A 112,891-nucleotide genomic window follows, 5' to 3' on the forward strand; every position below is an offset into this window, starting at 1 on the left:
GATCCCGCGAGTCCCGTGTCCGGCATAAAACCGGACGTCCCGAGACGGCAATTGTCTCACACTATAATCCCACAGAGGCGAAAGCCGTCTCGGGATCCGCCTAACTTCCAGAACCGCAACCCAGGCGGCGCTTGCGCACGCCTATACGTCGGAGCTGCGATACTCGATGCGGTCGCCCCAGAAAGCGAGGTGGTCACGGATCGGCTCGACCAGTGGACACGGATCGGGATAGTACCAGACCTGGTCCGGACCGTCGGCGGTCAGGGTCTTGAGGTTGTAGTAATGCGCCTCGCCCTTGTAGGGACAGGTGGTGCGGGTTTCGCTCATTTCGAGGATGTCCTCGCGTACGTCCGAGCGCGGCAGATAAATGCGCAGCGGCGCACCGGGCTCGTCCAGTTCGAGCGCGTTGAGCGAGGAGCCGATTTCGGCGCCGTCGAACAGCACGTGTACGCGGCCCTTGGCTTGGGTGATCTTGATATCCTTGTCCAGACATTGACGCGTCATGTTGGCCTGCCATCGTGGGTTTGAATTCGTGATGCAAAACAACGCACGAGGCGCAAAGGCGGTTCACGGAACCTTGACTCGGAAATGGGCCCGCCCTATATCCCCGTCACCCTGTTAGCACTCCCTTGTTGCGAGTGCTAACAGCACAAAGTTTGCATCCAAGCATGCTGCCAAAGGAGCTAAACATGGGCTTTCGTCCTCTGCACGACCGCGTGGTCGTCCGTCGCCTCGACAGCGAAGAAAAGACCAAGGGCGGGATCATCATCCCCGACACCGCCAAGGAAAAGCCGAGTGAAGGCGTGATCGTTTCGGTTGGCCCCGGCGCCCGCGACGAGTCCGGCAAGATCAATGCCCTCGACGTCAAGGCCGGCGACCGCGTGCTGTTCGGCAAGTGGAGCGGCACCGAAGTCAAGCTCAACGGCGAAGACCTGCTGATCATGAAGGAATCCGACATCATGGGCATCGTCGAAGCCTAAGCCGCTTCCCTGCCCTGTCGAATTTCCCCATCCACACTCTTTAAGGATTGCCACTCATGGCCGCTAAAGAAGTAAAGTTCTCCACCGACGCACGCGACAAGATGCTCCGCGGCGTCAACATCCTCGCCAATGCGGTGAAGGTGACCCTGGGCCCCAAGGGCCGCAACGTCGTGATCGAAAAGTCCTTCGGCGCTCCGCGCATCACCAAGGACGGCGTGTCGGTTGCCAAGGAAATCGAACTGGAAGACAAGTTCGAAAACCTCGGTGCCCAGCTCCTGCGCTCGGTCGCTTCCAAGACCAACGACGTTGCCGGTGACGGCACCACCACCGCGACCGTTCTCGGCCAGGCCATTGTCGTCGAAGGCGTCAAGGCTGTTGCCGCCGGCTTCAACCCGATGGACCTCAAGCGCGGCATCGACCTGGCTGTCGATGAAGTCGTGAAGTCGCTCCAGGCTTCGGCCAAGAAGATCACCTCGTCCTCCGAAGTCTCGCAGGTCGGCACGATCTCGGCCAATGGCGAGTCCTCGATCGGCGAAATGATCGCCGAAGCCATGCAGAAGGTTGGCAATGAGGGTGTCATCACCGTCGAAGAAGCCAAGACCGCCGAGACCGAACTCGATGTCGTCGAAGGCATGCAGTTCGACCGCGGTTACCTCTCGCCCTACTTCGTGACCAATGCGGAGAAGATGACCGCCGTTCTGGAAGATCCTGTGATCCTCCTGCACGAAAAGAAGCTTTCCAACCTCCAGACCATCCTGCCGCTGCTGGAGTCGGTCGTCCAGTCGCAGCGCCCGCTGCTGATCATTGCCGAAGACATCGAAGGTGAGGCTCTCGCGACCCTCGTCGTCAACCGTCTGCGCGCCGGCCTCAAGGTCGCTGCCGTCAAGGCTCCGGGCTTCGGCGATCGCCGCAAGGCCATGCTGGAAGATATCGCTATCCTCACCGGTGGCCAGGTCATCTCCGAAGAACTCGGCATCAAGCTCGAGAACGTGACCATCGACATGCTGGGTACTGCCAAGCGCGTTGAAATCACCAAGGAAAACACCACCATCGTTGACGGTGCCGGTTCCCAGGAAGACATCCAGGGCCGCGTCGGTCAGATCAAGGCGCAGATCGAGGAAACCACTTCGGACTACGACCGCGAAAAGCTGCAGGAACGTCTGGCGAAGCTCGCCGGTGGCGTTGCCGTGATCAAGGTTGGCGGCTCGACGGAAGTCGAAGTCAAGGAGCGCAAGGATCGCGTCGATGACGCCCTGAACGCGACCCGCGCCGCTGTTGAAGAAGGTATTGTGCCCGGCGGTGGCGTTGCCCTACTCCGCGCCTCGAACGCCCTCACTATCAAGGGTGCCAATGCCGATCAGGACGCTGGTATCGCCATCGTTCGCCGTGCTCTGCAGGAGCCCGTCCGCACCATCGCCAACAATGCTGGCGCTGAAGGTTCGGTCGTTGTCGGCAAGATCCTCGAGAACCCGGCTGCGTCGTTCGGCTATAACGCTGCCACCGGCGAATATGGTGACCTCGTCCAGCTCGGCGTGATCGACCCGGTCAAGGTCGTCCGTCATGCTCTCCAGGACGCAGCTTCGGTTGCATCGCTGCTGATCACCACCGAAGCCACCATCGTCGAAGCCCCCAAGGAAGCAGCACCGGCAATGCCGGGCGGCGGCGGCATGGGCGGCATGGGTGGCATGGATTTCTAAGTCCAGCTTCTCAGGAAAGCTTCGAGGTTCGTTTCTTCCCAGTCACGAACTTCGTGGAAGGCGCAGCGGCAACGCTGCGCCTTTTTTGTCCCCTCCGGGACTCCGGCCTGCTAGGATCAGGCAAAGGGAGGAACCGATGCGTACCACCAGACGTGGCAGTGCCTATGATCAGGCAGAGGCCGCCTTCAAGAGCGCAACCACCAAGCCCGCAGAGCCGGCGGCAAGGAAGCCCGCTGCTCCGCCCGAGGGCAAGGAGATGGTGTCCCTGCGCCTCGACCGCGCGGTGCTCGATCATTTCCAGGAAGACGGTCCCGGCTGGCAGGACCGGATCAATGCAGCGCTCCGTGCCGCGGCCGGTCTCGACCCGGCCTGAGGCGGCGCCTCAGCGGAAGAACAGCAGCTTTATCGCCAGCGCGATCGAAACGATCACCACCAGCGGACGGATCAGCGTTGCGCCATAGCGAATGCCGGTGCGGGCACCGATATAGGCCCCGATCACCTGGCCCGTTGCCATGGCCGCGGCGACCGGCCAAACCACCTGCCCCTGCGGGATGAAGATGGCCAGCGCGGCAAGGTTGGAGGTGAAGTTGAGCGCCTTGGTGCTGCCGGTCGCCCGCGTCAGGCCCAGGCCGAACAGCACAACGAAGCCGACGGTAAAGAACGATCCGGTGCCCGGACCGAAGATGCCGTCATAAAAGCCGATCGCAAAGCCCATGACCGGTACCAGCGCCGCAAAGGGCAGCCGCGAGACGCTGTCGGCATCCGACAGCTTGGGCGCAAAGAGGAAGTAAAGCGCAATGGCAATCAGCGCCACCGGCACCGCCATGTTGAGGAGCGAGGTGTCCACCCGGCTGACCGCCATCGCACCGAGGAGACTGCCGGCGAAGGTTGCGGCAATAGCCGGAACAAGACTGGAAAGGTTGACGAAGCCACGCCGCCAGTAAGTGGAAACGGCCATGGAGGTGCCCACCACCGACTGCATCTTGTTGGTAGCCAGCGCCGCCACCGGTGGCAGCCCTGCCGAAAGCAGCGCCGGAAGCGACAGCATGCCCCCTCCCCCAGCAATCGCGTCGACAAAGCCGGCAAGCAAGCCGACACAGGCCAGGGCCAGGAGAAGAAGGGGATCGAGCATATAAACCTGCTATTGGCCCGCGGGCGTACCGGCGACCCGGCGTTCATAGATGGGAATGTTGATCATCGACGACATGAACCCGCTCATCATCATCTGAAAGCCGGAGACAAGAGCCGTCATGGCAAGAATGGCCGGGCGCATGGTGGTATTGGAATCGAGATCGCCAAAATCGCGCGCGGCCCATTCGCCGAGCCCCCAAACGAGGGCCCCAAGCCCGATCAGCATTAGGGCGGCGGAAACGAGGAGAATACGCTCCAGCGTCAGCGCCTCGAGAAACCTGTCGTAGCTGTCCGAGCGGGGAATGAAGCCATAGCGCGAAGCAAAGCGCCGGCCGATGACGGCAAAGGAGATCGACTGCAGGCCCACGATGATGCAGAGCGCCGCCACCAGGAACGTATGGATGTCGAACGTTACGCTGCCATATCGCACCGGCCCCGGCAGCAGGACGCCGCCCACCACTAGGCCCATCCACAGCAGGGCCGCGCCGGGATAGAGGAACAGCCAGCGCGGGGAAAACAGCAAGAGGAAGCGGAGGTGTCGCCAGCCATCGCGGAAGGAGCGCAGATGCGGCGGCCGCGAGCGACCGTCCTTGCTGAGCGTCGTGGGAACTTCGCGTACCACCAGATGCGCCTGCGTCGCTTTCACCACCATTTCGGAGGCGAACTCCATGCCGGTGGTGCGCAGATATAGCCCCTGCACGGCAGCACGGGAGAAACCACGAAGGCCACAATGAAAGTCGCCAATCGAGGTGCGGAAAAACAACCGGCCAATAAAGCTCAGCACCGGGTTGCCGATATAGCGGTGATGCCACGGCATAGCGCCCGGCGCGATCCCCCCGCGAAAGCGGTTGCCCATCACGAGATCGGCGCCCTTACGCAACTCGGCAACAAAGGCATCGAGCGCACTGAAGTCGTAGCTGTCATCGGCATCGCCCATAATGACATAGCGGCCGCGTGCTGCCTCGATACCGCCGGCAAGCGCTGCGCCATAACCCCGCTGCGCCACCGGAACAACGACAGCACCCAGTTGGCGCGCAATCTCCTGCGAGCCGTCGGTAGACCCGTTGTCGGCGATCACTACCTCGCCCTGAATACCGGTGCGCCGGAGAAAGGCCTGTGCCTTGCTGATGCAGGTGGCAAGCGTTTCCGCCTCATTGAGGCAGGGCATCAGGATCGTCAGTTCCAGCTCTGCCACTTGCCTCTCCTCCGCTCAGAACTCGGCGGATGCTTCCAGACGCTGCAGGATGTGCTCGAGCTCTGCCCTACGCTCGGCCGACCAGTCAGCCGTCTTGGAAACAATCAGACAGGCTTCGCTCTGAAGCATCACACCGTCTTCGAGCACGCGCAGCCCATTGGCGGCAAGGGTAGAGCCGGTGGTCGTAATATCAACCACGATATCCGCAACACCCGAAGCAGGAGCCGCCTCCGTTGCGCCCAGGCTCTCCACCGTCCGATACTCGGCAATGCCGGCCTTGGCAAAATGCTGGCGGGTAATCGTGATATACTTGGTGGCAATCCGCAGCCAGCGGCCATGCCGAGCCCGGAAGTCGGACGCGACGTCTGCCAGATCGTGCATATGAGTCACATCGATCCACGCCTCCGGCACCGCAACGACGCAGTCCGCCTTGCCGAAGCCAAGCTTGCTGGCAATCGCCACACTCGCCGGGCCGCTCTCGCTGGTCTCGTGGATCAGGTCGAGGCCAGTGACGCCGATATCAATCGTGCCGCGAATAAGCTCGCGGGCGATCTCGGAAGCAGGATAGAAGCGTACAGTAACTTCAGGCAGGCCCTCGATGGCGCCAAGGTAGGAGCGTGGTCCACCGGGTCGGGTGATGGTCATGCCCCTGCCGGCAAACCACTCGCGCGTCAGCTCTTCCAAGCGTCCCTTCGACGGCACGGCCAGCGTGATCATGCCGCGACCTCCGCTTCGAGACGATCCACCCAGACCGAGCAGCCGGAGGCGGCGATCGGCGCCGTGGCGCCGAGCCGCTCGAGGAGGCGATCATATTGACCGCCCGAAGCAAGCACTTCCCCTTGTGGCCCGGTCATCTCGAACACGATGCCGGTGTAATAATCGAGCCTCGGCGAGAAGCCGGCATCGAAGCTGACGCGGCATTCGCCCAGCCCATCGAGGTGCCGGCGAATGGCACGGATCGGCGCGCCCAGCATCAGCCGGTGGCGGCTGGCAAGCGCTTCGATCTGCGTCAACGCCTGCAGCACGGGACCGGTAATGGAAAGATAGTCGCGCAGCAGCTTGAGCGTTTCGCCCGGCACGTGAGCCGCGTCCAGCGCCTGCTGCTCGAGGTAGCGATCGGCGATCTCGTCCGGGGTGCGCCCTTCGGAAAGGCTGAGGCCGCTGGCTACCATCTGCTCGGTCACTGTTTCCACCAGCTCCGCCCGGCTTGGCTGTTGCTCTCTGGGCAGATCGGGCGCAGCCTCGAGCCGCGACAGGAGACGCTGCAACGCCTCGGTGTGCCCGAAACGATTGCGGATGCGTGGGCGCCACGCATCGGGCATGTCGGTCTGCACCAGCAGGGCCTCGAAGAGTCCGACGCCGCCGAGGCGGATATCGGGCGCCACGCCGAAGATGGAAAGCGCGGCACGGGCGAAGGTCAGCACCTGGTCGAGCGCCACGTCACCGTCGGGCTGCGCCAAGAGCTCGATGCCCGCTTGGTCGAACTCGGCCGCGCCCGTTTCGCGCTGGCGGAAAATCGGGCCCATATAGGAAAAGGCGGCCGGCTCGCCGACTCCATTTTCGATATAGGCCCGCACGATGGGCAGTGTGAAATCGGGCCGAAGGCAGTATTCGGCGCCCGCCGTGTCGCTTGTCAGCAGCAGGCGGCGGCCGAACTCCTCGCCGGCAAGGTCGAAATAGGGGTCAGCCGGAAGCAGCAGGGGCGGCGTGGCGCGGGTTGCGCCCTGCGCTTCCACCAGAGCCTCGAGATGGGCGCGGCGAAGGGCGGCCCCGCTCATTGCTCGCTCAGCAGCTTCTGCACGGCGGAAACCAGGTCTTCGCGCTTGATCTCGAACTGTCCGGGCCGGGCAGCCTTCCACTCGGCATTGTCGGTGATGGCCGCAGCAGCCTCCTTGCCGGCGATCAGGTCCTTGATCTGCAGGATTCCTTGCTCGCGCTCCTGGGACCCTTCGATGATCACGATGGGCGAATTGCGCTTGTCGGCATAGGCGACCTGCTTGCCGAAGTTCTTGGTGTTTCCCAGGAACATCTCGGCTCTTATCCCCGCTTGGCGCAGCTCTGCTACCATGGCCTGGTAGCCAGCCATCTGCTCCTTGTCCATGACAAGGACAACGACAGGACCAGCGGGCTCCACGGCACCGAGATTGCCGGTCAGCTTGAGCGCGTTGGCAAGACGGGAGACGCCTATGGAAAAGCCAGTTGCGGGGACCGGCTCACGACGGAAGCGGGAGACCAGCCCATCGTAACGACCGCCGCCACCGACAGAGCCGAAGACCACGTCCTGCCCCTTTTCGTTCTGAACCTTGAAGGTCAGCTCGATCTCGAAGACGGGGCCGGTATAGTATTCAAGGCCACGCACCACCGACGGATCGAGGATCACACGCCCGCCGAAGCCCGCGGCGCTGACAAGGCCGAAGATGGCGGCCAGTTCCTGCACACCGGCCAGGCCAGTCTCGGAGCCTCCGATCAGCCCGGCCAGCGCGTTGATGGTGGAAACGACATGGGCATTGCTGCCGCGCTCCACGCCAGCGGCAGGCGTGCCGCTCTCGACATAGGCAAGGATTGGCTCGATCTGCTCGGGGGACAGTCCTGCACCTTTGGTGAAGTCGCCGCTCTCGTCCTTGCGTCCAGCGCCAAGGAGCAGCTTGACGCCTTCGGTGCCGAACTTGTCGAGCTTATCGATGGCGCGCAGGACGGTGAGCTTCTGTTCTTCGGTGGCAACGCCTGCCGTGGCAAGCACGCCGTCGAGGACCTTGCGGTTGTTGACGCGCACCACATACTGGCCCTGGAGGCCCAGCGCATCCATGACGTCGGCCATCATCATGCACATTTCGGCGTCGGCTTCCGGGCCACCGGCCCCCACCGTATCGGCGTCGAACTGCATGAACTGCCGGAAGCGTCCGGGACCAGGCTTTTCGTTGCGGAACACATAGCCCTGCCGATAGGAGCGATAGGGCTTGGGCAGCGTCTCGAAATTTTCGGCGAAGTGGCGGGCGAGCGGGGCCGTGAGGTCGTAGCGCAGGCTCATCCACTGCTCGTCATCGTCCTGCAGCGAAAAGACGCCGGCATTGGGCCGGTCGGTGTCGGGCAGGAACTTTCCCAGCGTTTCGGTATATTCGAGCAGAGGCGTCTCGACCGGATCGAAGCCATAGCGCTCGTAGACCTTCCTGATCGTGTCGATCATGGCACCGACGGCGGCGATCTCACCCGGCGTGCGGTCTTCGAAACCGCGGGGCAAGCGCGCGGCGATCAGCTTGGTCTTTTCGGTCATCTGAACGTCCTGAGAAGTCGCGGTGTTGTTAGCGGATCGCTGGCAGGGAAACAACAGCTTGCGCCCTCCGGCGGGTTTGGGGAGACCGGGACTGGCCCGGCCTCCCCCGCCTTACATGCTGGGTCTCCGCAGCGGGTCCGGAATGGTGGACTGGTTGCGGATATTGAGCCAATGGGCGGTGCCGGCGACTGGAGACAAGCCCAGATCGGCCCGCAGGTTTGCCGGCAGGTTCGGCGGCAGCCTTGGGCGGTTCCACCAGGCACCGATAGCCGCGGCGAGCACGGACAGCAGGCCGCGCTGGTAAACGGCGTCGGCAATGGAGAACTCAAGTCGCAGTGCCACGCTGCGCTCGGCGAGACTTTCATGAGACATGGTATGTTCCGGCGCGCCAAAGCACGATCCGGCCTTTGTTGGTTGAAGGGATGTGCGGATTCCGGACGAGAAACGACCCGGTTTCAGCACGTCACGGTTTGGGAGCTAGGATGTCCACGGCACAGGAGTGCCGAAGGGCGACAAGGAGGCTAAAGCCCTAGGCTTTGCGGCGATGTCGGAGAGTGGGACCCTGGCGGAGTACAAACATAGCTGTCATGTATGTGCCTCCCTCGGGTTGGCATTGTGGACGTGGTGCTTCTAGCTCGCGATTCCGTGATCCGCAACCCTGCCTGTGGCGGGATGACGCAGCTGCCGAGAAGTGTTGCTGCCCGGCAACAGCTACTTTGGCCGCACTAGGGCCTGGCGCTCCTGCTCGACCTCGCCGCGGCAGAAGCAGTCTTCGACATGATCGTTCACCAGGCCCATGGCCTGCATGAAGGCGTAGCAGGTGGTCGGCCCGACAAAGGCAAAGCCACGCTTGCGCAGGTCCTTGCTGAGGCGTTGCGAAGCCTCCGTCTGCGCCAGCCGGCGCAGGCTCTCCCAGCTAAGATCGTCCGGCCGATGCTCGGGCTTGGTCTCGAAGCGCCAGAAATATGCGGCAAGCGACCCGAACTCCCGCTGCAGTTCAAGCGCGCGACGCGCATTGTTGATGGTGGCCGAGATCTTGCCGCGGTGGCGGATGATCCCTGGATCGAGCAGCAACTGCTCGATGTCTGCCTCGGTCATGGCTGCAACCTTGGCGATGTCGAAGCCATGGAAGACTTCACGGAAACGCTCACGCTTGCGCAGGATGGTGATCCAGGAAAGACCAGATTGGAAACCTTCGAGGCAGATCTTCTCGAACAGCCGTGTATCGCTGGTGACGGGTCGGCCCCATTCGCGATCATGATAGTGGCGGTAAAGCGGATCGTCGCCTGCCCAGGGGCAGCGCGGCAGACCGTCGTTGGGAGACTCAGTGGACATGGACCGAAATTATCCCAGCTCTTAGCGGAGCGCTAACCATGAGCTTTATCAACGACCTAACTATTTCGCTTCACCGCCTATTGGGCTCATCGATGGCACTATCCCGCACCAGCCGCTTCGAGCAACACAGGTGCACACTGTCATGACCCCGATTAAGACGACCAGCGCGGCACTGCTGGCCCTGCTGATGACCTTTTCCGCTCTCACCCCCGCCGGAGCGCAGGGCTTGCGGCCCGGCTGGCGTTTTGCGCCGCCGCCGGGCGTCACCGTCGTCCAGCATAGTCCACGGCATGCGCTGCAGTTGCAGGCCAACACGCAGGTCAATCCGGTCTTTCTGCGCCAGATCGTGACCTATCCCACCAGCGAGCGCAGCGGCACGATCGTTGTCGATACACGCTCCCACTTTCTCTACTTCGTGCTCGGCGACGGAAGAGCACTGCGCTATGGCATCGGCGTGGCCAAGTCCGGCTTCGAATGGAGCGGCACGCATCGCGTCACCCGCAAGGCCGAATGGCCGAACTGGACACCGCCTGCAGAAATGCTGCGCCGCCGTCCCGATCTGCCGCGTCACATGGAAGGCGGACCCGGCAATCCGCTTGGTGCACGTGCGCTATACCTCGGTTCCACGCTCTACCGCATCCATGGCACGACAGAGCCCTGGAGCATTGGGCAGAACGTCTCCTCAGGCTGCATCCGCATGATCAATGCCGACGTCATCGATCTCTATGATCGCGTAAAACTCAACACCAAGGTGGTGGTCCTTTCCTAAGGATTTTCCCGCAGATTAGGCATGCTCCATCCGGGGCCGAGAACCCATGGGTCGACTGATGCGTTTTACCTCCCTGCTCCGCCGTTTCGGCCGTGACGAAAGCGGCGTCTTTGCCGTGATCTTCGGGCTTATGGCGATCGTTCTCGTCGCCATGGGCGGGGCGGTGGTCGACTATGTCGCGCTGGAGCAGACCCGCAACCGCGCCCAGATCGCACTCGACGCTGCGGCTCTGGCCTTGCAGCCCGAAATCACCAAGAAAGACTACAAGCAGGCCGACATCCTCGAACGCGCTGAGGACCTTGTGCTCAAGCAGATTGGCGACGCCAGCATCAGCGCCAAAGTCGATGGCATCCGCATCGACCAGGCGCGAGGATCACTGTTCCTGAGCGGAGAGTTCACGACCGCCACGAACTTCGTTCGCCTGGTCGGCATACAGGAGCTTACCGCGTCCTTCAGTTCCGAAGCCGTTCGTGGCGCGCTGGACATCGAAGTTGCGGTGGCGCTCGACATCACTGGCTCAATGTCAGGGACACGCATCGCCGACCTCCAGGCGGCGGCAAAAACCTTCGTGAACTCGATCGTTCAGAACGACCAAACGCAGAACAAGTCGCGCATGGCGCTTGTACCCTACTCCCAGGCTGTCAACGTCGCTCCTTATCAGGCTAGTATCCGGGGCCCCGAGCGTGCAGCCAAGCCATTGTCGAAGTTGGAATGGACAAGTGGGGCGGAGAAGGCGGTTACAGCAGAATTCTCCAACGGCCTCGTCACGATCGCCTCCACCAACCACGGCTACGCCAATGATGATTGGGTGTACCTTTGGAACGTATCGGTCAGTTCAGTTAATGCCCGGCCGTTTCAGGTCACCAATTCAAAGACGAACAGCTTCCAGCTTGCCGGCACCAATGAGCGTCCGAAGAACGACTACACGCGAAGCGCCAGGATCATAAAGTGTCTCTACCCCGGTTGCGACGTCAAGGTTACCTCGGCGAAACACGGCTTCAGCAACGGTGAATATATCCATGTGACCAATGTCGGCGGCATGACGGGTCTCAACAACAAGACCTTCCAAATCGGCAGCGTCACAACGGACACGTTGGTCCTGCTTGGGTCTGCCGCGGGTGGCGACGCCGACAGGCGCAGCTACACGACTGGAACTGGCAACCTGCACTGCACCTGGCAGAGCGCCGCCGAAACCTGCACCTATTATCGGTTCGCCACCGCCACCGGCGGCTGGCAAACCTTCGCCGTGACGAGTTGCGTCACCGAACGGGCCGCCAATGCGGCAACAGATGCCGCGTTCACCACCACCTTTGCTGGACGCAACTACCCCGCTTCCAACAACCCTTGCGTCGCGAATAGGATCGTGCCGCTTACGGCTGACAAAACTGCCCTGACCAATGCCATCAATGCCTTTGACGTCGAAGGTTCAACGGCCGGTCAATTGGGGATCGTTTGGGCATGGCACATGCTGTCACCCAATCTCGGCTACCTGTGGCCAAACAATGCACCGTCGAATTACAAAGACCCGAAGGTGTTCAAGGCAGCCATCATCATGACGGATGGCGACTTCAACACGGTACACTGTAATGGCGTAATCGCGCGAAATTCGACAAGCGGTAGCGGCAATGATTCCGAGAAGATCAACTGTGACGCTCACAATGGCGACGCTTACACGCAGGCCCGTGCTTATTGCGACGCCATGAAGAAAACTCAGAGCATAGAGATCTTCACCGTCGGCTTCGGTATTACTACCGGCAGTGCCGCTCAAAAGCTTCTCACTTACTGCGCAAGCAAGGCGGAGTATGCGTTGCTGACCAACAATAGCAGCGAACTCACCGCCGCCTTTGCCAAGATCGCCGCAAACATCTCGGCGCTGCGAATAGCTCAATGAGGAAGGGAGTGGTACCGCCTCCCCGGATCGAACGGGGGACCTCTAGATCCACAATCTAGCGCTCTAACCAACTGAGCTAAGGCGGCAATGCTCTGCAAGGGAGGGCTCGAAGCGCGTCCCGAAAGCGGGCGGAACATAGGGCGAGTTGCCGGCAATGACAAGCCGTGATTTTGCCTGTGGATGACTCCAGTGCAAGTGGCCGGCTTAACCATCTCAAAGGAACTGCCAGGCGACCCTGGGCCCTCCACTGGACCGGCAACGCCGCTCGCTATATTGAAGAAACCTTAAGTTTGCCGCGAAAGTTGTGCCGGAATGGCACGACGGTTCCGCATCCGTAGTGGAGTGTTGAGCGTATATGGATGCCGACTGGAGCACATCACCGAGCGCCCGCCGCGTGCTGCAGCACGCCGAGGACTCGCGCCCGGCATGGCTCTGGTCCGCGGACGGCCAGGAACTGCTCTGGCACAACGGCGCTGCCCCGCTCCTCAACGCCAAGCTGAAAAAACATGGGCTCAAGCTCATGGCTCCTGCTGTTCCCATTAAGGGGCAGGTCGCGCGCAATATCCGTCTCGGCTCCGTCGGCCGCACAAGCTTGGCGCGGATCCAGTTTCTGGCCGGCGAAAAGCCGGTCTCGAGCACCTGCGCCACAACGCCCTTGACGTGGGAAGACGGGCAGACGGCACTGCTGATTGTCGGCGTCGATCCCATCGCCGACGAGATCATCCAGGCCGCCAAGTCGCAGCAGGACACACCTGCGGTTGAGACGCGCCAGCCAGAGCTTCTTGCCACCGACAGCGAGCCCGCAGCAACGGTCGCAGAACACTTAGTTCAGTCAGCGCATGATCAGCCTGAAGTGCGTGACGAACACCAGACGGAGCCGGAGCAACCAATTGCTCACCAAGAGGCTGCTGGTGCGCAGGATGAGCCGGAGCACGCAAAGGCCGAACAGCCCTCTGGCGGATCCTCGGACGCCGAGCCCCTCATCGAACAAGAGCTGGCAAACTGGCAGGAGTCGGAGCAGGAAGAGGCAACATCGCCTGAAAAGGCAGTGCCTGATTTGCTAGCAACAAACTTGGAAGAACGTTCTGCTGCTCCCGACCATGAGCAAGAGGTTGCTCCTCCTCCAGCGCCAAGCCGGCTCAGTCTACTGGTCGACCGCTTGGCGGCTGATGAGGCACTTTTCACGCCGTTGACAGCGGCAGACGACGCACCACCACCCTCGCTGGCGATGGAAATTGTCGAGCCAGACGACAGGTCCGAAGCGCCCCAGGACGAATTGGAAGCGCCGGACCTGCCACCCGCACCAACTTCCCCTGCCCACGTTGATCAGGTGCCCGCACCGGATTCTGACCTCGAGCAGGCTCCTGCCGCTGAGATCATCCCTCCCCCGGCCCCACCCGCCGATCCGGAGGCCGTGGAGCGTGTATCGCGTTACAATTTTGATGAGCTCGCGCGGATACTGACCGACCGGGTTGGCGAACCAGCAGCGCCCGTGCCTGCTGAAACCCCACGTAGCGGCGGCGCCCTGATCAACCTCGGCGGGGAGACGCTGGTGCTGAACCGGCTGCCGCTCGGCATCCTGGTGTTCCGCGACCAGCAGGTGCTGTTTGCCAATCGTGCCATCACGGAGATGGTGGGCTATCCGTCAGTGGAAAGCCTCCGCTCGGCGGGGCTCGCCGCCGTCTTTCCGTCCGCCGGGCCCGACGGTGGCGATGATGCCGGGCCAGTTAATCACCTGGTGCAGCGGGACGGGACACTGGTGCCGGTAACGGCTCGCCTGCAGTCGATTTCGTGGCAGGGCAAGCCGGCGCTGATGCTGTCGGCTAGCGCTACCGAAGTGCGCACCAGCCATGAAGGAGCCGTGGCCGCGTTTGCGCGCAGCTTCGCGGACCTTCGGGGTGACGGCTATTTCGAAGCGACCCGGCAGGGTGTGATCAGCGCGGGCAGCCAGCGGGGCGTCGAACTTTTGGGCGGCAAGGGCATGCTCGAGGGCAAGGCGCTTTCGAGCCTCGTCAGCGCCTCGGATCTTTCTGCTTTGCGCGAATTCCTGGAGCGGCCGGCGCGGTTCGCGGAAACTGCCCGCCCGTGCCTGAGCCTGCGTGCTGCTGCCGGCCAGAGCGAGATCGCGCTCTTTGCCCAAGGCCAGGCAGGGGTGGTGACCGGCTATTTCGGCTTTGTTCGCGCTCGTGACATGGCGCCTGCAAGGCTGCCTGCAGGGACGGAGGCTGATCCGGCGCTTCTGGCGCGCATTAGCCGCGGCGTTCGGCGACCACTCAACACCATCATCGGCTTTGCCGACATGATCCGCTCCGAGGCCTTCGGCGCTGGCAGTCAGGAGCGCTTCGAGACTTACGCGCAGGATATCACCACGGCTGGCCAAGAAATCGCTGCCCTTGTTGATGAACTCGACGATTACGCGAGGCTGCGAGACGGCCGTTATCTGCCGCAACGAGCCAGCATCGACCTGACCAGCCTCCTCGAAAGTTGTGTCCTTCGCATTCGTCAGCAAGCGAGCGGCGCGCGAGTGATCGTACGCAACGCGATTTCGGAAACACTGCCACGCGTCACTGCCGACCGCGCCTCGCTTGCGCAGGCCGTGCTGAACCTCCTTGCCAGCGCAATCGACCAAACGCCCACCGGCGGCGGCGTGGTGATCTCGGCACATAGGGAAGATGACGGCAGCATCGCTGTCCACGTGCGCGACAGTTCCAATAATGCTGTGGACATGGCGGAACGCTTTGTGGTGTTCCGTGACGGTCCGGGGCGCGATGGGCAGATGATGGTGCCGGTGCGCTCCAGCATTGGCCTGGCGCTTACACGTTCGCTTTTGGCAGTGAACGCCTTCTCCCTCTCCGTCGATCCAGCAGGGGAACAGGGCATGCTGTTCACCATGATCATTCCGGCAGAGCTTGTGGAGAGCTCCTCGTCCGATGGGCGCAGCGAGTAAACGTTTGCGTCTCAGCTCTGATCTATAAGATCGGAGGCACAACCATTCCGTGCATCGCCGCAATGCAGGAAAGTATTACCAGAAGCTCGCTGCCCATGTTACTGGGAGAAAAACGCGCAAGAGCGCTCAGTCGGGGATGGACCATGGACAAGATCACCAAGGCAACGGCACTGGCATTGGCCCTCAGCACGGCGCTCGCCAGCGCAGCCTGGGCACAGCCGACCGAGGTCCGCATCGGCGTTGCACTCGAGCCACCCACTCTCGATCCGACGGCAGGTGCCGCCGAGGCCATCGACATCGTTGTCTACCAGAATGTCTTTGAAGGGCTGACCCGCATCGATGAGACCGGCGCGGTACAGCCGGGGCTCGCCGAAAGCTGGACCATTTCCGAGGACGGGCTGACCTACCGCTTCAAGCTCCATGATGGCGTGACGTTCCACGACGGCAGCACCTTCGATGCCGAAGACGTCAAGTTTACCTTTGACCGGATTGTGGCCGAAGACAGCGTCAACGCCCATCGCGAGTTCTTCGAGCCGATCTCGACCCTGACTGTCGTGGACCCGTTGACTGTCGAGATAACTCTGGAGCGCCCGATCGGCCGCTTCCTGTTTGATCTTGGTCGGGGCGACGCCGTGATCGTGGCGCCCGAAAGTGCCGCTGACAATGCCAACCAGCCGATCGGCACGGGTCCCTTCGCATTCGTCCAGTGGGACAAGGGCAGCCGGGTAATCCTTGAGGCCTATTCACCCTATTGGGGCGAGCCGGTCCACCTCAGCCGCGCGACCTATGTCTTCATCGGCGACACCGCCACGCTGACCAACGCCCTTTTGGCAGGCGATGTGGATGGCACCAACAACTTCGGCCAGGAAGCCCTCGGCGTGTTCGAAGGCAATCCACAGTTCACAATTCTGGCCGGCACGACCGAAGGCGAAACCATCCTCGGCACCAATAACCGCAAGCCTCCCTTCGACAATCCAAAGGTGCGCCAAGCCATGGCGCATGCTCTGGATCGGAAGGCCATCATTGACGGAGCAACCTATGGCTACGGCACGCCCATCGGCAGCGCCTTTGCGCCACACAATCCCTACTATGTCGACCTGACCGAGACCTACCCTCATGATGTTGAGGCAGCCAAGCGGCTCCTTGCCGAGGCGGGTTATCCGGAGGGGTTCACTGCGACCCTCAAGCTGCCGCCACTTGCCTATGCCAAGCTTTCCGGCCAGATCATCGCCAGCCAGTTTGCTGAAGTCGGCATTAAGCTCGAATTGATCAATGTGGAATTCGCCCAATGGCTGGAGGATGTCTACACCAACAAGGACTTTGATCTGACGATCATTAGTCATGTTGAGCCGTTCGACATTGGAAATTATACCAACCCGGACTACTACTTCGGCTACGACAATCCCGAATTCCAGGCTCTGATCGACACGCTGAATGGCACGACCGACGAGGCCGAGCGCAAGGAACTTGCCATCGAGGCGCAGACGATCTTGGCCAAGGATGCCGTTAATGGCTACCTCTTCCAGCTGCCGCAAACCGGTGTCTGGAACAGCAAGCTCACCGGCATGTGGAAGGACTCGCCCATCGAAGGGCTTGTGCTGCGCGACATCCGCTGGACCGAGTGAAAAGACTAGCGGATCGGCCGTGAAGCTCCTCAATCGAGCTGCCGCATGATCGTGTTCGCCCTGCGCCGGTTCCTTGGCTTCGCTGCGACCCTGCTGGTTGCAGCGGCAGTCATCTTCTGGCTGCTCGACCTTCTGCCGGGCGACCCGGCGCAGTTCATTCTCGGTATCAATGCCACGCCAGAATCGGTGGAGCGCCTGCGCGTCCAACTCGGCCTCGATGTGCCAGCACATCAGCGCTTCTTCGACTGGATTTGGGGCATGCTCGGTGGCGATTTTGGCCTCAGCTACACGCAGCGGGCGCCCGTCGGCGAGCTGATCTGGAACCGGCTGGGCGTGACGCTGCCGCTCGCTCTCCTGGCTATGCTCGTCTCCGTACTGGTTGGTCTGCCCGTTGGCATTCTCGCGGCACGGCGACGCGGCAAGGCGCTCGATACGGCGGTGATGCTGCTGGCGCAGACGGGTATCGCAATACCCGGCTTCTGGTTCGGCATGTTGCTGACGCTTTTGTTTGCTGTCACCCTTCGGTGGTTGCCGACCGGCGGCTTCATCCCCTGGCAGGAAGATCCGGCCGCAGCAATGCGCGGGTTGATCCTGCCGGGTCTTGCACTGGCCCTGCCCCAGGCCTCCATACTGGCGAGGGTGATGCGCACCGCATTGGTCGATGTCACCGGGCAGGACTATATCCGTACTGCCCGAGCCAAGGGTATGACCATGGGCGAAGCCGTATGGCGGCATGGTGTGCGCAACGCGCTACTGCCGGTCCTCACCATCCTTGGCCTGCAGTTCGCTTTCCTCATCGCCGGCACCATCATTGTGGAGAATGTTTTCTACCTGCCCGGTCTTGGGCGGCTTATCTTCACAGCCATCTCCGAACGCGATCTTGTCCTGGTCCGGGGAGCGACAATGATCCTCGTCGTGGCTATCACGGCAACCATGCTCCTCACCGATCTAACCTATGCCCTGGTCGATCCGCGGCTGCGTCAGGGGAGTGGCGCATGAGACGGTTCCTCGCTCATCCCAGCCTGATGGTCGGTCTCTGTGGAGCATTGGCGTTTCTTCTGCTGGGTTTGACCTCCCTCGTATGGACACCCTTTCCGATCGATCAAATCGACATCGGTCGCCGCTTTCTCGGCCCTTCTGCGGAGCATTGGCTGGGCACCGACAATCTGGGGCGTGACATGGCTTCGCTGGTTATGGCGGGCACCTGGACCAGTTTTCTGGTTGCGGCTATCGCCGTCTTCATCGGCATGGGCATCGGCGTTCCCTTGGGACTGGCGGCCGTGATCTGGGGCGGCGCGGTGGAATGGCTGGTCCTGCGCCTGTCCGACTTCATCTTTGCCTTTCCGGCGGTGATCGTCGCGATCCTGATCACCACCTTGGCGGGGCCGGGATCGATCAATGCAATCGTGGCGATCGGCATCTTCAATATTCCCGTTTTTGCCCGGGTGGCGCGGGGCGGTGCGCTTAGCATCGCCAAGCTCGATTTCGTCGCAGCCGCGCGGCTGACCGGGCTGGGCAACGCCATGATTGCCTGGCGGCACCTTCTCCCCAACATCATGAGCCTGCTGATCGTACAGGGGACCATCCAGATGTCACTGGGCATCCTTTCCGAGGCAGGCCTTTCCTATATCGCGCTTGGCACCCAAGCACCGGACACGAGTCTGGGACTGATGCTGCGGGAGGCGCAGGGAATGTTCCTGGTGCATCCATGGCTGACGCTGGTACCGGGTTCGGCCATCGTGCTGATCGTCATGGCGCTCAATCTTGCCGGCGACGGGCTGCGCGACGCGATCGACCCCAGGCTGAGGCAGAGCAGGTCCAATGTCCTTGCTTGATGTTTCAAATCTCTCCGTCCGCTTTGGACCCCTGGAAGTCGTCTCCGGCGTCGCCTTCTCAGTGGGCCGAAGCGAACGGTTCGGTATCGTGGGGGAAAGCGGCTCGGGTAAAACGGTGACCGCACTGGCTATCGCTGGCTTGCTTCCGGAAGGCGCCACCGCCACCGGTACGATCAACCTGGACGGGCAGCCCCTCCCCCGCCAAGAACACGAAATGGCTCGCCTCCGAGGCCGGCGCATCGGCATGGTCTTCCAGGAGCCGATGACCGCGCTCAATCCGCTCATGCGCGTCGGACGGCAGATCAACGAGGTGATTCAGCTCAACAGCCGAGAGGCTACTCCGCTTCCCGCCGTGGAAGGACTGCTTGCCGAGGTGGGCTTGGCGCCCGAGCATGCCGCACGCTACCCGCACCAGCTCTCTGGCGGACAAAGGCAGCGGGTGATGATTGCCATCGCTCTGGCTGGTCAACCCGATCTCTTGATTGCGGACGAGCCAACGTCGGCACTGGACCTTATTACTCAGGCCAAGGTGCTCGACCTCATCGCAGATATTTGCGAACGACGGCAGATGGCCCTGCTTTTTATCAGCCACGACCTCAAGGCCGTGGCCCGACTGTGTAGCCGCGTGGCCGTGATGCATGCCGGAAAGCTGGTGGAAAGCGGCACTACCGGCGCGGTGTTCGCCTCCCCACGCCAGAACTACACGCGAAAGCTCGTTGCCGCATCGCGCTTCGCGCCGCGGTCGCAGCAGCGGAGTGGCAAGGGCACGCCCCTCCTAGATGTGGCCGAGGTTACTCGGGACTACCGCCAAGGCGGTTTCCTGATGTGGGACGGACGACCCTTGAGGGCTGTCGACACCGTGCAGTTCACCATCGCAGAGGGTGAGTGCCTCGCACTGGTGGGCCCCTCGGGCTGCGGCAAGACCACGCTCGCCAAGATTGTTGTGGGACTGGACCGCGCAACGAGCGGCTTCATGCGCCTACGCGGTGTGACCTACCATGGGTCCGACCTGCCGCAAGAGCTGCGGCGCGACCTGTCGTTGGTCTTTCAGGACCCGTTCGGGAGCTTCAATCCGCGGCTCACTATCAAGGATTCGCTTGGCGAGCCGCTGCGGTTAGAGCCGCATCTGCCGCCTGAGGGGCGGCACGCCCGAGTAGTGGAAGTTGTGGAGGCGGTGGGCCTCGGCCAGGCTATGCTCGACCGCTATCCGCATGAGTTTTCCGGCGGCCAGCGCCAGCGCCTCGCCATTGCGCGTGCTCTTGTCACCAGGCCGCGGCTTTTGGTGCTGGATGAGCCCGTGTCGGCGCTGGACGTCTCGGTACGCGGCGAAGTGCTGGCTCTGCTGGCGCGACTACAGGCTCAGTTCGGCCTTACCTACCTCATCATCAGTCACGATCTGGACATGGTGGCGGCCATGGCAGACCGGGTGCTGGTGATGGAGGCGGGCCGGATCGTCGAAGAGGGCCAACCTGAGCAGATTTTTGCCGCACCGCAGCACCCGATGACGCGTGCCTTGGTGGGCGCACGTCTGCCAGACCTCGAAGCTTCGGCCTGACACCAGGCGACGGATGGCTAAAGCGTACCGATGTAAGCGCCGAATGGTTCGAGATCGATCTCGCCTTCGATCACCGCCGCGGTCACACCCGGGCAGCCGGCACTTACCGGCGCCATGCCCTCCGGCAGCGTGAATTCTGCAGAAGTTGCGCCCATGTTGAACACGCAGAGCAGGCGCTCGGTCCCGTCGTCACGAACAAAGGCGAGGACATCCCCTTCGGCCTCCATGAGTTCGATGCGGCCCTTGATCAGCGCCGGATGCTGCTTACGGAAAGCCAGGAGGGCTCGATAGAATTCCAGCACTGATCCTTCAACCCCGTGCTGGCTGTCCACAGCAGAGGTGAGATGTTCCGCCGGAACAGGCAGCCAGGTGCGCTCTGCCGTTGAAAAGGCTCCGTTTCGGACATGGGCCTGCCAAACCATGGGCGTGCGGCAGCCATCGCGGCCCTTGAATTCAGGCCAGAACTCGATGCCGTAGGGATCCACCAGGTCGTTGAAGGACAGCTCGGCCTCCTTGAGGCCCAATTCCTCGCCCTGGTAGAGGCAGACCGACCCGCGCATGGCGAGGATCAACGTGGCGGCGAGACGGGTGAAGGTCGCCTCCTGGCCATGCGCCGCCCAACGGCTAACGTGGCGAACCACGTCGTGATTGGAGAAGGCCAGGCAGATCCAGCCATCGGGTGCACTCACCTCGGTGGCCGCAATGGACTTGCGGAAGTGCTGGGCCGAGAATTCACCGCCAAGGTAGTCGAAGGTGTAGGCCATATGGAGCCGGTCATCACCTGACGTATATTGGGCCATGACTTCGAGCTGATGCTGGCTGTCGCCGATTTCGCCCACAGTTGTGGTGCCCGGATACTCATCCATCATTGCGCGCAGGCGCTTCAGGAAATCGAGGTTTTCCGGCCGCGACTTGTCGAACAGATGCTCCTGAAAATTGTAGGGATTTACCGCCGGTGCGGTGGATGCGTTGAAGTCCTCAGGCTTGACGACGGGATTGGATTCAAGACCGGGCGAGTGAAAATAGAAGTTCACGGTGTCTAGGCGGAAACCATCGACACCCCGCTCAAGCCAGAAGCGCATGTCGCTCAAGAGCGCATCCTGCACCTCGGGATTGTGGAAGTTGAGGTCGGGTTGGGAGACCAGGAAGTTGTGCATGTAATACTGCATGCGCCGGGAGTCCCACTGCCAGGCCGAGCCACCGAAAATCGACAGCCAGTTGTTGGGTGGGGTGCCGTCGGGCTTGGGATCAGCCCAGACATACCAATCGGCGCGCGCATTGGTGCGGTTCTGCCGCGATTCGGCAAACCAAGCATGCCGGTCGGAAGAATGACTGATCACCTGATCAATGATGACCTTTAGGCCCAGGGAATGGGCCTTCTGTACCAGATGGTCGAAATCTTCGAGCGTGCCGAAGCTCGGATCAATGCCGCGGTAGTCGGAAACGTCGTAGCCGAAATCCTTCATCGGCGAGGTGAAGACCGGCGACAGCCAAATGGCATCCACACCGAGATCGGCAACATAGTCGAGCCGGCTGGTGATGCCGGCGAGATCGCCGATGCCGTCGCCATTCTGGTCCTGGAACGAGCGCGGATAGATCTGGTAGATCACCGCTCCCCGCCACCAGTCCCGATCTACCACCTTTTCCGTTTCGCGATGGGGCTCAGTCATCATGGTCACGGCGGACATGGGCAACTCCTGGCAGTGTCAACGGGTGGTAGCACCGGTGCGGCCAGAGAGGAATGGACGATCAGAGACCGAGTTCCGCCCGCAATGCGTCAATCCGCTTCGATGCTTCGGCCTTGCTCAGGTCCTCCGCGAAACTGTCCGGCTTGTTTGCCTGCTCTGAGAGAGTCTTCAGGTAGGAAGCCTGGGCATCGGTCATGGGATCATCGCCGGTCGTCCAGTCGTCCGGATCCTTTTCCAGGTTCGAGTGTTCGCTCGGCGTAACCTTGGGATTGCTGTTGGACATAAGAGAACTCCGCTAGAGATGTTCTCATAATGTTCACCAGCCTATCGGGTTCCTAACGCGTGTTGTGCAACATGCCCTGAAAGGCGCGGTAGCTCGACTTGGGCGTACGCATCTGCGTCTCATAATCGACGTGAACGATGCCGAAGCGCTTGTTGTAGCCCTCTGCCCATTCGTAGTTGTCGAGCAGCGACCAGGCGAAGTAGCCCCGCACGTCGGCTCCCTTTTCCCGCGCAGCAAGCACAGCCTTGAGATGATCGTCATAGTAGCGGATGCGGCGTGGGTCGTCGTCACCTTCTACTTCTGCCATGCCGTTCTCGGTGACGTAGAGCGGGATCTTGGTGTAGTCGCGAGAAACGCGGACAAGCAGATCCTCAAGCCCCTGAGGGTAGATCTCCCAGCCGATGTCGGTCTTTTCAAGCGGCCCCTTGACCTGCTCTGCCGGCGGCCCGCCTGGCTTGCCGGCCTTGTAGAGGCCGCGGGTATAGTAGTTGATTCCCAACCAATCAAGAGGACGGGAGACAACCTCCATGTCCTTCTCATAGCCCTGCGGCAGGTGACTACCCAACCAGTCGGTGACCTCTTGGGGATACTGACCCTTGAGCACACCGCCCAGGTACCAACGGTTGAAGATGGCGTCGCCCATGTTCATGGCAGCGACGTCTTCTGGCGCGTCGGTGGCGGCTTCCGACTTCTCGAGATTGAGAACGATGCCCAGGTTCTTGGCGCCGCCGGCACGCAGGGCGTCGATAGCCGTTCCATGTGCGAAGAGTACGTGGTGCATGGCACGGGCAGCAGCACGCATGTCGCGGTAGCCCGGCGCATGGATACCCAGATAGTGGCTGAGGAAGGCGACGCACCATGGTTCGTTGATGGTTGCGGTTGCGGCCAGCCGATCGCCGAACTTGTCGGCGATGAGGGCAGCATAGTCGGCCAGCCAGCCAGCAATGTCGCGGTTCATCCACCCGCCACGGTCCTGCAGTGCGGAGGGCAAGTCCCAATGGTAAAGGGTGGCATAGGGTTTGATGCCGCGCTCGAGCATGCCGTCAACCAGCCGGTCATAGAAATCAATGCCGGCGTGGTTCACAGCGCCCGTCCCTTCCGGGATCAGGCGCGGCCAGGAGAAGGAAAAGCGGTAGGAATCGAACCCGCCATCGCGGATTAGGTCGAGATCCTGCGGCCAGAGCTCATAATGGTTGCAAGCGTTCCGCCCGGTGTCGCCATTCTGGACATTGCCGGGCGTAGCCGAAAAGCTGTCCCAGATGGAGGGGCCGCGACCATCGCGCTGGCCACCCTCGATCTGATAAGCGGCCGTCGCCACGCCAAAGGTAAAACCCGGACCGAAGTCCTTGCGATCGATTGTGAACATGTCCGCCCCTCGGCCTCCCGCCGTCCCTGAGGACGGGAATAGCGCAGGTTTTAGGCTCATGCAATCGATTGCAGTGAATACTCAGCTGCGGATTTGCGGCGTATTCCGCAGAATCTGCCGGGCAACAGCGCGGAACGCCTGTGCCTCAGGCTCCTTTGGCGCGGAGGCGACGGGGGGCACCCCTGCGTCCGATCTCTCCCGGATCGACATCACCAGCGGAATAGAGCCTAAGAATGGAATGTTCAGGCTAGCCGCGGCTTTCTCGGCACCGCCGGAGCCAAAGATGTCGTAGCGGGCGCCGGTATCCGGGGCGATGAAGTAGCTCATGTTCTCGACGAGGCCGAGGATCGGAACCTGGAAGCGCGGCAGCATGTCGATGGCCTTCTTGGCATCAATCAGCGCCAGATCCTGCGGCGTCGAAACAATGACAACGCCGTCCACTTCCGCCTGCTGAAACAGCGAGATGTGGATATCGCCGGTGCCCGGCGGCAGGTCGATAACCAGAATGTCGAGTTCGCCCCAGTCCGTTTCGCGGAGAAGTTGGCGCAAGGCTGAGGTGGCCATCGGGCCGCGCCAGACCACCGCTTGATCCTTGATCAGCATGGAGCCGATGGACATAGCCTTGAGACCGAAGGCCTCATGCGGGGAAAAGATGCCGTCGTCGCGGATGGCCGGCTGGCCTTCGAGCCCCAGGAGCTTGGGTATAGATGGGCCATATAGATCGGCGTCGAGGATTCCGACACGCATGCCTTCTGCCTTCAGCGCCAAGGCAATGTTCACCGCGGTGGTAGATTTGCCCACACCGCCCTTGCCCGAGCCCACGGCGATGATGTGCTTGATGCCGGGCACCGGCGTCTTCCCTGGAGGAACCGGTTTGCCGTGGGAGAAGGTGGCGCCGGCCTTTGCGGGTGGCTTGCCGCCGGTCAGGGAGACCATGATCTTGCGTGTGCCGGCGACCCGTTGCGCCACGGCGGCGGCCTGTTCGCGCGCGGGGCCGAAGGCCGCTTCCATGCCGGGCGCCACGGCTATGGCGAAGGCAACAGCGCCCGGGGTGACGATGATGTCGGAGAGGCCAGCATAGCCCGCAAGATCACCGCCACCGGGGATGTCAACCTCAGCAAGAGCAGACTTAATCGCGGCGGTAAGTTCGACATCGGCCATTCGGGGACCTCATAAAGACAGAAGACCTCACCTTTACGCTGAGGTCTCCCGGATAGTCGTTGATCTGGCACAAGGACCGACGGCGCGGCCTTGTTGACGATCTCTAAAGGATCGACTGGCCGGTACCGGCCCAATCCTTGAGGAAGCCTTCGATGCCGGCATTGGTCAGCGGGTGGTCGGCAAGCTTGCGGATCACGGCAGGTGGGATGGTGGCGACATCAGCGCCAGCCAATGCGACCTGGGTCACATGGTTTGGCGACCGGATCGAGGCGGCCAGGATTTCGGTGTCGAAAGCATAGTTGTCGTAGATGACGCGGATGTTTTCGATCAGCTCAACGCCATCGAGGTTGATGTCGTCGAGGCGGCCGAGGAAAGGCGAAATGTAGGTCGCGCCGGCCTTAGCGGCGAGCAGCGCCTGGTTGGCCGAGAAACAGAGCGTCACGTTGGTCTTGATGCCGCGTTCCTTGAAGGTCTTGGTGGCCTTGAGCCCCGCAAGGGTCAGCGGCAGCTTGACCACGACGTTTTCGGCCAGGGCAGCCAGGACTTCGCCCTCTGCGATCATGCCGTCATATTCAAGGCTGGCAACCTCGGCCGAGACGGGACCTGGAGTCACAGAGCAGATTTCCTTGACCACTTCCTTGAAGTCGCGGCCAGACTTGGCGATCAGCGAGGGGTTTGTGGTGACGCCATCGACTAGACCAGCGTCATGGAGCTCCCTGATGTCCTTGATTTCAGCGGTATCGACAAAGAACTTCATGATCTTCCTCCAGAGTGCCCGTTGGGCAAAAAATGTAGCACGGCAAAGGCTTGCCGCAAGGGCAAAGGCTAGTTGATGGCCGCCAGCAGAGCATCGGCAAGGTCGCCGATGCGATCTTCGGGGATGCCCGCGACATTGATGCGACTGTCGCCGATCATATAGACGCCATTGGCGGCTTTAAGATGTTCAACTACCGAATTTTCCAGCCCAAGCAGCGAAAACATGCCGCGATGGCTGGCGATGAAGTCGAAATCCTTGGAATTGGACTTCTGCCGGATGGCCTCGCTGAGCTTTTCGCGCAGGTCGATCATGCGGGCGCGCATCTGGTTGAGTTCGGATTCCCACTCAGCGCGCAGCTCGGCATCTTCGAGGATCGTGCGGATGATCTCGGCGCCATGATCGGGTGGCTGCGAGTAGGCACCGCGGATAATGTTGAGCAGCTGCGACTGCGTGACGTCGGCTTGCGCAGCGTCGCGGGCGATGAGGATGGCAGCACCAACGCGCTCGCGATAGAGGCCAAAGTTCTTCGAGCCGGAGAAAGCGACAAGTGCCTCTGGAACGGCGGCAAGGACCTTGCGCGTGCCGTAAGCGTCGGCTTCGAGGCCGTCGCCGAAGCCGAGATAGGCTAGGTCGATGAAGGGCAAGGCGCCGGTGCGGGCTAGGCTTTCGGCGACTTTGTCCCACTGGGCAGGCGTGAGGTTGGCACCAGTCGGGTTGTGGCAGCAGCCATGGAGTAGCACCACATCGTCGCTGCCGAGCTTGTCGAGCGAGGCCAGCATGGCATCGAACTTGACGCCCCGGGTGTCGGCATCGAAGTAGGGGTAGGTCTGGACCTTGAGGCCGGAATTCTCGGCAATCGGGTTGTGATTGGGCCAGGTCGGGTCCGAAACCCAAACGGTGGCGCCGGGGCGGGCGCGGTTGATCAGTTGCATCAGCACCCAGAGCGAACCCGTGCCGCCGGGGGCTTGCGCGATGCGGACGCGGGAGCGCTCGACACTGTCGCCGAGCGCGAGATCAAGCACCGCCGCGCCGAAGCCTTTGTTGCCGGCAATGCCAAGGTAGGTCTTGGTCTTTTCGTTTTCGAGGATGCGCTGCTCTGCCTTGCGGACCGCCGACATGACGGGCGTCACGCCCTTCTCGTCCTTGTAGACGCCGACGCCGAGGTCGATTTTGGTGGGACGCGGATCGGCGGCGTATTCGCCCATAAGCGCCAGGATCTTGTCGCCGGGGGCCTTGGAGAGGGTCTCGAACATTGGAGCAGGTATTCCGGTGGGAGGCGGGGTTGTTATAGGCCGCGGGGGTTATTTTGCAATGTCTTGGAGCCTAGGGCAGCTTCTGATCGAGCTCGGCGATCAGCTGAGGCACGAGCTCGAAGAGATCACCGATCAGCGCCACGTCGGCCAGCTTGACCAGGGGCGCTTCGGGGTCATTGTTGATGGCGATGATCTTTTTGGCGCCCTGGATGCCGGCTAAGTGCTGGAGGGCGCCCGATATTCCGATGGCGATGTAAAGATCGGGGGCGATGATCTTGCCGGTCTGGCCGACCTGCCAATCGTTGGGGGCGTAGCCGGCATCGACGGCGGCGCGGGTGGCGCCGATGGCGGCGCCGAGCTTTTTTGCAAGCCGGGCAATGAGTTGGAAGTTCTCAGCCGAGCCGAGGGCGACGCCGCCGCCGACGACGATCTGGGCGGCGGCGAGATCGGGCGTGTCGCTTTCGGTGCGGTGCGTGGCAATCAGTTGGGCGGCGGAAACTACCGGGACATCAATGGTTTCAACGGGCGCAGCGTTGCCGTTGGCGGCGGGCGGGAAGGCGCTGGCGCGGATGGTCAGGAGATGGCGCGGCTGTGGGTCGGTGACCGTCTGCAGCGCATTGCCGGCATAGATGGGGCGAACAAAACGGTTGGAGCCGAGGATTTCGACGATGTCGGTCACGGGCATGATGTCGAGCCGGGCGGCGAGGCGCGGTAACCGATCCTTACCGCAACTGTTAGCCGATTGTGCTACGATATGATAACCTTTTGCTAACGCCTCAACAACAGAAACATCGGCTTCTGCGGTGCCAAGCGATTGAGCGCAAAGTACTTTTTGGACACCAGCCAATTTTGAGGCCTTTTCTGCGACACCTGTGGTGTCGTGGCCGAGGACGAGAACGTCCACAGTGCCCAGCTGGCTCACCGCGTGGACCACACGGGCGGTGGCGGGCGAGAGCTGGCCCAGGTCATGGTCGGCAACAACCAGAACGCTCATCACAATGCCTCCATCTGCGACACTTCGGCAGCGATGATGGCGGCTAGCTCGGATGGGGAGCCGACAGTCTTTCCTGCCACACGTTCAGCGGGCGGGGATATCTTTTCGATGGTGAGGCGCGGCGCGAGATCCACGCCGAATTCGGCAGCGGCGCGGACGGCCAGCGGCTTGGAGCGGGCCTTCATCACCATGGGCAGTGCAGCATTGCGCGGCGTGTTGAGACGGAGGTCCGCCGTCACCACGGCCGGGAGGGGGATGCTGACCGTTTCGGTTCCGGTATCGATCTCGCGCGTGACCTCGAGGGCCTGTCCCACAACCTTGATCACCGAGGCAAAGGTCGCCTGGGGCCGATCGGTCAGTGCCGCCAGCATCTGGCCGACGTGATTGCTGTCGTCATCCACAGCCTGCTTGCCCAGGAGGACGATATCCGGATTTTCCTCGGCGACCACTTTGGCCAGGAGCTTGGCAATGGCCAAGGTCTCGAGCTCTGCGTCGGTTTCAACAAGGATGCCGCGATGCGCGCCCATGGCAAGGGCGGTCAGGATCACATCGGTACTGGGCTTGGGGCCGATGCTTACGACGACGACTTCGTCGCCCTGCCCTGCCTCGCTCAGCTGCACCGCCGCCTCTACGGCATGCTTGCAGAAGGGATTCATCGACATGCGCACGCCGTTGGTTTCGACGCCGCTGCCATCGGCACGGACACGGATGCGGACATTGTGATCGACGACGCGCTTGATGGCGACCAGGATTTTCATGCAGGGCTCCGGCGAGTTGCCGGTGTCATGGCAAAATCAGCCAAGGCGGGCAAGCCGCGCAGGCAGAATATTGGGCTAGCAGGGGCGCGAATGTTGGAAAAGGCTGCCGGGCGGATAAGACACCGACACGCCAGCCATGCTACGGTTGACGCAACGGATTGGGGCAGCGACACTGACCCAGAATAGACGCTTTGGATGCTTTATGCCTGTTATCAACCGTATCGCCGAGTTCCACGACGAGATTGCCGCCTGGCGGCAGGATCTCCATGCCCATCCCGAAATCCTCTACGAGGTGGTGCGGACGGCGGGGATGGTGGAGCAGAAGCTGCGCGAGTTCGGCGTCGACCAGATCGTGACGGGGCTTGGGCAGACCGGCGTTGTCGGCATCATCAACGGCCGCAGCAATACCAGCGGACGGACGATTGGGCTGCGGGCGGACATGGACGCCCTGCCGGTAACAGAGAAGACCGGTAAACTCTATGCCTCGACCATTGCAGGAAAGATGCACGCCTGTGGCCATGACGGGCACACCGCCATGCTGCTGGGCGCAGCCAAGTACCTGGCAGAGACCCGCAATTTCGACGGCCAAGTAGCCGTAATCTTCCAGCCTGCCGAGGAAGGTGGAGCAGGCGGCAAGGCCATGCTGAATGACGGCCTGCTGGAAAAGTTCGCCATCGACGAGTTCTACGGCCTTCACAACTGGCCCGGCATGCCCGCCGGACATTTCGGCATCCGGCCCGGCGGGATCATGGCGGCAACTGACCGCTTCTATATCGACATTACTGGCCAAGGCGGGCATGCGGCGCGGCCGCAGACAACGATCGACCCGATCATCGTCGCTGCCAACATGATCGTCGGCCTGCAATCCATCGTCTCGCGCAACGTCGATCCATTGCAAAGCGCCGTCCTGTCGGTGACCATGGTTGAGGCAGGCGAGGCGGACAACGTGATTTCGCGCACGGCCAAAATCACCGGAACAGTGCGCACGCTGGACCTCGCGGTACAAGACCTAATCGAGCAGCGGCTTGGGGACTTCGTGCCGCAATTTGCGCGCAGCTTTGGCGCTGAAGCCTCGGTGCGCTATGCGCGTGGCTACCCTGTGACCGTCAATGCTCCCGCACAGACGGACTTCGCCGCCGAAGTGGCACGCGAGGTAGTGGGCAGTGATCGCGTAGACGACGACACGCCGCCTTCGATGGGCGGAGAGGACTTCTCGTTCATGCTGCAGGAGCGGCCTGGTGCCTATATTTTCCTCGGCAATGGGGACAGCGCCGAGCTCCATACCGAAACGTACGACTTCAATGACGACGTCATTCCTGTCGGTGTTACCTACTGGGTGCGCCTTGCCGAACGAGCACTACCGCTAGGCTGAACCGGACAACCAGCTATGCCCCCTGCCCTGCGGGCAAGGGGGGATCGCGTGGCGGTTCTGGTCCGTGCCGGGAAATCGGCGTACCCCGTTCCTGTCTCGCCATGAAGCGTAGTTCCTTGCCACACGTGCTGCTCCAGACCTTGATCACCATCGCCCTTGCCGCCATTGGTGGGGGTGTGGCCACCTTGCTGGGCCTGCCGGCAGGTTGGTTGATGGGCGGCGCGCTGGCGGTCACCGCCGCGGCGCTGGCAGGCGTCAGAGTCGCCATGCCTAACCGGCTGCGCGATGTGGTGTTTGTCCTTATCGGCATGTCGATGGGCGGCAGCGTTGCGCCCAACAGCTTGCAGCTCCTGGCGAGCTGGCCGGTAAGCCTTGCGGGTTTGGTTATCGAGCTGGTGCTGATCGTGTCGCTGACCGGCTGGATGCTGTCGCGGCTGTTCAAGCTCGACGCGGGTACGGCCTATCTCAGCTCATTCCCCGGCCACCTCTCGTTCGTCATGAGCATAGCGGCGGCGGGCGTGGGCGACGCGCGGCAGATCGTAATCATCCAGGTGATCCGCATCCTGATGCTGACGATCGCCGTGCCGCTCGGCTCGACCTTTCTGCCGATCGACCATTTCACGGCGCCGGCGCCCAGCGCCTATCTGAACGCCTGGCAACTGACCCTGCTCGCAGCAGGATGCATTGCCGTCGGCCTGCTGTTTCTGCGGCTCAAGGTCCCTGCTGGGCTCGTCCTCGGGGCCATGGCGGCCTCCACGGCGGCCAAGCTGGGCGGGCTCTATGTGGAAGCTATTCCGACACCGCTCACAACGGTCGCCTTTATCCTGACGGGTGCGCTGATCGGCTCACGCTTTGCAGGGATCACGCGTGGCGAGTTCATGACAGCCGCCAAGGGCGGGGTGATCGCGACGGCCATGACGGTGGGCATCGTCACGCTCGTGACCTATGTGGTGAGCCTTTTCGTCGATATGCCGTTTGGCCAGCTGTGGCTGGGCCTGTCACCCGGTGCGCTCGAGGGCATGGGGGCACTGGGAATTGCGCTCGGCTATGATACTGCCTTTATCGCAGCGCATCACGTCATCCGTCTTTTGCTGCTCAGCTTCGCCATTCCGGCCGTGGTGGTCTTGATCCGGCGGCGCGAGGCAGCACATATCAACAAACAACCTTCCTCGGAGCCTCTTCCATGAGCAGAAAGATTCTCACCAGCCTCGCCATTCTCAGCGCGATGACGGCTCCGGCCCTTGCCGTACCCGTCTGCTCGGGCAGCTATGCCATGGACCAGGACTGGTACACCGAAAAGGAAATCACCGACTTCTACGAGATGGACCTGCGTTCGCGCGGCGTCAACGCCAAGCGTGTCGAGCTCTGGAGCGGCTGCATTCGCGCCTATGTGACGCTGGAAGACGGCACCGAAGAGATGCAGTTCTTCGAGCCGCTCGGCCTTCGCCGGGTCTACTGAGAACCAAGGCTTCAATGATAGCGTGATCCCCAGGCGCTGCCCCGGGGATCATCAGGTGAATCGCCCTTGCGTTTCTGGCAGAAAGAAACGCGTTAGCCGGCGCTAAGCGTGACCTTCTTGCCCGAGGGTACGGGCAGGAAGCAGTAGCCGTTCGGGCCCAGCTCGACTTTTGCGCCGTCGAGGGTGGCATTCTGCGAGACTGCTTCAGGTTCCGTACCGGCAAGTAACCCGTTGACCGCCAGCCGTTGCGGCTCGGCGGAGAGATTGAACAGGCACAGCAGGGCATCATTACCGAGGCTGCGCGTATAGGCCAGCAGCGGCTCGGGGGCCGCGTGGAATTCGATCTCGCCGATCTGCAGGCATGGATGGACTTTGCGCCAGGCCAGAGCGGAACGATAGAAGGCCAGTGTCGAGGTCTCGTCGGCGTTCTGGCCGGCAACGTTGAGCTGTGACTGCGCCGGCTTGATCGGCAGCCATGGTGTGCCGGTGGTAAAGCCATTAGGCGCCTCGCCCGCATCCCAGGGAATGGGTGTGCGGCAGCCATCGCGCCCCTTGTCCTCGGGCCAGAAGCGAATGCCGCGCGGGTCGGTGAGCTCCTCGAACAGGAGATCGGTCTCGGGCAGGCCGAGTTCCTCGCCCTGATAGAGGCAGACCGAGCCCTTGAGCGAGAGGACCAGCGCCGCAGCCTGCCGCGCCAGTTCGGCAGGCGCCTGCGAATGCTTGGCCCAGCGCGTCATATGGCGCGGCACGTCGTGGTTGGAAAAGCTCCAGCAGGGCCAGCCGTCGGGCCCAACCTTGAAGAAGGTCTCGATGCACTCGCGGAAGTGGCTGGGCGTGAATTCGGGGCCCAGGAAGTCGAAGCCGTAGCACATGTGGAGCGTATCGCCGCCCGAGGTGTACTGCGCCATCAGTTCTACCGAGCGATGGGAGTCCCCCACCTCGCCGACGGAAGTCGCTCCCGGATACTCGTTGAGCAACTGGCGGACGCGGCGCAGGAAATCGAGGTTTTCGGGCTGCGACTTGGAATAGCGGTGCTCCTGCATGTCATAGGGATTGACCGCATAGGGCAGATGTTCGTCGCGCGTATTGGGCGGATTGGAGCGCAGTTGCTTGTCGTGAAAGTAGTAATTGACCGTATCAAGGCGGAAGCCATCAATGCCCCGCTCGAGCCAGAAGCGCATGACGTCGAGCACTGCCTGCTGGACCGCGGGGTTGTGAAAGTTGAGATCGGGCTGCGAGGCGAGGAAGTTGTGGAGGTAATACTGCCCGCGCGTCGGGTTCCACTCCCACGCGCGGCCGCCGAACACCGCCGGCCAGTTGTTGGGCGGGGAGCCATCGGGCAGCGGGTCGGCCCAGACATACCAGTCGGCCTTGCTGTTGGTGCGGTTGAGGCGTGATTCCTGGAACCAGGGATGCAGATCGGAGGTGTGGCTGACCACCTGATCCATTATGACCTTGAGACCGCGGGCATGGGCCTGCTCGACGAGCGAATCGAAGTCGTGCAGCGAGCCAAAGAGCGGGTCGACGTCGCGATAATCGGACACGTCGTAGCCCATGTCGGCCTGAGGCGAGCGGGTGATCGGGGACAGCCAGATGCAGTCCACGCCAAGGCTGGCGATATGATCCAGCCGGCGGATAATGCCGGGCAGATCGCCCACGCCGTCGCCATTGGTATCCTGGAAGGATCGCGGATAGACCTGATAGATCACTCCGCCGCGCCACCACTCGGTCATGCTGTTCTCCGTACTGCGCCGCAAGGCTACTGCGTCGCAACGTAGAAGGGAATCATGGCGTTGCGCAGACGGGGGATGCGTCAGCCGGAGTTGGTGCCGGCCTTGCGTTCACGCCGGGTGCGGTTGAACGCCACCGCCTCGCGGATCAGGGCGACCAATGCGGCCTCGTCCAGCACATCGTCATGGTAGATGTCGATGGCGCGCCAGACCTTGCCGTTGCCGTTGTTGAACAGGCCGGCGGGGTCGTCGAGGCTGGCGCCGTGGGAGAAGGTAAGTTTGACCTTGTCCTTGTGGGCATTGCCGACGGCGATCGGACCATCCAGCTTCCAGACCGGGCTGCCCTTGTATTCCCAATGTTCGGTGATCGCGGGATCGGCGGCTGCGAAGGCGCGCCGGACGGTCGCGAGGACCGGACCGCGCCAATCGGTGATGGCGGCGATATAGGCGTCGATCTTTTCGGACGCGGTCATGGCTAGACCACCGCGCTGAGGAGGGGTTCGCCGGCGAAATGGGCGTCGAGATTGGCAACGAGGAGCCGGCCCATGGCGTCGCGGGTCTGGCCGGTGGCGCTGCCCTGGTGGGGGGAGAGCACGACATTGTCGAGCTTGAAGAAGGCCTCGGGCACGTTGGGTTCGTTCTCGAAGACGTCGAGCGCCGCGCCGCCGAGGCCGCCATGCCGCAGAAGATCGAGCATGGCCGCTTCGTCAACCAGGGTGCCGCGGCCGACATTGACCAACATGCCCTGCGGGCCGAGCGCCTCGAGCACCTGGCGGGAGACGAGGCCATCGGTGCCCTTGCCGCCGGGGACGATCAGCACCAGCCAGTCGCTGTCGCGGGCCATTTCCACGAGGTCTTCGTAGAAGACATGCGGCTCGGCCGGCTGCCGCTTGCGGCCGTGGTAGACGACGCGCATCTTCATCGCCTGGGCACGCGTGGCGATCTCCTTGCCGATGCGGCCGAGACCGACAATGCCCACGGTCTTGCCGGTGAGTTCGTTGAAGAGGCCGAAATTGCCCTGCAGCCACTTGCCCTGACGGACGAACTGGTCGCCCTGGGGGATGCGGCGGGCCAGCGCGATCATCAGGCCGATGGTCAGTTCCGCCACGGCGTCGTTGAGGACATTGGGCGTGTTGGTGACGCGGATGTTGCGCGCCTTGGCAGCCTTGGTGTCGATATTGTCATAGCCGACGCCGAAGCCGGCGATGATTTCGAGATTGGGCAGGCTCGCCATGAGGTCGGCGCTGACGCCCGAGCCGGCATGGGCGCGGATGCGCGCGCCGTTTTGCTGCAGCCAGGCGTGGGGGTCAGGCTGTTCGTGCAGCTTGTGGACGGTATAGCGCTCGGCCAGCGCCGCTTCGCAGCTAGCCAAGAGCTTGCCGGTCTGGAGGATTTCAATGGTCATGGGTCCGCCCTTTGTTTGGGTGTCAGCTTAGCGGGGGCTGCGCGTATCGCAAGGCCGGGTCAGAGCGTCAGGATATAGAGCCACGCCGAAATGGTGAGCGCCGACGCGACGGTGGCGATCAGGATGGTATTAGCGGCAACGCTGGTGCCGCGATTGTAGTAGGTGGCAAAGACGTAGACGTTGACGCCAGCCGGCATGGCCGACAGGAGAATGCCGTAGCGGGCGATCTCCATGGGGACATGCAGCACCCAGATCATCAGCACATAGGCAATGGCGGGGTGGACGATGAGCTTGATCAGCGAGGCGACCAGCGCCTGTTTCCAGTTGTCGCTGAGCTTGAACTCGTAAAGGGCGCCGCCGATGCCAAAGAGCGCGGCGGGAACGACGGCCTGGCTCATCATGACGAGGAAGGCCTCGGCCGGCTCGATCAGCTGGAGGCCGGCGAAATAGCCGATCATGCCGGCGATGATGCCCCAGATCAGCGGATTGGAGAGGACGCGGCGCACGGCTGTGACGAGGGTGCGGCCGAGCGGCTGGCCATCGCGGCGCACCAGTTCCATGGTGATCATGCCGACGGTGAGGAGAATGGCGCCGTGGAGGCCGATGATGGAGAGCGTCACCGGCAACGCCTCGGGACCGTAGGCGCGCGAGATGATGGGCAGGCCGACAAGGACCGTATTGGTGAAGGTGCCGGAGAAGCCCACCGACACCCCCTCGCCCGGCCTGTTGCGGAAGAAGCGGATGGCGATGACGGTGCCAAGGGCGAAGCAGATCAGGGCGCCGAGGTAGAAGGGTCCGATGATGCCCAGGTTGAAGGCCGAGCGCAGGTCGGAGGTGACCAGGGAGTGGAAAAGCAGACAGGGCGTCGCAAAATTGTTCACGAAGGCGATCAGGCTCTTGATGCCGTCCTGTGGGAACAGGCGGAAGCGGACGGCGGAGTAGCCAAGCGCCATCAGCGCGAAAATGGGCGCAATAACTGTGAGGATGGCGAGCATGGCCGGGCACTTCCAGCACCAGAGGAGCGTTTGGCCTAGCTGCCGTGGCCGGGGTGGTCAACTCCTATCTGGTATGGAAGATTGATGCAGCCGCTTCCCCATCCGAAACGAAGCTTCTTGGCTTCCAAAGCGAAACCGAAACGCGTACAAACGAAAGCAACAAGGAGCAGGCATGACTGACACCGAACAGGTCGACATTTTCGTCATCGGCGGCGGCATCAACGGGGCCAGCGTGGCGCGCGATGCGGTCGGGCGCGGATACAGCGTCGCACTGGCCGAGATGAACGACCTGGCGTCAGGCACGTCGTCAGCAGCGACAAAGCTGGTGCATGGCGGGCTGCGCTACCTCGAACACTACGAGTTTCGCCTGGTGCAGGAAGCGCTTTCGGAGCGGGAGGTGCTTTGGGCGGAGGCGCCCCACCTGATCAAGGCGCTGCGTTTCGTCCTGCCGCACCACAAGGGCTTGCGGCCGGCCTTCATCCTCCGCACCGGCCTTGCCATGTACGACTATATGGGCGGACGGCGGCTCCTGCCGCCCACCAAGACGCTGGACCTGACGCGGCACGAGGCCGGCAAGCCGCTGAAGCCGGGCTATCGTCTCGGGTTCGAATATTCCGACTGCTGGGTCGACGATGCGCGTTTTGTCGTGCTCAACGCCCGGGATGCGGCTGATCGCGGGGCAAAGGTCCATGTGCGGACCAAGGTCACGAGCGTGCGGCGCGAGGAGGGTGGCTGGCGGGTTGAGCTTGATGGGGAAGCCGGACGGCAGGTGATCAAGGCCCGGCTGGTCGTCAATGCCGCAGGGCCGTGGGTCGACGATGTGATCACCGGCGCCATGGGCAAGAACGGGGCGCGCAACGTGCGGCTCGTGAAAGGCAGCCACCTCGTCGTTCGCAAGCTTTACGACCACGACCGTTGCTACATGTTCCAGAACAGCGACGGCCGCATCATCTTCGCCATTCCCTATGAAGACGAGTTCACCCTGATCGGCACCACCGACGAGGACTATCAAGGCGACCCCAAGGATGTCGCCATCTCCGACAAGGAGACCGATTATCTTTTGGGCGCCGCTAGCGAGTATTTCGCCAAGCCGGTGACGCGCGACCAGATCCACTGGACCTATTCTGGCGTGCGCCCGCTGTTCGACGATGGTGCCAGCGCGGCGCAGGAGGCGACGCGCGACTATGTGCTCAAGGTCGATGGCGACGCGGCCACCGGGGCGGCAGTCAACGTGTTTGGTGGCAAGCTGACGACGTCGCGGCGCCTTGCCGAGTCGGTAATGGAGAAGATCGAGGCGGTGCTGGGAAAGAAAGGCGCGGCCTGGACCAAGGGATCAAGGCTGCCGGGCGGCGAGTTCGAGCCGCTGGCCTTTGACGCTGAAGCACGCCGGCTGGCAATGGATTATCCCTGGTTGCCCACGGCGACGGTGCGTCGGCTGCTCCGCCTCTATGGCACGAAGGCTCGGGTAATGCTGGGAGATGCCAAAACAGTGGCAGATCTCGGTCAGCATTTCGGGGCTGATCTCTATGCCCGCGAAGTGGTCTATCTGGTGGAAGAGGAGTGGGCGCGCACCGCGCAGGACGTGTTGTGGCGACGCACCAAGCTCGGCCTTCGCGTGAATGCGGAGGACGTGGCGCGCCTCGAAAGCTACATAGGTAGCCGCAAGTAGGACGGCTGTATGCCGGGGGGGATTGCATGACGACGAAGTTCATTCTGGCCATCGACCAGGGCACGACATCGAGCCGGGCCATCGTGTTCGACGAGAAGCGCGCGATCCGTGGTGTCGGACAGAAGGAGTTCACCCAGTATTTCCCGCAGGACGGCTGGGTGGAGCATGATCCGGAGGAAATCTGGGAAAGCGTCGTCTGGTCGGTAAACACGGCCATTGCCGAAGCGGGCATCGCGGCCAAGGACATTGCAGCCATCGGGATCACCAACCAGCGCGAGACGGCGCTGATCTGGGACCGCGCCACCGGCAAGGCTGTCTACAACGCAATCGTCTGGCAGGATCGCCGTACCGCCACCGCCTGCGCCAAGCTCAAGAAGGCAGGCCACGAAAAGCTGGTGACGCGCAAGACCGGGCTGCTGCTCGACCCCTATTTCTCCGGGACCAAGGTCAAGTGGCTGCTGGACAATGTAAAAGGTGCCCGCAAGCGCGCCGAGCGGGGCGAACTGGCTTTTGGAACGGTGGACAGCTTCCTGATCTGGCGCCTGACGGGCGGCAAGAACCATGTCACCGATGCCACCAATGCGGGCCGTACGCTGCTGTTCGACATCGGCAGGAACCAGTGGGACAAAGACCTGCTGGCGCTGTTCGAGGTGCCCAAGGCCCTGCTGCCCGAGGTCAAGGACTGTGCCGCCGAGTTCGGCGTAACGGAGGAAAGCCTCTTTGGGGCGGCGATCCCGATCCTTGGCGTGGCGGGTGACCAGCATGCGGCGACGATCGGGCAGGCCTGCTTTGCGCCGGGCATGCTCAAATCCACCTACGGGACTGGCTGCTTCGCGCTGCTCAACACCGGCGCCGACATGGTGCGGAGCAAGAACCGGCTGCTGACGACCATTGCCTATCGTCTCGATGGCAAAAGCACCTATGCCCTGGAAGGATCGATCTTTATTGCCGGAGCCGCGGTACAGTGGATCCGCGATGGCCTCAAGCTGGTGAAGCAGGCCAGCGAGACCGGGCCACTGGCGCAGAGCGCCGACCCACAGCAGAACGTCTACATGGTGCCGGCTTTCGTGGGCCTCGGCGCGCCCTGGTGGGATGCAGAGGCGCGGGGCGCCATCTATGGGCTGACGCGCAATTCCGGTCCGGCCGAGATTGCAAGGGCAGCGCTGGAAGCGGTGTGCTACCAGACGCGCGACCTCCTGCAGGCCATGCACAAGGACTGGAAGCGGGGTGGCGAAACGGTGCTTCGCGTGGATGGCGGCATGGTCGCCTCCGACTGGACCATGCAGTTTCTGTCCGATGTGCTGGACGCGCCGGTGGACCGGCCGGTGATCCTCGAAACCACGGCGCTGGGCGCGGCATGGCTGGCGGGTTCGCGCGCCGGTGTCTGGCCGCGAATGGAGGAATTTGCTCGCAGCTGGGCGCTGGAGCAGCAGTTTACGCCGCGCATGGATGCCGGTGAGCGCAAGCGCAAGATCAAGGGCTGGGACGCGGCGGTGCGGCGGACGCTGACGGTTTAGTTTGCCTTCGTGTTATTCCGCGAAAGCAGGAATCACACTTCAGTGAGCAAGAGAAGTAGGTGGATCCCCGCCTTCGCGGGATGACGCTGTCTTGGCGGGATGACGCTGTGGTTTTGCCGCCTAGCCGCGCCAGGCGTCGAAGCTGCCGCCGGCGATCATGGCCCAGTAGAGCTTGCCGCTCGAGGAGCGGGCGGCAGCGAGGCCGAATTCGGTGAAGCGCTTGCTGAGCAATGTGCCGCGATGGCCTGACGAGTCCATCCAGCCGCCGATGACCGCTTCGAGCGACGTATAGCCCTTGCCGACATTCTCGCCCACGGCGCCAAGATATCCGGCCGTCGTCACGCGCTGTCGTAGGGTGACACCCAGATCGTGGCTCATGGTGTTTTGCTGCGCCATGAGGCGGGCCTGGGAGCGGGCGGCGTTCTCGAGCGCCGTGTTGTAGGTCCAGGGCGGGGAACCGTTGGCAGCGCGCACGGCGTTGATGGCAGTGAGAATCTCGCCGTCGGTCAGCGTCTCTGGCGTCGTGACAGCGGCCGAGCGCGGCAGGACCGGGATGGTGCTGGAACACGCGGCCAGGGCGGTGGCAGCGCCGAGAATGATGAAGCTGCGGCGGGTAAGATTGTGCATAGGCATGGTCATGGGTTCAGGCCTGGTCGTAGCCGCTGAGCAGGTGCGGCAGGCAGGCGAGTTCAGCGGTTATGGCTTTGCCTTCGGCAAGGTTCCAGCAGGCAGAGAGCGCGGCGTGGGCCGCGGCCCAGCCCAGGATGCGCTTGCGCGGATAGCCGAGGCGTTGAGAGAGGATTTCGAGGCGGGCAGCGATGCGCCGCGGATCGGCGGCGATGGGCAGGCCACCGACCGGATTGATGAATATGTTGGCCAGGTCATAGGCAGGGTCCCCGACCAGGCCCTTGGGGTCGATGACCAGCCAACCACGATCGGAGCTCAGGATGTTGTCGTGGTGGATATCGCCGTGAAGCGGGATCTGCGCGCTCGGCCTGTCGAAGAGCTTGAGGGCGATGCCGCTGGCGCGGGCATAAAGATCGCGCGCCGTGTGCGGCCAGACGCGAACATCGGTATCGAACAGGGTCTGGAAGCGGTCGCGCAGCGGCTGGAGGTTGGCGGGGGCGTCGGCACGCGGGCGATGAAGGTTGGCGACGACCGTGGCAATGGCGATGGTACCCTCATCGTCCTTGCCGGCGCGGACGGGATCGCCGAGCGTGCCGCCGTCGAGCCATTCCATGAAGATGGTATCGCCATGCATGTCGAAGACGGTGGCGGCACCCTCCCCGCCATACCAGTTGAGCAGCAGAGAGCCACGGCGCTCTTCTTCGGCCGCCTGCGATTTCAGGATCTTGAGAGCGGCGAAATTGCGCCCGTTCTGCTCGACGCGGAATATCCAGCTCGTCGCCGTTTCGGCCACTGGGGTCGATTTGGTCAACGACCAGCGGATAAGGGCACGGCTGAGTGCTGTTTCGACGGGCGACTGATTCATGACGTCCATTAGAGCAGAAGCCGCGCTTTGTTTCGACATGGTCCCGCACTTGGCGGGTAAACTTGATGAAAAGGTGGCGGTAAGGGCGCGGTAACACTAACGCAAGGATGTGTGCCGGCCGCAAGGCTCCGTTACACTTGCCGGCGCAGCATCGATCCCAGGCGAAATTGGGAGGACCTTTCGATGACGCACCAAGTCCATGAGGAAGCGGGCAGCCCGGCGCGGCTTGCCGACATCATCGCCCGGGACGAGACCAATCCCGGTATCGGCAGGCAGATGTTGAACGGCCTGGGCGGACTGCTGCTGTTGCTGGGCGCCGGCATCGTGGTCGTGCTGCTGGTCCTGTGGAAGGCGCCGTAGGGGGAACGGCTTCCCCTTCCGCGGGATCGACGCCGTCAAGGGATGCGATAGGCGTCCTTGGCGGCCTGGTAGCTGAGGTGACGGGCGATGTCGCGCGCGGTCGACCTGGTCAGGCGGTTTTCGGCGACCCAGGTGCCCAGGAAACCGCAGACTTCGCGGCGCCAGACATCGTGGCGCGCCGGGATAGAGAGCAGCGCACGCGTGTCGTCGTTGAAACCGGCAAGGTTGTAGAAGCCAGCGGTTTCCACCACCTGGTCGAGATAACGGCGGATGCCCTGGGGTGAATCGTGGAACCACCAGGGCGGGCCGATCATCAGCGAAGGCCAGTAGCCGGCCATGGGCGCCAGTTCGCGCGCATAGGTGGTTTCGTCGAGCACGAACATGATGAGCCGGAGATTGGGCTCGTTGCCGGCGCGGCCGAGCAAGGCGCGGAGGCCATTGACGTAATCTGTCGTGCCCGGGATGTCGGCGCCCAGGTCGGGACCGCGAGTGCTGAAGAGGAGCGGGTCGGTGTTGCGGCGGGAGCCGGCATGGAGTTGCATGACCATGCCGTCTTCGACCGAAAGCAAGGCCATTTCGGTCATCATCTGGGCGCGGAACAGTTCGGCGTCATTGGCGTCGTGGCGGCCGGACAGGACCTTGTCGAGCAGCGCCTGCTTTTCCGGTGCGGAGAGATCGGCCGTGTTGGCCGTGGGCACGCCGTGATCGGTGGCGACGGCGCCGAAGCGGCGGAAATAATCGCGCCGGCTGCGATGCGCGTTGATGAGGCCGGACCAGGTGGTGATGTTCTCGCCGGTCAGTTCACCGAACTTCTGCAGATTTTCGACGATGGCGGGGCGGCTGGGGTCGGTTACGTCGTCCGGGCGATAGGTGGTGCGCACCCGTCCGATTGTGCCGGTCTCGGCCATCTTCTGGTGATGCACCAAGGGATCAAGCGCGAATTCCGTTGTGGCGATGGTTTCGACGCGGGCGCGGTCGAGGAGGGCGTGGGGCAGCAGTTCTGGCGTGGCAAGGGCCTGGTCAATGGTGTCGTAGATGCGGTCAGCGGTATCGGCAGAGAGTTCTTCCTCGACGCCGAAGGCCCAGTGGAGCGAGTGGTCGATCCAGGTCTTGGACGGCGTGCCGGCAAAGAGGTGGTAATTGGCGGCGAAAAGGCGCCAGGCCGCCCTGCCCTCGGCGACCGGAGCGCCATCCTTGCGGGGCACGCCCAGGTCGTCATAGCTCAGCCCGCGGCTGCGCAGCATGCGCAGGACATAGTGGTCCGGTGTGAGGAAGAGCGCCGCAGGATTGGAAAAGCGGGCGTTGTCGGCAAACCAGGCCGGATCGGTATGTCCATGCGGGCAGATCAGCGGCAGGTCCCGCACTTCGGGATAGAGCTCGCGCGCGATGGACCGGGCGGGATCGGCGGCGGGAAACAGGCGATCTGGATGAAGATGGGTCATGGCTTTGTTCTGCCATGAGTGAAGGCCCAGATCAACATCTTCCATACAAGACAGGATTGCGCGGTCATTTTATGTAAATTAACCGCGAATCCACGACGGCATTCGCCCTTCAAAGAGGGCGGATTACCCTCTGCCTGCGGGTGAGAACAGCGCAATGCGGCAACCCAGATCGGACAGCGGCCAGCTCGGCCAGGGACTGAGGGTGTTGCGATGGCACATATCGACATGGACGAGGATGGCACGATCGAGACGGTGCGCCAGCGGGCGCGGGTCTCGGGGCATGTCCACAATGCACAGGTGATGCTGGTCGCCGCGGGAATTGCGGCCTTTTCCATCGTGGCGGTCGCCAGCGCCATGCTGACCACGATCCTCTAGGGGTTCTTCAGAAAAGATGGCTGCTGCGCTGCGCGGGCATGACCGGGCAGCAATTCGGCTTTATGGTGCCGGCGGGGAGACCGACGGCGCCGATGCGAATTTTGCTGGTTGAAGACAATGAAGACTTGGGCGAGGCGATCGAGAAGCGCCTGCGCAATGCCGGCCATTCGGTGGAATGGGTGCGCGACGGCAACGAGGTGGTTTCGGCGGCCGAGGGCGACGACTTCGACGCGGTGACGCTGGACCTGATGCTGCCCAATCGCGACGGCATCGCGCTCATCGCCGAATTGCGGCAGCGCAAGTTCAATGCGCCCATCCTGGTGATGACGGCACGGTCGGAGATCGACGACAAGGTGAGTCTCCTCGATCTCGGCGCTGACGATTATCTGGTCAAGCCCTTCGACCTGCGTGAGCTTGAGGCGCGGCTGCGGGCGCTGATCCGGCGCACGGGTGGGCAGACCACGAGCCGGCTGACCGCGGGCAATCTGGAACTGGACCTAGGCGGGCTCAATGCGAGCGTGGCCGGCAGGGCGCTGGAGCTGGGGCGGCGGGAGTTCCGGCTGCTCGAGATCCTCGTCACCCATGCCGGCAAGGTGGTGCCCAAGGAGCGGCTGATGAACCAGCTGTTCAACTTCGACGAGGCGGTTTCGGTCAACGCGCTCGAGCTCCACATTTCGCGCCTACGCAAGAAGCTCGACGGCGCCAATGTCGAGATCGGGACGGTCCGTGGTGTCGGCTATGTGGTGCGGGCGCCGCATGGCGGCTAAGTCCTTTTCCATTCGCCGCCGCATCCTGGCGCTGGCCCTGGCGCTGCTGCTGCTGGCGGCGGTGGTGTTGATCGTCTTCATCCGCGACTATGCCGGGCGCGCCGCGGACCGGGCCTTCGACAGGCTGCTGGCGGCGTCGGCGCTGACCATTGCCGGTGCGGTGCAGGTGGAGGACGAAGCAGTCATCGTCGAGCTGCCCTTTGCCTCCTTCGGCATGTTCTCGGGGCGCGACCGCGTGTTCTATGCGGTGGAAGAGCCGAGTGGGCGGGCCGTGACGGGTTACGCCGACCTGTCGGAGAACCTGCCGCAGCTGCGTTCTGCAGGGCCGGTCTTTGCCGACACGCTTTACCGGGGCGAGCTGGTGCGGGTGGCAAGCGTTGGGCGGCTGACCTCGTCGGGCGGGAATGCCGACTGGGTCACCATTCATGTGGCCGAGACGCAGAGCGAAAGGGAGGCCCTGGCGGGGGAGATATTTTCCAATGCCATTGTTCCGGTGGTGGCCCTGACGATCCTCGCCATTGCGCTGGTCTGGTTCGGCATCGGGCGCATGTTCGCGCCGCTCGAGCAGCTGGAGCAGGAATTGCGCGGGCGCGCGCCCGATGACCTGTCGCCGCTGGATGTGCCGGTGCCGGTGGAAGTCGGGCATCTCGTGCTGGCGCTCAACGGCTTCATGGCGCGGCTCGGCAGCGCCGTGGAACGGGTGACGGGGCTCGTGGCGGAAGCGGCGCATGAGGTGCGGACGCCGCTTGCCTCGCTCAGAGCACAGGCGGAACTGGCAATGGAGGAGTCAGACTCCGAGGCTCTGCGCCGGCGTGTGGGGCGCATCCACCAGGGGGCGGCGCAGGCCAGCCAGCTGGTGACGCAGTTGCTGATGGAGGCTACGATTTCCCACCGCATGGAGAACCAGGAAACCGACACGGTCTCTCTGGGCGCCGTGGTGGATGACGTGCGGCAGCGGCTCGATCCGGAACAGGCGGGGCGGGTAGAGGTAATGCTCGATGGGTCGGTCAGCGGGGCGCTAGTGCGTGGCGACAGGGTCGCCTTGCGCGAGATGGTGCGCAACGTGGTCGACAATGCGCTGGTCTATTCAGATGGAGCCGTCGTAATCACCGGGCGTCTTGGCGAGGGGCAGTTGACGCTGGCCATCGGTGATCGCGGGCCCGGCATTGCGGCGGATGAAAAGGCGATGGTGCTGGAGCGCTTCAAGCGCGGCGCCACGAGCAGCGCGACGGTTGGATCGGGGCTCGGGCTTTCCATCGTCAAGCGCGTTGCCGAGACGCATGGCGGAGCGTTGCGATTGATGGACCGCCTGGGTGGGGGATTGTCGGTCGAGATCGACCTGCCGCTCCTGGGGCGGAATGCAAAGGCCGAGCAGATGCGGCGGGCGCTGGGGAGCCTGGCAGCTCTGGTGATGTGCTGGCTTGTGGTCCACCCCGAAAGCGCCCTCGCCCAAACACAGCGCTACCCGGCGCCCGATGGCAGTGTCGAAACTGTGCTTACTATCGTGGGGGTGACGGATACGCCTCTCTTCGCGCAGTTCATCGCCAGCTTTCAGAAGCAACGGCCTGATGTCACGGTTGTCTACGAGGAGACCGACAGCCTGCCGCTCTACCAGCGGTACCTGTCAGGCGATATCGAGCCACGTCCCGACCTCTTGATCAGCTCGGCCTCCGACCTGCAAATCAAGCTGGCCAATGACGGCTATGCGCTGGCATATGAAAGCCCTTTTCTTGAACAGCTGCCGGCCTGGGCGCACTGGCGCAATGAAGTTTTCGGCTTCACCTTCGAGCCGGCTGTGATCATCTACAATCCCGACCGGATCAGCGCCGAGGAGGTGCCGCGCACGCATCTCACCCTCGCCGAGATGCTGGAAACCCAGACGGAGCGATTCCGTGGTGCCATCGCCACCTACGACATTGCCCTGTCCGGCGTGGGCTATCTCCTGGCGTCGCAGGATCAGGTGATCTCGTCCAACTTCTGGCGCCTGGCAGCTGCTTTTGGTCGCGTGGAGGCCCAGTTCAGTGGCTCGAGTCCGGCCATTCTCAACGGCGTTGCCGACGGGTCGCTGGCGCTTGGCTATAATGTGCTTGGGTCCTATGCCTTCGCCCGCAAGGCGGCTGGTGCCAATATCGAGATCGTGGTGCCGGATGACTATGTGCTGGTGCTGACGCGATCCATGCTGATCCCGCGCGATGCACCCTACCCTGACCTGGCGAAAGCCTTCGTCGACTTCGCGTTGTCGCCGGCTGGGCAGGAGGTCGCGGCGGGGCAGACGGCCTTGGGCTCCGTGGTGAGCGGAACAACTGGCGAATGGACCAATGAAGCCATTTCGGCACAAGGCCGGGGTGTTCTCCAGCCCATTCCACTGGGTCCCGCCCTGCTGGTTTCTCTGGATCAGCAGCGGCGCAAGCGTTTCCTCGACAGCTGGGGCGAGATCGTTTCGCCTAAGCCATGACAGCTATGCACACGAAGCATGAAGGCCGAGTGTTTGCGCATGTTTGGCGCCGATCTAGCTGTTTTTTTGTCACCAGAAGGTAGAAACCTGCACTAACTGCATGGCTGGACTGTTGTCTAGCCACTACCGCAGAGGGCCCGCCTGACCCATTTACACAGTCATGAAAGCGACGCGGCAATTCGGCCGGGTCTTTCGAGGAACTGGAAAATGAGCACCCCGCGCAAGTCTATCTTGGCGACCCTTGGCACCTTCGTTGAAGTCTTCGGCAGCGCTGCTGCTGTGTCCAACGCCGTCGAGGGTGGGCGTGCTCCCAAGGCCAAGCACCTCAGGACGCTCGGGATCGACGCCGACGCTTTCCGTTCGATCGGCCGGCTGTAAGCCATTGTTACTGGCGTAGCGCGCTCCTCCCTCCGCGCAGCGCCGAGTAGCCGATCAGCGTGAAAAAGCCCGGATGCCTTCGCAGGCATCCGGGCTTTTGTTTTGGGTGGTAGAAGTCAGTCCTCGTCGGCTGCCATCTGCTGAAGGACGGCGCCCTTGCCGCGGAAGCGGAGATAGAGCGGGATCAGCAGGGCGGCGGCAGCGATGACATAGAGGACGATAGCTATGGGCGTGTGCACCAAAATCGCCGGATCGCCCTGGCTGATGGCGAGAGCGCGCCGGAGCTGCTGCTCGGCCAATGGGCCGAGGATCAAGCCGATCACCACCGGGGCGATGGGGTAGCCGAAGCGGCGCAGACCATAACCCAGGATGCCGAAGGCGAGCAGGATCAGCAGTTCGAAGGAGAAGGGGATGGGACCCAGCCGTCCGGACATGGCGCCATTCGCCCCCAGAGTCCCGAGGGTGGCGAAGCTCAGGATGCCGGCATAGAGCCAGGGCCGCGGAATGGTCAGCAGCTTCACCCAAAGGCCGATCAGCGGCAGGTTGAGCACCAGCAGCATGAAGTTGGCGACAAGGAGGCTGGCGATGAGCGACCAGACAAGCGGTGCGTTGTTGGCGAAGAGCAGCGGACCGGGCTGGAGCCCGAACTGCTGGAAGCCCGCCAGCATGATGGCGGCCGTTGCCGAGGTCGGCAGGCCCAGCGTCAACAGCGGCACCAGCGTACCGGCTGCAGAGGCGTTGTTGGCAGCCTCGGGACCGGCGACGCCCTCGATGGCGCCATTGCCGAATTCCTCGGGATGCTTGGTGAGACGTTTTTCAGCGGCGTAGGAGAAGAAGGTACCGATTTCGGCGCCGCCGGCCGGCATCGCGCCAATGGGGAAGCCGATAAAGGTGCCACGCAGCCAGGCGCCCCAGGAGCGCTTCCAATCCTGCAGGGTCATCCAGACCGAGCCCTCCTTGACTGCAAGGACTTCATCCTTGGCCTGCGAACGCGAGGCGGCGATGGAGAGCGTTTCGCCGACCGCGAAAAGGGCAACGGCTAACGTGGTGACTTCAATACCGTCCAGAAGGTCGGGCACACCGAAAGCCAGGCGCGCCTGACCGGTCTGGAGGTCGATGCCGATGACGCCCAAGCCAAGGCCGATAAAGAGAGCCGTGATGCCGCGCAGGGCGCTGTCGCCGAAGGCGGCAGAGACGGTGACGAAGGCAAGGACCATCAGGGCGAAGTAATCGGCTGGCCCGAAGGAAAGCGCGACCTTTACGACCCAAGGGGCCAGGAAGGCCAGGGCAACGGTGGCGATCAGGCCCGCAACAAAGGAGCCGATGGCGGCAGTGGCCAGCGCCGGACCACCCCTGCCCTTGCGAGCCATCTTGTTGCCCTCCAGCGCGGTGACGATGGACGCGGACTCGCCAGGGGTGTTGAGCAGGATCGAGGTCGTCGAGCCGCCATACATGCCGCCATAGTAGATGCCGGCGAACATGATCAGCGAACCGGTAGGGTCGAGCCGGTAGGTGACGGGCAGCAGCAGTGCCACCGTCAGGGCCGGTCCGATGCCGGGCAGCACGCCGACGGCGGTGCCCAGGGTCACGCCAAGCAGAGCATAGAGGAGGTTTTGCCACTGCAGTGCGGCAGCCAGGCCAGTGGCCAGAAGACCGAAGGTATCCATCACACGCGTCCTTCGATCAGGGGATGAGGCGCTCGATTGGCCCGGTGGGCAGCGCCAGCTGCAGGCCATGCGAGAAGATAAACCAGATTATAAAGGCAAGCACGAAGCCGATCGGCAGGGTCTGCCAGAGCGGTCCGCGGCCGAAGCCTTTCGCGGTGAAGGCGAACAGCACCGCGGTGCCTACCGAAAAACCGGCCCAGCCCAGAAGCAGCATCTGCCCAACAAGGCCGCCGATGATCCAGAGCATGGGACCATAATTGTCCTTTTCACGCTCCGGAAACTGGCCGCGGAAGGCCGAGATGGCCGTGAAGATTGCCAGGAGGATCAACCCGCCAGCAATGACGTAGGGGAAGACCTGGGGACCGACCTTGGCCTGGATGGGCGGCACGCGCATCTGAGCGGTCTGCCAGATGATGACGCCGCCGATCAGGGCAAGGACCAGCGCTATGACAAACGCCGCCCCATCGGGGCGGCGCGAGAGATTGGGTTCGCCGAGGCTCATTGCACCAAGCCGATGTCTTTCAGGACGGCGGTGGTTGCTTCAATGTCGGTGGCGAGCTGCGCATCGAAATCGGCGCCGGCCAGGTACATGTCCTGCCAGCCCTTGGTTGCCAGGATTTCCTTCCAGGTGGCGGAGGTCACGAGCTTTTCGATATCGGCGTTGATGGTGGCCTTCTGCTCTTCGGTGATACCGGGGGCAGCGGCGACCATGCGCCAGTTCTCGACGACGAGGTCAACACCAGCTTCGGTCAGGGTCGGGATCTCCGAACCTTCGAGGCGAGCAGCGCCAGTGGTGGCGAGCGCGCGGAGGTCACCCGACTCGATCTGAGCCTCGAATTCGCCGAGGCCAGAAATGCCGACGGTTACCTGGCCACCCAGCACGGCTGCGAGGGCTTCACCACCGCCCGAGAAGGCGATGTAGTTGACCTGGGTCGGATCAACGCCGACGGTCTTGGCGAAAAGACCTGCGGCGATGTGGTCGACACCGCCAGCCGAACCGCCGGCCCAGGACACTGCGCCCGGCTCAGCCTTGAGCTTGGCGACGAGGTCATCGACCGTCTGCAGTTCGGAATTGGCGGGCACGACAATCACGTCGGATTCGCCGGTCAGGCGGGCGATCGGAGTAACGTTGGCCAGCGACACGGGTGAGGCATTGGTCAGCACTGCGCCGACCATGACATAGCCACCGACGATCAGGGCATTGGGATTGCCAGTCGACTGGTTGACGAACTGGGCTAGGCCAATGGTGCCACCGGCGCCAGGCACGTTGGTGACCTGCACATTGCCCGAAATGCCTTCGGCCTGCATGGCCTCCTGCATTGAACGGGCAGTCTGGTCCCAACCGCCGCCGGGTGCGGCAGGCGCCATAATGGTGTAGTCGGCAGCGAAAGCGGGAACAGCCATGGCGCCAGAAACCAGCGCGGCCAAGAGCAGCTTGTTCATAAGTCCTCCCAAGAAAAATCCGGACCGTCTTTGCGGTCGTGTTGCGGACAATAGAGCTTGTCCCTGTCACCGTCCTGTCAAACGCCGCCTGGATCGCCTTACAGATTGCGCCCGTCAGACAGCAATTGCAATGAAGAAGGCGTCAGGCGCTGGCGCGCACGCCGCGCCCCTGCGGCGGATTGCCATCGTCCCGCTGAGCAAAGAGCGAGAGGAGGTGGGTCGCATCGGCAACGGAGCCGGGGCGGGCATAGAGATATCCCTGCCCGAGAGTGCAGCCGAGTTCGGACAGGGCGCTGGCCTGGGCGGCGGATTCGATGCCCTCGGCCACAAGCTTCATGTTCAACTTGCGGCCGATATCGATGATTGATCCCACCACGACATCGCTGGCGCGGTCGGTGCCGATGCGATCGATGAAGGACTTGTCGATCTTGATGATGTCGACCGGAAAGCTCAGCAGGTGGGTCAAAGAGGCAAAGCCGGTGCCGAAATCATCAAGCGCCACGAGGAGGCCCCGCCGGCGCAGGGCGCTGACAGCCTTGGGCACCATCTGGTTGGCACCGCCCATATAGACGGCTTCGTTGACCTCGAGCACGATGTGCTTGAGCGGCACGTTGGCTCGCTCGAAGGCTTCCACTATGCGCGTTTCGAGGTCGCCCCGCAGGAAGTCCCCGGTTGTGACGTTGATGCCAACATGCTGGACGGGAATACCGAGATCGAGCCAGTAGCGGATGTCGTTGGCGACCTGGGTGAGCATCTGACCAGTCATCTGCCAGGCGATGCGCGGATCGGCCAAGGCGGCGTGGAACTCGCCGGCCGAGGCGATGCGGCCATCGGGCATACGCATGCGGGCAAGGGCTTCAAGGCCTACGACCTCCGCGCTGTCGAGCCGGACGATCGGCTGGTAGTAGGCAAGGATGCGGTTTTCGGCCAGGGCCTGGTCGACATTGCGGACCATGCTGGCCCGCTCCATCATGGAGGTGCGCATGCCCGGGGTGAAGCGGACATAGGCCCCGCGGCGGGTTTCCTTGGCGTGGTAGAGGGCAAAATCGGCGTTCTGGCTCAGGGCGGCTTCATTGTCGCCGTCCGGTCCGAACAGGGCACCGCCCACGGTGATATGGGGATCGATGGTCTGGTCGCCCATGTGGATGGGCCCGTGCACGGCGTCGAGCATGCGCGTGGCCGCCTGGCGCAGCTCAAAATCGGAATGGGAATCGGCGACGATTACCGCGAATTCGTCGCCGCCCAGCCGGCAGGCGGTGAGAGTTGGATGAGCATCAGCAATGCGCTCGGCCACGGTGCAAATGAGCTTGTCGCCGCAGGCGTGACCCGCGGTGTCGTTGACGAGCTTGAGATGATCGATATCGACCAGCAGGAGGCCAAACGGCTCCTGCATGCGGATGGAGCGCGCCAGGAGTTCGTTGAAGCGCGCGCGGTTGGGGAGGCCGGTCAGCGCATCGTAATAGGCTAGGCGATGGTTGCGCTCGCGGACCTTTTCATGGTCGATGGCGATGGCGCAGAGGTGCACGCAGGTTTGGACGATGCTGCGCTCCAGATCATCGGGGCCGCGCGACGTCCGGTAGTAGAAGGCGAAGGTGCCGACCACCTTGTTGTCGCGATCGCGGATGGGGCTGGACCAGCAGGCACGCAGACCCAGCGGCCCGGTCAGGTGACGAAAGTCCTCCCACAGCGGATCGGTGTCGATGTCGGTGACCAGAACCGCGTCGTTGCGGAAGGCAGCGGTGCCGCAGGAGCCGGCCTTTGGACCGGCCTGCAAGCCATCGATCGCACTGGAATAGGACAGCGGCAGCGAAGGGGCGGCAAGAGGATGAAGACGGTTGTCGGCATCCACGAGGAGGATCGAGCAGATGACATCGGGCGCAAGGTCCTGCACCCGGCGGCACAGCAGATCGGCCACCGTCACCAGGGGCTCCCCCACGGCGACCGCTTCCAGCACAGCGGTCTGGAGACGCAACAGCAGATCGCTATCGTTGACCATACATTCCCCCGCAACTCGCATAGACCGGCTGTCTCCGGTGGAATGCGGTCCGCCGCTACGCAGAATTGCGCATTTGACCATCAGGTGAGGTTAGGAAGCCACCATTGGAATAGCTATAAGTAGATGTACCTAATTGGCCTCCTGCGCAGTAAGTCACTGCTAACGTCCGGTAAATTTGCAGATGCCGGTTGAAAGCGGCCCGTTGCTTATTGGCCCTATCTGAGGAGAGCAGCATTGTTGCCATGGATCAAGCTCGATCGCGCCATCGTGCCCGGCGGGGGCGGAGAGTTGCAGTTGATGCAGCGGGGGTCGGAGTTCTCGATCATGGCGGGCACCAACGAACTGATGAACAGCCGGCTCAGCGGATCGGAAGAGGCCCTGGCGACCCTGTCGGCGGAGCGCGTGGGCAAGCGCACAGGCGCAAGGGTGCTGATCGGCGGTTTGGGTATGGGCTTCACGCTGCGGACGGCACTCAAGGCGTTTCAGGCGGAGAGCACGATCCTGGTGGCCGAGCTGGTGCCCGAAGTCATCGGCTGGGCACGCGGGCCGCTGGCTTCGATCCACGGCGACAGTCTCGATGATCCGCGGGTCAGCCTCTACCAGGGCGATGTGGGTGCGGCGATTGCCGGGAGCGGGATGTTCGACGCGATCCTCCTCGATGTCGACAATGGACCGGACGGGCTGTCGCGGCCCAGCAATGACCGGCTCTATTCGGCCGCGGGGCTTGCGCGGAGCAAGGCGGCGCTTACGCCGGGTGGGCACCTGGCGGTCTGGTCCTCGGCCCCGGATGCTGGGTTCACCCGGCGGCTGAAGCAATCGGGCATGGCGGTGGAGGAGCTCAGCGTCCGGGCGAATGGCAAGCGGGGCGGCGCACGGCATGTGATCTGGTTTGCCACCAAAGGGGGCGCTATTCCTCGATGATCTCCTTGATGCGGCTGGCAAGCTTTTCCATAGGGAAAGGCTTGGTGATCATCTGCATGCCCGGCTCGAGAAAGCCCGAAGCCAGGGTGGCGTTCTCGGCATAGCCAGTCATGAACAGGATCTTGAGTTCGGGCCGCAGCTGGCGTCCGGCATCGGCGACCTGGCGGCCATTGAGGCCGGGAAGGCCAATGTCGGTGACCAGGAGGTCGATGCGCTGCTTGGACTGGAGGATGGCAAGGCCCGAAGGACCATCATGGGCCTCCAGCGCGCGATAACCAAGTTCGGAGAGAACTTCCACGACGAGCCCGCGGACGACGGCCTCGTCTTCGATCACCAGAACGGTTTCGCCGGCGTGGGAGACATGCTCCTCGCCCAGTTGCGGTAGTTCCTCGGCATCTTCGCCTTCTCCGTAGAACCGGGGAAGGTAGAGCTTGACCGTGGTGCCCTCACCCACCTCGCTGTAGATCTTAGCATAGCCTTCGGACTGCCGCGCAAAGCCATAGATCATGGAGAGACCGAGACCTGTCCCCTGCCCGATGGGTTTGGTGGTGAAGAAGGGCTCGAAGGCCTTGGCGATGACATCGGGCGTCATGCCGGTGCCGGTATCGGTGACACAGATGCAGATATATTGGCCCGGCCTGATTTCCCGTTCGCGCGCCGCATATGCGTCGTCGAGATGGGCGTTGCAGGTTTCGATCGTGAGCTTGCCCCCGCCGGGCATGGCGTCGCGGGCGTTGATGGCGAGGTTCAGAATGGCGCTTTCGAGCTGGTGCGGATCGCACTTGGTGGTCCACAAACCACCGGCAAGGACCATCTCGAGCTGGATGTTCTCGCCGATGGTGCGGCGCAGCAGATCCTCCATCTGGCTGACAAGTTGGTTGGCCTTGATGGGCTTGGGGTCCAGCGGCTGGCGGCGGGAGAAGGCCAGCAGGCGATGTGTCAACGCGGCAGCGCGATTGGCTGTCGTGGTAGCGGCTGTCAGGAAGCGGTCGACGTCGCCAAGGCGCCCCTGCGCGATGCGGCGCTGGGCGATGTCCAAGGAGCCCACGATGCCTTGAAGGAGATTGTTGAAGTCGTGGGCGATGCCGCCGGTGAGCTGGCCAACGGCCTCCATCTTCTGGGACTGACGCAAGGCCTCTTCGGCCTGGCGAAGCGCATCCATCGCTTCTTTTTCAGCCGTGATGTCGCGCCCTACGGCGTGGATGTGCGACTCGTAGGGGACCGCCGTCCAGCTCAGGGCACGATAGGAGCCGTCGCGGTGACGATAGCGGTTTTCGAATGCCAGGGTGGTGTGGCCATCGGCGAGCTTGCCCACTTCTGCGAGCGTCGTCTCGACATCGTCTGTATGCACAAAGCCGAGCAGCGACTGGCCGACCATGTCGGCCTCTTCGTAGTCGAGGATCCGCTTCGCCGACGGGTTGACCGAGGTGATGACCCCTTCGTAGTCGGCTACGAGCATCAGTTCCTGGGAAATGCTCCACAGGCGGTCATGGTCGCGAGTACGAGCCTGAACGTTCGCTTCGAGGTCGCGATTGGCCAGCTCAAGAGCCGAGCGGGACTGCGCCAGCTCCTGACGCGCCAAAACGATATCGTTGATGTCGTTGTTGAAGCCGATCCAACTGACGGTGCCGTCTTCCGCCTCGACCGGAGCGCCGCGGATCAGGAACCAGCGATAGCTGCTATCGCGGTGACGTAGCCGCGCCTCGAGCTGATACTCGCCACCGCGGGCGCGCGCCTTGTCCCAGAGATCCTGCAGATGGTCGACGTCGTCCGGGTGAATGACCTCGGACCAGCCCAGTGGCAGGGCCACCTCAGGCGTTTGCCCGGTATATTCGTACCACCGTTCATTGAGATAGCTCAGCGTGCCGTCGGCATTGCCGAACCAGACAATGGCCGGCGACAGTTCGGAAAGCTGGCGGAAGCGCTCCTCGCTGGTGCGCTGCGCCGCCTCGGCCCGGGCGCGCTCAAGCGCGGACCAGGTTCTTTCCGCCACCTCCTGGACCAGCCGGATCTCGTCCTGCGTCCAAACCCGCGGAAAGCGGTGATGGATGTACATGGCAGCGATCATGCGCCCGGACTTCACCAGGCTCGCCGTCAGAGCAGATGCTGTTTCGAGATAGGCAAACGCCTGGAGGCTCTCGGGGGACGAGGTTCGGGGATCCGTGTTGACGTCCTCGATGACCAGAGGCTCACCCCGGCGCAGCGCTCCGTGAATCTCAGGCCCGAAGGCTGCCAGATCGTGCACGCCGTTGTAGTTGCCAATCGACCCGTCGGTCCAATTGCGCTCGGTGGTGAAGTAGCGTTCGGTCGCCTCCACGTCTCCGTAGCCGACGCGCCCCACCTTGAGGTGTTCGCCCACAGCCTGTTGCGCCACCTGGATGATGTCGTCGGGCGAAGTCAGTGTGCGCAGCCGGTTTTCGAGTTCGAGGTGGAAGGCCTGGGTGCGCAGCGACAGCACGGCATTGGTGGTTTCGGTTGCGGCGCATAGCATGCCCACCACATCGGCACCGATGCGAATGGGCGTATAGGAGAAGCTGAACCAGGCATCCTCCAGGTAGCCCTTGCGCTGCATGGGGATCTGGAGGTCTTCGAACCAGCTTGGCTCACCGCCCATGCTGCGTTCCACGAGGGGGCTGATCTGGGGCCAGATGTCGTGCCAGACTTGCTGGAACGGCTGGGCCATTGCCCCAGGGTGCTTGCCGCCAAGGATTGGCGCATAGGCATCGTTGTAGAGGAAGGTCAGTTCCGGACCCCAGGCGATGAACATGGGCTGCTGCGCATCGAGCATGGTGCCGACGAAGCTCCGCAGCACGTCCGGCCAGGTCTCAGGCTGCCCTAGCGGATTGGCACTCCAATCGACCTGGGACAAGAGGTGGCGCGCCTCCCCCTTTCCGTGCAGGAAGAGCGGTTGCTTGTCGCTAGAGCTTATTTCAACCACCGGGGGACCAATCGAGAAAGAGTATGAAGCCTAAGGCCGCAACAAGAATTCAGCGGATTGTGCAAAGTTCCAACAAGCGCGAAGAACCAAGAACTTAGGTAAATTCACCCGGCTGCATCCATGCGTCCACCTCTTGCGATGGCTGGAGCCAGCGGAGTTGTCACAGAAATCAGTATAAGCGAGAAATGGTGCCCGGGACCGGAATCGAACCAGTGACACGCGGATTTTCAATCCGCTGCTCTACCAACTGAGCTACCCGGGCAAGGGGCGGATGAACCGCCCGGCTGAAAGCCATCGGCCTTATAGGGGAAGGGTTTTTGCGGCGCAAGCGGGAAAACCGCTTGTGGAAAAGGAGTTTGTGCACTCGCGGAAAAGAGCCCAGAACCTTGGGCTAGTCGTCCTGGTCGTAGTCCGGCACAGACGGGTCGTCCTCGCTTACAGGCTCGTCGTCGCGGGCCGGGATAACATAGCTGCCCGAAAGCCAGCGGTTGAGGTCAACATCGGCGCAGCGCTTGGAGCAGAAGGGCTTGAACTCTTCCACCGTCAGGCGACCGCAGATGGGGCACTTGCGTTCTGCCGGCATCAGACGCCCGAGAGGGTGGACTGGTTCAGCCAGTTGAACTGAACCGGATAGCCCTCGCCTGCGAGGACTTGGGCCGTTTCCATCAGCGGCAGCCCGACGACACCGGTATAGGAGCCCGAGAGCTTGACGACGAAGGCGCCGGCAATGCCCTGGATGGCATAGCCGCCCGCCTTGTCGCGCCATTCGGCGCTGGCAAGATAGGCTTCCATTTCGCGGGTGGAGAGGCGCTTGAAGCGGAGGCGCGTCTCAACCAGGCGCTGACGCTTGGCGCCCGAGGGGGTGAGCACGGTCAGCGCCGTGAAGACGCGATGGGCTCGGCCGGAGAGGAGGCTGAGGCATTCGCTGGCCTCTTCCATGGTCTCGGCCTTGGGCAGGATGCGGCGACCGACGGCCACGACGGTATCGGCAGCAAGCACCAGCGCGCCCTGGCCGAAGCCGGCGGAGCGGGCCTTGTGCTGGGCGGTCAGGGCCTTGAGATCGGCGAGGCGGGCTGCAAGCTTGCGCGGCAGTTCACCTTTTTCGGGTGTCTCGTCGACATGAGCCGGCACGAGGTGCTCTGGTTCGATGCCGATCTGATTGAGCAAAGCAAGCCGGCGCGGCGAGGCGGAGGCCAGGATCAAATCCGGACGACTGGCCATGTTCAGCCTTTACTTAAAGCGGTAGGTAATTCGGCCCTTGGTCAGGTCGTAAGGCGTCATTTCGCACAGGACCTTGTCGCCGGCCAGGACGCGAATGCGGTTCTTGCGCATGCGGCCAGCGGTGTGGGCGATGATCTCGTGCTCGTTCTCCAACTTGACGCGGAACGTCGCATTGGGGAGCAATTCAGTCACCACGCCCGGAAATTCGAGCACTTCTTCCTTCGCCATACTGTCTCCTGTTGGACCCATAGGGGCATAGCTTGCCGGCCATGGGTCGGAAAGTGGCCACTTCCTACTTCAATTCAAAGGTTTTGTGAACCTCTTGCACCAGGTCCGCTTCGTGGTGGCGCGCGTCACTGCTGGTCGCCCTTCCTAACCGCGAAAGTGGCCTCCACTTTCGCTGGCTGCGCTCCGGAAACCAGAGGCTCCAGCCGCTCCCGCACGCGCTTGCGCAGGCCATCTCGAAGGTCACGATAGGCGCCGAGCACCAGGTCCCGGTTGCCCTCGGCCAGTGAGGGATCGGGCACCTGCCAGGCCTCGATGGCGCCGGCCTCGAGTTCCTTGCGGGTGACGGCATCCATGGCGTCGGGGGAAAGGGTGATCACCAGGTCAAAGCGGTTGGCCACCAGTTCGTCCAGGATATGGGGTGTGTGGACGCTCATATCAATGCCGATCTCTTCCATGACTTCATGGACGAAGCTGTCGGCGACACCGCCATTGACGCCGACAGAGCGGGCGATGATGCGGCCGGGAAAGGCCTGCCGCGCCAAGGCAGCAGCCATGGGCGAGCGGACGGAGTTCATGGAGCAGACGAAAAGGACGGTGGGCAGTTCGCTGGTGGCCTCGTCGATGCGGGAGGCATAGGGCTGGACGGCGCAGATCAGGGTGAAGAGGCGCCGCGCGGTGTTGAGATCGATGATGATCTTGTTGTCGAGCCGGGTGCGCAGCAGTTCGGCCGCCTCGTTGTGCATGCCGCGCCGGGCCATGTCGACGGTCTCGATCTGGAAGGGCTGGGCCGAGCGGATGGCTTCGTAATAGGCGTCGCGGATGCGGAAATAGTCGCGGATGAGGCGGCGGAACGGGGTCAGGGACAGGTAGTGCGCGGCGATGGGCTGGAAGGTTTCGGGGTGGCGGACATCGAGCACGATATAGTTGCCGATGATCGACATGTGGAGCGCAAAGGGCCCGGTGGCCGTGACGCGGGCGGGGCGGAAGCTGTTGTCTTCGAGAAGATCATAGATGGCGATGCGCCATTCATGCACCTCGTCGGGATTGATCGAGGTGATGGTGTTGGGGTCGAGCGTGACGGTCACCAGGCGGTCAGTGCCCTTGGGCCGGACCGATGCGTCCATCGAGATGCTCAACGATTGAGCCTGATCGAGACGGAGCGGCCGTGGCCGTCGAGGCCCTCCACTTCCGCGAGGGTGACGGCGGCGGTGCTGAGCGCCGACAGGGAACCGGGATCGCAGCCCAGGATCGAAGTGCGCTTGACGAAGTCGAGCACGCCAAGGCCCGAGGCGAAGCGGGCAGTGCCGGCGGTGGGCAGGACGTGGTTGGAGCCGCCGACATAGTCGCCGATGGCTTCGGGCGTGTGGTGGCCGAGGAAGATCGCGCCGGCATGGCGGATGGCGCCGAGGATGGATTGCGGATCGTCCAGCGCAAGCTCGACATGCTCGGAGGCGATGCGGTTGGCCAGGTCAACGGCTTCGGTGAGCGAGGAGACGGTGATGATGGCCGAATAGTCTTCCCAGCCTTGGCGGGCATGGTCGGGATTGGGGAGCATGTCGATCTGGCGCGGGACTTCCGCCGCGACGGCGTCGGCAAGGCCCTTTTCGGTGGTCACGAGGATCGAGCGGGCGCCGGCGCCATGCTCGGCTTGGGCGATCAGGTCAGCGGCGACCCAGGCCGGGTTGGCGGAGCCATCGGCGATCACCAGCACTTCGGAGGGACCGGCGATCATGTCGATGCCGACCTTGCCGAAAACCTGGCGCTTGGCGGCAGCGACATAGGCATTGCCGGGCCCGACGATCTTGTCGACCGGCCTAATGGTGGCGGTGCCGTAGGCGAGCGCCGCGACTGCCTGGGCGCCGCCGATGCGGTAGATCTCGGTGACGCCGGCAATCTGGGCGGCAAGGAGGATGGGGGCGGCGATCTGGCCGCGCGGCGTGGGCACGACCATGGCGATGCGCTCGACGCCGGCCACCTTGGCGGGCACGGCATTCATCAGCACCGAGGAGGGATAGTTGGCGAGGCCGCCCGGCACGTAGATGCCGACGGCATCCACGGCGGTCCAGCGAGTGCCCAGGGTCACGCCCAGGTGGTCGGTATAGATGTGGTCTTGGGGCTTCTGCTTTTCGTGATGCGCTCTGATGCGGTCATGCGCAGTCTGCAGCGCCAGCCGCACTTCGGGCGTAACGCGCTCCGCGGCGGCGGCGATCTCGTCCTCGGAAATGCGCAGATCGGCGGCGGTCTTGAACTGCGTCTGGTCGAAGCGGTTGGTGAGCTCGAGCACGGCATCGTCGCCGCGGCTGCGGACATCGGCGATGATGCCAGCGACCGCGTCGTTGACGTCGCGGCTCGATTCGCGCTTGCCCTCGAGCAGCTGCTGGAACTGCGCGGCAAAGTCGGCGTCGGCACTATCGAGGCGAAGAGTCATGGCAAATCCTAGTCGAGGGCGTGGGCCGGCTTGGCCGCCGCCGCCCAGGTTGCGCCTAGATCGGAGAGGCGCGCCTCGAGGCATTCCACGCCGAGGCGCACGGTGCCGCCGCCGGCAAAGCTAAGTTCGACGATGCCGGCCGGGCCATCGATGGGCTGGAAGGTGATGGCGAGCAGTTCCAGCACGCCTTCGGGCGCGGCGGGATCAAAGCCATTGGTGACCACCGACTGCACTGCGTCGAAGTGGAGAGCGGCGCGCTTGCGCAAGCCCTTGTCGCGACGCCCCTGCCCCGTCGTCCAGTCGAAACGGTTCATCAGGAGGGCGAAGCGCCGGTCGCCGCGAGCGTAACCCATGTCGGCAACGCGCACGACGGCATCCTGCACATGCGCCGAGATGACTTCGAGGTCTTCGGTATCAAGCGCAATCAACTTGAGGTCGGTCATAGGTGGTCGGCCCCCGCACGGAAGTGAATGCCTGATCTGGTCACGCGTTCACCGATCTACAAGCTTGAGCGGCGGGGGGCAATGCCAAGACGTGCGGAAGCGCCGCCTCCCTCGCGGTTGCACCAGACAAGCGGGCCCCGGGACAAGCAGTGCCCCTGAGTGATTGTTGAGTGGGACGCTGCCGCCCCGGGGCCGATCCGATTTTACGCCGGCTACCGGACTCGCGCATGGCCCAACGCTCGCGGGTCACACGGCCGGTAACTCGACGCGCGCGATGCCACGACTTGCACCCGCGTTCGGCGTCTCCCCGGCTACTGGTCGCTGCAGCACCGCTTGTATCCCGGGCAGATGGTCCCAAGCATAAGCCTCTTTGCGGTGGCGGGGATAAGTTCGCTGCGAAATGCCGGAACAATCCACCGGCCGGACGCCTTTCCGAGCCATGGACAAGCCACGTCACCTCATAGGAACGGCCGGCTGGATCGCGCCGCGCACCCTGCCCGAGTTCGGCGGCGAAGGCAGCGGGCTCGAACGCTATGCCAAGGTGTTTCGGGCGCTTGAGATCAACACCAGCTTTTACCGCAGGCACCGCCCCGCGACCTGGCAGCGCTGGCATGATGCAGTAGCGGACGACTTCAGCTTCTCGGTGAAGCTGCCGCGCACGATCACGCACGAGAAGGGACTGGCTGGAGCCGAGGAAGAAATCGGATTTTTCTTCGAGGATGTCGCGCCGCTGGGTCGAAAACTGGGCGCGGTGCTTGTCCAGCTGCCGCCCAAGCTCGGCTTCGACGGCGCGGTTGCGGAGGCTTTTCTTCGAAGCTTGCGGGAACGGAGCTGCGTCAGCATCTTTATCGAACCCCGACATGCAAGCTGGGCAGAGGGCACGGCAAGTGCCCTGCTCCGCCAGTTTGATGTCGGTCGCGTCCTGGCCGACCCGCAAGGAGAGCCGCTGCGGGCCGCAGCCGAAGCTGGGCCAAGTTGCTACCTGCGGCTGCATGGCTCGCCCAGGATCTACTATTCAAGCTATGATGACGCGGCGCTTGCCCGATACGCGGACTATTTGTCAGCCGCGGCTGGGCCGTGCTGGTGCATCTTCGACAATACCGCTTCTGGGGCGGCGGTGGAGAATGCCCTGCGGTTCAAGGCCCTGCTCGATCAGCGCGCCTAGAGCGACTGCATCCAGCCCAGTGCGGCGCCCGTGGGGTCGCGCAGGACGCAGACGCGGCCGATGCCGTCGACATCATGGGGCGGGCGGATGGCGGTGGCGCCGTGTTCGAGCGCGGTGGCAAAGCGCTCGTCGATGTCGGTGACTTCGATGAAAGCGATCCAGTAGGACTGCGTTGTCTCGATGTCGCCTGTCTCGACGGCACCGAGGCCACCCACCACGGCCTCGCCGGACTTGATGACGAAATAGGAATGACCTTCGAGGGAATAGTCCTCGAAGGTCCAGCCGAGTGTGGTGGTGAAGAAGGCCTTGGCCTTCTCCACGTCGGTGGTGAGCAGGTCGTTCCAGACGAAGGTACCGGGCAACCTGCTCATTTATTGTCTCCCGCCATTCGAGCGTAGCTCTCATGGCCTGCTCGCCTCCAATCGCGCCACTGGCGTGATTGGCCCGCGGGACTTGCCTGCCACTCGACCATAGGTCTCGTGGCCTAGCACCTTGAAATCGCTCCACCGGAGCGATTTTGCCTGCGGCTCACGCGCTAGCCCGCAACGCGCTCAATCTCGGCGCCGCAGCGGCCGAGTTTTTCTTCGAGGCGTTCGAAGCCGCGGTCGAGGTGGTAGATGCGATTGACCACGGTTTCGCCCTTGGCGGCGAGCCCGGCGATCACCAGCGACACCGAGGCGCGCAGGTCGGTGGCCATGACCTGGGCGCCCTTGAGCTGCGACTTGCCGCGGATGGTGGCCAGCTGGCCATCGACGGTGATGTCGGCGCCGAAGCGGGCGAGCTCGGCCACATGCATGTAGCGGTTCTCGAAGATGGTTTCGCGGATGTGCGATGTGCCCGAGGACATGGTCATCAGGGCCATGAACTGGGCCTGGAGATCGGTGGGGAAGCCGGGGAACGGGTCGGTTTCCACATCCACGGCGCGGATGCCATTGCCGTTGCGCGTGACGCGAAGGCCACCAGCCTCGGGCGTCAGCTCGACGCCGGTCTGCCCCAGGATATCGAGGGCCGCCTGCAGGTGTTCGGGGCGCGCGCCCTTGAGCAGGACGTTGCCGCCGGTCATCGCCGCGGCCATGGCAAAGGTGCCGGTTTCGATGCGGTCGGGAATGACGTCGACGGTCGCGCCATGGAGGCGATCGACGCCTTCAATGGTCAGGGTGCGGGTGCCGATGCCGGAAATCCTTGCGCCCATGGCGACGAGGCATTCGGCGACATTGGTGATCTCGGGTTCCTGGGCGGCGTTTTCGAGCACGGTGGTGCCACGAGCCAGCGAGGCCGCCATCAGCAGCGTATGGGTTGCGCCCACCGACACCTTGGGGAGAGTGATGTGGGCGCCCACAAGGCCACCCTTCGGCGCTTTGGCGACTACATAGCCGTCATCGATGTCGATTTCGGCGCCGAGTTCCTTAAGCCCGTAGAGGAAGAGGTCGACGGGGCGCGTGCCGATGGCGCAACCGCCCGGCAGCGAGACGCGGGCCTCGTGGCAGCGGGCCAGCAGCGGCCCGATGACCCAGAAGCTGGCGCGCATCTTGCTGACCAGTTCATAGGGCGCGGTGGTGTCGACGATGTCGGCGGCATGGAAGGTCATGCGCTGGCCGGCGCCATCATCCTCGCCGCGGCGGCGGCCATGCACGGCGATGTCGACGCCGTGATTCTCGAGAATGCGCTCGAGCTGCTTGACGTCGGCGAGGCGCGGCACGTTCTGCAGCACCAGCGGCTCGTCGGTCAGCAAAGAAGCAATCATCAGGGGAAGGGCGGCGTTCTTGGCACCCGAAATGGGGATTTCGCCATTGAGTTCGTTGCCACCGATCAAACGGATACGGTCCATTGTCTTGTCCTATATGGCGGGCGTGAAGCCCTGCTACCTGGGGAGGAGGTAGGCCAAGTCCTAGTTGCCACGTAAGCCAGACTAGCCGTTCTCAAAACGATCAGCGCACACGTTGTGCGCCGTAGTGCATCATCACCCGGAACTGGTTTACGGTTTATTGACCGTATCGGCTCCGGGGGCCGCTTGAGGATTTGGGGCCTGCTGCTCCGAACCGGCGCGCGCCTTGGCCTGCCCCTTGCGACGGCGCAGGTTTTCGCGGAGCTTTGCGGCCAATCTTTGCTCACGCTGGGCGGCTTGTTCGGTTTTGCTCATGGGCCCGTGCCGGGAATCGGCTTTTCCTCTGCGGCCGTTGATAGGCGTTTTTTGGCCTTGCGTCGAGATTGCCCCTATGGCAAAGGAGCCCCCGTCGCGCCGGGCAGGCTGCGGTTGTCGAGCTTGTCTCGCGATCCCGCATTGATCCATGGCGCCGGATGCTGCCGTAGCTCAGTGGTAGAGCACTCCCTTGGTAAGGGAGAGGCCGCGAGTTCAATCCTCGCCGGCAGCACCAGTCGACCAGCCCGTTTTTTGATGCTCAGCGCCGTGTCTGGTGCCGATGCGTTTTCCGTAAAGTTTTAGCTAAGTGTTCAGCACCACTCTAAGGCGGGTATGGGAAATTGCGACGCCTGAACAGGTTGGGGAGCGTGAAATGGGTTGGATCATCGAGTCGGTGCGACGGTCGCTGGTGCTCAAGGTGTTTTCGATCTGCTTTGTGGCGATCCACCTGCCGCTGATCTCGCTGCTGCTCTATCTGGGTCTCGGGCAGCCTGCCGATCCCGTACCGATTCTTGTGGTGGCGCTGGTGGCGACGCTGTTGGGCAGCGCCCTCTCCTATCTTGCCGTCTATACATGGGTGAGCCCGATCGACCGGCTGGTGAAGGCGGTGGACCGCTACCAGGACGAGGGCGTGGAGCCGATCGTGGACGTGCGCGGCACCGATGGTGTAAAGCGTCTGGCCGACAAGGTCCTGGCGCTGGTGCGCACCCAGGAGCAGACGCTCAAGTCTCTCACACGGCAGGCCAATAGCGATGCCCTGACGGGGCTGGGCAACCGGCGCTGGCTGCAGAATGCCGTTTCGGTCGAAATCAACCGGGCGGCGCGGCGCAAGCAATGGGTCTGGGTCATCGCCTTTGACCTCGACCATTTCAAGCAGATCAACGACACCTATGGCCATGCGGCCGGCGACGAGGTGCTGATGATCGTGGCCGAGGCGACGCAGCGGCAGGTGCGCCCCTATGACCTGATCGCGCGCATCGGCGGCGAGGAGTTCTGTGTGGTGACCGCCGATACCGGCACGTCCTTCGGTTTCGCCATTGCCGAGCGCATCAGGAGTGCCCTCGAGGCGTGGAACCCGATCCTGGGTGGGCGGCCGGCGCAGATCACCGCCAGCTTTGGTGTCCATCGCGGCGATCCAACCGTAGAGACCTTTGCCGACATGCTGCGCAAGGCGGACGAAAGCCTTTACGAGGCCAAGGCCAAGGGCCGTAATGTGGTGGTGGGCAGCGCGCAGGCGTGAGCGGCCATTAAGACTTGGCTGGCATAGTGCGCCCCAAAAGCGGGGGCAGCATGGAACCGGGCCAGCAGAGCGTTCACCTTTCCGACGTCGTCAGTGCACTGAGCTTTGCCCTCGACATTACCGAAGGGCAGCCGGCGGGGCATAGCCTGCGCTGCTGCTGGCTGGGGATGCATCTGGGCCGGCGAATCGACCTGTCGGCGGCCGAGCTTTCGGACCTTTATTACACGCTGCTGCTCAAGGATATCGGCTGCAGCTCGAACGCGGCGCGCATCTGCAGGCTCTACCTGGCCGACGACCTGAGCTTCAAGAATGCCTACAAGATGGTGGACACCAAGCTGCCGGAGGTGCTGCGGTTTCTGGTGAGTCACACGGCGCGCAATTCGGGCATGATCGAGCGCTTGCAGGCGATGATCCATGTAGCGCGCAATGGCGGGGAGATTGCGCGGGAGCTGATCGAGACGCGCTGCCAGCGCGGGGCCGAGATCGCGCGGACCATGCGCCTTTCGGAAAGCGTGGCTTCAGGGATCCTCGATCTCGACGAGCACTGGGACGGGTCTGGCCAGCCGCTGGGCCGCGCGGGCGAGGAAATTTCATTGTTTGCACGCATTGCCCTGCTGGTCCAGGTGGCGGACGTGTTTTTCCGGCGCGGCGGGACGGAAGGGGCGGTGGCCGAGCTGCGGTCGCGGGCGGGACGGTGGTTCGATCCCAAGCTTGTTGCAGCGGTCGAGGGGCTGGCGACCGAGCCTCATATCTGGGCGGCGCTGGAGGAAGAGGGCTTGCAGGACAAGGTGATGGCGCTCGAGCCACGAAGCCTGGTGCGTGCCGTGGACGAGGATTACCTGGACGACATTGCCGCCGGCTTTGCGCGGGTGGTGGACGCCAAGAGCCCGTTTACAGCGGGGCACAGCGAACGAGTCGCGCTGTTCAGCGACCTCATCGCCGATGAGCTGGGCTATGCGCCCGAGCGGCGGCGCTGGCTGCGGCGGGCGGCGCTGCTGCATGACATCGGCAAGCTGGGCGTGTCCAATGCCATCCTCGACAAGAATGGGCGGCCGGAGCCCGACGAGTGGGCGGCGATCAAGCGGCATCCGGAGCTGGGGCGCACGATCCTTTCCAAGACTGTGGCGCTGGAAAACACGGCGGCCATTGCGGGCGACCACCATGAGCGGCTGGACGGGCGCGGCTATCCGCGCGGCCTTGCCGGCCTGGAGATCGACCTCGATACGCGGATCGTTTCCACGGCGGATGTGTTCGACGCGCTGACGGCCGACCGGCCCTATCGGGCGGCCATGCCGGCCTCGGAGGCGCTGGCGCTGATGGAAAAGGATGTGGGCACTGCGCTCGATCCGGAGTGTTTTGCGGCGCTGCAGCGGGGCCTCGTGCGCATGCAGGACGTGGCGGCGTGATAGGCGCGATCGGGAAGCGGCTCAAGCGGCTGGTGACGGGGGAGACCTCGGCATTCGCGGAGCCTTATGGGGCGCAGGAAAAGCTGGTTCTGGCGCTGCTGCTTGCAGTGGCTTTGGCGATCCGCGTGGCGGCGGCGGTCTGGTATCCGTCGGTTCATCACCCCGACGAGACGTTCCAGTATTGGGAACAGGGGCACCGCTTCGCCTTTGGCCAAGGCATGGTGCCATGGGAATATCGCACCGGCATCCGCTCCTATTTCATTCCCGGCGTGCTGGCCGGCATCATGAAGGCGGTGGCGGCGCTGGGAGGGGGAGTCGGTGCCTGGACTGTGACGATCCAGGTGCTCCTGTCGGCGCTGTCGCTGTCGATCGTGGCGACCGCCTTTGCCTGGGGGCGGCGAGCCGGCGGGACCAGCGTGGGCCTGCTGGCGGGGCTGGTTGCGGCGGTCTGGTTCGAGACGGTCTATTTTGCCGGCAAGCCGCTGACGGAGTCTATTGCGGCGAGCCTGCTGTTTCCGGCGGCCTATCTCCTGTGCCTGCCGCACCGGGCGCGGTTGTTTCCGGTCTGGGGCGGGGTGCTGCTGGGCCTGGCCTTCGTGGTGCGGTTCCAGCTGGCGCCGGCGGTGCTGGTGGTGGCGCTGGCTACCATCGTGGTGCAGGGCTGGCGGCGCAGCCTGCCGGCGGCGCTGGCAACGCTGGCGGTGATCGTGGCGGGCGGCGTGCTCGACTGGGTGACGCTGGGGTCACCGTTCCAGTCGGTGTGGCTCAACTTCGTGGTCAATGCCGTGCAGGACAAGGCCAGCAGCTATGGCGTCGAGCCGGCGCACTGGTTCGTGAGCCATTTCTCGGCCGTATGGGCTGGCTTTGCTGCGGTCATGGTGCTGCTGGTCATCGTGGGCGTAAGGCGCGCGCCGCTGTTGCTCATCATTCCGCTGGTGATCGTGCTGGCGCATTCGGCGGTGGGGCACAAGGAATATCGCTTCGTGATTCCCGCCGTGCACTTTGTTCTGACGCTGGCGGCGATCGGGGCGGCGCGCCTCCATGATGCGGCGGCGCGGGCCTATTTCCCCCGGCGGCAGGCATTGGGTCTCGTGCTGCTAGCAGGCTGCTTCACCCTGACTTCGGTGAACCTGGCCAACCAGCCGGTCTATCGCGGCAACTGGACGCGGACGGCCAATGGCATTGCCGCCTTCGAGATCGCGGCCGGCGTCGGTGACATGTGCGGCATGGCTCTGGCCGGCTGGAACTGGGTGGACACGCCCGGCTACCGCGCGCTGGGACGGGATGTGCCGATCTATCCACTGACGTCGGAGGCGCAGGCGGGAGAGCTTGGACCGGCCTTCAATGTGGTGGTGCAGCGCGGCGGCGGTTGGGAGAGCCTCAAGCAAGACTATGAGGAGGTCGGCTGCAGCGGCAATATCTGCGTGATGAAACGCGCGGGCAGCTGCACGCCAATGCCCGACGAGACGGTCAATCCCTTTCTCGTGCGCAAGGGCGAGTAGCGTCAGGGCACGGCGATCAGCAAGAGGAAGGCGAGGAACACCACGAGGTGGACGAGGCCGGTTACGACGGTGGTGCGGCCGGTGCTGAAGCTCAACGTGCTGACGCCGAGCGCCAGGAACAGCAGGACGCTGTCGCCGGGGCCCAGGCCCAGGGTCAGTTCGTGGCCCATGATCATGCTGGCGGCGGCCACGACCGGAATGGTGAGGCCGATGGTGGCGCAGGCTGAGCCGAGGGCGGTGTTGAGCGCCTGCTGAAGCTGGTTGCGCATGGCCGCGCGGACGGCGGCGATGGTTTCGGGCAGGAGCACCAGGGTGGCGATAAAGGCGCCGACAATGGCGTCGGTCTGCGGGAGCTGCAGGGCATGGAGGCCCTTCTCGAGGCTTGCCGCCACGCTTTCGGCAAGGAGCACGATGCCGATGAGGCCGATTGCGAGCAGCGCCAGACTGCGGAGCAGGTTGCCGTGGGGTGCGGCATGCGCCCGCTCCACGGCCGGCTGATCGTCGAGGAAGTCGGCACGGTGGCGCGTCAGCTGCGCGAAGACGAAGCTGCCATAAAGCAGCAGGCACATGGTGCTGACGAATACCAGCTGCAGGGTGGAATAGGCGCCGTGATGGGGCGCCAGGGTGAAGTTGGGCAGGATCAGGGTGATGACGGCGAGGGCGACCACGACGGAGAGAAGGGAACTGGTGGCCTGCTGCTTGTGAGCCTGGTTCTGGTGACGCCAGCCGCCCAGAAGGAGGCTCAGGCCCAGAACGCCGCCGCAGACGATCATCACGGTGGAAAAGACCGATTCGCGGGCAATGGTCGGGTTGGGCTCGCCATGCAGCATGACAGAGACGATGACCGAGGCTTCGATGGCGGTGACGGCGAGGGTGAGCACCAGGGTGCCGAAGGGTTCGCCGACGCGATGCGCCACAGCTTCGGCATGGCCCAGGACCACGAAGACGCACCAGAACACGAAGCCCAGGACGAAAATGGAGATCGCCGCCTGCAGCGGCATGGGCAGATGTTCGACGGGACCGCGGGTGAGGCTCAGCAGCACGCCCAGAGCCAGCGCCGCAACGGGGACGAGGACGGAGGGCGTCCATAGCCGTGCTGCGCCGTGTGATGTGCCGAGTGACTGAGCCATGTACCCCTCCCTGATCGGGACGATCTATAGCCGATCACAAGGAGAAGCGACTGCGGAAACGCAGTTCCGTTTGCTACAAAAAACCGGCGCCCTTGCGGACGCCGGTCGGAGGGAACGGTGCTGGTGTTCTAGATCCAGTAGGGGGCGATGCCGTAGTAGTCGTAGATGCGGCGGCCGTTATCGGCGGTCCAGAAGTCATCGTCGTTGCGATGATCGTAGCGCGGCGCGCCTTCGAGCTGTTCCTTGCTGACATCCACCCGATAGCCGCCCAGCGTCTCGTCGTAGTTGAGCTTGGACCAGGGCAGCGGATAGTGCTCGTGGCCGATGCCCATGAAGCCGCCAAAGCTCAGGACGGCATAGGAGACCTTGCCGCTGCGCTTTTCGATCAGGATGCGCTCGATCGAGCCAATATGCTCGCCGCTGGGATCGTAGACCCTGGTGCCCTCGACCTTGTCGGACGCGATCAGGTCATGGGTTTCCCTGGCGCCGGGATCGGTGCTGCGCATGTCATCAAAAGCCATTTTCAGCTCCTTTCAGATGTGCGGAATCAACGTGAGGCCGGCAAAACGAGTTCCCTTGTGGCGGTTGGGAACCCCCGCACTGGCGGAACTCGGGAGGCTTGCGCCGCATTTCCAAAGTGAAGGGTCTGCGACCCAAACAAGGAGACGCGCCATGATTTTCGATAGCCTGCGCGACCGCATGGGCGGGGATGACAAGATCACCCCAATGGGGATTGCCCATAACAGCCTGTTCACCGCCAAGGAAAAGCTCGACCTGCTCAACCAGCTCAAAGCCGATGCGACTGCGGCCGGCGAGGACGGGCGCGACATGGGCTTCGAGGCCGAAGAGATCGACCAGGCCATCGCCGAAGTGCGCCAGGGCGTGCAGGACGGCGTCGGCACCGAAACCGTGCTCAAGGGAGATTTCTGATGGCCACCACGCCCGACCGCCCGGCGCCGGCCGTTGCCAGCGTCGACAACCTCATCGACGAGAATGGATCGCGGGTCGATGTGCCCAATGGCTCCACCATTCGCGTAGCCGACGAACATGATGCGACGGTGGGCGCCACCGGGCCGACCAACTGGTGGCTCTATGGCCTTGTCGGGCTCGCCATCGTGATCGCCGTCCTGTTCCTCCTGCAGATGTTCCAGGGCGCTCCAGCGACGGATGTGCAGTCGGGGACACCGGTTTCCGAGAGCGTGGTGGCGCCAGCGACTGATCCGGCAGTGCCGGTCCAGCAGCCGGCGACGCCTTAGACTGACGGCCCGCCCCTCCCAACCTCCCCCTGAAGGGGAGGGGAAGATCGGGGTGGTGGCACTATGGTCGCTAGCCCCCTCCCAAACGAAAAGGCGCGCCCCTGTGGACGCGCCTTTCTTGATGCTTGAAGACCGATCAGCCGTTGATGGGCGCGATCTGGATTTCGACGCGGCGGTTCTGGGCGCGCCCGGCTTCGGTGGCGTTGGAGGCGATGGGCGAGGTTTCGCCCTTGCCTTCAATGTAGAAGCGGCGCTGGTCGATGCCCTGGTTGGCCAGGATCGTCGCAACGGAAACGGCGCGGCGCTGCGACAGGGCGAGATTGTACGCATCATCGCCTTCGCTGTCGGTGTGGCCGTAGACGTCGACGATGGACTTGTCGAACTTCTTGAGCACCAGCGCGACGGAAACCAGCGTCGAGTTGAAGGCCGGCTGCACCGTCGACTGGTCGGTCGCAAAGGTGATGTTGGACGGCATATTGAGGATGATGTTCTGACCCACGCGGGTCACGGATACGCCCGTGCCCTGGAGCTGAGCGCGCAGCTCGGCTTCCTGCTGGTCCATGTAGGAACCGATGGCTGCGCCGGTGAGGCCGCCGACACCAGCGCCGATCAGGGCACCGACGCGCGGGTCACCGCCCACGGCTGCGCCGACAAGCGCGCCGGCAACGGCGCCGCCGCCGACGCCGATCAGGCTGCCGCCGGCCGTGTTGGAGAGCTGGCTTTCGCCGGTATAGGGATTGGTGGTGGTGCAGGCGCTGAGCGCCAGGGTCGCTGCAAGCGCAACCAGAATCTTGGACTTCATCGATATACCCCGAGAGAAGATGGTGGCGTGTGTGAGGAGCAAATACGGCAGCATGGTGGTGACGCATCCACCCTGAACATCAGATGAATGCCCGCGCAAATATCGAAAAATGCGCAGGATGCCGCATTGGCAGGAGCCGAAGCACACTTTAGAATGACTCTCATGTTCCTGGTCTTCGTGTCCCCGCGCGAAGATGCCTGAGCACACCATGCGCGCGTCGAATTGACCTATATCAATGCCCCGGGCGCAGACCTAGTTATGGCTTGTTCGCCGCCTGCCGGGTTGACGATGCAGGCAAAGAGGACCGTTCCATGGATTACCGCGGCATATTCGAGGATGCAGTTGATACGCTGCGGGCTGAGAAGCGCTATCGCGTCTTTGCCGACCTTGAACGCATCGCCGGCCAGTTCCCCAAGGCCATCTATCGCGACGACGCCGACAACCAGCGCGAGATCACCATCTGGTGCTCCAACGACTATTTGGGCATGGGCCAGCATGCCAAGGTCGTCGGCGCGATGCAGGAGACCGCCGGCAAGCTCGGCGTGGGATCGGGCGGCACGCGCAACATTTCGGGCACCAACCGCCCGCTGGTCGAGCTCGAGCGTTCGCTCGCCGACCTTCACCGCAAGGAAGGCGCGCTGGTCTTTACCTCGGGCTTTGTGTCCAACGAGGCGGCGATCGCCACCATTGCGCGGCTCCTGCCGGACTGCATCATCTTTTCGGACCAGCTCAACCACGCCTCGATGATCCAGGGCGTGCGCCAGTCGGGCATGGAAAAGAAAATCTTCCGCCACAACGACGTGGCGCATCTGCGCGACCTCCTGGCCGCGGTGGATCGCAAGCGGCCCAAGCTCATCTGCTTTGAGTCGGTCTATTCGATGGACGGCGACGTCGCGCCGATCAAGGAGATTTGCGACCTGGCCGAGGAATTCGGCGCGCTGACCTATATCGACGAAGTGCATGCGGTGGGCATGTATGGCGCGCGCGGCGGCGGCATTGCCGAGCGCGACGGGCTGATGGACCGGATCGACATCATCGAGGGCACGCTCGCCAAGGGCTTTGGCACGATGGGCGGCTATATCACCGCCAACCGCGCCATCATCGACGCGGTGCGATCCTATGCGCCCGAATTCATCTTCACCACCTCCCTGCCCCCGGCGCTGTGCGCCGCGGCGCGCGCCTCGATCGAGCACCTCAAGAGCTCGAGCCACGAGCGCATGATGCATCAGCGCCAGGCGCGCCTGACCAAGGCGATCCTCGCCGATGCAGGCCTGCCGGTGATGGAGACCGACACCCATATCGTGCCGCTGATCGTGGGTGATGCGCGGGCCGTGAAGGCCGCCAGCGACATGCTGCTGGACAAGCACAATATCTATATCCAGCCGATCAACTACCCCACCGTGCCCAAGGGCACCGAGCGGCTGCGCATCACACCGACGCCACTCCACAGCGACGAGATGATCTTTGCGCTGCGCCATGCGCTGGTGAGCGTGTGGACCAGCCTGGAACTGCCGCGCGAGGCGGCGGATGCCAAGATCACCGCCAGCAAGCTGACCTCGGGCGACCTCACCCTGCCCACCATCGGCGGCTAGGGGAATTTGCTGGCGGGTTCAGCCCGCCAGCACGATGCGCATCAGGTCCGCGGTGTTGCGGGCACCGAGCTTTTCCATGACGCGGGCGCGATGCACCTCGATGGTGCGCGGCGAAATGCCGAGTTCGCGGCCGGCCTCCTTGTTGGACTGGCCGTTGGTGATGAGCTGCAGCACCTGGCGTTCGCGCGGCGTGAGCTGGGCAAAGCCCCGCACCTCCACCTGCCGGCGCCCGGACTGCATCATGCCCATGCCGGCATCGACCCGGAGCGCGTCACGCAGGACGGTCAGCAGATATTCGGTATCGATCGGCTTGGAGAGGACGTCGGTGGCGCCCAGCTTCATGGCCGTCACGGCGGCAGCGATCTGCGGCTCCTCGGTGAGCATGAAGACCGGCATGCTCGCGCGGATCGCCTTGGCGCGCCGGAGCAGCGAGAGGCCGTTCTCCTCACCGACGCGCATGTTGATCACGAAGACGTCTGGCCGGCGCCGGTCGAGATTGATGGCGAACTGCTCGGCATCGATGGAAAAGGTCGTCTGGAAGCCTTCCAGCCGGAACAGCACGCTCAGGGACTCGCAGGTGGCGATGTCGGCATCCACGATGTGGATCAGCCGGTCCCGGTTCATAAAGGAATGATAGTAGAAGTCGTCGTTCATATTGCCCACCCCCTGGCAAGTCTCGCTCAAATCAAACTACCGATGTATTTCGCTCAGGTCTTGTCCTGCTAAATGGATTGCGTAAGTAGCCTGGAATTAACTAGGCAAGTTTGCGCTAAGTGTTCCTGCCCACCGACACGGTTTGTACGTACGAGCCAATACGTATGCATCTAGGCATACATACCCAGACAACAGCACGTCAAGGGAATATGTTCCTAGAAATTAGTTGCGCGTGCCGCGCAGGGCATCGCGGATTTCGGTGAGCAGCACTTCTTCGCGGCTGGGCGCGGGCGTGGTGGCAGCGGGCTCCTTGGCAGCCTGGCGCTTCAGCCGGTTTATGCCCTTGACCAGGAGGAACAGCACGAAGGCGATGATGGTGAACTTCACCACGGCATTGATGAACAAGCCGATATTGAGCGTGGCGACGCCGGCAGCCTTGGCCGCCGCCACCGAGGGTACGGGAACATTCTCTGGATTAGACAGAACGACAAAGAGGTTCGAGAAGTCGATGCCGCCGATCAGGAGGCCGATCAGCGGCATGAAGATGTCGTCGACAATGGAGGAGACGATGGCGCCGAAGGCGGCTCCGATGATCACGCCGATCGCGAGATCGATCATGTTGCCCTTGATGGCGAAATCGCGGAATTCCTTGAACATGGTGCCCTCCCTTGCTTTCTGAGCCGTAGCAAGAACCTCGCATTCCGGCAATGGCAATGGGCCATGAGTAGGCCTTGCGCCCTCCTCCCGCCGGGCCGATAGTCGCCCCCACTGCAATCTTTTCGGAAATCTGTCATGTCTGCCCCTAGCTGGGATGCTGCCAGGATGGGCGAAGCGCTCGACTTTGTGCCGCAAGGCATCGCGGTGTTCGACGCGAGCCTGCGGCTGCTAAGCTCCAACCAGCCCTACCAGAGGCTCCTCGGCATGCCCGATGAGCTGATGCGGGCCGGGACGCCGCTTTTCGACATGGCGCTGTTTCTGGCCGATCGCGGCGACCTGGGCCCGGGCGATGCGGCGCGGCTCGCCATCGAGCGCATCAACCAGCTGACGGCGCTGCCGGTTTCGGTAACGGAGCGCAAAGGAAGCGGCGGGCAGGCGCTGGAATTTCATTCGAGCCGCCTGCCGGACGGGGGATTGGTCGTCAGCTGTACCGATGTCACCGACCGGTTGCGCGCCGAACAGGCGATCGAGGAAGCCAAGCAGTCGCTGGAAGCGCGTGTGCAGGAGCGCATGGCGGCGCTGACGCGGCTCAATCTCGAGCTCGAAAGCGCCCGCGCCAAGGCGGACGCGGCCAACCATGACAAGACCCGGTTCCTCGCGGCGGCTAGTCATGACCTCTTGCAGCCGCTCAACGCGGCGCGGCTCTATACGTCCACGCTGATCGAGCGCGCCAAATCCACCAGCCTTGCGGACCTCGCCAACTCCATCGAGGCGTCACTGACCGCGGTGGAGGACATCATGGGAGCGCTGCTCGACATTTCGCGCATCGACAGCGGGGCGCTCAAACCCGTTCCCACGGCCGTCGCCGTACGCGACCTCCTTAAGAAGATCGAGGTGGAGTTCGGCCCGCTGGCGCGGGAGCGCCACATTTCGCTGCGTATCAAGGCCAGTAACGCCACGGTGCTGGTGGACCGGGCGGTGGTGGGGCGTATCGTGCAAAACCTGGTGTCCAACGCGATCAAGTATACCCAGCCGGGTGGCAAGGTGCTGGTGGGGCTGCGCAAGCGCGGCAACCGGATGCGGCTGGATGTGATCGACACCGGCATCGGCTTCAACAAGGACCAGCAGCGGCTCCTGTTCGTGGAGTTCTCGCGACTGGAGCGCGGTGCGCGCATGGCGCAGGGCCTGGGCCTGGGGCTTTCCATTGTGCAGCGCCTGGTGGCGGGGCATGGGCTGACCCTGGAGCTCGACAGCAAGGAGGGGCGCGGTTCGCGGTTCTCGCTGTTCCTGCCGGCAACACGCACGGTGCGGGCAGCGGCGGAAGCGCCTTCAGCGCCCAGCGAGGCGAATTTCGGCATGCAGGGGCTCAAGATCCTCTGCGTAGACAACGAGGCGGCCATCATAGAGGCCATGGAAGGCCTCTTGCGGCACTGGGGGTGCGATGTGCGCAGCGCGCTGTCGCTCAAACAGATCGACCGAGAGCGGCTGCTGGAAGGTTGGTATCCCGACCTGGTGCTGATGGACTACCATCTCGACCAGACTTCGGGGCTCGATGCCATCGAATGGCTGCGGCACAATGTGGGGGGACACTTGCCAGCGGCGCTGGTAACGGCCGATCGCAGCCCGGCGGTGCGGGCGCTGGCAGAGGATCGCGGCATTGCGGTCGTCACCAAGCCGGTGAAGCCAGCCGCGCTGCGGGCGACGATTACGGGGCTCGCCAACCAGAGCCGCAGTCCGATCAAGCGGGTGGGTTAGCTGGCGACGTCCAAGCTGATCACCAGGTCGGCGCGGTCTTGCGAGCGGGAGACCAGGTCGTAATTGGGCAGGTCGTTGCGCTCGATATGGGCGCGGTTGCGTTCCTCGGTGAAGAGGCCTTCGGCGGCGTGGCGCTTGAGGAGGCGGGTTTCGACGAGGCCCCGCGGCACGTCGAGGAAGATGGCGTAATCGAGCAAGGGCTTGACGCCGGCCCAGGGGCCGTCGGTCAGCAGCAGGTAGTTGCCCTCCACGACGAGGATGCGGACCTCGGGCTGGACCGTGAAGGCATTGTCCACCGTGTCCTCGATCTTGCGGGAATAGCCGGGGCCGCTGACCGGCTCGGTGGCGCGCTTGAGATGGTGGAGGAAGCTCACAAACTCGGCGCCCTCGAAGGTGTGGGGCGCGCCCTTGTAGTCGACCTGCCCCATGGCTTCGAGCTTGTGGTGCTTGATGTGAAAGCCATCCATGGGCACGACGGCGGCAATGCCGGGATGGGTGGCGCCGAGGAGGTTCACCAGTTCGGCGGCCAGGGTGGACTTGCCGCTGCCCGGCCCGCCGGCAAGACCGACGGCGATGCGCTGGCCGTGCGCCTTGCTGGCGAAATCGAGGATCTGCGGAACGAGCCGCGACAGCGCCTGCTCGGGCGTCAGGCGGATATGTTCGGTGGTCATCAGCGCCTCCGGCGGAGGCGGAGCAGCAGCCAGATGGGCACGACAAGCGTGGCGCCGGTGACGATATAGAAGGCCAGATCGCGGAAGAGGCCGGTCCCGTCGCGCAGCGCTTCGCGCAGCAGCGAGATGATGCCGTGAACCAGGCTCTCGACGTTGACGCCGAAGACGCTCATGGCAAAGCCCACAAGCAGGGAGACGAAGGCGAGCTTCAGCACCACATTAAACGGGTGACCGCCAAAGAAGCGCTCGACGGGGGAACGGCGCGTGTCGCCCGGATATTGTTCGGTCATGCAGGCCTCCCTGTTGTGGTCTTGCGCGATCATATAGGGTGGATTGTGATTTGAAGAAGGTGTGCCTTGCCTCTTTTGTGTCGTGCCACGGTTGACCACTGACCTCCCGCCCGTCATCGCCGACTGGTTTGCGCGCAAGGGCTGGGCGCCGCGGCAGCATCAGCTGGATGTGTTGGCGAGCTGGCAGAGCGGCGCCTCGGCGCTGCTGATTGCGCCGACGGGCGCAGGGAAGACGCTGGCGGGCTTCCTGCCGACGCTGGTGGATCTGGCGGATGCCGAGTTCGACGGCCTCCACACGCTCTATATCTCGCCGCTCAAGGCCCTGGCGGTGGACGTGCAGCGCAACCTCAATGCGCCGATTCTCGAAATGGGCCTGCGGATTTCGGCGGAGACGCGGACCGGGGATACGCCGGGGAGCAAAAGGACGCGGCAGCGCTCCAAGCCCCCGCATGTGCTGCTGACGACACCCGAGCAGCTCTGCCTCCTGATCAGCCACCCGCATGCGGACGTGTTTTTCGGCTCGCTCAAACGCATCGTGCTCGACGAGCTGCATGCGCTGGTGACGTCCAAGCGCGGTGAGCTGCTGTCGCTGGCCTTGGCGCGGATCGCGCGGCTGGCGCCCCAACTGCAGATCACGGCGCTCAGCGCCACCGTCGCGCGGCCGGACCTCCTGCGGGAGTGGATCGCGCAGCCCGTGCCGGAGCGCGAGACGCATCTGCTGACGATGAATGGCGGGGCGCCGCCGGTGCTCGAAATCCTCGAAACCGAAGAGCGGCTGCCCTGGGCCGGGCACTCGGCCAATTACGCACATCACGAGCTCTACCAGGTGATCAAGCAGCACAGGACAACACTGCTGTTCGTCAATACGCGGTCGCAGGCGGAAATGCTGTTCCAGGGGCTGTGGGCGGTCAACGAGGACATGCTGCCCATCGCGCTGCACCACGGCTCGCTGTCGGTGGAGCAGCGGCGCAAGGTCGAGGGCGCCATGGTTGCCGGCGAGCTCAAGGCGGTGGTGTGTACCTCGACGCTCGACCTTGGCATCGACTGGGGGGATGTGGACCTGGTGGTGCAGGTGGGGGCGCCCAAGGGGTCGTCGCGCATGCTGCAGCGCATCGGCCGCGCCAATCACCGGCTGGACGAGCCCTCCAAGGCTTTATTGGTGCCTTCCAACCGCTTCGAGGTGCTCGAATGCGAGGCGGCGTTGGAAGCGGTGGCGGAGCGGCACCAGGACAGCGAGGACCCGGTCAATGGCGGCTATGACGTCCTGGCGCAGCATGTGCTGGGCATGGCCTGTGCCGCGCCCTTCGACGCCGACGAGCTATATGCCGAGGTGCGGCATGCCTGGCCCTATCGGGACCTCGAACGGCGGCAGTTCGACCGGGTGGTGGAGTTCGTCGCCACGGGCGGCTACGCGCTCCAGGCCTATGAGCGCTATGCACGGCTGAAGCGCACCGAGGATGGGCTCTGGCGGGTGGCCAACCCACAGGTGGCGCAGCAATATCGGCTCAATATCGGCACGATCGTCGAAGAGCCCATGGTCAAGGTGCGCCTGATCCGCACGCGCGGGCTCAAGAAAGGGGCGCAGACGCCGGTGGGGGCTGGTGGGCGGGTCCTGGGCGAGATGGAGGAGTATTTCTTCGGCACGCTTCTCATCGGCGATACCTTTATGTTCGGCGGGGAAATCGTGGCCTTCGAGGGGATGAAGGACAACGAGGCCTATGTAAGCCGCGCCCAATCGGCCAACCCCAAGATTCCCAGCTATATGGGCGGCAAGTTTCCCCTTTCGACCTATCTTGCCGAGCGGGTGCGGCGGCTGCTGGATTCGCCCGAAGACTGGCGCGTGCTGCCCGACCAGGTGAGCGACTGGCTGCGATTGCAACGCGACGTCTCGGTGCTGCCGCGGCGCGATAGCCTCCTGGTCGAGACCTTTCCGCGCGGCACGCAGAACTACATGGTGTGCTACCCCTTCGAGGGCCGGCTGGCGCACCAGACGCTGGGCATGTTGCTGACGCGGCGGCTGGAACGGGCGCGGGCGCGGCCACTCGGCTTCGTCGCGTCGGAATATGCCCTCGCCATCTGGGGGCTGGGCGACCTTTCGGCGCTGATCCGCACCGGACGGTTATCGCTGGACGAGCTCTTTTCAGAAGACATGCTGGGCGAGGACCTCGAAGACTGGCTGGATGAATCGGCGCTGATGAAGCGGACTTTCCGCAATTGCGCGATCATTTCGGGGCTGATCGAGCGGCGCCATCCGGGCAAGGAGAAGACCGGGCGGCAGATCACGATGAGTTCAGACCTGATCTACGACGTCCTTTACCAGCACGAGCCGGACCACATCCTGATCCAGGCGACGCGGCGGGATGCGGCGCGCGGGCTGCTTGATATCGGGCGTTTGGGCGACATGCTGCGGCGCATTCGCAGCCATATCGTCCACAAGCCGCTGGAGCGGGTGTCGCCGCTGGCCGTGCCGATCCTCCTCGATATCGGACGGGAGCCGATTTTTGGCGAAGGGCGCGAATCAGCTATGGCGGACGCTGCCGATGAATTGATGCGGGAAGCGCTGGGCAAGGTTGGGCCAGACATTATCTAGAGCCGAGATCACGGAGACGCCGATCTTGCGCTTTGCCGGACACAATTTCGAACCCCTTCCCTCTGGCGGCCTCTACTGGCATGCGCAGCAGACGCTGCTGGTGGCCGATCTCCATTTCGAGAAGATGGCGAGCTTTGCCCGGCGCGGGCAGATGCTGCCGCCATACGATACGGCGATGACGCTGGCGCGGCTGGAGGCGGATCTCCGGCGCACCGGGGCGAAACGGCTGGTGTCGCTGGGCGACAGTTTCCACCGGGAAGACTCAAGCACGCTGCTGACGCCGGCGGACCGGATGCGGCTCGACGCAGTGACCGACCTGGTGGAGTGCATCTGGCTTTCGGGCAACCACGATCCGGTGCCGCATGCGATCGGCGGCACCTGCCTGGCGGAAATGGAACTGGCCGGGCTGAGCCTCACCCATGAACCGCGGCGTGGCGTGACGGGGCTGGTGGCGGGGCACCTCCATCCGGCTGCGCATATCCAGATCGAGGGGCGGTCGACGCGGCGGCCGTGCTTTGTGCATGACAACCGGCTGTTGCTGCTGCCGGCCTATGGTTCGTCGACGGGATCGATCAACATCCTGTCGCAAGCTTTCGTCGGGCTGTTTCATTGGCCGGCGCTGGAAGTGACCATGCTGGGCCGGGACCGGACCTATCCTGTCAGTCCAAAGCGGCTGGTGCGGGGGTAAACTCCCACCACCTGAGTGCGTCCCGGCACCCCCTCATCCGGCGCTGCGCGCCACCTTCTCCCCAATGGGGAGAAGGAAGAAGGCGTTCCCCTAGCGGCGGAAGAGGACGCCGCCGAGCCAGCCGGTGAAGAGCGCGAGGACGACGCAGATCAGGCCATAGAACAGGGGCTGCTGGGTGGCCGAGAGGGCAAGGAAGCGCTCGAAGCCGATCTTGCGCACGGCGAAGCCTTCGGACTTGCGGGCGATGATCTGGCCGTCCTTGAAGACATAGGTCAGCGCCAAGTAGGGCCCGGGCGGGGCGTTGCTGGGGAGGGTCAGGCGTGCCGAGTAGAAATTGTCGGAGAGGAAGTTGACGCCGTTCTCCTGCACGCCGAACAGGCCCTGCTCGGTCATCAGGCGCACCAGTTGCTGCCCGAAAACGGCGCCTCGCCACCAGTCGTTGCTGTCGACCACCAGCGTGTGGGACTCGGGCAGGATATTGTTGGTGGTCAGGGTCGTGATGTCGGTGATCTCGTTGAGCCTGCCGCTGGCGAGAACGTGGAAATAGCTCGGGAAATTGAGGAACTCGACCTGGGCGGTGTTGCTCCAGATGCCGAAATTGTTGGTCATCTGCCGGGCGACACGGTTCTGCGTGGGGCCGATGACCACGACGATCACATGGAACGGGCCCTCAAGGGTCTTCTCGGTGGCGCCGGCATCGGGGACGATGTTGCCGAAAAAGGTCATCCGCTCGCCATCGAAGCTCGAGGTGATCTCGACCGTGTCGTTGGAGAGCTGCGACAGGAGGCGCGCGGCCTGGGCCGGCACAGCCAAGGCAAGGACAAGCGCGAGGATGAGGACGAGGCGCGTCACTGCAGCCCCCCGACCACGGCCATGGAGAAGGGATCGGCCGGGGCGATCACCAGCGAAAGGCCGAAACGGATGGCGACGGCGAGCACCAGGAGGGCCAGCAGGCCACGCAGCTGTTCGCCGCGCAGATATTTGCCGGCCGAGGCGCCGAACTGCGCTCCCGCCGTGCCGCCGACCATGAGGCAGAAGGCGAGGAGAATATCGACGCTCTGGCTTTGTACAGCGTGAAGGACGGTCGTTGCGGCCATCATGGCCACGACCTGGGCCAGGGAGGTGCCGATCACCACATTGCCGGGGACGCGAAGCAGGTAGACCAGCGCCGGCACCATGATGAAGCCGCCGCCGATGCCCAGGAGCGAGCCGACAAAGCCGATGAAGAGGCCGATCAGCAGCACGGGCAGGACGCTGATATAGAGACGGGATTTCTTGAAGCGGACGCGCATGGGCAGGCCATGGATCCAGTTGTGCTGGTTGGGCAGGCGTTCGCGCACGACCACGCCCTGCCGGTGCTTGAGGATGGCGCGGGTGGATTCGATCAGCATCAGCGTGCCGACGGAGCCGAGAAGGATCAGGAAGCCCAGGGAAATGACGAGGTCGAGCTGGCCCGCTTCCCGCAGAAGATCGAAGGCGGCAACGCCACCGAAGGCGCCGAGAATGCCGGACAGGACTAGGTAGAGCGCAAGGTGAAGATCGATGGCGCCGCGGCGGTAATGGGCGAGCGCGCCGGAGGTGGAGGCGGCCACCACCTGGCCGGTCACGGAGGCAACGGCGACGGGGGCCGGTACGCCCGAAAAGATCAGGAGCGGAGTCAAAAGGAAGCCGCCCCCGACCCCGAAGAGCCCGGACAGGAATCCGACTGCCCCCCCGATCCCGATGAGGAAGAAGAGGTTCACGGACATTTCAGCGATCGGCAGATAGATCTGCAAGACCGTATCCGTTCAACGAAAAGCACTAGCGCACACGACCTTACAACCGTGTGCGTCAACAATAGGTCAAAGGCCTGGCCCGGCAGCAAAACCTCTGAACGGGGGATTATGGTTCCCCCGTCCGGGTGTCAAACGACAGTTCGATGTCAGACGGGCTGGCTGCCGAGCACCGCAAGGAGGCGCGGATTGATGGCGCCGATCTCTGACATGCCGGTGCCGCGCTCGAAGGCCTTGATGGCTTCGGCCGTCTTGGGGCCGGCAAAGCCATCGGCGGTGCCGACATCGAAGCCGAGCTTGCCCAGCACCAACTGCACCTTGGAGACGACCTCCCTGGTGGTGATCGGCGCGCCGGGATCAAAGCTCGGCGACCAGCTGCCCAGGGGGGCGAAATTGGCGGCGAGATCGAGCGTTTCCGGCTTCCAGGCGACGACTTCGGCCGAGACGGTGCTCACCTGTTCGGCGGTCAGCGACTTGGCCATGTCGTCACGTGCCTGGGCGGCGTCCTTGTCGCCGCTGGCAGCAGCGAGGGCGAACCATTTATAGGACTGCGCGAAATCCTGCTCCACGCCGAGGCCGCGGGCATAGAGCATGCCCAGGTTGAACTGCGAGTCGGTCATGCCCTTGCCGGCCGCCTGCGCGAACCATTCGGCGGCCTGCTCGAATTCCTGCTCGCCCAGCGACCCGCCGGCATAAAGGGCGGCGAGGTTGTGCATGGCCATGCGGTTGCCGGCTTCGGCGGCGCGCTGGTACCAGAGCTTGGCGACCTCGAGGTCCTTTTCGACGCCGTTGCCGGCTTCGTAGAGATTGCCGAGACGGTATTGTGCCGGGGCAAAGCCTTGGGCGGCGGAGCGCTCGTACCACTTGCCGGCTTCTGCGTAGTCCTGCGGCAGGGCCTGGCCTTCGGTATAGATGGCCCCGATTTCGAACTGCGCGCGGGCGTCGCCATCGGCTGCGGCCTGGCGGAGCTCGAGGGGACCGACGGCTTCAGGGGGAAGGTCGAACTTTTCCGGCTCGGCGGAGGCGGCCAGTTCAGCTGGCTCGGCAGCCGCAGGCGTCTCCACCAGAGCGGCGGGGGTGGCGCTAGCGGGCGCGGCGGCGCTGGCCAGGATGGTGCGGCGGGCGGGACCGACCGGGGCCGACTTGCTGAAGCTCATGGGTTCGGGCGAACCGATGGAGCCGGTAGCGGTCGTATCGATCATGTCGCTGATGCGCGCCTCGGGGCGGACCAGGGAGACGTCTTCGCTGGGGGCGACTGAAGCCGGAGCGGCCGGGGCTTCTGCGGCCGGCGCCGGGGCGGCGGTGTCCATGCGCTGGAGCACCAGGTTGAGCGCCAGCATGGAGACAGCGACCAAGGTTGCGGCGAGGAGCAGCGGGCGCCGGTGACGCCGGAGGAAGCTGGGGCGGGCTTCGGTCGCCTCTTCGGCAACAGGAGCATCGGCGGCGACGGGCTTGGCCGGCTTGTCTTTCTTCTGGCGCGGTGGCTTGGCAGGCTTGGCAGCCTTTTCCGGCTTGGCCGGCGGCGCGAGCGGCGCATCGGCGGTGGTTGCCGCAGCATCGGCGGTTGTAGCCGGCATGACGCGTGACAGCGCGCGGCCGATGAGGGAGTTGCTGCTTGGAGCGCTGGCGGGGGCGACCGTTTCCTGGCGGGCGCGCTGCGCGCGGCGGGCGGCAGCCACAAAGGTGCTGGTATTGCTGGGCGCGGGGGCCTCGACCGAAGGTGCGGCAGACGCCGGGGGTGGCGCGAAGGGATCGCTGTCGGAGGCAAAGCTCGACTGTGGGCGTGGGGGACGCTCGACGGAAGCAGGGTCGAAGATCGGAGCCTGGAGCGGACGCTCGGCTGCGCGCGGCTCAGGGGTCCGCACAGGCGGACGTGCGGCGACCTTGGCCTGGAGGGCCGGTCCGAGCAGCGGTTCGTTGCGGAAGCCGGGATCAACCAGCGGCGCGTCGTCGGCGGGATTGGCCGGCATGGCGTCGCTCTTGGCGGGCGAGCGTGGGCCAGACAGGGCCGAGAGCATGGCGTCGAAACGGTCGCTGTTGGGACCTTCGTCGCGCTGCGGGGCGGCCGTCTGGTTGGACGGGCGGGCGCGCTCGGAGAGTGCCGCCTCGAGGCGGGTCAGGCGCTCGGCAGTGTCCTTGCCGGCTGTGTTGAAGAGCGCGGTCATGCGCTTTTCGAAGTGGCCCATGCTTTCTTCGCTGACGCCGGAGGAGGCCTGCGGCGCCGACTTGGCGATGGCTTCGGACGTCCGCTCGGCCACCAGTTCGGCCAGGGACTCGTAGTCGGGCGTCTTGCCGGCCGACTTGATAAGGCCGGTAATGCGATCCTCGATGCTCTTGAGGCTGTCGGGCCCGAACATGGCGACCGGAGCCGGTGCCTTGCGGGTGATGGCATCGCTGGTGCGCTCGGCAACGAGGGTCGCCATGGCTTCGAGTTCAACAGGACCGGACTGGTTGGCGCTATAGAGCTTGGCCAGACCATTGAGCTGGTTGCTGGCCTCATCCATGCGCTGCATCAAGAGCTTGAGCTGCGACTCGACCTGCACGCCGTCGGCCGGCATGCGATCGGACAGCGCCTCGATCTGCGATTCGATGCGCAGGAAGCGCGGCTCCATGCCGGCCACGATAGCGTCGCGCAGGGAGGCGATATCCTGCTTGAGGCCGGCGACATCACGGTTGGAGGACTGGAAGCCGCCGATGCGGCTCGCAATGTCGTCGATCTTGGCGACCAGCGCATCGGGGGCGACATTGCTGTCCTTCATCACCTGCGTGAACGCCGCCATTTCGCTGGTCAGGCGTTCGAACTCGCCCGAGGAAAGCGCCACATTACGCTCGATGGAGTCGATGCGATCATAGACGGTGCGTACGCTGGCCTCGATAGCCTGCATGGCGGGCGCGACGGTGTCAGACTTGCCGGGGCCGCGCTCTTCGCGCGCAATTTCGCGCTCCATCTGCTGGGCCTGCAGTTCAGCCAGCTTGCCCACGGTGGTGGAGACATCGTCGAGGCGGCGGTTGAGTGAGGTCAGGTCGACCTTGGGACCGCTTTCGATCAGGGCCGCCAGCGCGCCGATCTGCGCTTCGAGGCGCTTGACCTGGCCGGTCTCGCCGACCGCACCCGCCAGGAGCTCGACCACATGGGTCAGTTGCTCGACCTGGCTGGCTACTTCGCTGACGCTGCCGTTAGTGGCGCGCTGCTTGTGGAGGTCGCCCTCGAGGCGTTCAAGACGGCCGGAGAGCCCGCGCACCAGGGCGCTGAGCTCACGGAATTCGGGCTGATCGCCGGCGCGCTGGCCGAGGGCCGCCGCAGAGCTCGACATCTGGCGCCCGCGGATTTCGGCAATGGCGTCGCTCAGCGCATCGCGTTCGCCATGGCTCACGAAGTCATCGCGTTCGCTGAAGCGGTCGACGGCGCGCTTGACCGTGCGCAGCGCCTCGCGGCGGAGGGCTGCAGGCTCGGGACCCACAACCTGGTCACGCAGGTTGCGGACGCGGCGGGAGATGCCGCTCAAGGCCGGCTCGGCGCGCTCGGCACCGGCATACCGGCCTTCGACCTGATCAAGGAGCGAGACGAGTTCACCGCGTAGGGCATGCCACTCGCCCGCTTGCGGCTCCGGAGCCAGATCCGATACGTCTGGAATTGGATAGGCGCGGGCCATGGGTTAGTCCCTGTTGTGAGCGGCGGACCCCTCGCGATTCAAAGCGAAGGCTTGCGTGCCACCTTGGGAAAACATGGTAAAGATCCCGTTAAGTCCTGCTGCAATATGCAATTGTAGCCATGGGATAGACTGCTGGACTAGACGAAAGACGTGATCGACTCGATGGCAGCCTGTGCCTATCGAAGCTGCCAGAGGAGCTTGTGGTTACATGACCCGCCGCCGCATCATCATTGTTGACGATCACCCGTTGTTTCGCGCCGCGCTGCGGCAGACGCTGGCGGGCGGCGACGCCACGGTCAGCGTGGAAGAGGCGGGCGATCTCAACGGCTTGAGCGCGGCGCTCGATGCTGACCGTGACTGCGACCTGGTGCTGCTGGACCTCAACATGCCCGGCGTGCGCGGCTTTTCGGGCCTGCTGCTGCTGCGCGCGCAGTATCCGGATATCCCGGTGATGATCATTTCAGCGGTGGAAGACAATACGGTGGTGCGCCGGGCTTTCGAGCTGGGCGCTGCGGGCTACCTTCACAAGTCTGTTGGCCCGACGGAAATCCGCCGCGCCATCGAGACAGTGCTCTCGGGCGAGGTGTTCGTGCCGGCCGGGACGACGCTGGGCGCCGACGACGAGCAGACGGCGCTGATGCGCCGCCTATCGACGCTGACGCCGCAGCAGGTGCGCGTCTTGATGATGCTCAGCGACGGGCTCATGAACAAGCAGATCGCCTATGAGCTCACCATTTCCGAGGCGACGGTCAAGGCGCATGTCTCCGCCATCCTGCAGAAGCTCGATGTCGACAGCCGCACCCAGGCGGTGATTGCCGCATCGCGCATCGAGGACGGGCAGTTCGAAGCCCTGTTCTCGATCGGCGCGGAGCAGAGCTAGCCGTCGCTTTCGCGGGCTAGATCTCGCCCCTGCCCGCAGCCCAATCCGCGGTTTTCGTGCCGACCAGATCGGACAGGTTGCGCTTGCCCTGTGCACGTATGGCGGTGACCAGACCCTGTTTCAGCCGGTCAAGCATATCGAGCCCGCCGAAAACCAGAGCCGAATAGAGCTGGATGGCATTGGCGCCGGCCTCGATCTTTGCCAGTGCCGTTTGCGGCGAATGAATGCCGCCGACGCCAATAAGGGGAAGTGCGCCCACCCGCTGGCGCATCTGCGCCAGCCGCTCCGTGGCGAGCGTGAACAGCGGCTTGCCGGACAGGCCGCCGGTTTCGGTGGCGTTTTCGAGCCCCGCGACTGCGTCGCGCGTCACCGTCGTATTGGAGACGATGAGCCCATCGAGGTCGGTGGCCAGCACGACCGTGGCAATGGCATCGAGAGAAGCTTCGTCGAGGTCCGGGGCGATCTTGAGGAAGACTGGGACGTGTGTCCTGGCCTTGGCACGGGCGGCCAGCACTTCGCCAAGGAGGCGGCGTAGCGCCTCGTCGGCCTGCAAGTTGCGCAGGCCCGGCGTGTTGGGTGACGACACGTTGACGGTGAGGTAATCGGCAAGATCGGCAAAGCGCTGAACGCCCAGGACGTAGTCGGCGACGAAGTCTTCGCTGTCCTTGTTGGCGCCGATATTGACGCCCAGCGCCGCGGGAACGCGCTGGTCCTTGAGGCGGGCGAAGGCGGCGTCATGCCCCTCATTGTTGAAGCCCATGCGGTTTATGACACCCCCGGCCTCGGGAATGCGGAACAGGCGCGGCTTGGGATTGCCCGACTGGGGCCGCGGCGTGACGGTGCCGATCTCCACCATGCCAAAACCCATCAGCGCCAAGGGCCGGGCAACCTCGGCATTCTTGTCGAAGCCTGCCGCCATGCCGACGGGGTTGGAAAGGTCCAGGCCGCAGATGGTGGTGCGCAGTTCGGGAGCATCCGGCTGGCTCCGTTCAGGGGCGAGACCCATGCGCAGGGCGGCAATGGTGGCGCCGTGGGCCGTTTCGGCATCCATCCGCAAGAGCGTGTCGCGTGTGAGGTCAGCCAGCGCCGGGATGCGAAGCAGGGGCGAGAGACGCGAAAAGATCATTGCACCGCCTCCGGCAAGGTGCAGCTGCCATCAGGGGCGACGCTGAGCGGCGCCTCCCAGGCAATGGCGGCGACTGGCAAGGGGCCGTCATAGAGGTGGGGGAAGAGCGCACCGCCGCGCGACGGCTCCCACACCAGGCGATCACCCAAATCAACCGTACGGACAGCTAGCAAGACAAGGTCGGCCTGACCGGCGAAATGGAGGCGCAGGGTATCGCCTAGCTGGGCGGCCGTGGAGAAGTGCATGTAGCCGTCCTTCGCATCGACGGGCATGCCGGAAAAGCTTGTGGCCGATCGCGCGGGCGCGAAGGCGGCTTCGGTTGCGACCTTGTAGATGAAATGGGGTGTGCTCATGGAGGGCGACCCTAATGGGAGGCCAAAAGGCAGGCAAGCGTGGGGACGGGGCTTTACAGGGGGGAAAGCGGGGTTTAGAAGGGTTAGGATTATATTCTTGCAACTAAGATCGAATTCCTTTCAAAGGCTCCGGCATGTTGTCACACAGAGCTATATGGGACGGGATCGATGCCCTGGCGCGGCGGCATGGCCTGTCGGTCTCGGCTCTGGCGAAGCTTGCGGGTCTGGACGCGACGGCGTTCAATGTTTCCAAGCGCATCAGCAAGGACGGGCGGGAGCGCTGGCCCTCGACCGAAAGTCTCTCCAAGGTGCTGGAGGTAACGGGCGACAGCTTCGACAACTTCCTGGCTGGAACGGGCGCCTATCTGCAGACGGGCCGCAGCCGGGCGCCGCAATCAGTGCCGCTGCTGGGCTTGGCGGAAGCGGGTGTCGGCGGCTTTTTCGACAGCGCGGGCTTTCCGGCCGGACAGGGCTGGGACGAGGTGTCCCTGCCCTCGCCGAATGAAAACGGCATCTATGCATTGGAGGTGCATGGCGACTCCATGGAGCCGCTTTATCGCGAGGGCGACCGTATCGTGGTGTCGCCCACCGAACAGGTGCGGCGCGGAGATCGTGTGGTGGTCAAGACCACGGGCGGTGAAGTGATGGTCAAGATCCTCCATCGGCAGACGGGCAAGCAAATCGAGCTTCATTCGATCAACCCGGCCTATGAGCCGCGTATTTTCGAGTTGTCGCAGATCGAGTGGATTGCGCGGATTATCTGGGCGAGTCAGTGAGGCGCGGGGTCAGAAGCGGCGGTTGATACCGGCTTGCTTCATGACAGCTTTGGCCGTGTGTCGGGACAGGCTGCCTTTGTCGACAGTGAACGTGCGCTCCGTCAGCGGGCTATACCAAATCTCGTGGTCGCCCTTGCCTTGACGTTTGAAGGTGCAGCCGGCTTCGCGCAGAGCCTCGACGACGCGGAGCAAAAGCCGCGGAGCATCTATTCGGCCGCGCGCAGATCCGAGACGATATGGATGTCCACCATTCCGCCTGCCTCCCGCGGCACGCCGTTGTCATCGAGCAGTTCGGGGGCAACCTGTACGCCCCGGCCGAAGAGGTCGTCGAGCGTCGCCGCCTCCGTGACGAGGCCGGGAATGTCATCGCTGGTGGCGACCCAGACACGCGCCTCGTCGTCCCACTCGGCCGTCACTACGAAGCGTTGCGTCATCGACCCCGTCCTCTTTCGCTGGAGGTGAGCCTATGCCGCTGGGCCAAGCGAGGCAAGGAGTTGCCTCAGCCCAGCATCTTTCCCGCCAGGGCGTCGGCGATCAGCCGGCGGGTGTTGTCAATGCCGTAGAGCGCGACAAAGGAGCCGAAGCGGGGGCCGCGTTCCTGACCGATCAGCACCTGATAAAGCATCTGGAAGAATTCGACGGAAACACCGGGGCCGCCATGCGGACCCTGCTTGGTGTGATCCTGATAGCGCTCGACATTGCGGGCGACGTCGAGGGCCGCGTTCTGGATGGCTTCGCTGCCGGCATCGGCCGGCAGTTCGGCGAAAGTATCCGAAAGACTCTGAAGCGCGGCGCGTTCGACCTCGTCGGGGGCGCGGTAGTTCTTCTTCACGAAATCGCGGAAGTAGCGCATGGCAAAGCCGACTAGCGCGTCGAGATGCGGATGGGTCTTGGCCGAAACGCCGGGCGCGTAGGCCGAGATATAGCCCCACATGACTTCCGGAGTCTCGGGATTGGAGGCGGTGGCCAGATTGAGCAAGAGCGCAAAGGTGACCGGCATGTCGATCTTGGGCACGTTGCCGAAATGGACATGGAAGGCCGGGTTCTCCACCCGCGCGGCGGCATCCTGCTTCTCGAACGAGGCGACATGGGCGGCATATTCGTCTACCGCTCGCGGGATAACGTCGAAATGGAGGCGCTTGGCGACCCGCGGCTTCTGGAACATGTACAGCCCCAGACTCTCGGTCGGGGCATAGGTCAGCCATTCGTCGATGGTCAGGCCATTACCCTTGCTCTTGGAGATCTTCTGACCCTCGGCATCGAGGAAGAGCTCGTAGACGTAGTGCTCGGGTGCCTTGCCGCCGAGAATTTCGCAGATCTTGTCGTAGATCGGGGCGTTAGTCTGGTGATCCTTGCCGAACATCTCGAAGTCCACGCCGAGGGCGGCCCAGCGCATGCCGAAGTCGGGCTTCCACTGCATCTTGACGTGGCCGCCAGTGACCGGCACGGTGGTATCGCGGCCGTCCTCGTCGGCGAAGGTAACCGTGCCGTCCTTGGCGTTGACTTCCTTCATCGGCACGTAGAGGACGCGGCCGGAAATGGGGGAGATCGGCAGGAAGGGCGAATAGGTGGCCTGCCGTTCGGCACCGAGCGTGGGGAGCATCACATTCATGATATCGTCGTAGCGCTCGGCGGCGCGCCGGAGGACCGCGTCGAACTTGCCGGACTTGTAGTAGTCGGTGGCGCTGGCGAACTCGTAATCGAAGCCGAAGGTGTCGAGGAAACGGCGCAGCATGGCGTTGTTGTGGTCGCCAAAGCTCGGATACTCGTTGGTCCAGGGATCGGGCACCGAGGTCAGCGGCTTTTGCAGATGCGGCTCCATGGCCTCCTTGGAGGGCACGTTGTCGGGGATCTTGCGCATGCCGTCGAGGTCGTCGGAAAAGCAGATGAGCCGGGTCGGCACCTGGTCGCGAGTCAGGAGGCGGAAGGCCGTGCGCACCATGGTGGTGCGGGCCACTTCGCCGAAGGTGCCGATATGGGGCAGGCCCGAGGGGCCATAGCCGGTCTCGAACAGGGCCTCGCCCTTGCCTGACTTTTCCAGCCGCTTGACCAGTTTGCGGGCTTCCTCGAACGGCCAGGCGCGGGCAGTCTGGGCAGCGTCGAAAAACGCGGGATCAAGTTCGGGCAGTGGAGCGGGCGACAAGGGTGCAAGCCTTTCGAATGGGAGAGTGCGGTGTGTTGCATCCCCCAAGGCTGGCGTCAACTTTTGCGGTGGCGCTTGCCAAGCCCGGCAGTGGCACCTAGCTATCGTGGCGTTGCCGATAAAGGAAAGCGCCGATGCCCAACAACGCCCATGACGCCCTGATCCACCTCATGCTGGTCGCCGCCTCGTCGGACAGCACGATGACGGAAAAGGAACTGGTGCGCATCCAGGCGCTGATCGGCCGCTTGCCGGTGTTCGAAGGGTTCGACAAGGAGCGGCTGACGGCGGTGGCCAATGCCTGCGCCGACAAGCTCAATGGACCGGGCGGCCTTGACCAGGTGATGGACGATGCCATCGCGGCCCTGCCCAAGAAGCTGCAGGACACCGCCTATGCGGTAGCGGTAGAGATCGCTTCGGTGGACCTGTTCCTCGAGCAGGAAGAGCTGCGCTTCCTCGAGATGCTGCGCGACAAGCTCGATCTCGATCGCCTTACCACCGCTGCCATCGAGACAGCGGCCAGGGCCCGGCACCGGCGCATGCCGGCGGCTCAGTAGAACCCGACGGGGAACCAACGCAGGTAGAGTTCGTCCAGGGCGCCGTTTTCCTTGAGGCGCACGAGGGCCCAGTCAATGGCGTGGCGCACATTGTCCTTGCCCGCCGGAACGGCCACGGCCATGCCGTCGCCAAAGAGGTGCGGGCGGAAATAGGGCTGGCCGGCAAAGCCGCAGCAATCGAGATTGTCGTTGAGCCAGAACGAGGCGCGCATGGCGTCGCCAAAGAAGCTGTCGGCACGCGCGTCCTTCATGGCGGCAAGAGCATCGAGTTCGCTCTCGAACGGCAGGATCGAGGCATCGGGCAGGTAGCGCTTCAGGAAGGCCTCGTGGGCGGAGCCGGCGCGGACGGCGACGGATTTACCCCCGAGAGCCTGAGGATCGAAGACGCCGATATCGGCGGCACGGGTGACGAAGCGGCCGGGCAGCGCAAGGTAGGTCGACGAGAAGTCGAACCTGGCGCCGGTCTCCTCGGAAAGAGCGAGCCCGGCGATCAGCGCATCGCCCTGATTGTCTTCAAGCGCATCGGTGGCCTGGTCCCAGGGCCAAGCCTGGATGGTGCAGGCGACGTTGACCTCGGTGCAGATGCGCTTGGCGAGATCGATGTTGAAGCCGATCAGTTCGCCATTGCTGTCGCGGAAATTGAAGGGCGGGAAGTCGGCCGTGGTGAGGAAGCGGATGGCGGGGAGGCCGGTGGCGGGCAGCAGTTCGCGGGCGCTGGGATCGGCGTGAAAGGGGAGGGTTTGCGCCTGGGCGGGGGTGGCGAGAAGGGCAAGAGCCACTGCACCCAGTATGCGGCTCAACCTCGCCGGGCTTCTCTGTTGCGGAGCAGCCTTCGAGAAGACCTGAGGGACCCCCTCCCCAGCTCCGCTACGGTCCTTCGGACCAAGCGGCGCTACCCTCCCCGCAAAGGGGAAGGTGAGCAAAAGCCGAGCGGGAGGAGCAAGCCAATGCATGAACACGGCCTAGACCTGATCCAGGCCATACATCAGATCGGCAATGAGGTCGTCGGGGCTTTCGAGGCCGACCGAGAGGCGCAGGAGGCCTGGAGTGACGCCGGTTTCGAGGCGGACCTCTTCGGTGAGGCGGGCGTGGGTGGTGGTGCGGGGATGGGTGATCAGCGACTTGGCGTCGCCCAGATTGTTGCTGATGAGGATCACCGCTAGGCTGTCGGAGAGGGTAAAGGCCGCCTCCTGGCCACCCCTGACGTCGATGGCCAGGAGGGTCGATCCGCGAAGCATCTGGCGCTTAGCGAGCTCGTATTGCGGGTGGCTGGGGTGGTGGGGATAAATGACCCGCTCGACCTTGGGATGAGCCGCGAAGGCTTCGGCGATCTTTTCGGCGCTGTCGGTCATCTGCCGGATGCGCAGTTCGTAGGTCTCGAGGCCCTTGAGCAGGACCCAGGCGTTGAAAGCGCTAAGGGTCGCGCCGGTTTGGCGCAGGAAGGTGTGGACGTCGCCTTCAATCAGTTCCTTGGAGCCGAGCACGACGCCGCCGAGCACCCTGCCCTGCCCGTCGATATGCTTGGTGGCCGAATAGGTCACGAGGTCGGCACCGAGCTCGAGCGGCTTCTGGTAAAGGGCTGTGGAGAAGACGTTGTCGACGATGAGCCTGGCGCCGTGGGCATGGGCGATCTCGGCGATGGCCTTGATGTCGACGAGCTCCAGCGTCGGATTGGTGGGGGTTTCGATGAACACGACCTTGGTGTTGGGCTGCATGGCGCGGCGGAAGTTCTCCGGGTCGCGACCGTCCACCAGCGTCGCTTCAACGCCGAAGCGCGGAGCATAGTCTTCGACGACGTAGCGGCAGCCGCCGAAGAGGGCCTGGGCGGCGACGATGTGGTCGCCGGCGCGGACCTGGCTCATCACGGCATTGGTGACGGCGGCCATGCCCGAGGCAAAGGCGCGGCCGGCCTCGGCTCCTTCGATCAGCGCCATACGGGCGACAAACATGTCGACCGTTGGATTGGCGAAGCGCGAATAGTTGTGGCCGCCCGGGATCTTGCCCTGGAACAGGAGCTCGGCATGCTCGGAACTGGGATAGCTATAGCCCGAGTTAAGGAAAATGGCCTCACTGGTCTCGTTGAAGGGCGAACGCATGCCGCCGCCATGGACCATCTGCGTCGCGGCGCTGCGCTGCTTGGGATCAAGGAGGGGGTTCTTGTCTCGGGACATGGGTCACGCCTTCATGAAAAAACCGGCCCCACAAGGATGGCCGGTTCCATTACGGTCTTTAGCAACTTGTTTTGAGTGGCTGCAAGCGACCGGCCAAATCACCACTGTGCTGTGATCTAAAGCCAATTGGCAGTTGGCGTCAATTGCCGGGGTTGTTAGGGAAGTTCAGGCAGAGCGGGACGCGACAGCATGCACAAGCAAGACACCTGGCCGCAGGGCGTGTTCCCGGCGCGATTGATCGAATTGCTGCACAGGCAGGGGGCGATCGCTTCCGCCCGCCCCTTCGACCCTGACCAGGTGCAGCCTGCGAGCCTCGACCTTCGCCTGGGCGATGTCGCCTACCGCGTGCGCTCAAGTTTCCTGCCCGGACCCAGCCATTCGGTGGCCGAACGCATCGAGGCGCTCAAGCTGCATGAGATCGACCTGACCCACGGCGCCGTGCTGGAACGCGGTTGCGTCTATCTCGTGCCGCTGCAGGAGAGCCTCGACCTGCCCGCAACCGTCAGCGCGTCGGCCAATCCCAAAAGCTCGACCGGCCGGCTCGATGTGTTCACCCGCGTGATCGGCGACCGGGCGCGCGGCTTCGACCAGATGCCGGATGGCTACCGTGGACCGCTTTATCTTGAAGTCAGCCCGCGCACTTTCCCGGTGCTGGTGCGCACGGGATCGCGGCTGTCGCAGATGCGGTTCCGCTCGGGCGACAACCGGCTCACCATTGCCGAGCACCAGGCGCTGCACGCCAGCGAAACGCTGGTGTTCGACAATGCCGTGCCGGTGGGCGAAGGCGTGGCGCTTTCCATCGACCTCAAGGGGGAAGGCCGCGAGGGCCTGATCGGCTTCCGCTCCAAGCGCCATACGGCAGTGGTGGATGTTGACAGAAAGGCCGCGCTCGACGTGCTGGACTTCTGGGATCCACTGCTCAATCGCGGCCGCGAGGAGCTGATCCTCGATCCGGACGAATTCTATATTCTCGTTAGCGACGAGGCGGTGCATGTGCCGCCCACCCATGCGGCCGAGATGGTGCCGTTCGATCCGCTGGTGGGGGAATTCCGCGTCCATTATGCCGGCTTTTTCGACCCGGGCTTCGGCCACTCCCTCGCTGGGGGCACGGGCAGCCGCGCTGTCCTGGAAGTGCGCAGCCGGGAGGTACCGTTCCTGCTCGGCCATGGGCAAACGATCGGAAGGCTGATCTATGAACGGCTGGCCGAAGCGCCGGACCGGCTCTATGGGTCGGCGCTCGGTTCAAACTACCAGGCGCAGACCCTCAAGCTGTCCAAACACTTCAAGCCCTATCCGGGCTAGAAGAAGATATCGTCGAGATCGGCCTCTGCGGCAGCAGGTTCTGCCGGCTCTGCTACGGTTTCCTGCTGGCCGAACATTTCGTCATGGATGCGCCGCTCGGCGTCCATGGTGTAGCGCTTGCGGTGCGATGCCAGGACCTCGGCCACTGTGCCGCCCGGCTGCGCCGGCACGTCCTGGGGGCATTCGGCAGCCAGCTGCATCTGCAGGTCGCGCATGGTTTCCGCGATCGCCGTCAGCCCGCCGAAGGTTTCGGCAGCGGTGCCGAGGAGGTCGATGACGCTTGGACCGTCGCGGTGGAGGGCACCCAGTGCTTCGGCCAATGAGTGGTCGACATGCTCGAGCATGACGAGGGCGGCACTGGCCTCCTGTTCGAGCTGGCCGACGCGGCCGGCGGTGTCGCCATTGGCGGCGGCACCAAAGGATTGCGCCAGGCCGGCGGCTTCGTGGAGGCTGGCCATGGCGGCTTCCGCGGCGGCGACCGTTTCGCCGGTCAATTCGCGCAGTTGGCGGGCAATGACGTTGAGCGCTGCACCGCGCGGGCCGAGCTGGGCGCATTTGACGGCGGCGTTGAGGCTGACGAGGCGCATGTTGGCCTCGATCTCCTGGACCGCCTCGACATGGCTGAGCAGCACGCCGACCGTGCCTAGCACGGCGCTCGCCACCGTTTCGAGCTTGCCGCGCTCGGCCTCGCAATCGCGTAGCACGGACGCTGCGTGGCGCACCGCCTGGTTCAGCGTTGCGAGCGACGAGCCTTCGGCGGCACTTCCGCCATAGGTCGCGCGGCTCTGCGCCATTATGGTGCCGGCATCGGCCGCAAGGTCGCGCAGGGCCTGCCCCGCTTCATCGACATCGCTTTCGAAGGCGTCGGCGGCGGCGCGCAGCTGGGCCAGTTGCAAGCCGCCGATGGCGGAACGCGCCATGATCGCCTCGTCGGCGGGCATCAGACCTTCTGCCATCATGGCACTTAGCACCTCGATGCCGCTTTCCACGTGTTCGATGCGCTGCCGGGTCGCGTCGCCCACCTGCAGGGCCATGACGGCGCTGGCGATACGGCCGACGATCTGCCGGGACAGCCGGCCGGTTTCGGCCGTGCCGGATGCCGAATGGGCGCGCTGTTGGGCCAGTGCCTCGAGCGCCTGTTCCATGTCGCGGGCCAGGAGGTCGAGCGTATCGGCATGGGCGTTTTCGAACTGCCCGCGCTGGCGGGCAGCGTGGCTCACTTCATCGGTCAGCCGGCGATAGGCGGTGGTGAAGGCCTGGATGGTTGCCGTGGCGCTGTCGGAGAGCTTGGCGATATCGGTGGTGAAGACGTCGAACTCGTCGCCGTCGCCCACGATGCCGGCTGCGACCACGCGGGCGTTGATGGCGACGATGCTCATCATCTTGACCGTGCGCCGCAGCTCGGCAATCGGGTGGTCCGCGGCCGCGACGACTTCGACAAGCCGGGCCAGATCGGCCTGCTCGGTGGCGAACATGGCCGAGATAGCGCTGGCCTGATCCCCGACATCGGCAAGGCGGCTGGACGCTTCGGCAAGCTCGGGGCTTTGCAGCTGGGCGGGGAGCGCTTCAAAGACCTTGGTCACGCGGTTGAGCAGGGTCGCGCCTTCGGAGAGGCGTGCGCCCACCGCCAGAAAGGTGGACTCGATCTGCTCACGTGGGGCCAAAAGGGCGGCGCCGATGGCCTTGACGCTGGCCTCGTTGCTGTTGGCGGCGGGAATGGAGACGGCCAGAACGGTCATCAGCTGGACCCCAGTCGGTGCGCAGAGCGCGCATAGGTTTCGATTTCGTGCGCCACACGGCCCAGCGGCACGGTGCGGACGGCGGCGCCGCGCTGGATGGCTTCCTTAGGCATGCCGAAGACGACGGAGGTTTCCTCGTCCTGCGCGACGGTGTGGCTACCGGCCTGGCGCATCTCAAGGAGGCCGCGCGCACCATCGTCGCCCATGCCGGTCAGGATCACGCCCATGGCGTTCTTGCCGGCCACCTGCGCGGCGGAGCGGAACAGGACGTCCACCGAGGGACGGTGACGGGAGACATGGGGGCCATCGACGATGCCGACCGAATAGCGCGTGCCGGTGCGGTGCAGCACCAGGTGCTGGTTGCCCGGGGCAATCAGGGCGCGGCCGGGGAGGAGGACATCGCCGTCTTCGGCTTCCTTGACCTGGATGGCGCAGAGATTGTTCAGCCGGCGTGCAAAGGCGGCGGTGAACTTTTCCGGCATGTGCTGGACGATGACGATAGGGGGCGTGCCGGCGGGAAGCTTTTCGAGCACGTCGCGCAGGGCCTCAGTGCCGCCGGTGGAGGCGCCGATGCAGATGATGGGGTCGGTTTCGGGCTGCCGCGCGCGGAGACTTGCCGCCCGCGCTTCGGAGAGCGGCGGGATGATGGCGTCGGCGGTAAGCTTGGCTTCCACATTGACGGGTGGGGGTGGCGCCTTCTTGATGCCGCGGAACTTGGCATGGGCGGCGGCCTTGGCGGCGTCGCAGATGCGCATGCGCGATTCCTGGAGGAATTGCGTGGTGTCGACGCGCGGCTTGGCCACCACGTCGACGGCGCCGGCTTCGAGCGCCTGCATCAGCGTCTCGGAGCCTGCTTCGGCAAGGCTGGAGCAGATGACGACCGGAATGGGCCGCTGGCTCATGATCTTGCGGAGAAAGGTCAGGCCGTCCATGCGCGGCAGTTCGATGTCGAGAAACATGACATCGGGCACTTCCTGGCGGATTCGCTCGACGGCGACATAGGGGTCGGCGGCGGTCGCCATGACTTCGAGCTGCGGGTCGCTGCCGATGATTTCGCTCAGGGTCATGCGCACCGAGGCGCTATCGTCGACGATAAGAACGCGGATCTTGCCGCTGGTACTGGACATGGCGAGCCCTAGCCCTTCTGGAACACGGCGGGGGCGACCTGGCGCATGGTCACGGCGGTGCCGATCATGGATTCGGAGTGGCCGAGAAGGAGATAACCACCCGGGCGCAGATGATCGACGAGGCGGAGGATCACCTTCTCCTGGTCCGCCTTGTCGAAATAGATCAGGACGTTGCGCAGGAAGATGACGTCGACGTCTCGGTCGAAAGGATAGGTCTGGTCCATAAGGTTGAGGCGGGCGAAATGGACCAGCCGCCGCAGTTCCGGGACGATGCGGACCTCCGGACGGGCGCCGGGCTTGCGAGCATGCATCAGGTAGCGCTGTGCCTTGGCGGGGGGCACAGGCGTGACGAGATCGGCCGGGTAGACGGCGCGCTCGCCCTCGGCGAGGACGGCAGTCGAGATATCAGTGCCCAGTATGGCAAAGCGGAAGTCGTGCCGCTGCGCTACCAGGTCGGCAAGGACCATGGCCAGGGTATAGACTTCGGCGCCGGTGGAGCTGGCGGCGCTCCAGACCTTGAGCAGGGGCTTTTGTTCGCCGCGGCGGAGGTCGAGCAAAGCCGGAACGAGCTTGCGCTCCAGCAGTTCGAAATGCTCGGGCTCGCGGAAGAAGTCGGTCTTGTTGGTGGTGACGGCGTTGATCAGGTGCGGCCACTCGGCCTTGAGGCCATCGCTCTTGAAGAGGTAGGCGCTGTAGTGATCGAGGCTCCCGAGCCCAAGGGCACGCACACGCTTGCGCAGCCGGCCTTCGATCATCAGGCGCTTGGCCGGCGGCAGCTTGATGCCGATTTCGGCGCCGATCAGGTCGGCGATGCGCGTGAAGTCGCGCAGCGACAGGTGATCGTCGTCCGCATTTTCGGGGCGGGCCAGCAATTGGGACATGGGTGACAAGGCAAGCGCTCCAGCCGTGGGACGGGCACGCAATGCAAGCACCGCGTGCCGGATGGATCAGGCAGCTTGGGTGATCGGCTCGATATCGCCCAGGAGGCGTTCGAGATCGAGCACGGTAACGAAGCGGCCGTTGCGGCGGCCGAGCCCCGCGATGCAGCGACCAGACCAGGCACCACCCACCGCCGGCGGCGGGTCGAGCGCTTCCTCGTCGAGCACCGTCACCTCGAAGACCCGGTCGGCCCGCAGACCGAGCCGGTGGTCACCGTCCGCACCGGCAAGGGCCAGCACGATGATGCGGGTGTTCTCGGTGTCGGCCGCCGGCGGCAGGCCGAGGGTCAGGCGCAGGTCAACGACGGGAATGCCCTGCCCGCGGACATCGATCATGCCAAGGAGCGTCTCGGGCGCCTGGGGCAGCCGGGCGATGGGGCGCATGTCGAGGATTTCCTGCACCTTCTCGACCGGCGCCGCGAAGAGTTCCTCCGCGACGCCCAGCGTGACGTATTGGGCGCGTTCCGCCATGACCGGTCCTCAGGCCGCGCCGCGGCGGCTGAACTCGCCGTCGAGATCGTCGTGGCCGTCATCGAGATCGAGGTCGAAGCCGCCATTGTTGCTCTTGGCCGGCTTGCGGATCGCGATGTGAGGCGCGCTGGCCATGATGGCGTCGCGCAGATCCTTGTTGGCGGGCTTGGCCTTGCTCCTGACCGGCGCAGGTGCCGCCTGGTCGGCACGGCCATCGATGCGGAAGTAGCTGATGGCGGCCTGGAGCTGTTCGGCCTGGCTGGCCAGCTCTTCGGACGTTGCCGACATTTCCTCGGCGGCAGAGGTATTCTGCTGCGTCACCTTGTCGAGCTGCTGGATAGCTGTGTTGATCTGGGCGGCACCGGCATTCTGCTCACGGCTGCCGGCGGAGATTTCCTCCACCAGTTCTGCCGTGCGCTGGATGTCGGGCACGAGCTTGCCGAGCATTTCGCCGGCCGACTGCGCGGCCTTGACCGTGGTGCCCGAGAGGGTCGAGATTTCGGCAGCGGCGGCCTGGGAGCGTTCGGCAAGCTTGCGCACTTCCGATGCCACCACCGCGAAGCCACGGCCATGTTCGCCAGCACGGGCGGCTTCGACCGCGGCGTTGAGGGCGAGGAGATCGGTCTGGCGGGCGATTTCCTGCACGACCATGATCTTTTCGGCGATGGTCTGCATGGCCGAGACCGCATTGTTCACCGCTTCGCCCGAGGCGATGGCATCGGCGGCGGACTGGCGGGCAATCTTTTCGGTCTGGCTGGCATTGTCGGCCGACTGCTTGATGGTGGCAGCCATTTCTTCCATGGACGCCGACGCTTCTTCGGTGGACGAGGCCTGTTCCGTAGCGCCCTGCGAGAGCTGTTCGGCGGTAGCCGACATCTCCTGCGAACCAGCGGCGACATTGCGGGTGGCGGATGTGACTTCCGAGACCACTTCGCGCAGCTTGCCGGTCATGGCGTTGAGCGTCTTGATCAGGTCGCCGACTTCGTCATCGCTCTTGGCGACAGCATTGGCGGACAGATTGCCGTCGGAAACTTCCTGGGCAAGACGAACGGCACTGCCGAGGGCGCGCGAGATCGAGACCACGATCCAGGTCGCAGCAATAGCGGCAATAAGGGCGGAGCCAGCAAGCAGGGCAATCAGGAACATGCGGGTCTGCTCGTAGAGCGCCGTGGCTTCGGTCACTTCGGTTTCGAGCAGAGCATTATTGCGCGCGATCAAGTTGTCAGCGAGCCCTTCGATCTCGGCGCGTAGCGGCTGGCCCTCGATGTCGTTGATCACATTCGCATTGTATGCGGAACGCTGCAGCGAGACGTCATTGGCTGCCTTGGCCGCCTCGATCATGGCGTTCAGTTCCGTACGGATTTGGGCCACCTTCGGCGCGTCGGCGGCGCCAACCTGGCGAGACAGTCGTTCCCCTTGTGCCTGAAGATTGTCGAGGCCCGTCAGGAAGTCGTTCTGCCAGGTATCCTGACGTTCGGGGTTGGACGAAGCCAACAGCACGTTGCGGTGCTGGCGGAAGGTGTCGCTGACGGTAAGGAACAGCTCGGAAAGGGTCTGGAAGGCAGCAAACGACTGGGTGTCACCGGCAGCAACCTTGTTGCCGAGCGTGGTGCGCAGGTCCAGCAGGGTCGCTTCAAGCGCATTATAGGCGCTGCTACCCTGGGTAGAGGAGATGGCAAAGGCCTCGGTATCGGAGTTCTTGAGTGCTTCCGCCTCGACGCGAGCGACCACCTCGCTATAGCGGGCCAGGGTGTCGACCAGCGTTTGTGCATCCGTGTTGTTTTCGGCGATGCTGAACTGACCAACCATGCCGCTGGCGGTGGACGTCACACTGTCGAAAGACCGCCGCACCCCGGCTTGCAGCTCGTCCATCACCGCGCGATCGGTGCTGATGATCATGGCGCGCAATTCGCTGGTGATGGAATTGATGTCGCCCTGCATGTCTTCGAGCGCCAGCGAGCGCTGCACCGGCCCCTCGATGATACGCTCCATCTCGGAGTTGATGGTGCCCAGGCCCTGAAGAGCGAGGAACATGCTCGCTCCCGACAATGCCACTACAGTGGTGAACACTGCCGCCAGCTTGGTCTTGATAGTCAGTCTCACGATGCAGACCTTTCTTCTGATGCTGCCACGGACGCGGTTCTGGCGCCCTGTGTTTCGAAAATTCGCCCCAGATCGGGGATGATGATGAAGCCGCCGTTGCGCTTGCCGATGCCCTTGACGAATTCGGGCCGCCAGCGCATGCCGACCTTTGGCGCCTCCTCGATGGAGGCCGCCTCGATATCGGTGACGTCGTGGACCTTGTCGGCGAGGATGCCGGCCACCGTGGGTTCGCCCTCGATGTCGATTTCCATGACGACGATGCGCGTGTCCTGATCGGGCTCCGGGCGATCCATGCCGAACATGACGCGGAGATCGGCAAGGGGCACGACCCGGCCGCGGACATTGATGAGGCCGCCGACGAATTCGGGCGCGTTGGGCACTTCGGTGATCGGCACGAGGTCGAGGATTTCGCGGACGCTGCCGGCTTCCACGGCAAAGAGCTCGTCCTGCAGCCTGAGGGTGAGCGCCTTCATGGCGCCCGACTGAACCTGGCTCATGCGGCCCTCCCCTGATCGACATAGCTTTGACCGAAGGCCACGAGATGGGCGGTGTCGAGGATCAGCGCGACGGTGCCGTCGCCCAGGATCGTGGCGCCCGAGAAGGACTTGATCGAGGAATGGAGCTTGCTCAGCTGCTTGATCACGGTCTGGTTGTTGCCAATGATCTGATCGACCACGAGCCCGACGCGTCCTTCTCCGGAAGAGACGATAACCACCTTCTGGTGCGGCTCGAGCGGCGCCCTGGTGCCGAAGACTTCGCGCATGCGCAGGAAGGGGACGAGGCTGCCGCGGATGTCGAGGAAGTTGCGGCCGCGGGCATTGGCCTCGATGCCCTCGGGCAGCTCGACGCATTCCTCAACGGCTGCCAAGGGAATGGTGTAGCGGCCATTACCGACGCGGACGAGCATGCCGTCGATGATGGCAAGGGTCAGCGGCAGGCGCAGGGTCATGGTCGAGCCCTGCCCCGGTGTCGTCGCCACATCGATGCTGCCGCGGAGGCCATCGATGGTGCGCTTGACCACGTCCATGCCGACGCCGCGTCCGGACAGCGAGGTGACCTCCCTGGCGGTGGAGAAGCCGGGGGCAAAGATCATCTGCCAGAGTTCGCTGTCCGGAATCTTGGCATCGGGGGCGAGCAGGCCCGCCTCCTCGGCCTTGGCGCGGATGCGTTCGGCATTGAGCCCTGCCCCGTCATCGGTCACCGAGATGGCGACTTCAGCGCCGGCATAGACGGCCGACAAGCGCACTGTACCCTTGGCCGGCTTGCCGGCTGCCAGCCGGCGCTCGGCGCTTTCAAGGCCGTGGTCGACCGAGTTGCGGATCAGGTGCACCAGCGGATCGGCCAGGCGCTCGATCATGGTCTTGTCGAGTTCGGTATCCTCACCGGTGGTGATGAACTCGATCTCCTTGCCCAGATCGCGGGAGAGATCGTGCACGAGGCGGCGGAAGCGGCTGAACAGGGTACCGATCGGCACCATGCGGATGCCCATGGTCGTGTCGCGCAGGCCCGAGCTCAGGCGCTCGAGTTCCTCGGCAATGGTCTTGAGGTTGCCGTCCTGGCTCATGTTGGCGATCTGGGTCAACCGGGCCTGGGCGATCACCAGCTCGCCGACGCGATCCATCAGCTCGTCCAGTCGCTCGGCATCGACACGCATGGACGAAGAGGCCGCAACGGCGGGTTCCTTTTCGGCGCTCTTGTCGAGGGGGGGCCTGGCAGCAGGTTTTGCTGCTGGCTTGATCTCGGCCAGGGGTGGCGCGATCACGGGAGCGATCACATCCGGCGCCGGCCCGGGGGCCAGTACCGGCGCCTCGGCGAGGGGCTCGACCGAGAGCTCCATGCCGTCGCGCAGGAACAGGAAGACGTCGTCGATGGCTTCGCGCGGATCCTGATGCTCGAGATCGACCTGCCAGCCGATATAGGGCACTTCGGGATCGATGATGTCGAGCTGGGGCAAAGTGTCGGTGAGCGCCAGGACCGTGCAGGGGCCGAGAGCGCGGATTTCGTCGAGCAGCAGGACGGGGTTGGTGCCGTAGACCAGGGAGTCGGCCGGCAAGCGGAAGCGGATGCGCCAGCGCGTGTTGCCACCGGTGCTGGCCGGTGCTTGCGGGGTTGCAGCGGGTGTTGGTTCATCCAGCACGATTTCAACGCCGTCACCGCCGGCAAGCACGTCGCGCAGGGCGTCGAGGATGGCGTCACCGCCCGATGGCGGTGCGTCGGGCGCTTCGATCAGTGCGTGGATGTGATCCTTGGCGTCGAGCGCCACGGCGATCAGCGCCGGCGTGGCGGGAGACTGCCCCTTGCGCACCTGGTCGAAGGCGGTTTCGAACTCGTGGACGAATGCGGCAACGGCGGTGAAGCCGAACATGGCGCCCGAGCCCTTGATGGTGTGGAGGGCGCGGAAGGTCGAATTGATCAGGTCGTCGTTGGCCGGGTTCTGCTCAAGGTCCAGCAGACCCGATTCCAGCTGTTCGAGCAGTTCCCTTGCTTCCTGGCGGAAGGTCTCGGTGGGATCGGGAAAGCTCATGCGCCGGTGACCTTCTTGACCACGGCGAGCAGCTGCTCCTGCTTGAACGGCTTGACGATCCAGCCCGTGGCGCCGGCTTCCTTGGCCTGGCGCTTGAGCTCCTCGTCGGATTCCGTCGTCAGCAGGATGATCGGCACGCCCTTGCTGGAGGGGTGCTGGCGATACTTGCGAATGAACTCGATGCCGTTCATCACCGGCATGTTTAGGTCGGTGATCACCGCGTGGACCGTGTTGCCGGTGGCCTTGTCGTAGCCGTCCGAGCCATTGATGGCCTCGATGACGTCCAGGCCGGCGCTGGTCAGCGTCATCGCTACCATCTGGCGAATGGAGGCCGAGTCATCGATGGTGAGGATGGTCTTGGTCATTGCGCCTTGCCTTTGACTGATGAAGTTGAGGTCCAGAATGCGCTGCCTTCGGCCAGCGGCTGGCCGGAGGAGCCGAGGAAGCCCAGTTCCGTCAGCAGCGCCTGCAGCGGGCCCTGTGGCGAGGCAGCGAGGGAAAGGGAACGACCGAGGTGATCGGCGAACTTCCTGGCCGAGAGCAGCAGCTGAATGGTGGTCAGATCGGCGCTGGTAACCGCGCTCGTATCGACCGTGACCGCGCTATTGGCGGTGATCGCCTCGCGCAATGCCGCGGCGATGTCCTGGGCAGCGCGGAGGCCGGCATCGCCAGGCAACTGGACGGTGTGGGAGCTGGTGCCGGTCATGTGCGTGACCCGGCCGCAAAGCATAGAACGCGAAACATAAAACTACGCTACCGATGGGTGCGCCAATCCCGCCAGCAACATGGGAATTGACCCATGCCTCAGACGTCCTCAGACGCATTACTAACAAAATACGCACATCGTATTCCCATCCGATGCAATAAGCAGGCTAACGCAAGTTGATTAAGGCACCCTTACTGTATTCCACGCTACGTGCACGCGCCTAATCTGCTGCACTTCCAAAACATATTATTGTCGACCTGAAGTATTAATTGCTAAAAATTTGACTCCATCGAATCCTGATTCAGCTCGTGTGAATCCTCGATTCAGAGTCCGGAGTTAATGGAGAGTCGAAGCGGCTCGGTTGTTCAGCGGCTTTGCTGTGAAAAGCAGAGTGCAAGCGAGAGACGGGCGTCTTGACTGCGTTGCGGGACCAGAAGGAGGCATCTTGCGGCGCGAGTAAGCGCATAAAGTAATGGCGCGCTCCAGATGAGAACGCGCTAAACGGCTAACGCTATGCAAGAAACCCTAGAAGCCGACCGCTGCCGCCGGCGCTGCGCCCATGATGGCTTCGATTTCCCGCCACTTGTCCTGGAAAGCCTCGACGCAGGCTGGATCGAAGTGACTGCCGCTCGAGGCAAGGACTTCCGCATACGCCTTGTCGACGGGCCAAGCAGCCTTATAGGGCCGTTCCGAACAGAGGGCATCGAATACGTCGGCAATGGCCACGATGCGCGCTTCGACCGGAATATCGTTGCCCGAGAGCTTGTCCGGATAGCCGGTGCCATCCCAGCGCTCATGATGGCTCTGGGCGATGAGCTCGGCCGTGCGGATCAGTTCGGAGGAGCCGTTTTCAAGGATGCGCGCACCGATCGTCACGTGTTCGCGCATGGTGGCGAACTCTTCCGGCGTCAACTTCCCGGGCTTGCCCAGGATGGCGTCGGCAATGCCGATCTTGCCGATGTCGTGAAGCGGGGCGGCCAGGTAGATCATGCGGCAGCGCTCGGAACTGAGCCCCATGCCGCTGGCGATCAATTGGCTGATCTGCGCGACGCGGGAGACATGTTCACCGGTGTCACCGTCGCGATATTCGATGGCGCGCGCCAGGCGCCAGATGATTTCTTCCTCGCGTGCCAAGAGGTGGGCGGTGGCCAATTCGACCTCGCGCGCCAGCCAGGTGGCGCGATCCGCCAGTTCGACCTGCGCGGCGCGCAGGCTCAGGAGGTTGGCGACGCGGGCCTGCAGTTCAGTGGGGTCGAAGGGCTTATTGACAAAGTCCGTCGCGCCAGCACGGATCGCCTCGATGCGCGTGTTGCGATCCATGTCAGAGGTGACCATAATGATCGGCACGAGCTGGTATGACGGCCGCACGCGCAAAGCGGTGGTGAACTCTACGCCATCCATTTCGGGCATGACGTGGTCGACTAGAACCAGGTCATATTGCGTGGCTTGGCTGAGTCTCAACGCTTCGGAGGGCCGGGTCGTGGTATCGACATCGGCACTGGTCGCCGCCTCGACCAGCGTTCCGATCATGGCCAGGCTCGATCGGCTGTCATCGACGATCAGAACGCGCAATCTGCCCTCCGGGTATTTTCCCCAAGGTAGGGGCCACACGTTATGCAGGGGTTAAAGCTTCTGCCGTGGCAGCAACACTCTGCACTAAATGCCCCTTTCCAGCCCAGCCTTGACGCCTTGCGCGATTTCCCGCATTGAGTAAGCCCATGCGGGTGTAGCTCAATGGTAGAGCAGAAGCTTCCCAAGCTTACGACGAGGGTTCGATTCCCTTCACCCGCTCCATCTCCTGACACTTCTATTTAAATACCTTTGCACCGCGTCATGTCTCGCGCTTGCACAGGTCGCGGTCAGCCGACAGAACCCGACTGCACCAGGATCTGACTGCGGGATCACCGAGCGCGAAACACCAGTAGCTCGCTGTCCAGCGCTTCGCCTCCGAATAGTCAGAGCTGAGCCTGTGGTCGTCTAGCCATTGATTAGCCAGTGTGCGGTCGGTCACAGATGGGGAAATCTCCGGGTCGAGATAGGCGACAGCTGACCAGCAATCCAGGCGTCTGTCAGCGGGCATGGATGAGGCGCCGAAATTGGCGACTGCGGTTACCTGATCTTCCTCCGCCAGAACATTGCCCGGAAGATGTCGAAGTGAACCAGGGCTGGCGTTGAACAGTCCGGCAGGGTGACAGGGTCAGTCATGACAAGGTCGCGCGAGTCCCCTGCACACCGTGGACGCTTTGCAGCTTCTCGATGAGATAAGCCCTATAGCTGGAACAGCGAACAGCGCTTACTTCCAATCGAACACTGCGCGAACCAACCGATGCGACGCGTTCGGATCAACCAGTACCGGCGTCATGTCGGTGATCTGGTCCAGTGAACCTATCACAGGAAGGGAACGCAATAACGGGTCCTCGATCTGTCCTAGGCAAGCGGCGACAAAATCGTCTGCGTTGATGGTTGAAAACGGACGCTCGTGGTAAGGGCCGACTATGGGTTCAACTTGTCCCGCCAGCTTATCCGTCCGCTGACGTTTGGCTAGCACAAGATAGGCTGAGGCTAAGGCGTCTCCTCGATCCCGCCAATCCGTTGTTGTGAGTGCGCGCGTGAGCAGTGGTGTTAAGGCGGTAGAAATCGGCAATCGCGCGAAGGCGCTCCCGAGCCACTTGGCGGAAGGCGCATACTGCCGCTCCAGCAGAAATCCCATCCTCATGACGTCGCGCGCTAGACGCGCTGCGATCACACGGGATCCAAGGTCGTCTCCGACCTGTCCGGTTCGGCCCACAAATGCCTGCTCCTCGGCAATACGTTTCCATTGCGAGGCTATTTTGTAGAGCCAGACGTCGTTAGGAAAATAGGCCAAGGCACGTCGGGCCTCGGATAGCCGACGCTGGTCGTCATGGAACACGGCGCCAGCCGTCAAGACCAGCAAGCGCTGCTCGGCGAACCCCAGCCACTGCGTGGAGGAGATCCCATCAATCGAGGAGATGCCCAAACTATCTTGGAGGTGGGCTGCAACGGTGAGAACCTCGACACCGTGCGCCTTGTTTCCGGCCCGTCCGGCATCGCTGACGGGAGGATGCGGGCGGCTGCGATAGCCGATGGGCTCACCCAGGAAATGGCTAGGGGCGGCTTCCAGAAACGTTTCCACTAAACGTTCTGCATTCTCGGCGAATGCCTGGTCGGCAAGAAATATCTGAACCCTGGGACCCCAGTTGTGGTCCTTGGACGTTTCATCGTCAAAGCCGAGCAGTTCCGAGCCATAGCCAGTGATGGCCGCTGAATGACTTAGGCCAGGTGCAGTCGCATCTAGCCAGGGGCGGACAACTTCCCAATAGAAGCGCCGAGAAAGCTCAATACCCTGCATAATCACTCCATGTGCGGGAGCGTAGCGAAACTCTGCTCAAAGCGGCCGGCTACCTGACTGTCCGCTGTAAACATCTCGCGGTGGATCATGCGGGACGAGTATACCTATAAACAAGATCGGAAGGACCCTGTGGGGAGCGGCGACGTCCTAGACTCCTCCAAGACGTTCAGCCACACGCCTGGAGGCTGCCGCATTGTTCGGGTCGGCGTGGCTGACGACGGTTGGCATTCTCAGCACTAGAAATTCCCGACCCGCAATGCCTTTGCCGCCTCCGTGGCGTAACCATGGCCTTCATTGGGATAGTATAGCAGCCACTCGAGGTCCTTTTCAGAATCGAGCGGCCACACGTTGCTCCGATCGACCTGCCCGACGCACTCGCCCGTGGCCCGCAGATCCACCATGAACGCTCCATGTGCGAACATCTTGGCTTCCGCAGTAGTTCTTTTTGCCTACTGGGCTGCTCAGATTAGCTGAAATCCGCCTCCAGCTTTCCATCTTAGCCAGGCCTCTACGCTTCGGCGGTGATTTGGCACCATCTCGGGCAGGTGGTTCGGATCAAACCAGCAGTACTCTAGCGCCTCCCCGTCTACCGGTCGTGGCGTACCTGAGAACTGCTGCGTGGTGAACATCAGTGAAAAATTCCGGCAGGCATCACCATTGGGAAACGTTGTCCTTTCCCATTGCGGATTGCTGGCGAAGCCAAAGGGCGTGACCTGTTGCACGACTAAGCCGGACTCTTCCAAAACTTCACGGGCGATCGTTTGCTCTGCGCTTTCGTCCGGCTCACAGGCACCTCCGGGCAGTGCCCAGATCCGGAAATCGGCCCTGAGATCAAGCAGGATCTTGCCATCCTGATTCTCAATGACGATGCGGGTGCCCGGCAGAAGTACCAGGCGATTGCCGATGACCTTGCGCAGTTGACCAAGGTAGCTTTCCGAGAAGCTGGTCACGGCGCCATTACCATGGTTCGACCGTGATTTCGGGCCAGACGCTCATTGCTCGCCGGCCCTTGGTTTCGTGCGTTGTGCGATTGTCGCTGCACCTGTTCGGCGTGATCCGGAACGAGAAGAGGTCATCGAGACCGAACGGCGCATAGATCGACAGCGTGCCGTCGCCTCCTAGTCGAACACCTACCGAGTGGGTCTTGGATGCAAACCGATCGATGGCCTCGCAGCTTGATTGCAGCGGCGCATAAGGCGTGCCGAAATGATCTTGGTACCAAAGATGGACCCGCGCCTGATTGCGGATTTCTACCGGCAGTGGCAGACCCGAGAAGATCTCCGCTCCGCGCTTGATCACGGCATCTTCGGCTTCATAGCTCAAGTTGGTGCCGTCCCAGTAGAACAGGTCCACGTCCTTGATGCCATTGTTCAGGGAGCGGCCCGTAAGAGCATTCCAGACCGTATTGTAAAGTGCGCCTGATACGACCCACCAATCCGGGAGATCCAGGTCGCGCGCGCGCTCAAGCACTGACCCAAGCAGCGGGGAGCTCAGCACAAGCGTGCGTAGTGCCTCGCACTGAGCTGCATTGTTGGCGCCGGCAAATCGAAGATGGTCAGCCATTCCCAAACTCTGTTGCATTCAGCAGTGCCCACCATCAACATCAGCTCTCTACTCGGTCCAGTGCTCCAAAGAGAACGGCCGCTCAATGCAGAGGATCGTGATTCCGCAAGAAGGCCAAGATCGGATCGCCGATAAGCGGAGGCGTCCAATTTCAAAGTGCCTGCCGAGGCACGCCTGCACGCCATCTTGGATTACCGTGCCGCCCAAAGGAGTCCTCGCTTGAGGATGGTTCGAACTTGGGGAAGTTCGAGTTCGTCCGCGGTGTGCCCAAGGGACGAATAAAACACCCGCCCCCGGTCGTGCATCGTCGTAAACACCACAGGCATCACCACATCCTTGCGCCAAGGGTGGTGCTCTCCGGAAAAGGTCGTCGTCGCGAGCACCTCCACCGCCGGGTCATAGTTGAGGTAATACTGCTCGCTAGTATGCTCGAAGCTCTCGATCCCTTCCATGATCGGATGATCGGCGCGTGTTACATCCACCCGATAGGTGATGATGTTTCCTGGATGCTGCACCCAGTAGCAACTCGCCGCGTAGCGGAACGGCACGCTGGCGCGAAATGTCGTCGCCAGTCCCATGTGATATCCCCCGAGGCCCGTTCCGTTGCGGATGGCAGCGACGAACCTCTCCATCTTCTCGGGGGCAAGCGTACCGTCGGTGATTACCGGGACAACCAGATCGTTGCTGCCGACGTCCTCGTCGCCCAGGGCGTTATAGTCAGGCGTGACGGTGACGGCAAATCCCTCCTCTTCGAGCAATCGCCGCACCACATGTGCGCCACGTTCGGGCGTATGCAGTTCCATGCCGCCCCAGACAACCAGTGCCTTCTTCATAGTCCCAGCCCAACGGCTTCGGTCCGATGCACGCCCTTCGGGACAAACGAGAAATCAGCTTCGAGACCTAAAAGCTTGGCAGACAGGTGCACAACGGAGAGCCACATCTCGGTGCCCTGCAGACCCGGTGTCTGCCCGTCGGCAAAGGCAAAGCCCTCCCCATCTACCCAGCGGTCGCCCGCTCGCGCAATCACCCCGCGCGCGATCTGCTCGGCCTCAGCCCGGCGATGATCCGTCTGCCGTAGGCACAGCAGCAGCGGATGCACGGTGTCGAGCAGGTTGCATGCGGTATAGGTGGGCCCCGAAAACCCGCCATAGTTCCGGTAGTTCAGCAGCACTGAATCCACGGCCGCTTCCGGCCGCGGCACTGCCACGCCAAACTGGGCGTAGGTGCCGCGCGTCAGACGATAGAACCCGTTGACCGGCTGCAACAGGCCTTCGGCAGCCGTAGGAGATCCCCATAAGCCGGAGTTGCGATCTTGGCGGGTGGCAAGCCAGCCAAATAGCGTCTCGCGCGTGGTGCCCGTCGAGAAGTAGCGTGCGTTGAAATAAAGGGCTGTGCCAATGGCATCGACGGCCGCGCCAGCGCCCCAGGCGCGGTCACGCCAGCTCAATCCCTCCAGCCAGTGGAGAAGCTCTGGCGTGGGCAACTCGACCGCCGTCACCGGGTGAAGCGGTGCACTGTCCAGCGTCTCTAGGGCATAGCCCACCGCCAGCACGTTATAGAGCGCCAGCCCGTCTTCGCGCAGCGCTATACTCGGCTGGGGATGCTGAAAGGGATCAGGGAAAAGCCCGGTTGCGGGTTCCTGCACCGCCTGCAGCCGTTCTACGGTCGCGGCGAGGTCGAGCCCCTCCGGCAGTCCATTGAAGCCAGCCGCGATCTCGATCGCGTCGCAGAGATGGCGGATGCTTGGCCGCGCCTTGCCATTGCTCTCGCGCGACAAGTACTCGCCTTCCTGACGATTGCTACGGAGAACAGCCTGCCACTGCGACTGTGCGCGCGCGCCCAACACCTGCAGCTGACGCCGTGTCTCGTCGGCACGACCGCGACCGCGAAAGCGCAGCACCTTGGCCGGAACGCCGCCCACCACGGCAAATGGAGGCACGTCCTTGCTGACAACCGCTCCCGCTGCAATCACCGCGCCTCTGCCCACCGTGATGCCATCGACGATCACGGCATTGGCGCCGATCCACACATCGTCGCCGATGGTGATGCCAAGCGTTTCATGCCGCTGCTGGTAGATGGGCTGATCAGGATCGTCGTATCCATGGTTGAAGCCAATAATGGACGCGTGACTGGCAATGCGCACGCCATTGCCGCAGCGCACCTTACCCGAGATCATGGCATAGGGGTTGACCGTGCAATGCTCGCCAAAGCTTACGTCACCGCGCACCAAGGCTCCTCCGGCGATCCAGCTCTCCGCACCCAAGGCAAGTTTCGTCGTGAAAACCGCAGCCTCTGAAGCAATATAGGCAGTTGGGTGAAACACGGCGCCTGCGCGCTGCCGCAGGTTTTCCAAGCGCGCCTGGTGGTCCGGACTGGCGATGTCCGCCTCTGTCCGCTCCCATGTCAGGGCATTAAGTCGTGCCGCATGCCATTCAGCATCCGCCTTCGTCACCACGCCTTCGGCTTCCCTGATCACGCCAGTCGCTCCAGGAGGGCAGGCTCGACCTCGTAGAGCAGCGTGTCGCCGCGCACGAACCGTTCCACTTCTTCGACGGCCATCAGCCCAAGCCGCCCCCGTTCGGTACCGATTGCCCCGGCAATGTGAGGGGTCAAGAACACGTTGGGCAGGCTGAAAAACAGCGAATCCGGCGGGGGTATCTCGGGATCGGTGACGTCGATCACCGCTTGTATGCGCCCGCTCCGCAATTCACGCAGCAAGGCAGCCTCATCCACCAGCGCACCCCTCGCCGTGTTGATCAGGGTGGCCCCGTCTTGCATCAGCTCGAGCTGTCGCGGCCCGATCATTGCACGATTGTTGGGAAGTGAGGGGGCGTGGATGGAGACCACATCGGCTCGCGCCATGAGGGTGTCGAGGTCTACCAGATCGGCACCCGCCGTAACAGGATCACCGGGCTGTACGAAAGGATCGTAGAGCAGCACCTCGAAGTCGAAATGCTGCAGCAAAGCTGCCACCTTCCTGCCGATGCGCGATGCGCCAACCAGCCCGATGGTGCGCCCGAAGTTGCCGACGTTTTCGTCCATCAGCCGATGACTGGACCGACGGCTTGTATCGGCCTGGTACAGGTCCCGGAACTCAAAGATACGCTTGTTGGCAAAGAGGATCGCGGCCAGCGTGAACTCGGCCACTGGAACGGCATTGGCTTCCGCCGCATGGGTCACGCGGATCCCGCGCGCATAGGCACTAGGGTCGACGGTGAATTTCACCGTGCCCGCCGCGTGTGCGATGAGCCGAAGCTTGGACGCAGTGCGCAGAATGGCGGGGCTCAGCATCGGACATCCCCAACCGGTAACCAGCACTTCGGTATCCGCCAGGATGGCACGGCTTTCCGCACTGTCGAGGTTCTGCAGCGGCGATGTGGCGACCACATCGCAACAGGCAGAAAGCCGGCTGAGCAGCGCGGCATTGAAGACGTGCCTAGTCTTTTCCGGACTCATGGCGAAAGCGAGTTTTGGCCGCATCAGAAGCGCTCCGGCACCAGTATGGCGCTGACGTCTATGCCGGCACGAGCAACCATTGCCTCTAGCTCTGCAAGCTCGGGCGACGGTGGGGGGTTGTCCAAGCTCGTTTGCGCCTGCGGGCCCGCCGGAAGGGCCATCGCCGCCGTCATCAGCACGGTCGTTCCCGCAGCAATCTCGCCCCGCAGCTGTGGCACGATGGTCTTGGACCAGATCAGATTGGTGTTGGGGAGCGCCCGAAACGCTCGCCCTTCGCGCAGCCCCGCCAGGTCCACGATGACGCTGACATCCGTCGGGCTCTGAGCCCACGCCTTGCCCTGTTGATCGGAGTAAACGTCGCTGTTGGCATCGGCACGCGCGATGGCAAAGCCGCCTTCGGTGCCATGCAAAGGGCGAGGGGTATTTATCCGGTGGACGCGGATGTGCCAGTCACCAGCCGGCAGCAGCCACGTCTCGACGGTTATGTCACTCCAGGGTTTCCACTTGGCGAAGAGGAGGTTGCCGGCAATCTGCGCGACCTCATTGGCTTCGCGCACCCGGTAGTGGCGCCCATCGTCACTCAGTGCCAGCGCCCCATCGAAGGCACCCTGATGGTAGGCCCGGTGATTGACCTCGACCGAGAAGGCATACCGGCTTGAATAAACAAACTTGGCATATTTCTCCGCTCCGGCGCGCATTTCCCAATTCTGCTGACCGCTCGAAAGCGCAACCACATTCTTGGACACGTGCTGCATGACCATGCCGGGATGCTTCAGGGGCACCGGCTCCCTGGTGTAGTCAGCCGGCAATTCCTCGGCGGTCCAGAAAGGATGTTCAGGCGGCAGGGCCAGCGGCAGGAACGCCTTCAGCGCCCAGTATGGCGAGCCGGCAGAATTGTAGCTCTCGGACATGAAGAGGTTAGGGTAGCCATAGCCAACCGAAAGCACGCCATTGCCATGCGCGATGGGCTGAGTACTCCACCAGCGCAAGTGGCGCAGGAAATGCCCCTTGATGACACCCCACGGAAGGGCCTCGACATCGGCGAAAGCCAGCGCACCCCAGAAGCCGCCACAGGCGAAACGATATGTGAGGCTGCGCCCGAAGGCGAGTGCCCTGCCCTCCTCGTCGAACCAGTGCTGCATGTCCTGCGCGAAAAGCCGGGCACGCTCCTTGTATTCCGCCGCACGCTTGTCGTCGTCCTTGGCCAATCGAGCGTAGATCAGGCCATAAAAGTGCATGGCGAAGGGAATGTAGTGATCGATACGACGCACCGTACCGTCTCGATACCAGCCGTCGCCGAGGTAGAAGGCTTCGAGCTCTTCAAGATAAGCTGTCGTCAGTGATCGATCGAAGTCCACTCCGCACTGTTCCAGCCCCAGATCGAGGAGGATCCGGAAGAACTTCCAGTTATTGTCCGAATAGCGGAAGCTGCGT

Annotated in this window: 106 protein-coding genes, 4 tRNA genes, 2 pseudogenes and 1 riboswitch (1 of these 113 cut by a window edge); of the genes and pseudogenes, 37 read left to right on the plus strand and 75 right to left on the minus strand. The window is 63.6% G+C overall.

Features of this window, described 5'->3' with window-relative positions:
* Positions 1-141: 141 nt before the first annotated feature.
* Complete coding sequence (locus tag VIL88_RS05975; RefSeq protein WP_331986952.1) at positions 142-504, minus strand: DUF427 domain-containing protein; 363 nt, start codon at positions 502-504, stop codon at positions 142-144.
* A 185-nt stretch (positions 505-689) separates the two neighbouring features.
* Between VIL88_RS05975 and VIL88_RS05980 the strand changes: the two genes are divergently transcribed.
* The 3 genes from VIL88_RS05980 to VIL88_RS05990 all read left to right on the plus strand — a co-directional run bounded on the left by VIL88_RS05980 (position 690) and on the right by VIL88_RS05990 (position 3,050).
* Entirely contained in the window at positions 690-980 is a 291-nt protein-coding gene (locus tag VIL88_RS05980; RefSeq protein WP_314261954.1) for a co-chaperone GroES, read from the plus strand.
* A gap of 56 nt (positions 981-1,036) precedes the next feature.
* Positions 1,037-2,677 carry a chaperonin GroEL gene (gene groL, locus VIL88_RS05985; protein ID WP_331986955.1) on the plus strand — a complete coding sequence of 547 codons (1,641 nt, stop codon included), beginning with the start codon at positions 1,037-1,039 and terminating at the stop codon, positions 2,675-2,677.
* 136 nt (positions 2,678-2,813) lie between these two features.
* On the plus strand, positions 2,814-3,050 hold the full coding sequence (locus VIL88_RS05990; RefSeq protein WP_331986957.1) for a BrnA antitoxin family protein: 237 nt from the start codon (positions 2,814-2,816) through the stop codon (positions 3,048-3,050).
* A gap of 9 nt (positions 3,051-3,059) precedes the next feature.
* Here VIL88_RS05990 and VIL88_RS05995 read toward each other — a convergent pair whose 3' ends face one another.
* The 7 genes from VIL88_RS05995 to VIL88_RS06025 all read right to left on the minus strand — a co-directional run bounded on the left by VIL88_RS05995 (position 3,060) and on the right by VIL88_RS06025 (position 9,609).
* Positions 3,060-3,809 carry a TSUP family transporter gene (locus VIL88_RS05995; protein WP_331986958.1) on the minus strand — a complete coding sequence of 250 codons (750 nt, stop codon included), beginning with the start codon at positions 3,807-3,809 and terminating at the stop codon, positions 3,060-3,062.
* A gap of 9 nt (positions 3,810-3,818) precedes the next feature.
* Positions 3,819-5,003, minus strand: a complete 1,185-nt coding sequence (locus VIL88_RS06000; protein WP_331986960.1) for a glycosyltransferase family 2 protein — start codon at positions 5,001-5,003, stop codon at positions 3,819-3,821.
* Positions 5,004-5,018: 15 nt separating this feature from the next.
* Complete coding sequence (hisG, locus tag VIL88_RS06005; RefSeq protein ID WP_331986962.1) at positions 5,019-5,720, minus strand: ATP phosphoribosyltransferase; 702 nt, start codon at positions 5,718-5,720, stop codon at positions 5,019-5,021.
* Entirely contained in the window at positions 5,717-6,781 is a 1,065-nt protein-coding gene (locus VIL88_RS06010; RefSeq protein ID WP_331986964.1) for an ATP phosphoribosyltransferase regulatory subunit, read from the minus strand. Before VIL88_RS06010 ends, hisG begins: the two co-directional genes overlap by 4 nt.
* A complete protein-coding gene (hisS, locus tag VIL88_RS06015; protein WP_331986966.1) occupies positions 6,778-8,274 on the minus strand; it encodes a histidine--tRNA ligase in 1,497 nt (498 codons plus the stop codon). Before hisS ends, VIL88_RS06010 begins: the two co-directional genes overlap by 4 nt.
* Positions 8,275-8,385: 111 nt before the next feature.
* Complete coding sequence (locus VIL88_RS06020) at positions 8,386-8,646, minus strand: hypothetical protein (RefSeq protein ID WP_331986968.1); 261 nt, start codon at positions 8,644-8,646, stop codon at positions 8,386-8,388.
* Positions 8,647-8,985: 339 nt separating this feature from the next.
* Positions 8,986-9,609, minus strand: coding sequence for a DNA-3-methyladenine glycosylase I (locus VIL88_RS06025; RefSeq protein WP_331986970.1), 624 nt, complete (start codon positions 9,607-9,609; stop codon positions 8,986-8,988).
* A 187-nt stretch (positions 9,610-9,796) separates the two neighbouring features.
* On the opposite strand from VIL88_RS06025, the gene VIL88_RS06030 reads away from it, so the two are divergent.
* Positions 9,797-10,378, plus strand: coding sequence for a L,D-transpeptidase (locus VIL88_RS06030; protein WP_414650114.1), 582 nt, complete (start codon positions 9,797-9,799; stop codon positions 10,376-10,378).
* 58 nt (positions 10,379-10,436) lie between these two features.
* Positions 10,437-12,269 (plus strand): pilus assembly protein TadG-related protein, encoded by a 1,833-nt coding sequence (locus VIL88_RS06035; protein ID WP_331986973.1) that lies wholly within the window; start codon positions 10,437-10,439, stop codon positions 12,267-12,269.
* A gap of 9 nt (positions 12,270-12,278) precedes the next feature.
* On the opposite strand, the gene VIL88_RS06040 is transcribed toward VIL88_RS06035, so the two are convergent.
* Positions 12,279-12,355: transfer RNA gene (locus VIL88_RS06040), tRNA-His, on the minus strand.
* 269 nt (positions 12,356-12,624) lie between these two features.
* Here VIL88_RS06040 and VIL88_RS06045 point away from each other — a divergent pair.
* From VIL88_RS06045 to VIL88_RS06065, 5 genes are all read left to right on the plus strand, one after another.
* Entirely contained in the window at positions 12,625-15,216 is a 2,592-nt protein-coding gene (locus tag VIL88_RS06045; protein ID WP_331986975.1) for a sensor histidine kinase, read from the plus strand.
* A 143-nt stretch (positions 15,217-15,359) separates the two neighbouring features.
* Entirely contained in the window at positions 15,360-16,841 is a 1,482-nt protein-coding gene (locus VIL88_RS06050) for an ABC transporter substrate-binding protein (RefSeq protein WP_331986977.1), read from the plus strand.
* Positions 16,842-16,886: 45 nt separating this feature from the next.
* Positions 16,887-17,840 (plus strand): ABC transporter permease, encoded by a 954-nt coding sequence (locus VIL88_RS06055; protein WP_331986979.1) that lies wholly within the window; start codon positions 16,887-16,889, stop codon positions 17,838-17,840.
* Complete coding sequence (locus VIL88_RS06060) at positions 17,837-18,676, plus strand: ABC transporter permease (RefSeq protein WP_331986981.1); 840 nt, start codon at positions 17,837-17,839, stop codon at positions 18,674-18,676. The genes VIL88_RS06055 and VIL88_RS06060 overlap by 4 nt, the downstream gene beginning before the upstream one ends.
* Positions 18,663-20,231, plus strand: a complete 1,569-nt coding sequence (locus VIL88_RS06065) for an ABC transporter ATP-binding protein (RefSeq protein ID WP_331986983.1) — start codon at positions 18,663-18,665, stop codon at positions 20,229-20,231. The genes VIL88_RS06060 and VIL88_RS06065 overlap by 14 nt, the downstream gene beginning before the upstream one ends.
* Positions 20,232-20,248: 17 nt before the next feature.
* Here VIL88_RS06065 and VIL88_RS06070 read toward each other — a convergent pair whose 3' ends face one another.
* The 8 genes from VIL88_RS06070 to VIL88_RS06105 all read right to left on the minus strand — a co-directional run bounded on the left by VIL88_RS06070 (position 20,249) and on the right by VIL88_RS06105 (position 28,491).
* On the minus strand, positions 20,249-21,919 hold the full coding sequence (locus VIL88_RS06070; RefSeq protein ID WP_331986985.1) for an alpha-glucosidase family protein: 1,671 nt from the start codon (positions 21,917-21,919) through the stop codon (positions 20,249-20,251).
* 61 nt (positions 21,920-21,980) lie between these two features.
* Positions 21,981-22,202, minus strand: a complete 222-nt coding sequence (locus VIL88_RS06075) for a DUF3072 domain-containing protein (protein WP_331986987.1) — start codon at positions 22,200-22,202, stop codon at positions 21,981-21,983.
* A gap of 52 nt (positions 22,203-22,254) precedes the next feature.
* The gene (locus tag VIL88_RS06080) at positions 22,255-23,568 is read right to left on the minus strand and encodes a GH1 family beta-glucosidase (protein ID WP_331986988.1); all 1,314 of its coding nucleotides are present in this window, start codon (positions 23,566-23,568) and stop codon (positions 22,255-22,257) included.
* Positions 23,569-23,649: 81 nt separating this feature from the next.
* A complete protein-coding gene (locus VIL88_RS06085) occupies positions 23,650-24,729 on the minus strand; it encodes an Mrp/NBP35 family ATP-binding protein (protein ID WP_331986990.1) in 1,080 nt (359 codons plus the stop codon).
* Between the two features lie 103 nt (positions 24,730-24,832).
* The gene (gene fsa / locus VIL88_RS06090; RefSeq protein WP_331986991.1) at positions 24,833-25,486 is read right to left on the minus strand and encodes a fructose-6-phosphate aldolase; all 654 of its coding nucleotides are present in this window, start codon (positions 25,484-25,486) and stop codon (positions 24,833-24,835) included.
* 68 nt (positions 25,487-25,554) lie between these two features.
* Entirely contained in the window at positions 25,555-26,739 is a 1,185-nt protein-coding gene (locus VIL88_RS06095; protein WP_331986993.1) for an amino acid aminotransferase, read from the minus strand.
* Positions 26,740-26,809: 70 nt separating this feature from the next.
* Entirely contained in the window at positions 26,810-27,733 is a 924-nt protein-coding gene (locus VIL88_RS06100) for an electron transfer flavoprotein subunit alpha/FixB family protein (protein ID WP_331986994.1), read from the minus strand.
* Positions 27,733-28,491 carry an electron transfer flavoprotein subunit beta/FixA family protein gene (locus VIL88_RS06105; protein ID WP_331986995.1) on the minus strand — a complete coding sequence of 253 codons (759 nt, stop codon included), beginning with the start codon at positions 28,489-28,491 and terminating at the stop codon, positions 27,733-27,735. Before VIL88_RS06105 ends, VIL88_RS06100 begins: the two co-directional genes overlap by 1 nt.
* A gap of 202 nt (positions 28,492-28,693) precedes the next feature.
* Here VIL88_RS06105 and VIL88_RS06110 point away from each other — a divergent pair, with 202 nt between their 5' ends.
* From VIL88_RS06110 to VIL88_RS06120, 3 genes are all read left to right on the plus strand, one after another.
* Positions 28,694-29,863, plus strand: coding sequence for a M20 aminoacylase family protein (locus tag VIL88_RS06110; RefSeq protein WP_331986997.1), 1,170 nt, complete (start codon positions 28,694-28,696; stop codon positions 29,861-29,863).
* Between the two features lie 101 nt (positions 29,864-29,964).
* Positions 29,965-31,050, plus strand: coding sequence for an AbrB family transcriptional regulator (locus VIL88_RS06115; protein WP_331986998.1), 1,086 nt, complete (start codon positions 29,965-29,967; stop codon positions 31,048-31,050).
* Positions 31,047-31,322 (plus strand): hypothetical protein, encoded by a 276-nt coding sequence (locus VIL88_RS06120; RefSeq protein ID WP_331986999.1) that lies wholly within the window; start codon positions 31,047-31,049, stop codon positions 31,320-31,322. The genes VIL88_RS06115 and VIL88_RS06120 overlap by 4 nt, the downstream gene beginning before the upstream one ends.
* Positions 31,323-31,414: 92 nt before the next feature.
* Here VIL88_RS06120 and VIL88_RS06125 read toward each other — a convergent pair whose 3' ends face one another.
* The 4 genes from VIL88_RS06125 to VIL88_RS06140 form a co-directional block, all read right to left on the minus strand.
* Positions 31,415-33,055: an alpha-glucosidase family protein gene (locus VIL88_RS06125; protein ID WP_331987001.1), complete on the minus strand. Its 1,641-nt coding sequence runs from the start codon at positions 33,053-33,055 to the stop codon at positions 31,415-31,417.
* Positions 33,056-33,135: 80 nt separating this feature from the next.
* Entirely contained in the window at positions 33,136-33,525 is a 390-nt protein-coding gene (locus tag VIL88_RS06130; protein WP_331987002.1) for a DUF1801 domain-containing protein, read from the minus strand.
* 2 nt (positions 33,526-33,527) lie between these two features.
* Positions 33,528-34,457, minus strand: a complete 930-nt coding sequence (locus VIL88_RS06135; RefSeq protein WP_331987004.1) for a 2-hydroxyacid dehydrogenase — start codon at positions 34,455-34,457, stop codon at positions 33,528-33,530.
* Positions 34,458-34,516: 59 nt separating this feature from the next.
* Positions 34,517-35,452 carry an AEC family transporter gene (locus tag VIL88_RS06140; protein WP_331987005.1) on the minus strand — a complete coding sequence of 312 codons (936 nt, stop codon included), beginning with the start codon at positions 35,450-35,452 and terminating at the stop codon, positions 34,517-34,519.
* A gap of 172 nt (positions 35,453-35,624) precedes the next feature.
* On the opposite strand from VIL88_RS06140, the gene glpD reads away from it, so the two are divergent.
* Positions 35,625-37,121: a glycerol-3-phosphate dehydrogenase gene (gene glpD / locus VIL88_RS06145; RefSeq protein ID WP_331987006.1), complete on the plus strand. Its 1,497-nt coding sequence runs from the start codon at positions 35,625-35,627 to the stop codon at positions 37,119-37,121.
* Positions 37,122-37,147: 26 nt separating this feature from the next.
* Positions 37,148-38,638: a glycerol kinase GlpK gene (glpK, locus tag VIL88_RS06150; protein WP_331987008.1), complete on the plus strand. Its 1,491-nt coding sequence runs from the start codon at positions 37,148-37,150 to the stop codon at positions 38,636-38,638.
* 120 nt (positions 38,639-38,758) lie between these two features.
* Here the strand turns inward: glpK and VIL88_RS06155 are convergent, their stop codons facing one another.
* Both VIL88_RS06155 and VIL88_RS06160 read right to left on the minus strand, forming a co-directional pair.
* On the minus strand, positions 38,759-39,277 hold the full coding sequence (locus VIL88_RS06155) for a CAP domain-containing protein (protein ID WP_331987009.1): 519 nt from the start codon (positions 39,275-39,277) through the stop codon (positions 38,759-38,761).
* Between the two features lie 4 nt (positions 39,278-39,281).
* Positions 39,282-40,130, minus strand: a complete 849-nt coding sequence (locus VIL88_RS06160) for an aminoglycoside phosphotransferase family protein (RefSeq protein WP_331987011.1) — start codon at positions 40,128-40,130, stop codon at positions 39,282-39,284.
* 183 nt (positions 40,131-40,313) lie between these two features.
* Between VIL88_RS06160 and VIL88_RS06165 the strand changes: the two genes are divergently transcribed.
* A complete protein-coding gene (locus VIL88_RS06165) occupies positions 40,314-40,490 on the plus strand; it encodes a hypothetical protein (protein WP_331987012.1) in 177 nt (58 codons plus the stop codon).
* A 35-nt stretch (positions 40,491-40,525) separates the two neighbouring features.
* On the opposite strand, the gene uxaC is transcribed toward VIL88_RS06165, so the two are convergent.
* Entirely contained in the window at positions 40,526-41,932 is a 1,407-nt protein-coding gene (gene uxaC, locus VIL88_RS06170) for a glucuronate isomerase (RefSeq protein WP_331987014.1), read from the minus strand.
* A gap of 210 nt (positions 41,933-42,142) precedes the next feature.
* On the opposite strand from uxaC, the gene VIL88_RS06175 reads away from it, so the two are divergent.
* The 4 genes from VIL88_RS06175 to VIL88_RS06190 all read left to right on the plus strand — a co-directional run bounded on the left by VIL88_RS06175 (position 42,143) and on the right by VIL88_RS06190 (position 45,907).
* Entirely contained in the window at positions 42,143-42,307 is a 165-nt protein-coding gene (locus VIL88_RS06175) for a hypothetical protein (protein ID WP_331987015.1), read from the plus strand.
* 92 nt (positions 42,308-42,399) lie between these two features.
* Positions 42,400-43,074 carry a response regulator transcription factor gene (locus tag VIL88_RS06180; protein ID WP_331987017.1) on the plus strand — a complete coding sequence of 225 codons (675 nt, stop codon included), beginning with the start codon at positions 42,400-42,402 and terminating at the stop codon, positions 43,072-43,074.
* Positions 43,064-45,529 (plus strand): extracellular solute-binding protein, encoded by a 2,466-nt coding sequence (locus VIL88_RS06185; protein WP_331987018.1) that lies wholly within the window; start codon positions 43,064-43,066, stop codon positions 45,527-45,529. The genes VIL88_RS06180 and VIL88_RS06185 overlap by 11 nt, the downstream gene beginning before the upstream one ends.
* Before the next feature lie 207 nt (positions 45,530-45,736).
* Entirely contained in the window at positions 45,737-45,907 is a 171-nt protein-coding gene (locus VIL88_RS06190; protein ID WP_331987020.1) for a hypothetical protein, read from the plus strand.
* A 116-nt stretch (positions 45,908-46,023) separates the two neighbouring features.
* Here VIL88_RS06190 and VIL88_RS06195 read toward each other — a convergent pair whose 3' ends face one another.
* The 4 genes from VIL88_RS06195 to VIL88_RS06210 form a co-directional block, all read right to left on the minus strand.
* Positions 46,024-47,574 (minus strand): tripartite tricarboxylate transporter permease, encoded by a 1,551-nt coding sequence (locus VIL88_RS06195; protein WP_331987022.1) that lies wholly within the window; start codon positions 47,572-47,574, stop codon positions 46,024-46,026.
* Positions 47,575-47,590: 16 nt separating this feature from the next.
* The gene (locus tag VIL88_RS06200) at positions 47,591-48,076 is read right to left on the minus strand and encodes a tripartite tricarboxylate transporter TctB family protein (RefSeq protein WP_331987024.1); all 486 of its coding nucleotides are present in this window, start codon (positions 48,074-48,076) and stop codon (positions 47,591-47,593) included.
* Positions 48,073-49,017, minus strand: coding sequence for a tripartite tricarboxylate transporter substrate binding protein (locus VIL88_RS06205; protein WP_331987026.1), 945 nt, complete (start codon positions 49,015-49,017; stop codon positions 48,073-48,075). Before VIL88_RS06205 ends, VIL88_RS06200 begins: the two co-directional genes overlap by 4 nt.
* Before the next feature lie 142 nt (positions 49,018-49,159).
* A complete protein-coding gene (locus VIL88_RS06210; protein WP_331987028.1) occupies positions 49,160-51,013 on the minus strand; it encodes a putative bifunctional diguanylate cyclase/phosphodiesterase in 1,854 nt (617 codons plus the stop codon).
* Positions 51,014-51,247: 234 nt separating this feature from the next.
* Between VIL88_RS06210 and VIL88_RS06215 the strand changes: the two genes are divergently transcribed.
* Positions 51,248-51,934 (plus strand): hypothetical protein, encoded by a 687-nt coding sequence (locus VIL88_RS06215; RefSeq protein WP_331987030.1) that lies wholly within the window; start codon positions 51,248-51,250, stop codon positions 51,932-51,934.
* Here VIL88_RS06215 and VIL88_RS06220 read toward each other — a convergent pair.
* The 9 genes and pseudogenes from VIL88_RS06220 to VIL88_RS06255 all read right to left on the minus strand — a co-directional run bounded on the left by VIL88_RS06220 (position 51,921) and on the right by VIL88_RS06255 (position 59,192).
* A complete protein-coding gene (locus VIL88_RS06220) occupies positions 51,921-54,803 on the minus strand; it encodes a PAS domain-containing protein (RefSeq protein ID WP_331987033.1) in 2,883 nt (960 codons plus the stop codon). The two genes, VIL88_RS06215 and VIL88_RS06220, sit on opposite strands and share 14 nt — an antisense overlap.
* A 255-nt stretch (positions 54,804-55,058) precedes the next feature.
* Positions 55,059-55,134 (minus strand) — tRNA-Phe (locus VIL88_RS06225).
* 129 nt (positions 55,135-55,263) lie between these two features.
* Complete coding sequence (gene yacG / locus VIL88_RS06230) at positions 55,264-55,455, minus strand: DNA gyrase inhibitor YacG (RefSeq protein ID WP_331987035.1); 192 nt, start codon at positions 55,453-55,455, stop codon at positions 55,264-55,266.
* Positions 55,455-56,093, minus strand: coding sequence for a Maf family nucleotide pyrophosphatase (locus VIL88_RS06235; RefSeq protein WP_331987036.1), 639 nt, complete (start codon positions 56,091-56,093; stop codon positions 55,455-55,457). Before VIL88_RS06235 ends, yacG begins: the two co-directional genes overlap by 1 nt.
* A 9-nt stretch (positions 56,094-56,102) precedes the next feature.
* On the minus strand, positions 56,103-56,321 hold the full coding sequence (infA, locus tag VIL88_RS06240; protein ID WP_035082742.1) for a translation initiation factor IF-1: 219 nt from the start codon (positions 56,319-56,321) through the stop codon (positions 56,103-56,105).
* A gap of 125 nt (positions 56,322-56,446) precedes the next feature.
* A complete protein-coding gene (locus VIL88_RS18090; RefSeq protein WP_414650115.1) occupies positions 56,447-56,977 on the minus strand; it encodes a hypothetical protein in 531 nt (176 codons plus the stop codon).
* Positions 56,972-57,445, minus strand: a pseudogene (locus VIL88_RS18095) (UPF0262 family protein); the annotation flags it as partial. The pseudogene VIL88_RS18095 and the gene VIL88_RS18090, both read right to left, overlap by 6 nt.
* An 8-nt stretch (positions 57,446-57,453) precedes the next feature.
* Positions 57,454-58,749 carry a histidinol dehydrogenase gene (gene hisD / locus VIL88_RS06250; protein WP_331987046.1) on the minus strand — a complete coding sequence of 432 codons (1,296 nt, stop codon included), beginning with the start codon at positions 58,747-58,749 and terminating at the stop codon, positions 57,454-57,456.
* Between the two features lie 8 nt (positions 58,750-58,757).
* Positions 58,758-59,192, minus strand: a complete 435-nt coding sequence (locus VIL88_RS06255) for a DUF2948 family protein (protein ID WP_331987048.1) — start codon at positions 59,190-59,192, stop codon at positions 58,758-58,760.
* Positions 59,193-59,631: 439 nt separating this feature from the next.
* On the opposite strand from VIL88_RS06255, the gene VIL88_RS06260 reads away from it, so the two are divergent.
* Positions 59,632-60,357 (plus strand): DUF72 domain-containing protein, encoded by a 726-nt coding sequence (locus VIL88_RS06260; protein ID WP_331987049.1) that lies wholly within the window; start codon positions 59,632-59,634, stop codon positions 60,355-60,357.
* Here VIL88_RS06260 and VIL88_RS06265 read toward each other — a convergent pair.
* The 3 genes from VIL88_RS06265 to VIL88_RS06275 all read right to left on the minus strand — a co-directional run bounded on the left by VIL88_RS06265 (position 60,354) and on the right by VIL88_RS06275 (position 62,497).
* A complete protein-coding gene (locus VIL88_RS06265; protein ID WP_331987050.1) occupies positions 60,354-60,728 on the minus strand; it encodes a VOC family protein in 375 nt (124 codons plus the stop codon). The genes VIL88_RS06260 and VIL88_RS06265 overlap by 4 nt on opposite strands.
* 164 nt (positions 60,729-60,892) lie before the next feature.
* Positions 60,893-62,185, minus strand: coding sequence for a UDP-N-acetylglucosamine 1-carboxyvinyltransferase (gene murA, locus VIL88_RS06270; RefSeq protein WP_331987052.1), 1,293 nt, complete (start codon positions 62,183-62,185; stop codon positions 60,893-60,895).
* Positions 62,186-62,332: 147 nt separating this feature from the next.
* Complete coding sequence (locus VIL88_RS06275) at positions 62,333-62,497, minus strand: hypothetical protein (RefSeq protein WP_331987053.1); 165 nt, start codon at positions 62,495-62,497, stop codon at positions 62,333-62,335.
* A 160-nt stretch (positions 62,498-62,657) separates the two neighbouring features.
* On the opposite strand from VIL88_RS06275, the gene VIL88_RS06280 reads away from it, so the two are divergent.
* From VIL88_RS06280 to VIL88_RS06295, 4 genes are all read left to right on the plus strand, one after another.
* Positions 62,658-62,732: transfer RNA gene (locus tag VIL88_RS06280), tRNA-Thr, on the plus strand.
* A gap of 138 nt (positions 62,733-62,870) precedes the next feature.
* Positions 62,871-63,737 (plus strand): GGDEF domain-containing protein, encoded by an 867-nt coding sequence (locus tag VIL88_RS06285; RefSeq protein ID WP_331987054.1) that lies wholly within the window; start codon positions 62,871-62,873, stop codon positions 63,735-63,737.
* 50 nt (positions 63,738-63,787) lie between these two features.
* Positions 63,788-65,143 carry an HD-GYP domain-containing protein gene (locus tag VIL88_RS06290; protein WP_331987056.1) on the plus strand — a complete coding sequence of 452 codons (1,356 nt, stop codon included), beginning with the start codon at positions 63,788-63,790 and terminating at the stop codon, positions 65,141-65,143.
* Complete coding sequence (locus tag VIL88_RS06295) at positions 65,140-66,645, plus strand: hypothetical protein (protein ID WP_331987057.1); 1,506 nt, start codon at positions 65,140-65,142, stop codon at positions 66,643-66,645. The genes VIL88_RS06290 and VIL88_RS06295 overlap by 4 nt, the downstream gene beginning before the upstream one ends.
* 2 nt (positions 66,646-66,647) lie before the next feature.
* Here the strand turns inward: VIL88_RS06295 and VIL88_RS06300 are convergent, their stop codons facing one another.
* Together VIL88_RS06300 and VIL88_RS06305 are read right to left on the minus strand one after the other, a co-directional pair.
* Positions 66,648-67,775, minus strand: a complete 1,128-nt coding sequence (locus VIL88_RS06300) for an ionic transporter (RefSeq protein WP_331987058.1) — start codon at positions 67,773-67,775, stop codon at positions 66,648-66,650.
* 128 nt (positions 67,776-67,903) lie between these two features.
* Positions 67,904-68,296 carry a PRC-barrel domain-containing protein gene (locus VIL88_RS06305; RefSeq protein WP_331987060.1) on the minus strand — a complete coding sequence of 131 codons (393 nt, stop codon included), beginning with the start codon at positions 68,294-68,296 and terminating at the stop codon, positions 67,904-67,906.
* Positions 68,297-68,447: 151 nt separating this feature from the next.
* On the opposite strand from VIL88_RS06305, the gene VIL88_RS06310 reads away from it, so the two are divergent.
* Both VIL88_RS06310 and VIL88_RS06315 read left to right on the plus strand, forming a co-directional pair.
* Complete coding sequence (locus VIL88_RS06310) at positions 68,448-68,705, plus strand: hypothetical protein (protein WP_331987061.1); 258 nt, start codon at positions 68,448-68,450, stop codon at positions 68,703-68,705.
* Positions 68,705-69,031: a hypothetical protein gene (locus tag VIL88_RS06315; RefSeq protein WP_331987063.1), complete on the plus strand. Its 327-nt coding sequence runs from the start codon at positions 68,705-68,707 to the stop codon at positions 69,029-69,031. Before VIL88_RS06310 ends, VIL88_RS06315 begins: the two co-directional genes overlap by 1 nt.
* A 136-nt stretch (positions 69,032-69,167) precedes the next feature.
* On the opposite strand, the gene VIL88_RS06320 is transcribed toward VIL88_RS06315, so the two are convergent.
* The gene (locus tag VIL88_RS06320) at positions 69,168-69,833 is read right to left on the minus strand and encodes an OmpA family protein (RefSeq protein ID WP_331987064.1); all 666 of its coding nucleotides are present in this window, start codon (positions 69,831-69,833) and stop codon (positions 69,168-69,170) included.
* 311 nt (positions 69,834-70,144) lie between these two features.
* On the opposite strand from VIL88_RS06320, the gene hemA reads away from it, so the two are divergent.
* Entirely contained in the window at positions 70,145-71,425 is a 1,281-nt protein-coding gene (hemA, locus tag VIL88_RS06325; RefSeq protein WP_331987066.1) for a 5-aminolevulinate synthase, read from the plus strand.
* Between the two features lie 18 nt (positions 71,426-71,443).
* On the opposite strand, the gene VIL88_RS06330 is transcribed toward hemA, so the two are convergent.
* A complete protein-coding gene (locus tag VIL88_RS06330) occupies positions 71,444-72,079 on the minus strand; it encodes a response regulator transcription factor (protein WP_331987068.1) in 636 nt (211 codons plus the stop codon).
* A gap of 222 nt (positions 72,080-72,301) precedes the next feature.
* The gene (mscL, locus tag VIL88_RS06335; RefSeq protein ID WP_331987069.1) at positions 72,302-72,736 is read right to left on the minus strand and encodes a large conductance mechanosensitive channel protein MscL; all 435 of its coding nucleotides are present in this window, start codon (positions 72,734-72,736) and stop codon (positions 72,302-72,304) included.
* Positions 72,737-72,871: 135 nt separating this feature from the next.
* Between mscL and VIL88_RS06340 the strand changes: the two genes are divergently transcribed.
* The gene (locus VIL88_RS06340; RefSeq protein WP_331987071.1) at positions 72,872-74,491 is read left to right on the plus strand and encodes a hybrid sensor histidine kinase/response regulator; all 1,620 of its coding nucleotides are present in this window, start codon (positions 72,872-72,874) and stop codon (positions 74,489-74,491) included.
* Here the strand turns inward: VIL88_RS06340 and VIL88_RS06345 are convergent.
* Positions 74,488-75,162, minus strand: a complete 675-nt coding sequence (locus VIL88_RS06345) for a nucleoside/nucleotide kinase family protein (protein WP_331987072.1) — start codon at positions 75,160-75,162, stop codon at positions 74,488-74,490. The two genes, VIL88_RS06340 and VIL88_RS06345, sit on opposite strands and share 4 nt — an antisense overlap.
* On the minus strand, positions 75,162-75,452 hold the full coding sequence (locus tag VIL88_RS06350; RefSeq protein WP_331987073.1) for a DUF6460 domain-containing protein: 291 nt from the start codon (positions 75,450-75,452) through the stop codon (positions 75,162-75,164). Before VIL88_RS06350 ends, VIL88_RS06345 begins: the two co-directional genes overlap by 1 nt.
* 91 nt (positions 75,453-75,543) lie before the next feature.
* Here VIL88_RS06350 and VIL88_RS06355 point away from each other — a divergent pair, with 91 nt between their 5' ends.
* Both VIL88_RS06355 and pdeM read left to right on the plus strand, forming a co-directional pair.
* Positions 75,544-78,042 (plus strand): ligase-associated DNA damage response DEXH box helicase, encoded by a 2,499-nt coding sequence (locus tag VIL88_RS06355; protein ID WP_331987075.1) that lies wholly within the window; start codon positions 75,544-75,546, stop codon positions 78,040-78,042.
* A 25-nt stretch (positions 78,043-78,067) separates the two neighbouring features.
* Positions 78,068-78,730 carry a ligase-associated DNA damage response endonuclease PdeM gene (gene pdeM, locus VIL88_RS06360; RefSeq protein ID WP_331987076.1) on the plus strand — a complete coding sequence of 221 codons (663 nt, stop codon included), beginning with the start codon at positions 78,068-78,070 and terminating at the stop codon, positions 78,728-78,730.
* A 90-nt stretch (positions 78,731-78,820) separates the two neighbouring features.
* On the opposite strand, the gene VIL88_RS06365 is transcribed toward pdeM, so the two are convergent.
* The 3 genes from VIL88_RS06365 to VIL88_RS06375 form a co-directional block, all read right to left on the minus strand.
* Entirely contained in the window at positions 78,821-79,582 is a 762-nt protein-coding gene (locus VIL88_RS06365; protein WP_331987077.1) for a TIGR02186 family protein, read from the minus strand.
* Complete coding sequence (locus VIL88_RS06370; protein ID WP_331987079.1) at positions 79,579-80,505, minus strand: sulfite exporter TauE/SafE family protein; 927 nt, start codon at positions 80,503-80,505, stop codon at positions 79,579-79,581. The genes VIL88_RS06365 and VIL88_RS06370 overlap by 4 nt, the downstream gene beginning before the upstream one ends.
* 146 nt (positions 80,506-80,651) lie before the next feature.
* Positions 80,652-84,155 carry a peptidoglycan-binding protein gene (locus VIL88_RS06375; protein ID WP_331987080.1) on the minus strand — a complete coding sequence of 1,168 codons (3,504 nt, stop codon included), beginning with the start codon at positions 84,153-84,155 and terminating at the stop codon, positions 80,652-80,654.
* 208 nt (positions 84,156-84,363) lie between these two features.
* On the opposite strand from VIL88_RS06375, the gene VIL88_RS06380 reads away from it, so the two are divergent.
* Positions 84,364-85,035, plus strand: coding sequence for a response regulator transcription factor (locus VIL88_RS06380; protein WP_331987082.1), 672 nt, complete (start codon positions 84,364-84,366; stop codon positions 85,033-85,035).
* A 16-nt stretch (positions 85,036-85,051) separates the two neighbouring features.
* Here VIL88_RS06380 and VIL88_RS06385 read toward each other — a convergent pair whose 3' ends face one another.
* Both VIL88_RS06385 and VIL88_RS06390 read right to left on the minus strand, forming a co-directional pair.
* Entirely contained in the window at positions 85,052-86,161 is a 1,110-nt protein-coding gene (locus VIL88_RS06385) for a quinone-dependent dihydroorotate dehydrogenase (RefSeq protein WP_331987083.1), read from the minus strand.
* Positions 86,158-86,514 (minus strand): DUF952 domain-containing protein, encoded by a 357-nt coding sequence (locus VIL88_RS06390; RefSeq protein ID WP_331987085.1) that lies wholly within the window; start codon positions 86,512-86,514, stop codon positions 86,158-86,160. The genes VIL88_RS06385 and VIL88_RS06390 overlap by 4 nt, the downstream gene beginning before the upstream one ends.
* A gap of 134 nt (positions 86,515-86,648) precedes the next feature.
* Between VIL88_RS06390 and VIL88_RS06395 the strand changes: the two genes are divergently transcribed.
* Complete coding sequence (locus VIL88_RS06395) at positions 86,649-87,290, plus strand: helix-turn-helix transcriptional regulator (protein WP_331987086.1); 642 nt, start codon at positions 86,649-86,651, stop codon at positions 87,288-87,290.
* A 9-nt stretch (positions 87,291-87,299) separates the two neighbouring features.
* Here VIL88_RS06395 and VIL88_RS06400 read toward each other — a convergent pair whose 3' ends face one another.
* From VIL88_RS06400 to VIL88_RS06410, 3 genes are all read right to left on the minus strand, one after another.
* Positions 87,300-87,482: a type II toxin-antitoxin system HicA family toxin gene (locus VIL88_RS06400; RefSeq protein ID WP_331987087.1), complete on the minus strand. Its 183-nt coding sequence runs from the start codon at positions 87,480-87,482 to the stop codon at positions 87,300-87,302.
* A 14-nt stretch (positions 87,483-87,496) separates the two neighbouring features.
* Positions 87,497-87,724: a DUF1902 domain-containing protein gene (locus VIL88_RS06405; protein ID WP_331987089.1), complete on the minus strand. Its 228-nt coding sequence runs from the start codon at positions 87,722-87,724 to the stop codon at positions 87,497-87,499.
* Positions 87,725-87,789: 65 nt separating this feature from the next.
* Complete coding sequence (locus VIL88_RS06410) at positions 87,790-89,433, minus strand: lysine--tRNA ligase (protein WP_331987090.1); 1,644 nt, start codon at positions 89,431-89,433, stop codon at positions 87,790-87,792.
* Positions 89,434-89,567: 134 nt separating this feature from the next.
* Here VIL88_RS06410 and VIL88_RS06415 point away from each other — a divergent pair, with 134 nt between their 5' ends.
* On the plus strand, positions 89,568-89,987 hold the full coding sequence (locus VIL88_RS06415) for a tellurite resistance TerB family protein (protein ID WP_331987091.1): 420 nt from the start codon (positions 89,568-89,570) through the stop codon (positions 89,985-89,987).
* Here the strand turns inward: VIL88_RS06415 and VIL88_RS06420 are convergent.
* Together VIL88_RS06420 and metZ are read right to left on the minus strand one after the other, a co-directional pair.
* Positions 89,981-90,787, minus strand: coding sequence for a transporter substrate-binding domain-containing protein (locus tag VIL88_RS06420; protein ID WP_331987092.1), 807 nt, complete (start codon positions 90,785-90,787; stop codon positions 89,981-89,983). The genes VIL88_RS06415 and VIL88_RS06420 overlap by 7 nt on opposite strands.
* A gap of 162 nt (positions 90,788-90,949) precedes the next feature.
* Positions 90,950-92,158, minus strand: a complete 1,209-nt coding sequence (gene metZ, locus VIL88_RS06425) for an O-succinylhomoserine sulfhydrylase (protein WP_331987093.1) — start codon at positions 92,156-92,158, stop codon at positions 90,950-90,952.
* A 39-nt stretch (positions 92,159-92,197) separates the two neighbouring features.
* Positions 92,198-92,273, minus strand: a riboswitch (SAM riboswitch).
* A gap of 74 nt (positions 92,274-92,347) precedes the next feature.
* Between metZ and VIL88_RS06430 the strand changes: the two genes are divergently transcribed.
* Complete coding sequence (locus tag VIL88_RS06430; RefSeq protein ID WP_331987094.1) at positions 92,348-93,460, plus strand: 2'-deoxycytidine 5'-triphosphate deaminase; 1,113 nt, start codon at positions 92,348-92,350, stop codon at positions 93,458-93,460.
* Here the strand turns inward: VIL88_RS06430 and VIL88_RS06435 are convergent.
* The 10 genes from VIL88_RS06435 to VIL88_RS06480 all read right to left on the minus strand — a co-directional run bounded on the left by VIL88_RS06435 (position 93,457) and on the right by VIL88_RS06480 (position 104,640).
* Positions 93,457-95,199 carry a hypothetical protein gene (locus tag VIL88_RS06435; RefSeq protein ID WP_331987095.1) on the minus strand — a complete coding sequence of 581 codons (1,743 nt, stop codon included), beginning with the start codon at positions 95,197-95,199 and terminating at the stop codon, positions 93,457-93,459. The two genes, VIL88_RS06430 and VIL88_RS06435, sit on opposite strands and share 4 nt — an antisense overlap.
* Positions 95,199-96,326: a chemotaxis response regulator protein-glutamate methylesterase gene (locus tag VIL88_RS06440; RefSeq protein WP_331987096.1), complete on the minus strand. Its 1,128-nt coding sequence runs from the start codon at positions 96,324-96,326 to the stop codon at positions 95,199-95,201. The genes VIL88_RS06435 and VIL88_RS06440 overlap by 1 nt, the downstream gene beginning before the upstream one ends.
* An 8-nt stretch (positions 96,327-96,334) precedes the next feature.
* Positions 96,335-97,207: a protein-glutamate O-methyltransferase gene (locus tag VIL88_RS06445; protein ID WP_331987503.1), complete on the minus strand. Its 873-nt coding sequence runs from the start codon at positions 97,205-97,207 to the stop codon at positions 96,335-96,337.
* A 66-nt stretch (positions 97,208-97,273) separates the two neighbouring features.
* A complete protein-coding gene (locus VIL88_RS06450) occupies positions 97,274-97,735 on the minus strand; it encodes a chemotaxis protein CheW (RefSeq protein WP_331987097.1) in 462 nt (153 codons plus the stop codon).
* 9 nt (positions 97,736-97,744) lie between these two features.
* Positions 97,745-99,838, minus strand: a complete 2,094-nt coding sequence (locus VIL88_RS06455) for a HAMP domain-containing methyl-accepting chemotaxis protein (RefSeq protein ID WP_331987098.1) — start codon at positions 99,836-99,838, stop codon at positions 97,745-97,747.
* Entirely contained in the window at positions 99,835-100,335 is a 501-nt protein-coding gene (locus tag VIL88_RS06460; protein WP_331987100.1) for a chemotaxis protein CheW, read from the minus strand. Before VIL88_RS06460 ends, VIL88_RS06455 begins: the two co-directional genes overlap by 4 nt.
* Positions 100,332-102,362, minus strand: a complete 2,031-nt coding sequence (locus VIL88_RS06465; protein ID WP_331987101.1) for a chemotaxis protein CheA — start codon at positions 102,360-102,362, stop codon at positions 100,332-100,334. The genes VIL88_RS06460 and VIL88_RS06465 overlap by 4 nt, the downstream gene beginning before the upstream one ends.
* The gene (locus VIL88_RS06470; protein WP_331987102.1) at positions 102,359-102,727 is read right to left on the minus strand and encodes a response regulator; all 369 of its coding nucleotides are present in this window, start codon (positions 102,725-102,727) and stop codon (positions 102,359-102,361) included. The genes VIL88_RS06465 and VIL88_RS06470 overlap by 4 nt, the downstream gene beginning before the upstream one ends.
* Entirely contained in the window at positions 102,724-103,068 is a 345-nt protein-coding gene (locus VIL88_RS06475) for an STAS domain-containing protein (protein WP_331987104.1), read from the minus strand. Before VIL88_RS06475 ends, VIL88_RS06470 begins: the two co-directional genes overlap by 4 nt.
* A gap of 525 nt (positions 103,069-103,593) precedes the next feature.
* Positions 103,594-104,640, minus strand: a complete 1,047-nt coding sequence (locus VIL88_RS06480) for an HD domain-containing phosphohydrolase (RefSeq protein WP_331987105.1) — start codon at positions 104,638-104,640, stop codon at positions 103,594-103,596.
* A 148-nt stretch (positions 104,641-104,788) separates the two neighbouring features.
* Between VIL88_RS06480 and VIL88_RS06485 the strand changes: the two genes are divergently transcribed.
* A tRNA-Gly gene (locus VIL88_RS06485) sits at positions 104,789-104,862 on the plus strand.
* A 499-nt stretch (positions 104,863-105,361) separates the two neighbouring features.
* Here VIL88_RS06485 and VIL88_RS06490 read toward each other — a convergent pair.
* From VIL88_RS06490 to VIL88_RS06525, 8 genes and pseudogenes are all read right to left on the minus strand, one after another.
* Entirely contained in the window at positions 105,362-106,438 is a 1,077-nt protein-coding gene (locus tag VIL88_RS06490; RefSeq protein ID WP_331987106.1) for a DUF4037 domain-containing protein, read from the minus strand.
* 236 nt (positions 106,439-106,674) lie between these two features.
* A complete protein-coding gene (locus VIL88_RS06495) occupies positions 106,675-106,860 on the minus strand; it encodes a hypothetical protein (RefSeq protein WP_331987108.1) in 186 nt (61 codons plus the stop codon).
* 39 nt (positions 106,861-106,899) lie between these two features.
* Positions 106,900-107,388 carry an NUDIX domain-containing protein gene (locus VIL88_RS06500; RefSeq protein ID WP_331987109.1) on the minus strand — a complete coding sequence of 163 codons (489 nt, stop codon included), beginning with the start codon at positions 107,386-107,388 and terminating at the stop codon, positions 106,900-106,902.
* A 7-nt stretch (positions 107,389-107,395) separates the two neighbouring features.
* Positions 107,396-108,001, minus strand: coding sequence for a nucleotidyltransferase family protein (locus VIL88_RS06505; RefSeq protein ID WP_331987110.1), 606 nt, complete (start codon positions 107,999-108,001; stop codon positions 107,396-107,398).
* 191 nt (positions 108,002-108,192) lie between these two features.
* Positions 108,193-108,834 carry a ThuA domain-containing protein gene (locus VIL88_RS06510; protein WP_331987112.1) on the minus strand — a complete coding sequence of 214 codons (642 nt, stop codon included), beginning with the start codon at positions 108,832-108,834 and terminating at the stop codon, positions 108,193-108,195.
* A 1,052-nt stretch (positions 108,835-109,886) separates the two neighbouring features.
* A pseudogene (locus VIL88_RS18100) lies at positions 109,887-110,042 on the minus strand (DapH/DapD/GlmU-related protein); the annotation flags it as partial.
* A gap of 431 nt (positions 110,043-110,473) precedes the next feature.
* A complete protein-coding gene (locus VIL88_RS06520) occupies positions 110,474-111,484 on the minus strand; it encodes a hydroxyacid dehydrogenase (RefSeq protein ID WP_331987506.1) in 1,011 nt (336 codons plus the stop codon).
* Positions 111,481-112,891 carry the 3' portion of a DUF2264 domain-containing protein gene (locus tag VIL88_RS06525; RefSeq protein ID WP_331987113.1) on the minus strand. 443 nt of this gene lie beyond the right edge of the window, so 1,411 of the gene's 1,854 nt are visible here — the last part of the coding sequence; its start codon lies beyond the right edge, outside the window; its stop codon occupies positions 111,481-111,483. Before VIL88_RS06525 ends, VIL88_RS06520 begins: the two co-directional genes overlap by 4 nt.

Origin of the sequence: Devosia sp. (genome assembly GCF_036563435.1) — a bacterium.
GTDB lineage: Bacteria > Pseudomonadota > Alphaproteobacteria > Rhizobiales > Devosiaceae > Devosia.

Coding starts and splice junctions, on each gene's coding strand:
- VIL88_RS05975 (WP_331986952.1), bottom strand. CDS start 504: ATGACGCGTCAATGTCTGGACAAGGATATCAAGATCACCCAAGCCAAG.
- VIL88_RS05980 (WP_314261954.1), top strand. CDS start 690: ATGGGCTTTCGTCCTCTGCACGACCGCGTGGTCGTCCGTCGCCTCGAC.
- groL (WP_331986955.1), top strand. CDS start 1,037: ATGGCCGCTAAAGAAGTAAAGTTCTCCACCGACGCACGCGACAAGATG.
- VIL88_RS05990 (WP_331986957.1), top strand. CDS start 2,814: ATGCGTACCACCAGACGTGGCAGTGCCTATGATCAGGCAGAGGCCGCC.
- VIL88_RS05995 (WP_331986958.1), bottom strand. CDS start 3,809: ATGCTCGATCCCCTTCTTCTCCTGGCCCTGGCCTGTGTCGGCTTGCTT.
- hisG (WP_331986962.1), bottom strand. CDS start 5,720: ATGATCACGCTGGCCGTGCCGTCGAAGGGACGCTTGGAAGAGCTGACG.
- VIL88_RS06010 (WP_331986964.1), bottom strand. CDS start 6,781: ATGAGCGGGGCCGCCCTTCGCCGCGCCCATCTCGAGGCTCTGGTGGAA.
- hisS (WP_331986966.1), bottom strand. CDS start 8,274: ATGACCGAAAAGACCAAGCTGATCGCCGCGCGCTTGCCCCGCGGTTTC.
- VIL88_RS06020 (WP_331986968.1), bottom strand. CDS start 8,646: ATGTCTCATGAAAGTCTCGCCGAGCGCAGCGTGGCACTGCGACTTGAG.
- VIL88_RS06025 (WP_331986970.1), bottom strand. CDS start 9,609: ATGTCCACTGAGTCTCCCAACGACGGTCTGCCGCGCTGCCCCTGGGCA.
- VIL88_RS06030 (WP_414650114.1), top strand. CDS start 9,797: ATGACCTTTTCCGCTCTCACCCCCGCCGGAGCGCAGGGCTTGCGGCCC.
- VIL88_RS06035 (WP_331986973.1), top strand. CDS start 10,437: ATGCGTTTTACCTCCCTGCTCCGCCGTTTCGGCCGTGACGAAAGCGGC.
- VIL88_RS06045 (WP_331986975.1), top strand. CDS start 12,625: ATGGATGCCGACTGGAGCACATCACCGAGCGCCCGCCGCGTGCTGCAG.
- VIL88_RS06050 (WP_331986977.1), top strand. CDS start 15,360: ATGGACAAGATCACCAAGGCAACGGCACTGGCATTGGCCCTCAGCACG.
- VIL88_RS06055 (WP_331986979.1), top strand. CDS start 16,887: ATGATCGTGTTCGCCCTGCGCCGGTTCCTTGGCTTCGCTGCGACCCTG.
- VIL88_RS06060 (WP_331986981.1), top strand. CDS start 17,837: ATGAGACGGTTCCTCGCTCATCCCAGCCTGATGGTCGGTCTCTGTGGA.
- VIL88_RS06065 (WP_331986983.1), top strand. CDS start 18,663: ATGTCCTTGCTTGATGTTTCAAATCTCTCCGTCCGCTTTGGACCCCTG.
- VIL88_RS06070 (WP_331986985.1), bottom strand. CDS start 21,919: ATGTCCGCCGTGACCATGATGACTGAGCCCCATCGCGAAACGGAAAAG.
- VIL88_RS06075 (WP_331986987.1), bottom strand. CDS start 22,202: ATGTCCAACAGCAATCCCAAGGTTACGCCGAGCGAACACTCGAACCTG.
- VIL88_RS06080 (WP_331986988.1), bottom strand. CDS start 23,568: ATGTTCACAATCGATCGCAAGGACTTCGGTCCGGGTTTTACCTTTGGC.
- VIL88_RS06085 (WP_331986990.1), bottom strand. CDS start 24,729: ATGGCCGATGTCGAACTTACCGCCGCGATTAAGTCTGCTCTTGCTGAG.
- fsa (WP_331986991.1), bottom strand. CDS start 25,486: ATGAAGTTCTTTGTCGATACCGCTGAAATCAAGGACATCAGGGAGCTC.
- VIL88_RS06095 (WP_331986993.1), bottom strand. CDS start 26,739: ATGTTCGAGACCCTCTCCAAGGCCCCCGGCGACAAGATCCTGGCGCTT.
- VIL88_RS06100 (WP_331986994.1), bottom strand. CDS start 27,733: ATGAGCGTTCTGGTTGTTGCCGACCATGACCTGGGCCAGCTCTCGCCC.
- VIL88_RS06105 (WP_331986995.1), bottom strand. CDS start 28,491: ATGAAAATCCTGGTCGCCATCAAGCGCGTCGTCGATCACAATGTCCGC.
- VIL88_RS06110 (WP_331986997.1), top strand. CDS start 28,694: ATGCCTGTTATCAACCGTATCGCCGAGTTCCACGACGAGATTGCCGCC.
- VIL88_RS06115 (WP_331986998.1), top strand. CDS start 29,965: ATGAAGCGTAGTTCCTTGCCACACGTGCTGCTCCAGACCTTGATCACC.
- VIL88_RS06120 (WP_331986999.1), top strand. CDS start 31,047: ATGAGCAGAAAGATTCTCACCAGCCTCGCCATTCTCAGCGCGATGACG.
- VIL88_RS06125 (WP_331987001.1), bottom strand. CDS start 33,055: ATGACCGAGTGGTGGCGCGGCGGAGTGATCTATCAGGTCTATCCGCGA.
- VIL88_RS06130 (WP_331987002.1), bottom strand. CDS start 33,525: ATGACCGCGTCCGAAAAGATCGACGCCTATATCGCCGCCATCACCGAT.
- VIL88_RS06135 (WP_331987004.1), bottom strand. CDS start 34,457: ATGACCATTGAAATCCTCCAGACCGGCAAGCTCTTGGCTAGCTGCGAA.
- VIL88_RS06140 (WP_331987005.1), bottom strand. CDS start 35,452: ATGCTCGCCATCCTCACAGTTATTGCGCCCATTTTCGCGCTGATGGCG.
- glpD (WP_331987006.1), top strand. CDS start 35,625: ATGACTGACACCGAACAGGTCGACATTTTCGTCATCGGCGGCGGCATC.
- glpK (WP_331987008.1), top strand. CDS start 37,148: ATGACGACGAAGTTCATTCTGGCCATCGACCAGGGCACGACATCGAGC.
- VIL88_RS06155 (WP_331987009.1), bottom strand. CDS start 39,277: ATGACCATGCCTATGCACAATCTTACCCGCCGCAGCTTCATCATTCTC.
- VIL88_RS06160 (WP_331987011.1), bottom strand. CDS start 40,130: ATGAATCAGTCGCCCGTCGAAACAGCACTCAGCCGTGCCCTTATCCGC.
- VIL88_RS06165 (WP_331987012.1), top strand. CDS start 40,314: ATGACGCACCAAGTCCATGAGGAAGCGGGCAGCCCGGCGCGGCTTGCC.
- uxaC (WP_331987014.1), bottom strand. CDS start 41,932: ATGACCCATCTTCATCCAGATCGCCTGTTTCCCGCCGCCGATCCCGCC.
- VIL88_RS06175 (WP_331987015.1), top strand. CDS start 42,143: ATGGCACATATCGACATGGACGAGGATGGCACGATCGAGACGGTGCGC.
- VIL88_RS06180 (WP_331987017.1), top strand. CDS start 42,400: ATGCGAATTTTGCTGGTTGAAGACAATGAAGACTTGGGCGAGGCGATC.
- VIL88_RS06185 (WP_331987018.1), top strand. CDS start 43,064: ATGGCGGCTAAGTCCTTTTCCATTCGCCGCCGCATCCTGGCGCTGGCC.
- VIL88_RS06190 (WP_331987020.1), top strand. CDS start 45,737: ATGAGCACCCCGCGCAAGTCTATCTTGGCGACCCTTGGCACCTTCGTT.
- VIL88_RS06195 (WP_331987022.1), bottom strand. CDS start 47,574: ATGGATACCTTCGGTCTTCTGGCCACTGGCCTGGCTGCCGCACTGCAG.
- VIL88_RS06200 (WP_331987024.1), bottom strand. CDS start 48,076: ATGAGCCTCGGCGAACCCAATCTCTCGCGCCGCCCCGATGGGGCGGCG.
- VIL88_RS06205 (WP_331987026.1), bottom strand. CDS start 49,017: ATGAACAAGCTGCTCTTGGCCGCGCTGGTTTCTGGCGCCATGGCTGTT.
- VIL88_RS06210 (WP_331987028.1), bottom strand. CDS start 51,013: ATGGTCAACGATAGCGATCTGCTGTTGCGTCTCCAGACCGCTGTGCTG.
- yacG (WP_331987035.1), bottom strand. CDS start 55,455: ATGCCGGCAGAACGCAAGTGCCCCATCTGCGGTCGCCTGACGGTGGAA.
- VIL88_RS06235 (WP_331987036.1), bottom strand. CDS start 56,093: ATGGCCAGTCGTCCGGATTTGATCCTGGCCTCCGCCTCGCCGCGCCGG.
- infA (WP_035082742.1), bottom strand. CDS start 56,321: ATGGCGAAGGAAGAAGTGCTCGAATTTCCGGGCGTGGTGACTGAATTG.
- hisD (WP_331987046.1), bottom strand. CDS start 58,749: ATGACTCTTCGCCTCGATAGTGCCGACGCCGACTTTGCCGCGCAGTTC.
- VIL88_RS06255 (WP_331987048.1), bottom strand. CDS start 59,192: ATGACCGACCTCAAGTTGATTGCGCTTGATACCGAAGACCTCGAAGTC.
- VIL88_RS06260 (WP_331987049.1), top strand. CDS start 59,632: ATGGACAAGCCACGTCACCTCATAGGAACGGCCGGCTGGATCGCGCCG.
- VIL88_RS06265 (WP_331987050.1), bottom strand. CDS start 60,728: ATGAGCAGGTTGCCCGGTACCTTCGTCTGGAACGACCTGCTCACCACC.
- murA (WP_331987052.1), bottom strand. CDS start 62,185: ATGGACCGTATCCGTTTGATCGGTGGCAACGAACTCAATGGCGAAATC.
- VIL88_RS06275 (WP_331987053.1), bottom strand. CDS start 62,497: ATGAGCAAAACCGAACAAGCCGCCCAGCGTGAGCAAAGATTGGCCGCA.
- VIL88_RS06285 (WP_331987054.1), top strand. CDS start 62,871: ATGGGTTGGATCATCGAGTCGGTGCGACGGTCGCTGGTGCTCAAGGTG.
- VIL88_RS06290 (WP_331987056.1), top strand. CDS start 63,788: ATGGAACCGGGCCAGCAGAGCGTTCACCTTTCCGACGTCGTCAGTGCA.
- VIL88_RS06300 (WP_331987058.1), bottom strand. CDS start 67,775: ATGGCTCAGTCACTCGGCACATCACACGGCGCAGCACGGCTATGGACG.
- VIL88_RS06305 (WP_331987060.1), bottom strand. CDS start 68,296: ATGGCTTTTGATGACATGCGCAGCACCGATCCCGGCGCCAGGGAAACC.
- VIL88_RS06310 (WP_331987061.1), top strand. CDS start 68,448: ATGATTTTCGATAGCCTGCGCGACCGCATGGGCGGGGATGACAAGATC.
- VIL88_RS06315 (WP_331987063.1), top strand. CDS start 68,705: ATGGCCACCACGCCCGACCGCCCGGCGCCGGCCGTTGCCAGCGTCGAC.
- VIL88_RS06320 (WP_331987064.1), bottom strand. CDS start 69,833: ATGAAGTCCAAGATTCTGGTTGCGCTTGCAGCGACCCTGGCGCTCAGC.
- hemA (WP_331987066.1), top strand. CDS start 70,145: ATGGATTACCGCGGCATATTCGAGGATGCAGTTGATACGCTGCGGGCT.
- VIL88_RS06330 (WP_331987068.1), bottom strand. CDS start 72,079: ATGAACGACGACTTCTACTATCATTCCTTTATGAACCGGGACCGGCTG.
- mscL (WP_331987069.1), bottom strand. CDS start 72,736: ATGTTCAAGGAATTCCGCGATTTCGCCATCAAGGGCAACATGATCGAT.
- VIL88_RS06340 (WP_331987071.1), top strand. CDS start 72,872: ATGTCTGCCCCTAGCTGGGATGCTGCCAGGATGGGCGAAGCGCTCGAC.
- VIL88_RS06345 (WP_331987072.1), bottom strand. CDS start 75,162: ATGACCACCGAACATATCCGCCTGACGCCCGAGCAGGCGCTGTCGCGG.
- VIL88_RS06350 (WP_331987073.1), bottom strand. CDS start 75,452: ATGACCGAACAATATCCGGGCGACACGCGCCGTTCCCCCGTCGAGCGC.
- VIL88_RS06375 (WP_331987080.1), bottom strand. CDS start 84,155: ATGGCCCGCGCCTATCCAATTCCAGACGTATCGGATCTGGCTCCGGAG.
- VIL88_RS06380 (WP_331987082.1), top strand. CDS start 84,364: ATGACCCGCCGCCGCATCATCATTGTTGACGATCACCCGTTGTTTCGC.
- VIL88_RS06385 (WP_331987083.1), bottom strand. CDS start 86,161: ATGATCTTTTCGCGTCTCTCGCCCCTGCTTCGCATCCCGGCGCTGGCT.
- VIL88_RS06390 (WP_331987085.1), bottom strand. CDS start 86,514: ATGAGCACACCCCATTTCATCTACAAGGTCGCAACCGAAGCCGCCTTC.
- VIL88_RS06395 (WP_331987086.1), top strand. CDS start 86,649: ATGTTGTCACACAGAGCTATATGGGACGGGATCGATGCCCTGGCGCGG.
- VIL88_RS06405 (WP_331987089.1), bottom strand. CDS start 87,724: ATGACGCAACGCTTCGTAGTGACGGCCGAGTGGGACGACGAGGCGCGT.
- VIL88_RS06415 (WP_331987091.1), top strand. CDS start 89,568: ATGCCCAACAACGCCCATGACGCCCTGATCCACCTCATGCTGGTCGCC.
- metZ (WP_331987093.1), bottom strand. CDS start 92,158: ATGTCCCGAGACAAGAACCCCCTCCTTGATCCCAAGCAGCGCAGCGCC.
- VIL88_RS06430 (WP_331987094.1), top strand. CDS start 92,348: ATGCACAAGCAAGACACCTGGCCGCAGGGCGTGTTCCCGGCGCGATTG.
- VIL88_RS06435 (WP_331987095.1), bottom strand. CDS start 95,199: ATGACCGTTCTGGCCGTCTCCATTCCCGCCGCCAACAGCAACGAGGCC.
- VIL88_RS06440 (WP_331987096.1), bottom strand. CDS start 96,326: ATGTCCAGTACCAGCGGCAAGATCCGCGTTCTTATCGTCGACGATAGC.
- VIL88_RS06445 (WP_331987503.1), bottom strand. CDS start 97,207: ATGTCCCAATTGCTGGCCCGCCCCGAAAATGCGGACGACGATCACCTG.
- VIL88_RS06450 (WP_331987097.1), bottom strand. CDS start 97,735: ATGGCGGAACGCGCCCAATACGTCACGCTGGGCGTCGCGGAGGAACTC.
- VIL88_RS06460 (WP_331987100.1), bottom strand. CDS start 100,335: ATGAGCCAGGTTCAGTCGGGCGCCATGAAGGCGCTCACCCTCAGGCTG.
- VIL88_RS06465 (WP_331987101.1), bottom strand. CDS start 102,362: ATGAGCTTTCCCGATCCCACCGAGACCTTCCGCCAGGAAGCAAGGGAA.
- VIL88_RS06470 (WP_331987102.1), bottom strand. CDS start 102,727: ATGACCAAGACCATCCTCACCATCGATGACTCGGCCTCCATTCGCCAG.
- VIL88_RS06475 (WP_331987104.1), bottom strand. CDS start 103,068: ATGACCGGCACCAGCTCCCACACCGTCCAGTTGCCTGGCGATGCCGGC.
- VIL88_RS06490 (WP_331987106.1), bottom strand. CDS start 106,438: ATGCAGGGTATTGAGCTTTCTCGGCGCTTCTATTGGGAAGTTGTCCGC.
- VIL88_RS06495 (WP_331987108.1), bottom strand. CDS start 106,860: ATGTTCGCACATGGAGCGTTCATGGTGGATCTGCGGGCCACGGGCGAG.
- VIL88_RS06505 (WP_331987110.1), bottom strand. CDS start 108,001: ATGGCTGACCATCTTCGATTTGCCGGCGCCAACAATGCAGCTCAGTGC.
- VIL88_RS06510 (WP_331987112.1), bottom strand. CDS start 108,834: ATGAAGAAGGCACTGGTTGTCTGGGGCGGCATGGAACTGCATACGCCC.